The sequence below is a fragment of the Pseudomonas sp. 1L-C-7-B-C1 genome (genome assembly GCF_057291635.1).
Genome location: NZ_JBXAWH010000014.1, coordinates 1 through 112,305, shown reverse-complemented (window position 1 = coordinate 112,305; position 112,305 = coordinate 1). Strand labels below are relative to the sequence as shown.

The window sequence follows — 112,305 nt, the reverse complement described above, 5'->3', positions numbered from 1 at the left end:
GGCAACGCCGCGCTCAGCTACGTCTTTGACTCCGGCTTCACGCCGTACATTTCGTATGCCGAGTCATTCCAGGCCGAGCAAGGCGGCGCCAATGGCGTAGCGTTTCAGCCAGGGACGGGCAAGCAGTACGAAGTGGGTCTTAAATACCAGCCGCCGGGCAGCAACATCATCTTCACTGCGGCCGCGTACGACCTGACCCGTCGCAACATCGTGCTCAGCGATACCCTTGGCGTGCAGCGTCCTCTGGGCGAAGCAAAGGTGCGTGGCTTCGAGCTGGAAGCGGTGGGCAATGTCACCGACAACCTGAAAGTGACGGCGTCCTACACCTACGCCAACAGCAAGATGACCAAGGTCACCGACCCGCTGGACAAGAATCGTCCGCTGCCACTCACGCCTGAAAATCAGGCGGCGATCTGGGGTGATTACACGTGGCACAACGGCGTGCTAGACGGGTTCGGCCTGGGCTTTGGCGCGCGATACATTGGCGAAACCGACAACATTGCAATAGGAAGTTACGGTTTTGTCGCCGACTCCAACTACGGCCACAGCAATGCTTACACCGTCTACGACGCCGCCGTGCATTACGACCTCGGCCGCATGAGCACGTCGTTCAAGGGCGTGAGCGTGTCGGTCAACGCCAACAACGTTTTCGACAAGGAATACATTTCCACCTGCGACGGCTTCTACTGCTATTACGGCGACCGCCGTACAGTGCTCGCGAGCGTAGACTACAAATGGTAATCGTTTAAACTCTCATTACCTGAAACAAGGGCCGCTCCCATACAGCGGCCTTTGTTGCTTTCGCCTACTCCGGATTTCCACATGAAAAGCCAAACCATCCGCCGCTGGTCTTTCATCCACACGTGGACCAGCCTGATCTGCACGGCATTCCTGCTGATGCTGGCAATCACCGGCTTACCCCTGATCTTCAGTCACGAGATCGCTCACCTGACGGGCGATGCGCCGGAATTCAAGGAAATGCCCGCCGGCACTCCGCATCTCGACCTCGAACAACTCGTCCGCTCAGCCGAAGCCCACCGCCCCGGCGACGTGATGCAGTACTTCGGCTGGGACGACGATGACCCCAACGGCGTCTACGCCATCATGGGCAAAACTGCCGGCGGCGACCCGAACGAATCCCACAGTTTCATGATCGACGCGCGCACCGGCGAAGCGATGGAAACCCCGAATGCCAATGGCGGTTTCATGATGATCATGCTGCGCCTGCATGTGGACATGTACGCGGGGCTGCCGGGCAAACTGTTGCTGGCGTTCATGGGCCTGCTGTTTGTCATGGCGATCGTTTCCGGCGTCGTGCTGTACGCACCCTTCATGCGCCGTCTGGATTTCGCCACGGTGCGGCCGAATAAATCCACGCGGGTGCGCTGGCTTGATCTGCACAACCTGATCGGCGTCGTCACCCTGACCTGGGCCATTGTCGTCGGCCTGACCGGCGTGCTTAATGCCTGCGCCGATCTGGTGATCGCGCAATGGCGTACCGACGCGCTGATGACCATGATCGCGCCATACAAAGACGCCCCTCCTCTGGCCGAGCGCGGACCAGCCACCCGGCTGATCGAGATATCGAAGGCCACCGTCCCCGGCGCCGAGCCGAGCTTCATAGCCTTTCCCGGATCGCGCTTTTCCAGCGAGCATCATTACGCGGTGTTCATGAAAGGCGACACGCACCTGACCTCCCACCTGCTGACCCCTGTCCTGATCGACGCTCAGGATCTGCACGTGACCGCAACGCTGGGACGCCCGTGGTACATGGACGCACTTCTGTTGTCGCAACCGCTGCACTTCGGTGACTACGGCGGCATGCCGATGAAAATCCTCTGGGCCGCGCTCGATGTGCTGACGATCCTCGTCCTCGGCAGTGGCTTGTACCTGTGGTGGGTCCGCCGCCGCGCCGCTGTCGCCGTCGCGCAGGCAGTGGCCGTAGAGGCGGAAGTCGCATGACCCGACACAAAAAACACTCTGCATTCTGGAAGACATTCGCCAAACCGGGCTGGATTGCACTGCTGACAGCGATTGGTCTGTTTGCGGCGCTGCTGGGCGACGGCGCGTGGGACGTGCTGTCGTGGATCGGCATGGCGATCCCGGCCTGGCTTAGTTGCAAGGGGCTGATGGCGCGCAAGCGGGTTTGATTCACCGCCCCACGTTTCTACATGATTTACATCGAACCGCACCCAATGGACCGGTTTGCTTTGACGACGGCAGGGGGTGCGCGCATCCGCAGTAAAACATCACACCCTGCCCGGCACCCGCCCCGTCGTTATAAATCGAACAAGTCTGTAAGAAACCTCCCTCCAAACAACAGTAAGCGTCCTGCACGCTCCGTGCTCATAGGCTGACCTCGCCCACGAGTCACCATCCCGATAATCGATATTCCGCCCTGGCAGGGCATCCACACTATCCATCGGGAAGACGCACCATGGCGCTCGACGCTTTTTTGAAGATCGAAGGCATTCCTGGCGAAGCTCTGGATGAGCAGTGCAAAGACTGGATTGAAATCACCGGGTATTCGTTCGGCACCTACCAGAGCGCGTCCGTTACAGCCAGCACGGCAGGGGGCGCAACTTCCGGGCGTACCACGCTCAGCAACCTGACGCTGACGAAGATGCTCGACAAATCGAGCTGCAAACTGATGGCGGCCAACTGCGCCGGAGAGCACTTCAAGGAAGTGAAGCTTTCCGTACACCGTGCAGGGGGGGACAAAATGAAGTTCTACGAAATCATTCTCGAAGAAGTGATCATTGCCGAATACAACCAAATCGCCAACGACGGCATTCCCACCGAACTCATCCAGCTCAACTACGGCCGAATCCGCTCGACCTACACCCTGCAAAAAAGAAACGACGGGAGCGGGGCCGGCAGCGTAACGGGCGGATGGGACAGGATCGGCAATAAGCAATATTGCTGAGCGAGGGACAGGTCATGGACTTCGAACGCACCCAACATGTCGGCCATTACGGGGTCGTGTTCACGCTTATTCACTTCACCGTGCAGCCGGACGATGCCGCATCGTTGAGAACGATCAACCTACCGGAAATAACCAAGGGTCATTTTGAGGTTATCCGGTTGATTGAGGAAACCTACGAGCGAATGCTTGCGCAGGGGCGGCCTTGCCGAATGGTGCTTGCGGTGTCTAATCGCCTTAGCCGGAATACTGCCGATCTATTAAATGATCAACGAGTGAGAGTGGGTGGCGCCATATCCTCGCTGAGCGGCAAAGCTGTTACAGAGGTGTTCGGTCCGATAGTAGGAGGGATGGCGGGCATGTTCTCAGGAGGGAAGGCCAAACAAGGAATTCCGACCTACCACGTCGGTGATGTAATAGTCAGTATCGACGCACAAGTTGCGGGAGGTATTGGCCCTCAGAGATCCTCGTCAGCATTGCTGCTTAAAAACAACGGTGATGGCTAGATGGCGTTTTATATCTCGTTAGTCATCGTCGCGGCTGCCATCTGGAGCGCCTGTCGAGTCACAAGACAATGGCGCTATCAGTGGGTGCTTGGCCTCGCCATCATCGTCTTTTGGTTCTCTTACGTTGTCCCTTGGGTCGTGAGAGCGGAAGCAATTGAAGATGAGCAGTTTCTTGATTATGAAATATTGCTCGAAGGCCTGCTCTACGTAGGATTGGGATTACTGGGCGACAACTGGTGGCGTGACGACGAGCCAAAGTAGCGAATCGCATTGCTTCAACCCACCAACTGGCTTGTCCCACGCGCCTCCTCGCGCGGGGCAAGCACGTTCCGCCATCCTAGTCATCACATAACCTCCCGCCATTTACAAATCCAGCGGGCCCGCGTTCTGCCTCCGATCTCACGACTCCATAGGCGCTCGATCACCCCAAAGCCCAGCCCCGCCGGTGACAATCCCGTTACATAAAGAAATACAATCGCGATTTACGGGTATTTCAATTGACAACAAAACGTGCGTTTGACTAAATCCAGTCATACGACGACGTATAACGATCGCCGCCAAATAAAAACAATACCCAGAGTGGACTCGATGAAAATCAAAGGCATCCGTTGGTGGATGGTCGCGCTGATAACCGGCGGCCTGATCGTCAACTATCTCGCACGCAACACCCTCTCCGTCGCCGCTCCCACCATGATGAGCGAGCTGAACATTTCCACCGAACAGTACTCGCACGTCGTCATCGCGTGGCAGATGGGCTATGCCTTCATGCAGCCGGTTGCCGGCTATGTGATCGACGCCATTGGCACCAAAATCGGCTTTGCAGTGTTCGCTATCGCCTGGTCGGTGGCGTGCGCATCAGCAGCCATGGCAACCGGCTGGCAGAGTCTGGCGTTCCTGCGCAGCTTGCTGGGCATCACTGAAGCGGCAGGTTTTCCGGCGGCGATCAAAGCAACGACTGAATGGTTTCCCGCCAAAGAGCGCTCGGTCGCCATCGGCTGGTTCAACATCGGTTCGTCGATCGGTGCGTTGCTGGCCCCTCCCCTCGTGGTCTGGGCGATTCTGCACAGCGGCTGGCAGATCGCGTTCATCATCGTCGGCGGGCTGGGCCTGCTGTGGAGCGCTGGTTGGCTGTTCTTCTACAAGCACCCGCGCAATCAGCGTCTGCTGGGCGATGTGGAGCGCGATTACATTCTTGCGGGTCAGGAATCCCACCTGAAGGACGCGCCCACCAAGCACGCCAGCTGGAAGAAGATCGTCGGCACCCGCAATTTCTACGCAATCGCCTCGGCCCGCATGCTGTCGGAGCCGGCATGGCAGACCTTCAACGCCTGGATTCCGCTGTACCTGATGACCGAGCGCCACATGAACATCAAGGAAATCGCGATGTTTGCCTGGCTGCCGTTTCTCGCCGCCGACATCGGCTGCGTGTTGGGCGGTTACCTGAGCCCGTTTTTCTACAAGCATTTCAATGTGTCGCTGCTGACGTCGCGCAAGATGGTGATGGTATTGGGCTCGCTGTGCATGATCGGACCGGGCTGCATCGGTCTGGTGGACAGCCCTTATGTCGCCATCGCACTGCTGTGCGCGGGCGGTTTTGCGCACCAGACGCTGTCGGGCGCCTTGTACGCCATCACGTCGGACTCCTTCGGCAAGAACGAAGTGGGCACGGCAACCGGTCTGGGTGGCATGTTCGGGTTTCTCGGCGCGGCATTGTTCACGCTGGTGCTCGGGATCATGGTCACCAAGGTAGGCTACAGCCCACTGTTCGTGGCGCTGGCCGCTTTCGATCTCATCGCCGCCACGATCATCTGGTTTGTTGCCAAGCCGCTGTTGACCGGCACACCTTCGGCGCAGTCCGGCAGCGCATCGGCTGATTCGGCAGATGGGGTCCCGACGGTCTGACATTTATGTACGGGCCTTCGCAAATCGGCCCGGCATTGACTCAGGATATTGCGCAGCGTCCCGGCCCTCACTAGTCTGAAGGCTCAGCCCGATCAGAGGAATGCCCATGTCTGCGCCCAGCATGACGCTGTATTACAACGCCGCTTCGCCATTCGCGCGCAAGGTACTGATCTTGCTTCATGAAACCGGACAGGCAAGCCGGGTGAGTCTCAAGGCGGTTGCGCTCACCCCCGTCAGCCCCGACGCTGAAGTCTGTCGCGACAATCCGTGCGGGAAAATTCCGGCGCTGTGCCTGGCCGACGGTAACGTGATCCATGACAGCCGGGTGATTCTCGACTACCTGGACCAACAACATGTCGGCAACCCCCTCATTCCCAAGGAAGGCTCGGCGCGCTGGCGGCGATTGACGCTCGCGTCACTGGCCGATGCCCTCATGGACGCTGCGCTGCTCATTCGGTACGAGACCTTCCTGCGGCCCGAGGAGAAACATTGGTCGGAATGGCTCGACGCCCAACAAGAGAAAATCGCCCGCACCCTGGCCTATTTCGAGGCCGAAGCCGTCACTGAATTGAGTACGCATTTCGACGTCGCATCGATCAGCGTGGCCTGTGCGGTGGGCTATCTGGATTTCCGCCAGCCGAATCTGGGCTGGCGCAGCAGCTACCCGCGATTGGCAAACTGGTATGACGAAGTCAGTCAGCTGCCGTCGATGCTGAAGACTCAGCCGCCTGCGTGAGCAATGTGGAGCGCCACCCCGGTCACGCCCATAAGCCCAGCCGCGCGGCCGAAATCTCGAGTCTGCCTTGATCCTGAGGGAGCGAGCTTCCTCGCGAAAGGGGCGACAGCCGCTGCTTTCTTTGGCGCCTGAATCGCCGTTTCGTGAGCAAGCTCACGCCCATAGGGGGTGTGTTTGCTGCAAGACAGCGCGTCGGCTGGACGACGGGAGATCTCCCATCAGCACTCAGGCTTGTCCGCCGTATAACGACGGGCCGGATTAACCGCCGCGCCGAATTCGCGCAGGGCCTTGGCGCCGATCAGTAACGGGTAGTTGAAGTGACTGCGGTCGACGAGGTTGACCTCCACGGTGCGCTTCACGCTGCCCAGGCATAGTTCGAGGTCAACAACCGGGCGCTTGGTGGGATCGGCAGGCTCTTCGTCATCGTCGCCTTCGGAACGGCCCTTGATCCGGCTGATGCGCGAAACTTTGTGCTCATACACTTTGCTGTCGGCGTCCTTGGTCGCCAGACGGAAACGCACCCAGTCATCGCCATCGCGCTTGAACAGTTCGATGTCCTTGGCCGACAGCGATGCGGTCAACGCGCCGGTGTCCATTTTGGCTTTGAACGTCTCGCCGATTTCCGAGACCTGGATGTATTCGTAACGGCCGTACAACGTCGGTTCGGCAGCCATGACAGGCAACGCCAGCAAAGACATAAGCGCCAGAAGGGATTTCACGGATTTGATTCCTCGTGATGAATGGGCGAAGCGTGTGCCCGGTTTAGACCGTCACTTTGCCGATGGTTCGCGCCGGGACTGGAGCACCGGGCAGTCGCGGTGCAGGCAATGCCGAGCGTACCGAAAGCGGCGTGAAACATTCGTCGGTATCGCCAGGGATTTTGCGCCAACCGCCCGGCCTGCTTATCATTGCGCGCCACCCTGTCGACCGCGAGTGCCTTATGCGTCACCTGCTTACCGGAATTGCCGTCACGCTGCTGCTTCTGCTCAACACGCTGGTGCTGATCGGCCCGCTGATGGTCTTTGCGCTGCTCAAGTTGGTGTTCCAGAGCGAGATGCGCGACAACTGCTCGGCAGCAGTGATGTGGATCGCCGAGACCTGGTGTGAAATCAACAAGCTGATCTTCAAAATTTGCCTGCCAACCCAGTGGGAAATCCGCGGCGATGAAGGCCTGCGTGGCGACACTTCTTACTTGGTCATCGGCAACCATCAGTCCTGGGTGGATATTCCGGCGTTGGTGCAGGCGCTGAATCGGCGTACGCCGTTCTTCAAATTCTTCCTCAAGAAAGAACTGATCTGGGTGCCGTTTCTAGGCTTGGCGTGGTGGGCGCTCGACTACCCGTTCATGAAGCGCTACACCAAAGCGTTTCTCGCCAGGCATCCCGAGCTCAAGGGCAAGGATCTGGCGATCACCCGGGAAGCGTGCGAGCTCTTCAAACGTCAGCCGGTGACGATCGTGAATTATCTGGAAGGCACACGCTTCACGCCGGCGAAGAAAGCCCAACAGGCTTCGCCGTACCGCCATCTGCTCAAGCCCAAGGCAGGCGGCGTCGCATTCGTGCTGGCGGCGATGGGTGAGCAACTGGACGCGGTGCTCGATGTGACGGTGGTCTATCCGAGCGCACGAATTCCCGGGTTCTGGGACTTGATATCAGGACGGGTGCCGCGGGTGATCGTCGACATCAAGACCCGCGAACTCAACCCTGCGCTGTGGCAGGGCGATTATGAGAATGACCCGGTGTTCCGCGTGTATGTGCAGGACTGGGTCAACCGGCTGTGGGAAGAGAAGGATGCGCGAATTGCCGAGTTACGCGGTCTGATTTCCTAGCACCACTTCTTGGCAACAAGCGCCCCTTTTGCAGGGGCGCGGCAACTCAATTACTTGGCGCCCCAGACGCCACTCAACGCCTGCAACGCTGAACCGCCGGCGCCTTGCTGACCAAGGTATTGCAGGATCACCGGCACGAACTGGCTGACCATGCTGCTGTTCATGCCCAGGGCGCTGAACGCCTTGTTCACGTCGCCCATGCTCTGCACATTGCCCAGCGCGCTATCCAGGGCCGAGCTGCTGCTCCCCGAATTACCCAACAGTCCGCCCAGACCACTCAGGCTGCCCAGGGCCGAGTTGCCGGCCAATTGATCAAGGCCGGGCACTGATTTGCTCAGTTGCGAATAGTCGTTGCCAGCGAGTTTGTTCTTGGCCAGCCCCAACAAGGCCCCGGTGCCGCCCACCGCTTGCTCCGGCGTGACCTTCAATTGCGTGCCCAGCGTGTTCAGCAGCCCGGCGGCCTCAGGCGCGGCCGTTGCCTTTTGCTGGCCGCCGGTAGCATTGGCAACCGCGTTGGCGGCGTCATTCAGATTGAAGGCGAAGACCGGCGTGGCGGCCAGCGCCATCAGGCTCGCCAGCGCAGCACCGCGTACGTTTTTCAGTGAAACTTTCATCGCAACAACCTCGTTTGCCGGGGGACCGGCCGTAGCCGGGTAAACACGCGTTGGACCGCCTCTCGAAGGGAAGTTCCACGCAGGCCGTCAGGGTTAGCGGACGTAAAACAGCCGCTGCGGCTCGAAGGTCCGCGCCAGCCGTTGATCCGCAGCCGTCGAGCCCGCCTCCAGGAGCCGATGACGAATGAACGCCTTATCGAAATGCTCACCGTTGCGGAGCTTCTCGCGCAGGCTGATCAAGCGCGTGCCACCCTGATGATCGGCGCCTCGATAAAGCGGCTCACTGAAGAGGCGTACCTGAGGGTCGGGGCTGGCTCCCATGGATGTCAGCTGAACCTGCGTGATGATCGCGAAACCGGACAACCAGGGCGACCAGAGCCGGGAGACGTCGGCAGCGAAACACTCACCCGGCGTGAAGTCAGCCTCGCAGTCCGCCAGCTCACGGTAGGTCGGCGCCACTCGCAGATGTTGGCGGTAAGCGGCTCGGTATCCGGCCTTACAGACTGGCGGCGCGATTCCGGCCCAGATGCAGTCGTTGGGATTTTCAAAGAACAACTCCGACGAGGCCCAGCCCGGCGGAAAGGGCTCCAGGTGAGCGCTGGCCAGGGTTGCAGGCAGGACAAAGAGCGGCATCGTGACGAGGAGATAAATCGAGGTTCTGACCCACCAGACAAACATGCATGACTCGCCAGCTGAAAAACGGGCCGGACAAATAGCACGGAGAAAAGGCAGCTGAAACCAGCGGGAACGGAATTCAAGCGCGCCTCAGGCATTTTCAGAAACGCCCTACAAATGCCGGACTAGAAGCCTACGTCAGGTATAAAAAAAGCGACCCGAAGGTCGCTTTTTTTTAAGGGTCAGACAATCATGCGGCGCTGAACAGTTTGTGTGGATCGATGACGAATTTCTTCGGCACGCCAGCGTCGAACTCGCCGTAACCGCGCGGGGCGTCGTCGAGGCTGATGACTTCCACGCCCACCACATCGGCGATGTTGATGCGGTCCCACATGATCGCCTGCATCAGTTGGCGGTTGTACTTCATGACCGGTGTCTGGCCGGTGTGGAAGCTGTGGGATTTTGCCCAGCCCAGGCCGAAACGAATGCTCAGCGCGCCGACCTTGGCGGCAGCGTCCACGGCGCCCGGGTCTTCCGTCACGTACAAGCCAGGAATGCCGATCTTGCCGGCGACGCGCACCACGCCCATCAGCGAGTTGAGTACGGTGGCCGGTGCCTCGGCCTTGGCGCCGGAGTGGCCGTGGCCGCGTGCTTCGAAGCCCACCGCATCAACGGCACAATCCACTTCAGGCTCACCCAGCAGATCGGCGATCTGCTCGTGCAGCGGGGTGTCTTTGGACAGGTCGGCGATCTCGAAACCCTGGGCTTTGGCGTGGGCCAGACGCACCGGATTGACGTCACCGACAATCACGACCGCTGCGCCGAGCAAGCGTGCTGAAGCGGCGGCGGCGAGCCCCACGGGACCGGCGCCAGCGATGTACACCGAGCTGCCCGGGCCAACGCCGGCAGTCACTGCGCCGTGGTAGCCGGTGGGCAGGATGTCAGAGAGGCAGGTCAGGTCGCGGATCTTCGACATCGCCTTGTCACGATCAGGGAGTTTGAGCAGGTTGAAGTCGGCGTACGGCACAAGCACATATTCGGCCTGGCCGCCGGTCCAGTCGCCCATGTCGACGTAGCCGTAGGCACCGCCGGCTCGGGCCGGGTTGACGGTCAGGCAGACGCCGGTGTGTTGCTCTTTGCAGGAGCGGCAACGGCCGCAGGCAACGTTGAACGGCACGGATACCAGATCGCCGATTTTGAGGTTCTCGACATCGCTGCCCTTCTCGATCACTTCACCGGTGATTTCGTGCCCCAGTACAAGGCCGACCTGGGCTGTCGTTCGCCCACGCACCATGTGTTGATCGGAGCCACAAATGTTGGTGGAAACCACGCGCAAGATCACCCCGTGCTCGATCTTCTTGCCGCGCGGGTCCTGCATCTTGGGATAGTCGATTTTCTGTACTTCGACCTTGCCTGCGCCGAGATACACCACACCACGATTACCAGACATACATGTCACCTCTTTATTTGTTGTTGTAGAAGAGAGTGGATCGGGTTTCGAGCGGCAAGCTACAAGCCGCAAGAAGTGTGCACGCCGCCTTTTCTTGCGGCTTGAAGCTTGAAGTTTGCAACTACCCCCTACAGCACCACCGTCCTGTTGGCGTTGAGAAACACCCGTCGCTCGATGTGGTATCCCACCGCGCGCGCCAGGGTCAGGCCTTCGATGTCGCGGCCCTTGGCGATGAGGTCTTCGGGGTAGTGACTGTGGTCGACCACTTCGACGCCCTGGGCGATGATCGGCCCTTCGTCGAGGTCGTTGTTGATGTAATGGGCCGTCGCGCCGACCAGTTTCACGCCCTTGTTGTAGGCCTGGTGATACGGCTTGGCGCCCTTGAAGCCCGGCAGCAGCGAGTGATGAATGTTGATCGCCTTGCCATCGAGCTTGCGGCACAGCTCCGGCGACAGCACCTGCATGTAGCGGGCAAGCACCACCAGTTCGGCGCCGGTGTCTTCGATCACCTTCATTACCCTGGCTTCCTGCGCCGGTTTGTCGTTGGGGTCGAGGGGGAAATGGTAGTAGGGAATGTCGTGCCAGCGCGCCAACGGTTCGAGGTCCGGGTGATTGGAGACAACGGCGACCACGTCCATGGACAGCTGATTGATGCGCTGACGGTAGAGCAGATCGTTGAGGCAGTGGTCGGCCTTGGATACCATGATCACCACTTTAGGGCGGTAATTCGGCGCGGTGAGCTCGAAGATCATGCCAAACGATTCGCCACGCTCGGCAAGGCCTGCACGGAAGGACGACTCGTCAAACCCCTCCGGCTGGCGAAACTCGACGCGAATGAAGAAGCGGCTGGACAGCCGGTCATCGAACGAGTGGTGCTCGGTGACGTAGCAGCCCTGCTCGAAGAGGTAACGCGTCACCGCGTCCACCGTGCCCAGCACGCTGGGGCAGTCGGCGGTCAAAATCCAGGTATCGGGGGCGCGGCTCATGGTTAGTCCTTTTGATCACAAAATTCGGCGTTCAGATCTTGGCTGATCGTTCCCACGCTCTGCGTGGGAATGCGGTTCAGGACGCTCCGCGTCCATTGTCGAGTGACGCAGAGCGTCATGGGCGGCGTTACCACGCGGAGCGTGGGAACGATCAAATCAAGCAGCAATGCCCAAACCATACTCCGCACTCGCGTCCTGCAACCACATCCACCAGTAATCGGCGAAGCTGCGGCGGATGACCAGTTCCCAGGTGTCTTCGCCGGTACGGCGGATCACCAACTGCGATTTGGCGAACACCGTGCCGATGGCCTTGCCCACCGGGAAGTTGCTCGGGTGCACGTCGTAGCTGGTGGACTTCATCAGCACTTCGCGGACCTTCGGGCCGGTCAGCTCCAGCAGCGATTGCCCGCCGCTGACGTTGACGATAGCGATGTGCAAACCGGCTAGCGCCTCGCGCAGCTTCTGTTCGACGGCGAATTCTTCACCGGTCGGCACGATCAGCAACCACTCGTCCGGGCCAAGCCACTGGATCGAGCTATCGCCGCTTGAGACCAGCGCCAGCGCGCCCGGCAGTTCCATGCCCAGCGCCTTATGCACGCCGGCTGCGAATGCCGGATCGTGGCCATTGCCACGGATGGTCAGCTGGCCAAGCAGTTTTTTCTCCCGCAGCACGACGCCCGGATTGCTGCGGCCTTTGCCGATCAGGCTCTGAAGGTCAGCGTGAAACAGCGGCGACTCGGCTTTGGCGTCGGTCGCTGGCCGCTGTTGGTAAACGTTGGCTGTGGTCATAGAGCACCTGTGTTGAATTCTGTTGTTTCAGTGAACACGTTCCCGTAGGAGTGAGCTTGCTCGCGATCGCGGTGTATCAGTCACCAGATGTATGCCTGATCTCACGCTATCGCGAGCAAGCTCACTCCCACAGGGATGTAAGCAAGCCAAGACTTACTCCACGTTCTGCTGATCACCCTTCGGATCAAAGAACACCGAGGACACAATCTCCGCCTCGATCACCGACCCATCTGCCAAGGGCGCAAACACCCGCTCACCCATGCGCTTCAGCCCGCCCTTGACCACACCCATCGCGAACGAATAGCCCAGCGAGTTCGCGGCGTAACTCGAGGTCACGTGGCCCACCATCTTCATCGGGATCGACTGCTTCGGATCGAACACCAGTTGCGCGCCTTCCGGCAGCCATTTATTCGGGTCAACCGGTTTCAGGCCTACAAGCTGCTTGCGATCTTCCCGCACGCAGTCCTCACGGTTCATGCCGCGCTGGCCGATCCACGAGAACGGCTTGGTGCGGCCGACACACCAGCCCATGTTCAAATCGTCCGGGGTCATCGAGCCGTCAGTGTCCTGGCCGACAATGATGAAGCCCTTCTCGGCCCGCAGGACGTGCATGGTTTCAGTGCCGTACGGGGTCAGGTTGTACTGTTTGCCGGCTTCGGCGATTTTTTCCAGAACGCCCATGGCGTAGTCGGCCTGGATGTTCACTTCGTAGGAAAGCTCGCCGGTAAACGAAATCCGGAACACCCGCGCCGGCACACCGCCCACCAAGCCTTCTTTCCAGGTCATGAAGGGGAACGCTTCACGGCCCAGATCGATATCGGTCACTTCGCTGAGCAGCTTGCGGCTGTTCGGGCCCGACAGCGTCAGGGTCGCGTAGTGGTCGGTGACGGAGGTGAAGTACACCTTCAGGTCCGGCCATTCGGTCTGTTGATAAATTTCCAGCCACTGCAGCACGCGGGCAGCGCCGCCGGTCGTGGTGGTCATGATGAAGTGGTTGTCGGCGATGCAGGCGGTCACGCCGTCGTCGAAGACCATGCCGTCTTCCTTGCACATCAGGCCGTAACGCGCTTTGCCCACATCGAGCTTGGTCCAAGCGTTGGTGTAGATGCGGTTCAGAAACTCCCGCGCATCCGGGCCTTGAATGTCGATCTTGCCCAGCGTCGATGCGTCCAGCAGACCCGCGCTGTCGCGCACGGCCTTGCACTCGCGGCGCACGGCGGCATGGATGTCTTCACCGGCTTTGGGGAAATACCATGGACGTTTCCACTGACCGACGTCTTCGAATTCAGCGCCGTTCTTCACGTGCCAGGCGTGCAGCGCGGTGAAGCGCACCGGCTCGAACACGTGACCACAGTGACGCCCGGCAATGGCGCCGAAGGTCACCGGCGTGTAGTTCGGGCGGAACATGGTGGTGCCCATTTCCGGGATCGATACGTTCAGCGAGCGGGCGGCAATCGCCAGCCCGTTGACGTTGCCAAGCTTGCCCTGATCGGTACCGAAACCCAGCGCGGTGTAGCGTTTGACGTGCTCGACGGACTCGAAACCCTCGCGGGTCGCCAACTCAATGGCCGCCGCGGTGACGTCGTTCTGCAGGTCGACGAATTGCTTCGGCGCCCGCGCAGTGCCTTTCTCGTGCGGGACTTGAAACAGCGCCAGTGTCGGCTCTTCCACGCGGCTCAACGCTTTGGGCAGTACGCCTTCGACCGGTTTGAAACCGGCTTCACTGGCGGCGCGAACACCGCCTTCAAAGCCATCGGCCAGTGAGTCGCCGAGGGCGTAGACGCCGTTCACACCGCCGACGCAGACACGTTTCTGCGGCGCTTCGCCCGGCACGAAACCGAGGATGTCTTCGCGCCAGACCGGCTTTCCGCCCAGGTGCGACGCCAAGTGAACGATCGGGCTGTAACCACCGGAGCTGGCGACCAGATCGCACTCGAGCCATTCGCCAGGACTGGTGACCTTGTGGGCTCTGACGTCGATGGCGCAAACCCGGGCTGCATTCACGCGCTTGGTGCCACGGGCTTCGGTGACGGCGCTGCCGGTCAGGATGCGAATGCCTTTGGCGCGGGCTTCTTCCACCAGTGCGCCGCGCGGGTTGTGACGCGCATCGGCGACAGCTACCACGTGCAAGCCAGCGTCGAGCCAGTCCAGCGCCACGCGGTAGGCGTAATCGTTGTTGGTCGACAGCACCAGTTTCTTGCCCGGCGCCACGCCATAACGGCGCACGTAAGTGGAGACCGCGCCGGCCAGCATATTGCCCGGCACATCGTTGTTGCCGTAAACCAGCGGGCGCTCGTGGGTACCGCTCGCCAGCACCACGCGCTTGGCGCGAACGCGGTGCATGCGCTGACGCACCTGGCCAATCGGTGCACGGTCGCCGAGGTGATCGGTCAGGCGCTCATGAATGGTCAGGAAATTGTGGTCGTGGTAACCGTTCACCGTGGCGCGCGGCAGCAAGGTGACGTTGGGCAGGCTTTTGAGTTCGGCCACCACCGTCGCCACCCATTCTGCCGCTGGCTTGCCGTCCAGACTTTCGCGGCTGTCCAGCAGGCTGCCGCCGAATTCTTCCTGCTCGTCAGCGATGATCACGCGAGCGCCGCTGCGAGCCGACGCCAGTGCAGCAGCCAGACCTGCAGGACCGGCGCCGACGACCAGCACATCGCAGTGCTGGTTCATGTTGTCGTAGGTATCCGGATCCAGCTCGGTCGGCGAACGCCCGAGGCCCGCTGCCTTGCGGATGTACTTCTCGTAGGTCATCCAGAACGATTGCGGGTACATGAAGGTTTTGTAGTAGAAGCCCGGCGGCATCAGTTTGCCACCGACCTTGCCGAGAATGCCCATCATGTCGGTATTCACGCTCGGCCAGCCGTTGGTGCTGGTCGCGACGAGGCCCGAGTAAAGCGCCTGTTGCGTGGCGCGCACGTTGGGAATCTGCGTGGCTTCGGTGGCGCCGATCTGCAGCACGGCATTCGGCTCTTCGGAACCTGCCGCAAAGATGCCGCGAGGACGGGAATACTTGAAGCTGCGGCCAATGATGTCGACGCCGTTGGCGAGCAAGGCTGCGGCCAGTGTGTCGCCTGCAAAGCCCTGATAGGTCTGGCCGTTGAAGTTGAAATTCAGGACCTTGCTGCGATCAATGCGGCCGCCATTGGGCAGGCGATTGGACTGGCTCATACCTGTTCTCCCTTTCTGATCGCGGGCGCTGGATTGACGAACTGCGGCTGCGTGCCGATCGGATAGGTTTCGAGAATCTCGTAGGTCACGGTGTCACGCGTGGTGTTGAAGTACTGACGGCAGCCCGCTGCGTGGATCCACAGTTCGTGGTGCAGGCCGCGGGGATTATCGCGAAAGAACATGTAGTCGCCCCACTCTTCGTCGGTGCAGGCAGCCGGGTCGAGTGGACGCGGGATGTGGGCCTGACCGGAGACGTGGAATTCCTCTTCGGAGCGCAGTTCGCCACAGTGAGGACAGAAGATATGCAACATGGGAAAAGTCCTCTGTTAGTGGGCTACGGCTGCAGCGCCGTGTTCATCGATCAATGCGCCGTTGTGGAACCGGTCGATTGAGAAGGGCTTGGCCAGCGGGTGCATTTCGCCTTTCGCCAGACTGGCGGCAAACACGTTGCCCGAGCCGGGCGTGGCCTTGAAGCCACCGGTACCCCAACCGCAGTTGAAGAACATGTTCGGCACCGGCGTCTTGGAAATGATCGGGCAGGCGTCCGGCGTAGTGTCGACGATGCCGCCCCACTGGCGGTTCATGCGTACCCGCGACAGCACCGGGAACATCTCGACGATGGCCTGAATGGTGTGTTCGATCACCGGGTACGAGCCGCGCTGGCCATAGCCGATCCAGCTGTCGATCCCGGCCCCGATCACCAGGTCGCCCTTGTCGGACTGGCTGATATAGCCGTGTACGGCGTTTGACATGATCACGCTGTCGATAATGGGCTTGATCGGCTCAGACACCAGCGCTTGCAGCGGATGGGATTCCACCGGCAGACGGAAACCGGCGAGCTTGGCCATGTGGCCAGAGTTGCCGGCAGTCACCACACCGACGCGCTTGGCGCCGATGAAGCCCTTGTTGGTTTCGACGCCGATGCACACGCCGTTTTCCTTGCGAAAACCGGTCACTTCGGTCTGCTGAATCAAGTCCACGCCCAACGCATCGGCGGCGCGGGCATAGCCCCAGGCCACGGCGTCATGACGCGCCACACCGCCGCGACGCTGCACCGTTGCGCCGATGATCGGGTAACGGGTGTTTTTCGAGCAGTCGAGATACGGAATTTCTTCAGCCACTTGCTTGCCGTTGAGCAGCTCGCCGTCAACACCGTTGAGGCGGTTGGCGCTGACGCGGCGCTCGGAATCACGCATGTCCTGCAGGGTGTGGCACAGGTTGTAAACGCCGCGCTGGGAAAACATGACGTTGTAGTTGATGTCCTGAGACAGGCCTTCCCACAGTTTCATCGCGTGTTCGTATAAGTGCGCGGATTCGTCCCATAGATAGTTGGAGCGCACGATGGTGGTATTACGCGCGGTATTGCCGCCGCCCAACCAGCCTTTTTCGACCACGGCCACGTTGGTGATGCCGTGCTCTTTGGCCAGGTAGTACGCCGTCGCCAGACCGTGCCCGCCGCCGCCGACAATCACGACGTCGTAGACCTTTTTCGGGGTGGGCGTGCGCCACATGCGCTGCCAGTTTTCGTGGTGGCTGAGGGAGTGTTTGAAGAGGCCGAAGCCCGAGTAATGCTGCATGGTGCGACTCCTGACTCAGCGGTAAACCGGGAAATCGGCGCACAGCGCGGCGACCTGGTCGGCAACATTGGCCTCGACATCGGCGTCGCCGAGGTTGTCGAGGATGTCGCAGATCCAGCCTGCCAGCGTGATGCACTGGGTAACTTTGAAACCGCGCGTGGTCACAGCGGGTGTGCCGATGCGCAGGCCCGACGTCACGAACGGCGATTGGGGATCATTCGGCACGGCGTTCTTGTTAACGGTGATGTGCGCTCGACCCAGCGCCGCGTCGGCGTCTTTCCCGGTCAGGCCCTGACGGATCAGGCTGACGAGGAACAGGTGGTTATCCGTCCCGCCCGACACTACGTCGTAACCGCGATCAATGAACACCTGCGCCATGGCCTGGGCGTTGTCGATCACTTGCTGTTGGTAGGCTTTGAAACCGGGTTCCATGGCTTCTTTGAAGCACACGGCCTTGCCGGCAATAACGTGCATCAGCGGGCCGCCCTGGGCACCCGGGAACACGGCGGAATTAAGCTTCTTCTCGATCTCTTCGTTGGCCTTGGCCAGGATCAACCCGCCACGCGGACCGCGCAGGGTCTTATGAGTGGTGGTGGTGACCACATCGGCATACGGCAGCGGGTTCGGGTACAAACCGGCGGCGACCAGACCGGCCACATGGGCCATGTCAACGAACAGCAGCGCGCCCACTTTGTCGGCGATCTCACGAAAGCGCGGGAAATCCAGGGTTTTGGAGTAGGCCGAGAAACCGGCAACGATCATCTTCGGTTTGTGCTCGACGGCCAGTCGCTCGACTTCGTCGTAATCGATCAGGCCAGTGGCAACGTCAATACCGTATTGAACGGCGTTGTACAGCTTGCCCGATGAAGACACTTTGGCACCGTGGGTCAGGTGACCGCCATGGGCCAGGCTCATGCCCAGCAAGGTGTCGCCCGCTTGCAGCAATGCCAGGTAAACCGCGCTGTTGGCCGAAGAACCGGAATGCGGCTGGACATTGGCGTAGTCGGCGCCAAACAGCAGCTTGGCGCGATCGATCGCCAGTTGCTCGACTTTGTCGACATGCTCGCAACCGCCGTAGTAACGCTTGCCGGGATAACCCTCGGCGTATTTGTTGGTCAGGCCGCTGCCCTGGGCCTGCATCACACGCTTGCTGGTGTAGTTCTCCGAGGCGATCAGCTCGATATGGTCTTCCTGACGCTGCTCTTCGGCACTGATCGCCGCCAACAGTGCATCGTCATAACCCTGGATCTGGTCTTGCTTGCTGAACATCGCGGTTCTCCCAGCGGCGGCGCGGCGCCTGAATGATCGACAGGGCTTTGAACTGCCCTTTGGCCACGATGGTATGGCTGACGCCGACAGCCCAGATGCCTGCGCGCGCCACACAAAGGCGCGTTTACGACATGGGTCAACGGGGAGCGGGATTTGCGCGGCTCTGCGCGGCTCTGCGCGCAGCAGACTGTCGGCCCTGAGCCTTCCGCGAATCCTCGGCACGCCACAACACCTCAGACCAATGGGCACGGGGACTGTCAAAACTGACAGTATTCAAATAGCGACAGCGGCCTTACTTTTGAGCCAACGGATTAACTGCCAGCCACTCACTCAAGGGAATGATCATGAGCACAATCGCAAGGTCGCATACGCTAACTCCCCAGTTGTGGAAAACCCTGAGGGGGAAAAACGTCAGTCGGCAGGGACCCGCTACGGAGCCGCTGCTCTTTCTGACTCAAGGCGTGTTTCACACGGTAGATATAGAAGGCTCGGTCAAGCTGAGGATTATTCGGGAACTGAACGAGTCTGAGGCGCTGCTTGCCGTCTACGTCGAAGATTCGGATGTAGTTCTTTCGGCCACAGTTGCAGTGGGCGATGCCAGGCTTTATGCGACTCCCCAAGACATCGTTCATCAGGACGGCGGGTACTATTCGGTCATTCTCAAGATCATTTCCTATCCGGACGCAGAAGTGGTTGCCGATATTTATTTATGGGAACTACCACCCACTGCGGCACCGGAGTCCGTCGAATCCGACCTTGCGCTGTATCTTCCAAAAGGCTCGACTTTTTACGTAAGTCCTACTGAAGAAGACATTGTGATGGACAGAACTTTCAGAGTGTCCGAAGACCGCCAAGTGTCAGTGAACATCCGTACCGTTGAAGGGCGCAGCTACTCAAAAACTGTTACGGAAGCTGAAGCAATCCGATGTGCCGCGCCCGGTGATTACTATGTAGAGAACAGTTCCAATAAGCTGTCGGTCGTATATGGCATAACAACTCATCCCGAATTACCGTCATCACCGATCCTTAAGCATATGCCGCTGCCCGATATGCCGAGGTCCCGCCATGACCTCGGCAAGTGAGTGACGACACTCAGGCTTTTTGCGTAATCAACCCATCCGCCCGGAACATGCTGCGAATACCCCGCACGGCCTGACGGATGCGGTCCTGGTTCTCGATCAGCGCAAAGCGCACGTGATCGTCGCCGTATTCGCCAAAACCGACACCCGGCGACACGCAGACTTTGGCTTCGGCGAGCAGCTTCTTGGCGAACTCAAGTGACCCCAGGTGCGCGTAAGCATCGGGAATCTTCGCCCAGACGTACATCGACGCTTTCGGGTTCTCGACCATCCAGCCCAGCTCATGCAGACCTTTGACCAGTACGTTACGGCGCTGACGATACTGCTCGGCGATGTCGAGCACGCACTGCTGATCACCTTCCAGCGCAGCAATGGCGGCCACTTGCAGCGGCGTGAACGTGCCGTAGTCGTGATAGCTCTTGATCCGCGCCAAGGCGTTGACCAATTCCGGATTGCCGACCATGAAGCCGATCCGCCAGCCCGCCATGTTGTAACTCTTGGACAGGGTGAAAAATTCCACCGCAATGTCCTTGGCGCCGGGCACCTGCATGATCGACGGGGCTTTCCAGCCGTCGTAGACGATGTCGGCGTAGGCCAGGTCGTGAACCACCAGCACGTCGTACTGTTTGGCGAGGGCAACGACGCGCTCGAAGAAATCCAGCTCGACGCATTGAGCGGTCGGGTTGGACGGGAAACCCAGAATCATCATCTTGGGCTTGGGGATCGAGCCGCGAATGGCTTTCTCCAGCTCTGCGAAGAAGTCCACGCCTGGCACCAGTGGCACGGAGCGCACTTGGGCGCCGGCGATGACGGCGCCATAGATGTGGATCGGGTAACTGGGGTTTGGTACCAGAACGGTGTCGCCCTGATCCAGCGTGGCGAGCATTAAATGCGCCAGGCCCTCTTTGGAGCCGATGGTGACGATGGCTTCATCTTCAGGGTCGATGTCGACGTCGTAGCGTTTCTTGTACCAGCTGGAGATCGCCCGACGCAGACGCGGGATGCCACGCGAAGTCGAGTAGCCGTGAGTGTCTTCACGTTGGGCGACGGTGACCAGTTTCTCGACAATGTGCGGCGGCGTTGCCCCATCGGGGTTGCCCATGCTCAGGTCGATGATGTCCTCACCACGACGACGCGCAGCCATTTTCAGCTCGGCGGTGATGTTGAACACGTAAGGGGGGAGTCGATCGATGCGCGCGAAACGGCGCGGCGAACCTTGGTCTGCCATGGAAACCTCTGAAGACGTAAGCGCCCGGAACCGTCCGAGCGACGCAGGCCACTGCGGTGGCCTGAGGCGGAAGATACGGGCGGGGATGGAGGTTTGTCTAGAGCGATACTGCGAAATTGACGGTGCTCACACGGGCCTCTTCCCGGCTGAAGCCGGTCCCACTGAATCACTGAGTTTCGACAGATGATCGTTCCTGCGCTCCGCGTGGGAATGCCGCCCGAGACGCTCTGCGTCCATCGCTGAGACGCAGAGCGTCAGTGGATGCATTCCCACGCAGAGCGAGGGAACGATCGTTTCACCGTCATTCAATTAGCTGCCGCAACCCGAACAGCAGCAAAAAATGCACCGGATAAATCAGGTACGCCCACCGCCGCATCGGCCACACACCGAATGCCGGGCGCCCGCGCAGAATCGCTAACCCTAACAACGGCGCAAGCAGACAGGCCACCAGCGCACCGATGGAAATCGGGTCGCCCCACAGCATGCCGTCGATAATCTTCGGCCACTCGTTGCTCAATAAACAGACAATCCCCGGCACAACCGCCAGCCATATGGAAGTGCGCAGCACGAGCACAAACGCCAGAGGCAGCAACACCCCATACATGCCGAACATCAACTGCGGCCCAAACAGAACACCCATCGCCAGGGCAGCGATACCCAAGACCCTCGCCGGCCACGAGCGACTCAATCCACCCTGCGCGACCAGCAAACCCAACGCCAGCGTAGGCAGCACATTGAGCGTGGTGACCTCACCGGCCATGTAAATCCGATATGGCAGCTCCGCGACCACGGAAAACACCGCCAGCCACGTCAGGTATTTCCACTTGATCGAAGCATCCACATCGTGCCGGCCAGTGCGTACGACGTTGACCGCGATCGCCAGGCAAAACCACGGGAACGCCAGACGCCCCGGCACGTACAGCCAATTGGCATGCCAGCCGACGTAGCGCAGGTGATCCATCACCATGCTTAGCATCGCCAGCCACTTGAGCAGGTCCAGCGCGCGATTCCGCCCGGGTGTGGTCATTGATTTCGGTTCGCTCATATTGCTTCGCTGTCTGGCTGAATTTTCTGACGCAAGAATGCATGACCAAACCGATCAACTTTGGTTACAGTCGCAGCCTTCGATTACAGGGAACCGGCCATGTCAGACCAAAGCCAGCAGTTTGCCAGCGACAACTATTCGGGAATCTGCCCGGAAGCGTGGGCGGCCATGGAGCAAGCCAACCACGGGCACCAGCGTGCCTATGGCGACGACCAGTGGACAGCGCGCGCGGCCGATCAATTCCGTCAGTTGTTCGAAACAGACTGCGAGGTGTTCTTCGCCTTCAACGGCACGGCGGCCAACTCCCTGGCGTTGTCATCACTCTGCCAGAGCTACCACAGCGTTATCTGCTCGGAAACCGCCCACGTCGAAACGGACGAATGCGGCGCACCGGAATTCTTCTCCAACGGCTCCAAACTGCTGACCGCACGCAGCGAGAACGGCAAGCTGACGCCTGATTCCATCCGGGAAGTCGCGCTCAAACGCGCCGATATCCACTATCCAAAACCCCGCGTCGTCACGCTGACCCAGGCCACGGAAGTGGGCAGCGTTTATCAGCCTGAAGAGCTGAAGGCCATTAGCAACACCTGCAAGGAGCTGGGCCTGAACCTGCACATGGACGGCGCCCGCTTTGCCAATGCCTGTGCGTTTCTCGGTTGCTCGCCTGCCGAACTGACCTGGAAAGCAGGCGTTGACGTTCTGTGCTTCGGGGGAACCAAAAACGGCATGGCGGTGGGGGAAGCAATTCTGTTCTTCAATCACAAGCTCGCTGAAGACTTCGACTACCGCTGCAAGCAGGCCGGTCAACTGGCCTCGAAGATGCGTTTCTTGTCAGCGCCTTGGGTGGGTTTGCTGGAAAACGACGCCTGGCTCAAGCACGCACGCCACGCCAACAGCTGCGCGCAGTTGCTGGCGGATCTGGTGAAAGATATTCCGGGCGTTGAATTGATGTTTCCGGTGCAGGCCAACGGCGTGTTCCTGCAACTGTCGGAAGCGGCCATTGCCGCGCTGACCGCCAGGGGCTGGCGCTTCTATACCTTCATCGGCAACGGCGGCGCCCGCTTCATGTGCTCGTGGGACACCGAAGAAGCCCGCGTGCGTGAGCTGGCAGCGGACATCCGCTTGGTGATGGGGAGCTGAAAACAGCTCGCGCCTCACTGGCAGGCTGCATGACCACAGCAGCCTGCGGATGGACTGAACCAGTGGCTCAGTTCTGAGCAATCACCTTTTCGATCACCTCAACCGTTGCGCTGACCTTGTCTTCGTAACGGCTCAGCGCTTCGGCATGTTGTTGCTTGAGTTCAATCTGCTTTGAACACAGGTTCAACGCCGCCAGCACCAGCAAGCGGTCGCCGATCAGCGTCGGGTAACTGCGCTTGGTTTCAAACAATGCCGATCTCAGCATCGAGACCGCATCCATCAAGGTCTGCTCTTGCCCGGCAGGTGCCTTGATCGTGTAGTCGTTGCCAAGGATGGAGATAACCTTGGCGCCGTCCTGATCCGTGATCATGCGTCAACCGCGCTGACGCTGGTGGCACGATCAACCAACGCCTGGATGCGCGCAGCCGTCGCGCCTTGCTTCTCTTCCTGCTCCATCAGACTCAGCTGCAGACTGTCGTTGTCATCCCGGGCTTGTTTCAACTCTTCGGTGAGTCGCGCGTTTGTGTTCTGCAGCTCCTGATTGTGTTGCACCAGGTCACTGACGAGCTTTTCCAACTGGCTTAGGGATGCTTCCAACATTTTGATATCTCAGGCAAATTTCAAAGGGCGCGTACGATAAAGAAAAGTCACTTTAGCTACCAGTGAAATCAGGGCATCCAAGCCACTACACCGACCAACAAGCATCTCTACAACTCTATTCCGCAAACGCATAACGGCCCTGATTGACTACGTTTCTGCGATCTTGTTCCTGCTGTTCGTCAGATTAGCGGGTGCGACATAACCGCACAGCGCAGACCAGTGGCATCAAGTCCCCATATGGCCGACCGATAACCCGTGCATCTCTGACACATTTATCTTTTGCCTCGCATGGATCGCGGCCTTCCTGGAACCGTAATGTCCCTACGTAATTTGAATATCGCGCCCCGCGCCTTTCTTGGATTTTCCGTCATTGGCCTGCTGATGCTGATTCTGGGCATCTTCGCTTTGTCGCAGATGAACAAGATCAACAACGCCAATGTGGTCATGGCGACCAACAGCATGCCGAGCATCAAGGCGCTGGATAAGCTGACCGAGGGCAGCATTCGCCTGCGCGTGTTGTCGTATCGGCTCATGCTCAATCGCGACCCCGACACGCTGCAGAAAACCACCGAATTGTTCGCCATGCGCAACAAGCAGATTGACGATGCCCGTGCGATCTACGTCAAACTGATTTCCGCACCTGAAGAACAGTCGGCCTACGACCAGTACGTCCAACTGCTCAACGACTATCGCCAGCTTGAAAGCCGCATGAAGTCGCTGAGTCAGGCCAATGACATGACCGAACTGACGCGCCTGCTCAGCGCCGACCTGCAGACCAACTCGGACCAGATGAACGTAGTGCTCGGCAAGCTGGTGGAGATGAACACGCAACAGCTCAACCAGGCCAGCGCCAACGCGACTCAGCAGTACTCGACCGCGTTCACGATGGTCGTCACGCTGCTGATCATTGCCACTGCGCTGACCTTGCTGTTCGCCTGGTCGCTGACCAACAGCATTACCCGACCTATCGCATCGGCACTGCACGCTGCCGAGGACATTGCCGAAGGTGACCTGACGCGCACCATCACGGTGGACGGTACTGACGAAGCGGGCCGTTTGCTGGCCGCGATGCTGAAGATGCAATCCAAGCTGCGCGACACCCTGCAGCGCATTTCCGGTTCGGCGACCCAGCTTGCTTCGGCAGCCGAAGAGCTGAACGCTGTCACCGATGAAAGCGCCCGTGGCCTGTCCCAGCAGAACAACGAAATCGAACAGGCCGCCACCGCGGTCAACCAGATGACCAGTGCCGTAGAAGAAGTCGCACGCAATGCTGTGAGCACCTCGGAAGCGTCGAAGAATGCCACCACGTCCGCCAGCGATGGCCGCGATCTGGTGCAGGAAACCGTCAGCGCCATTGAGCGCATGAGCACCGATGTGCAGAGCACCTCCACCTTGATCGGCAATCTGGCGGACGAGTCCCGTGACATCGGCAAGGTGCTGGATGTCATTCGCGGTCTGGCGGACCAGACCAACCTGCTGGCCCTTAACGCCGCCATCGAAGCGGCCCGTGCAGGTGAAGCGGGTCGCGGGTTTGCTGTGGTTGCCGATGAAGTCCGCGCCCTCGCCCACCGCACCCAGCAGTCGACCAGCGAAATCGAACGCATGATTGGCAGCATCCAGGGCGGCACCGAGCAGGCTGTTAACTCCATGCGCAGCAGCACCGAACGCGCCGAGTCCACCCTGAACATCGCCAAGGGCGCCGGTCTGGCGCTGGATACCATTAATAGCGCGGTGGTGGAAATCAACGAACGCAACCTGGTCATCGCCAGCGCGGCGGAAGAGCAAGCCCAAGTCGCTCGGGAAGTGGACCGCAACCTGGTGAACATCCGTGACCTGTCGACTCAGTCGGCGACCGGGGCGAATCAGACCAGTGCTGCCAGCAACGAGCTGTCACGTCTGGCTGTGGATCTGAACGGAATGGTTGCGCGCTTTAAGGTTTAACCACGGTTAAGAGCCGCTCGAGACCGAGTCGGCTCTTCCAAACGGGTGAGAGGTTGAGGCCGGCGTCAGGCCTCAATACTCAATCCGCACATCCCCCTTCGGCACGCTGCAGCAGGCCAGGATGTAACCCTCGTCTACGTCATCATCGGTGATGCCGCCATTGTGCTCCATCTCCACCTCCCCGCTCAGTTTCATCACCTTGCAGGTCCCGCAGATACCCATGCCACAGGCCTTGGGAATCATCAGGCCAAGCTTGGCAGCCGCCGCGTGTACGGTTTCGCCCGGTGCGACGCGAATACTCTTGCCGGTGTCGGTGAATTCCACCTGATGCAAGTCAGCGACATCCAGGTCGGGCGCGTCGGCGGCCTGTTCGGCCTGTTCCACGGCGTCGGCGCGGGCTTCCGGCGGCGTCGCGCCAAAGGATTCTTCGTGGTACTGCGCCATGTTGAAACCGTTGGCTTCAAGCAAGCGCTTGACCGCGCTCATGTACGGCGTCGGCCCGCAGCAGAACACCTCGCGCTCCATGAAATCGGGCGCCATCAGCTCGAGCATCTTCTGGTTCAGATAACCGCGATAGCCTGCCCAAGGCTCACCCAACCCATGTTTCTCACAGACGATGTGCAGAGCGAAATTGTTGATTCGCGACGCCATCTGTTCCAGCTCGCGGTGGTAAATGATGTCTTTGGGCGAGCGCGAACTGTGGACGAAGACCATGTCGACGTTGGCGTTGGTGTCGTAGTACCAGCGCGCCATGGACATGACCGGCGTGATGCCGACGCCGCCGCTGAGGTAAAGAATCTTCGGATTCGGGAAATCGATGGCGTTGAACAGACCCACCGGCCCGTGCACCGCCAGCTCCTGGCCTTCGTGAAGCGTGTCGTGCAGCCAGTTCGAAACCTTGCCGCCGGGCACACGCTTGATGGTGATTGAGAAACTGTAGGGCACCGAGGGGGAACTGGAGATGGTGTAGGAGCGCATGATCGGCACGCCGTCGATTTCTAGCTCCAGGGTGACGAACTGCCCGGGCTTGAAGAAGAACAGAATCGGCTGATCCGCCATAAAGCAGAAGGTGCGCACGTCCCAGGTTTCCTGGATCACTTTGACGACCCGTACCAGGTGGCGGCCGTTGGACCACGTCTGGGTGTTGACCGGGCTGAGGAAACTCTGGGACATACTCACTCTCCACGGCCGACGGTCGGCCTCTTATGGTGCGATTCTGCGTAACGGGCGACCCGCCTATTTACCTATCAGCGACATTCACATACTTATGGCGACCAGCCCCGGTCTATAGGCGTCGGGCCGTCGGAAACGGATTCGGCCATGTCGCCCATGGATAAGGTTCGGGTCGCGCCCGGCTCCACACTCGCCATCAATTCGTTACAGAATTTTTATCTGTCGGCCGGCGCGTCAGAAACCCTGCCGCCTCACTTGATTCGCTACACACCCACCGTATCAGCCACATTCGTAGGCTGCGCCAAGCGCGGCCTGAGGACTTGAAAGATGGACGTCACCGCAACTCTGAGCTTGGGCGATCCGCTGGAACCTGCGCGCAAGGCGACTGCCGAGATGCTGCACACCCGCGAGCGCACTTACTCGCTGCCGCAGCCTTTCTACAGCGATGAGCGGCTGTTTGAAATCGACATGCAGGAAATCTTTCAGAAAGAGTGGCTGATCGCGGGAATGAGCTGTGAAGTGCCGGCCAAGGGCAACTTCCTCACCCTCCAGATCGGCAAGAACCCGATCTTGGTCGTGCGCGGACCGGACGGCTCGATCAATGCGTTTCACAACGTCTGCCGCCACCGCGGTTCTCGCCTGTGCACCAAGGAAAAAGGCAAGGTTGCCAAGCTGGTCTGTCCTTACCACCAGTGGACATACGAACTCGATGGTCGCCTGCTGTATGCCGGTACCGAAATGGGTGCGGACTTCGACATGAAGCAGTTCGGCCTCAAGCCGGTGCATTGCAAAGTGGCGGGCGGGTACATTTTCATCAGCATGGCCAGCAACCCTCCCGCCATCGACGCGTTCCTGCAGACGCTGAATCACTACATGGAACCGTACGACATGGAGAACACCAAGGTGGCGGTGCAAACCACCCTGGTCGAAAAAGCCAATTGGAAGCTGGTGCTGGAAAACAATCGCGAGTGCTACCACTGCAATGCTTCGCACCCCGAACTGCTGAACACCTTGCTGGAGTGGGACGACGTCACCGACCCGCGCGCCGACCAGGCTTTCAAGGACCACGTTGCGGCATCCGCCGCCGCATGGGAGGCCGAAAAGATCCCCTTCGCCCACGCCAGCTTTGGCCTGCGCAACCGCATCGTGCGCATGCCGCTGCTCAAAGGCACCGTCTCGATGACGATGGATGGCAAGCAAGGCAGCAAAAAACTGATGGGCCGCATCCAGAACCCGGACCTGGGCTCGATGCGCATCCTGCACCTGCCCCACTCGTGGAACCACTGCATGGGCGATCACGTCATCGTATTCACCGTGTGGCCGGTCAGCGCGCAAGAAACCCTCGTTACCACTAAATGGCTGGTGCACAAGGATGCTGTCGAAGGCGTGGACTACGACGTCGCGCGCCTGCGTGAGGTCTGGGACGCCACCAACGACCAGGACCGTCGACTGGCCGAAGAAAACCAGCGCGGAATCAACTCCATCGCTTACCAGCCGGGGCCGTACTCAAAAACGTACGAATTTGGCGTGGTGAATTTTATCGACTGGTACAGCGCCAAATTGCTGGAAAACATGGGCGCCGAGCCTGCTTCTTATCTGAAGGGGGTGGCGGTTAATCACGAGTAGAGTTTTTCTGTCGGATTTAGACTGACACTGTCGCGGGCAATCGCGTTTCTACAGACATTAGAGCTGTAGGAACGCGCTTGCCCGCGATGGGTTTTGGATCGCTGCGCGGAAATCTGCGTGACGCTCCCCGAACCTACATGTGATCTTGCCCCACTTTGATAAATGCTAAAAAAGACTTCTGATCATTTTTTGAGCAGATCGCTCAAATGACCGGATTCAGGGGTTAAACCCCGACCGCGAACATGTTATCCACAGAAGCGCCAACAGCATATGTGTGTAAGTCTGCAAAGTGCTGTGGAAAAGCGTGAAAAGCGCTCATTAGAGCTGACCAGCGGCGCGAATTAGCTCTGGATGGCTGTTATTGGTTAAATTTTGAGCAAAGCTCTAGACGCCACGAATTACAAGGTCTGCAGCGAATCACGAACATCTTATCCACACGCACGCTCACAGACAATGTGGGTAAGAACACGCGCCACCAGGACTGGTCTGTGGAAAAAACTTATAGGAATCCGCTACATAGAGTGATCAAAAAACAACCACGCAGCTGAGAGCGACGCCAGCAAAGGGCTGGAGCGATACGCGAACAGTTTATCCACAGGCGGATCAACAGCGATTGTGGGTATATGCACATGGACGTTTGGGTCGGTACGTTTAGGAAGCGTCTGACATCCAAGTCCCGGACCGCTCGCTACACTCAGCGCACATCAACCGTCAGCAGGGAGCACGCTCATGCATCACTGGACACCGTTCTCACGCAAAGTCGTCATCGAGGCAAACAACAGGCTATCCAAGCGTAAGCAAGGGGGCTCGTTTGCTCTGCCCAAAGAATTATTGGGCATCATCAGCTTTAAACCCAAGACAACCGAAGAAATCAGGGAAGCATTCCGATCGGCCTCCCGCAGGCTCCGGCAGGAGTGACTGCACATGACCGAAGAGCGCTACAACTACATCTTCAGCGAGTTAGTGAACGATGAAGACGACATACTCGGCCAACTGGCGTACTCGGTGTATAAACGGCAAAAAATCGAGTATATCCACGCGTTCAAAGAGAGAAACGGTACTGATCCGCTAGATTGCGATCTCGTTGCGTTCCACGACATCAGCAACAGTAGTTCGCAACTTGAAGCCTATCGAACCCAGGCGACCCGGCTGGCGACAAACTTTCTGGAGTCCTCACTGAGTACCGAAACGGACGAGTTGGCAGCGTTTTACTCTTCCAGAGCCGCCAACGATATCCGCATGGCGCGGCCAGGGTTCTGGAAGGGGGCTGCGCAGAGCCTCGTTGGCTCGGGCTTGTTCACTCTACTCGTCGGGTGTCTCGTTTTCTTCGCATGGAGTTTGAAACAAGGGCCGCGTCAGGTCATTGAGCAGGTTTTCGACGTTGTGATTGTTGATGCAGATTCCAGGGGTCGAAAAATGCAGCCAGAAACGCCTCAGTCGTGATCGGAGAAAAGGCGCCATCGCGGCGCCTTTCGGGGCTCAACGAACTACCCCCTCCTCCACCAACAATTTCAAAATCGCCGCAGCCCCCTCCTGAGCAGTCACCCCCTTGAGCACCTGCCCACCGCCTCCGGTCGCTTTAGCCGTGGCGGCCTTCATACGATCAGCGCCGCTTTTCGCTTTGATGACCTTCAAGCGCTTTGGCCGTGGCTTTGCGGGGGTTAACTCCGCGTCGGTAAACACTTCGTCGATGACTACTTCAATCTCTTCCACATCCAGCAGACCGCGTTGCGCCGGGCCATATGCGCTTTGACGAGGTTTTGGTGCGGCGTTATCCACAGTCGCCAGAAACGGCAGTCGTACTTTGAGTCGGCGACGCTGACCTCGGGGGAGCGCCTGCAGCACCTGGGCGCTGCCATTGCTCATGGACTCGACCTCGGCCAGGCCCACCACGAGCGGCCAGCCGAGCGTTTCGGCCAACAAATAGGGAAGCATGCCGGACCCTTCGCCCGTCTCGGCCTGACTGCCGGTCAGCACCAGTTGCACGCCCGACTCACGAATGTAATCCGTTAGTCCAGGCACTGCGTCCGCGCCTGGCGGCTGGGCGAGCACATGGAGTTCGTCCACGCCCATACCCAGGTAGCCCCGTAAGGCAGGCTCTTCAGCATTACCCGCATGCAACACGTGCAAGTTATCCCCAGCCAGTTGCAAACCCAATTCAACCGCGCGGGCGTCCTGATCGGCGCGACGCGGACGTCCTGACGTCGGGTGCGCGCCGACGGAGACGAGGCTGATGACGTGCAGCGCACCTTTATCCACAGAGCCCCCCATTTTAGGCTGCATCGCGCTTCGCTCCAGTCCGGTAAGTGTCGACCGCTTCCATCAGCGCTTCGAGAATGGCCGAACTCTCTCCGATCACCGACAGATCAGCACGCTTGATCATGTCGCAGGTCGGGTCGAGATTGATGGCCACCACCTTGTCGCAGGCGCCGATCCCCTGCAAATGCTGGATCGCCCCGGAAATTCCGACCGCCACGTAAACCCTGGCAGTGACCCAGGTGCCGGACGCACCCACTTGGCGATCGCGCATCATGAAGCCATCGTCCACCGCCACCCGGGATGCGCCTTCAGTGGCGCCCAATGCGACGGCGGTGCGGTGAAACAGCGGCCAGTCCTTGACCCCGTTACCACCTGAAAAGATAAATTCAGCTTCAGACATGGGGATAAGTGCCGGATCGACTGCCACCGCGCCAAGGTCTTCGATGCGCGGCAAGCTGCGTGCAACTGCTGTGGATAACTCCACGGGCAGCGCTTCATGCCGCGTTTCACTGACAGGTTCGGCACATTCTGCTTGCGCAAGAATAATGCGTGACACGGGGCGCAACAGGTCTTGCGCGCCAGCGCCTGCGCGGCCAATGCAGTGTTCGCCAGCCACTTGCCAGACGCGTGTCGACGGCCGCTCTCCCAGACTTGCCGCAAAACGGCGACCCAATTCTCCCCCGCCGTTTCGGCTGTCAGGCAACAACCAGTGATGGGGGTCGAACTGGTTATCCACAGCCCGCAAACCTTGCACACGTTGCTCGGGGGAATAGCCAGTGAACGCATTGCCTTCCAATATCAACAGACGATCAACGCCAGCAGTATCGAACGTTGTCTCTTTGTGCTCGCCAAAAATCACCGCCAGAACAGCGCCCTCGTTGCCGGCCAGCCCATGGGCCAAGCCCAGCAGGTCTCGGTCGTGGCTGCTCAACCGGCCGCCGACCATGTCGGGGACGACAGCGACATAGAAAGCAGGCGTTGCGATCCGATGCAGCGGCAATTGCACGTCAACAACTACTGAGCGTTTGGTCGCGCCGCCCTGTTGCGCTCCACTTCGATCAATGCGTTTGACGCCGTTGGGACCGATAAAACCGACGCCATGCACGTTTTTACGCAGGACACCGTTCGGGCCCATCCAGCTGGCTTGCGCCGGTTGCATGGCAGCGTGCAGCGGATGCAGCCGGTTACGTGCTATCCATTCGGCACGTGGGTCACGGCGGATAATGTCGCTCATCAATGCGCCTCCGCAGGTTCACGTCGGGCCGCCGCCGGTTTTACCGGCGCGGTATCTTCCAGCAGTGCGTCAGCCACCAGCTCGGCGATGTCTTTGATCATGGGCCGTGGCTCTACAACGCCTTCGAGCATCGCGGTGCATTGTGGACAACCCACAGCCACCAGCTCGGCGCCGGTCTCGCGGATGTCATCCATGCGCATGTCCGGGATGCGTTGCTTGCCGGGAATGTCAGTGATCGGCGCGCCGCCGCCGCCGCCGCAGCAACGTGAGCGGAATCCGGATCGGACCATTTCCTTGACCTCAATGCCCAGCGCACGCAGCACATCGCGCGGCGCCTGGTATTCGCCGTTGTAACGGCCGAGGTAGCACGGATCGTGATAGGTCACGCTGGTGCCTTTGTGCTGGCCCAGCTTCAACGCGCCGTCGCCGATCAGCTCCGCCAGATACGTGCTGTGGTGCTGTACGACGTAGTGGCCTTCGAACGCGCCGTATTCGTTTTTCAGCACGTGAAAGCTGTGTGGGTCGCAGGTGACGATGCGCTTGAACTCGTACTGCGCCAGCGTCTGGATGTTGCGTCTGGCAAGCATCTGGAACGTCGCCTCATCTCCCAGACGACGGGCCACATCCCCGCTGTCGCGTTCTTCCAGCCCCAGCACGGCGAAGTCGACCTTGGCGGCTTTCAGCACTTTGACGAAGGCGCGCAAGGTGCGCTGATTGCGCATGTCGAACGCGCCGTCGCCGACCCAGAACAGTACGTCCACGGTTTTTTTGTGGCTCATGAGGTCAAGGTTCATGTCGGCCGCCCAGTTCATGCGTCCGCCCGGGGCGAAGCCGCCTGGGTTGTCGGTCGCGATGAGGTTTTCCAGTACCTCGGCGCCCTTGTTGGGCGTTGCGCCTTTTTCGAGGGTCAGATGCCGGCGCATGTCGACGATCGCGTCCACGTGCTCGATCATCATCGGGCACTCTTCCACGCAGGCCCGGCAGGTCGTGCACGACCACAGGGTGTCGGCGTCGACCAGCCCGTTGACGATAGGTTGATGGGGGTTGCCGCCATGCTCGCCAATAGGCTTGCCCTGGCCGTCGAGGGACGGATAAGGGCTGCCGGCGAAGTGGGCATCGGTGCCGCCCGCCAGACCGACGACCATGTCCTGTATCAGTTTTTTCGGGTTCAGCGGCTGGCCGGCGGCGAAGGCAGGACAGGCAGCTTCGCACTTGCCGCACTGCACGCACGCGTCGAAACCGAGTAGCTGATTCCAAGTGAAATCCTTGGGTTTTTCTACGCCCAACGGCGCGGTGTTGTCCGCCAGATCGAGGGGCTTCAACCCTGTGGAGCGGCCACCGCCGAAGCGCTCGGGGCGCCGGTGCCACGCCAGGTGCAATGCGCCGGCGAAGGCGTGTTTCATCGGGCCGCCCCAGGTCATGCCGAGGAACAATTCGCAGACGCCCCAGAGCACGCCAATCCCCAGAATGATCGCCAGCAACCAGCCCCCGAAGTTCACCGGCAGTACGCCCGCAACGGGCAGCGTGACGATAAAGAACGAACCCGAGAACGCCAGCAGGCTTTTTGGCAGGCGCATCCACGGGCCTTTCGACAGCCGACTCGGCGGATTGCGTCGACGCAGGTACATGAAGATTGCGCCCACAAACATCACCGCCGACATCAGCAACAGCGCGTAACCGAGGACGCGGTTATGCAGGCCGAATCCATGAACCAGAATCGCCAGGACGATCGACGCCACCGCGCCGCCGGCCGTAGCCACGTGGGTGTTGGCGATGTATTTGTCCCGCGCGACGACGTGGTGCAGATCGACCATGTAGCGCTTGGGCATCGCCAGCAATCCGCCGAGCAGATCGACCTTGGCGGCACGCCCGTTGCGCCACAGGCTTACCCGCCGCAGCGCGCCGAGGACCGCGAGGGCCAGGGCAGCGAAAAGCAGGATGGGAAGAAGGGTGTTTAACATGTGGAGCTCCCAAAGACTCAGGGTCTTGCAGGTCGGGATGCCTTACTCGATTCCTGTAGGAGTGAGCTTGCTCGCGAAGCCGGACCGACATTCAGCATGTATGTCGACAGACCCGTCGCTTTCGCGAGCAAGCTCACTCCTACAGGGCTGTGTGTCGGCCGCTAGAAATCCTTGCACAGCCTGAGTGCGTCATAGATCGCCGCATGGGTATTGCGTTGTGCCACGCAATCGCCGATACGAAACAGCAGATACCCGTCACCTGACTGACTCAATGAAGGCTGCGGCTGAATCGCGAACAGCGCGTCGATGTCGATCTGACCCTTGTTGCGCGACCCTTCCTTCATCCCGTAATAAAGCTCCTCGTCAGGACGCACGCCGTTCTCGATCACCACCTGATCGATCACCCGCTCCTCTTTGGCGCCGGTGTATTCGTTCTCCAGCACGGCCACCAACTTGTCGCCTTCGCGGTAAACCTTTTCCAGCATAAGGTCTCCGGTCATGATCACTTCCTTCGGGTACATGCTGCGGTAGTAGGTCGGGAACGACGTGCCGCCGATGGCCACACCCGGCTTGATGTCGTCGGTGACGATCTCGACCTGGCTACCCTTGTCGGCGAGAAAATCTGCCACGGACATGCCGGTGAATTCGCAGATGGTGTCGTAGACCAGCACGTTCTTGCCCGGCGCGACTTTGCCGTCAAGCACATCCCAACTGCTGACGACCAACCCTTCGGCCGCGCCCCAGTGCTCGTTCTGCTCCACGAATGGATGACCGCCGACCGCCAGCACCACCACGTCCGGGCGCAGGTCCATGATGGTCGCAATGTCTGCCGCCGTGCCAAGGCGCAAATCCACTTTCAGGCGAGCCAGCTCCAGCTGATACCAGCGCGTGATGCCGGCGATCTGATCGCGCTGCGGCGCTTTCGATGCCGTGGTGATCTGGCCGCCGATGGCGTCTTTCTTCTCGAACAAAGTGACGTCGTGGCCCCGCTCGGCCGAGACGCGCGCCGCTTCCATCCCCGCAGGCCCTGCCCCGACGATCACCACCTTGCGCTTCACACCGGTGGTCTTTTCGATGATGTGCGGCACGCCCATGTATTCACGGGACGTCGCGGCGTTCTGGATGCACAGCACGTCCAGGCCCTGGTACTGACGGTCGATGCAATAGTTGGCACCGACGCACTGACGGATCTGATCGACCTGACCCATTTTGATCTTGGTGATCAGGTGCGGGTCGGCGATGTGCGCGCGGGTCATGCCGACCATGTCGACGTAGCCGCCTTCGAGGATGCGCGTCGCCTGATTCGGGTCCTTGATGTTCTGCGCGTGCAGGACCGGCGCCTTGACCACTTCCTTGATCCCGGCCGCCAGATGCAGAAATGGCTCCGGTGGATAACTCATGTTCGGGATAACGTTGGCGAGGGTGTTGTGCGTGTCGCAGCCCGATCCCACCACCCCGATGAAGTCGATCATGCCGGTCTGGTCGTAGTACCTAGCGATTTCCTTCATGTCTTCGTGGCTGAGGCCGTCCGGGTGAAATTCGTCACCGCAGATACGCAGGCCGACGCAGAAGTCCGGGCCGACTTCCTTGCGCACAGCCTTGATCACTTCAAGGCCGAAGCGCATGCGGTTTTCGAAGCTGCCGCCCCACTCGTCAGTACGCTTGTTGACCCGTGGGCTCCAGAACTGGTCGATCATGTGCTGGTGCACCGCCGACAGTTCGACGCCGTCCAGACCACCAGCCTTGGCACGCGCTGCCGCGCTGGCGTAGTTGCCGATCACCCGCCAGATTTCTTCCGGCTCGATGGTTTTGCAGGTCGCACGGTGTACGGGCTCGCGGATGCCCGAGGGCGACATCAGCGTCGGCCAATGATCGCCGTCCCAACGGGAGCGACGGCCCATGTGGGTAATCTGGATCATGATCTTGGCGCCGTGCTTGTGCATGGCGTCAGCGAGGTTCTGGAAGTGCGGAATGATCTTGTCGGTTGCCAGGTTGACCGATTTCCACCAGCCTTGCGGGCTGTCGATGGCCACGCTGGACGAGCCGCCGCAAATGGCCAGACCGATGCCGCCTTTGGCTTTCTCCTCGTAGTACTTTACGTAACGGTCGGTGGTCATGCCGCCGTCGGTGGCGTAGACCTCGGCGTGCGCAGTACTCAATACGCGGTTGCGTATGGTCAATTTACCGATCTGAATCGGTTGAAACATCGCTTCGAAAGCCATGACGGAAACCTCGACTTACAACGGCTTGACGACAAACAGGCCGTCGTCGTGGCCTTCTTCGGATCCGCCGTAAACCTGCTCGGCCACGGTGCGTATTTTGCTGCCGCTGGCTTCCAGGACCTGGTCCATGGCGCCGGCAAACCAGCCGGTGAACATGTAATCAACCTTGCGCCCCACTTTGCCGTAGACGTAAACGAAGGCCGAGTGCTCAAGCTTGACGCTGGCGGTGCCTTTTTCCAGATCGATGTCCTGAATCTTGAACAGGCCCCAACCGCGCTGGGACAGACGATTCATGTAGTGCTCGAACACCGCTACGCCTTCTATGCCGTGGCATTCGGCTTCTTTCTCGCACCAGTGCCAGGCGGACTTGTAGCCGGCCTTGTAGAGGATTTCGGCATACGCCTCGGCGCCCAGCACTTCTTCGATGCCCATGTGGTTATTGACGAAGAAATGGCGCGGCACGTAGAGCATCGGCAGGGCGTCGGAGGTCCAGACTCCGGTCTCGCTGTCGACTTCGATTGGCAATTGCGGGGCGATCTTGGCCATGGAAACTTAACTCCGAAAAATTCGAGTGGATGCCCTCTCCGCGAGGGGGAGAGGGAAAATTCAGTGCTCGGCGCGTGGGGCCGGAGGCTTATTCGCCCCAGACGTCGCCCAGAATGCGAACCCAGTTTTCGCCCATGATCTTGCGCACCACGCGCTCGGAGTGGCCGCGTTTGAGCAGGGTTTCGGTGAGGTTCGGGAATTCGCCGACGGTACGGATGCCCAGCGGGTTGATGATCTTGCCGAAGTTGGTCAGGCGGCGGGCGTAGCCTTTGTCGTGGGTCAGGTATTCGAAGAATTCCTGGCCGTGGCCCTGGGTGAAGTCGGTACCGATGCCGATGGCGTCTTCGCCGACGATGTTCATTACGTACTCGATGGCTTCGGCGTAATCGTCGATGGTCGAATCGATGCCCTTGGCCAGGAACGGCGCGAACATGGTCACGCCGACAAAGCCGCCGTGATCGGCGATGAACTTCAGCTCGGCGTCGGATTTGTTGCGCGGGTGTTCTTTGAGGCCCGAAGGCAGGCAGTGGGAGTAGGTCACTGGCTTCTTCGATTCGAGGATGACTTCCTCGGAGGTCTTCGAGCCGACATGGGAGAGGTCGCACATGACGCCGACACGGTTCATCTCCGCGACGATTTCACGACCGAAGCCCGACAGGCCGCCGTCGCGCTCGTAGCAGCCGGTGCCCACCAGATTCTGGGTGTTGTAGCACATCTGCACGATGCCCACGCCCAGCTGCTTGAAGATCTCGACGTAGCCGATCTGGTCCTCAAAGGCATGGGCATTCTGGAAGCCGAACAGGATGCCGGTCTTGCCCAGCTCCTTGGCCTTGCGGATGTCAGCCGTATTGCGCACCTGGATCACCAGGTCGCTGTTTTCACGAATCAGTTTCTGGCTGGACGCGATGCTGTTGACGGTCTGCTGAAAACCTTCCCACACCGAAACTGTGCAGTTGGCCATGGTCAGGCCACCTTTGCGCATGTCCTCGAACAGCTCACGGTTCCATTTGGCAATGATCAGCCCGTCAATGACGATGCTGTCGGCGTGTAATTCGGCTGGGCTCATCAGGCGGTCCCCTGGGGTTCTTTAATGGCCGGAAGGTCTGCCGGCGCTTTGGGGTCAGCATATGCCTGAGGGTTGGAGGAGCCGGGTGCAAAAACGACAGGGGAATTGCCGAAAGCGTCAAGAAACGACAAAGGGCATAGGCATGACGACGCAGCAGGTCCTCGCGATAATGCAGCGGTTCACGCAGGAGCGGGTTTTCGCTCTGGGACGGACCTCAGAAGTCGGGAAGGTGCACCCAAACAAAAAAAACGAGGGCGATTAACGTGGTCAATGTCACCAGGGCCAACTGAACCAAGATCATGTATTTGAATTTTTTAGGGAATCTATTGACCTGATCCACGTCGATGGCGCCCAACTTCAGGAACATATGAGGCCGAAGGACCATAGCGCCAACGATGGCTAATTTTCTGATATCTCCCGTAAACCCTGTTCCGATCTGGAACAAACTGGAGTCCGTAATCGCCAAACAGCTACCCAGTGATTTATTGACTTTGTTTCGCAGATACAATGTTATCAACACCGTATACAGCAGAGTGACAACGAAAAGGATACTTATCGTCAAAACTATAACGTCATGATCTGCAGAATGAATGGCGCCACCATGACGATAGTGGCCGCTTCTGATTGCCATAATAAACTCCGGGCCGATCACAAAAAGCTGTCAGCTACTAATAGCTTCACGCACCCTGCAAATACAACCAAAATACTTACATGCCTACATTGATGATGCCACCCTTTGAAAATAGCTCTCACTAGCGTCGGCTGCTATTTCGGTGCCAATGGAGATATTCTTCAAAGCATATGAAGTCGTTAGAAATCATAAAAGTAGAGCCAGGCACGAAACACCAACATGGCCGTAAAAAAAATGATATTTAGAAAAAACGGCACCACGATCAATAGTTTCCATTTTTTTGGAAAGTCCACTACCTGCCGAACATCAATGACTCCTCGCTTGAGGAACAGCTTAGGGAAAATTAAGATACACGCCACAGTACCTACCCTATAGACATCTCCGATAAATCCCAAGCCACCAAAAGTAGCCTTGATATCTACAATTATGGAACATCGAGAAAGACGGCTGTCCACCTCGTCCCTTACCCACCAGGTGATGAATAGCAGCACCAATAAGTTCAGGATTCCAGGGATCATTATCGAAGTTGCAACTAGGCCAGGAACGATATCTTTCATTGAGAGACCTCATAGAGTAACTCGCCCGTCATCTCGCCTCCTTTACCTCCTATCTCGCCCCCCAACCAACCCAATATCCCAGCAGTGATGACACCGCAGGCGAGTGCACCCGGACCTGTTGTAAGCCCCAACCCGGTAACGCAAATCACAGTAGCCACTCCCGCGCCGGCCGCAGCGCCCCCCAAATTACCAACCAGCTTACTCCCCTCAACATACTTCGCCTTCGTACACTCATCCTCCCGGCCCGTCGAGCAAGCCGTCTTGATATCAACCGCCGTCGAAGCTGTATCGAGAACTATCCCCACATAAGCTCCTCTTTTTATTAGCTTCGCCGCTTTGGCAACGCCGCTCGTTTTTTCGGCGTAGTGTCTGATCTCGCCAGTGTGCAGGTAGCTTTTAGTTGAGATCCCCAGCATTCGCCGGATTGAGCCTGTGTTCCGCAGTCCTGCTCCCAGACTAAGAAAGCCTTTCAGCAGCTTTTCGAGTTTGTCGAAAAGCTGGCGGCGTTTGGTGTAGAACAGATTTCGTTCGATCAGGGTTCCCGAGGCCATGTGTTGCTTATGCAGGGCATCGATGCTGTCGAGCGTGGTCTTGATCTGCTCCAGATGCTTTTCCCAAGCGTCAGCAGCCATTCCGATACCGATTGAAGGTATTGCCCAGTAGACGCGTGATGAGTTCGTGGTTGGCCACGATGAAGTCGTCGCCTCCTGCGTCGTTATCGATGAGGCCCTGATGGGTCATCGTAGCAAGCCTCATGAGTTCGGCTTCTTCAGACGTGCACGCGGAGGTTGAATCATCGGGGACGATGACGATTTCTCCCGCCGCTACGGTGGAATTGCGGATGTGGGCATTAAGCACATCGAATTTATCGGCCGCGCGGCGCCCCAAGGGCAGTTTTGCCTTGATAGAAAAATAGGTCTGCATCTGATCATTGATGAAGCTTTAAGGCCGCGACATAGACGACCCTCACGCGTAAATCGTGTTTTTGATACGGTCCCAGCCACCCGTCACGTTGCCGCCCCCACCACCATCGCTACGACGCTGCTGAACGTAGTTGGTTTTGATACGTCCGTAATCGAGCTGCACCACTTCGCGGGGCACGCCGTCGGTGGCACTGTGGCTGTAGTCAGAAATGATCACTTCCTCTAGCACGATCTCAAAGTACTTGAGCTTTTCGCCGCCAGCGCGGTGCACCGCGATGGTTACTTTTTTGAAATGCTGGCCTGCGCAGCTCGCTTGCATCAGTTTGGCGCTTGCCGAATCAAGGAACTTGGAAAAGTTGAATGTGGTGACAGTGGTCCGGCCCGACGAGGCGCCACCCGCCGAGGTTGCGGTCGCCGATGCGCTCTGATGGGTACCGAAGTTATAGCCGAGGATTTCGATCCAGTTCTTGTGCTGGTCGTCGAGGCTCTCACCCGGGATGCCGTCGAATTGGATAAATGCGTCGAGCGCCATGAGTTCTCTCCCTGAGTTGCTTGGTTATTTGCGAGTGCCGGTTAACGGCGCGGATTGGATCCTACCCAAAGAAACTCGCTACAAAAACCCTGATGGAAAATTTCAGACTTTTCCGTAGGACGGTTCTTTCACTTCGCGAATATTCGAGAAAACTCCCTATCTGACGCATCAGAAGTCCAAGCGTCGCGAGCAAATACGACCGCAAAATGGTCAAAACCGTCAGTAAGCGATAACCGCTAACGGCGTACAAAGGCGGCCCGCATTTGATACCTGTTCTTTGCCTCGCGGTTGCGCCAGAATCCAATCCATCTCTGACTCGGAAAGCCCCAATGAAAACCATGTTTCTGGCTCTGGCTCTATTCGCGACAGGCGCACACGCTGCATCCAACCCGGCCGCGAACCCTTGTGACGGCGTTGAAGAAGATCAGCAGACGCTTGAGTGCTCGGTGTACAGCCGCGACACGGCGGAAAAGCTGCTGACAGAGAATGTGCAGAACGTGCTTGAGCGCGTGCAGACGCAGTTCGGGGCGAACAAGGCCCAGGCCGAGGAATTCGCCACCAAACTCAAGGCGGCTCAGGAAGCCTGGAAAAAACTGCGTGACGCGGACTGCGCAGTGGAAGTGTTCCCGGCCAAGCCTGGCACCAAAGAGTTCAACATCGACCAGAACGATTGCCTGACCCGCGCCAGCGACGAACGATCGGAGTATCTCGACACCGTCGCGCAATCCGAGTGATCCCGAATGCGCTACCCTGACGCCCTTCCCGAGCTCAAGGTATGCACATGAACATCTGCGGCGTAGAAATCAAAGGCAGCGAGGCCATCTTCGCTGTCGCCACTCGCGCGTCCGGCGCGCTCGAACACCTTCCACTGCCGACCAAAAAGATCGCACTCGAAGACGACGATGAAGCCGTCAACGTGAAAGCGTTCGCCCGCCAGATCGAGGCCTTCGTGCGCGATAACGGCATTGGTCACATCGCGATCAAAAAGCGCAGCAAGAAAGGTGAGTTCGCCGGCGGTCCGACGACGTTCAAGATCGAGACTATCTTTCAGCTGCTGGAAGACTGCGATGTCATTCTGCTGTCGCCCCAGACCATTAATGCTCAGATGAAGAAGCACAGCTTTGAACTGCCCGCAGCACTGAACAAGTATCAGCATGAGGCGTACAAAGCGGCGTGTTCGGCGCTGATGAAGACCAAGTAGAAAGGTCTGCACCCGATCGCTTGCTCGGTGGTGGGCCGGGGTTAAATCCGACTGTAGGACCGGCTTTAGCCGGGAAGGCGTCAGGCGCCACCACCTTAAAATGAGGGTGCTCAACCGGGCCTATTCCCGGCTGAAGCCGGTCCTACTGAACGAGCCGGAGCCTGAAGAAGAAGACGAAAGCCGCCCGCCGGGTCATCTATACCGAATTATAGTCGCGACTATAATTCACCATAATTGAGCATCAAACAGCCTTCACCTCGCGCGTGCGCCCTCGATCCTCCCTCGGGCACAGCACAAATTTTGCTCTGTAACTGCGGGTGAAATAGGATGGCGATTCAAAGCCGCACGCAATGCTGACCTCCAGCACGCTCATGTCGCTCTGACGCAGCAGTTGCCTGGCTTTTTCCAGCCGCAGGCCGAGGTAGAAGTTGCTCGGCGTGTCGTTCAAGTGCAGACGAAACAACCGCTCCAGCTGACGCCGCGTCACCTGAATCCCTTCCGCCAGTTCCAGCGTGCTCAGCGGCGGCTCGGTGTGCTGCTCCATGACGCCGATGACCTGCACCAGCTTCTTGTTATTGATGCCGTAACGGGTGGCGATCTGCATGCGCTGGTGGTCTTTGCGCTGGCGTATGCGCCCGAGGACGAACTGCTCGGACACCTTGATCGCCATATCCGCGCCATGGGCCTGCCCAATCAGGTCAAGCATCATGTCGATGGAGGCCGTGCCTCCGGCGGAGGTGATGCGGCGCCGGTCGATCTCGAACAGCTCCTGCGTCGCTTGCAGCCGGGGATAGGTTTCCTTGAAGGCGTCCAGCGCTTCCCAGTGCAGGGTCAGGCGATACCCCTCCAACAGACCGGCTTGGGCGAGGACGAAACTGCCGGTGTCGATCGCCCCGAGAACCACGCCTTCCAGGTCCAGCCGGCGCAGCCAGTGTTCCAGTGTCCCGGTGTAAAACTTCAATGGATCAACGCTGCCCATCACCCACAGCGTCGCACCCTTTTTCAGCGGCTCAAGCGCGGCGTCGGCGTTTACCGACATGCCGTTGCTGGCAATCACAGGACCACCGTCGACGCTCAGGATGTGCCAGCGAAACAGCTCGCCTCCAAAACGATTGGCGACGCGCAGCGGCTCCAGCGCCGACACGAAGCCCATCATCGAAAAGCCAGGCATGAGCAGAAAGTAGAAATCCTGGGACATCGTTGGCGCGTTCCTTGGGATCGGAGCAGATGGGCGATTGGGGTGGAGACGTGAGTTCAGAAATGATCATGCCTCTTGGGCCCGATCATCAAATACACCTCTTGCCGATGGGCAGCAACAGCACAGGTCGCTGCTGTGCAAGACCGTGTCGCCGCTGTGCGTTTTGAGAGGCTCGCCGCTGCGTAGTTTTGCACCTCAAAAGCGGGCCGCAATGTCCGCGTCACTGTCTGGCCTGCAAGGAACCTCCCCCATGAATCATGACGTCATCATCACCTGCGCACTGACCGGTGCTGGCGACACGACCGGGAAAAGCCACCTTGTCCCGATCACGCCCAAGCAGATTGCCGCTGCCGCAGTCGAGGCCGGGAAGGCCGGGGCAACCGTCGTGCACTGCCATGTGCGCGACCCCGAGACCGGCAAGTTCAGCCGTGACGTCGAGCTGTACCGCGAAACCATGGACCGCATCCGTGAAGCGGACATCGACATCATCGTCAACCTGACCGCCGGGATGGGCGGCGATCTGGAAATCGGACCTGGCGAACGTCCGACCGAATTCGGCCCCGGCACTGATCTGGTCGGTCCGCTGACCCGGCTCGCGCACGTCGAAGCGCTGCTGCCGGAAATCTGCACGCTGGATTGCGGCACCCTCAACTTCGGCGATGGCGACACCATTTACGTATCCACGCCCGCGCAACTGCGGGCCGGTGCCAAGCGCATTCAGGAGCTGGGTGTTAAGGCCGAACTGGAGATTTTCGACACCGGCCACCTATGGTTTGCCAAGCAGATGATGAAAGAAGGCTTGCTCGACAACCCGCTGTTTCAGCTGTGCATGGGCATTCCGTGGGGGGCGCCGGCGGACACCACCACGATGAAAGCCATGGTCGACAATTTGCCCGCCGACGCGGTGTGGGCTGCCTTTGGCATCGGCCGCATGCAAATGCCGATGGCCGCGCAGGCGGTATTGCTCGGCGGCAACGTGCGGGTCGGTCTGGAGGACAACATTTGGCTCGACAAAGGTGTGCTCGCCAGCAACGGCGCACTGGTCGAGCGCGCCAGCGAAATTCTCAGCCGCCTGGGCGCACGGGTTCTGACCCCGGCTGAAGGCCGCATAAAGATGGGTCTGAAGAAGCGGTTTTGATCCTCACGCAAATCCTCCCGTGTAGGAGTGAGCTTGCTCGCGATAACGGTGTGTCATTCACACATCTGGCACAGATAACCAGCTATCGCGAGCAAGCTCACTCCCACAAGGTCCCCGACACTTTTTCGAGTTTCCGATATGACCTTTATCACCACCATTAAAACCTTCGCAGCCTTGGGCAGCGGTGTCATCGGCAGCGGTTGGGTGGCGCGCGCGCTTGCTCATGGCCTGGATGTCGTGGCCTGGGACCCGGCGCCGGGAGCAGAAGCAGCGCTGCGCAAACGCGTCGCCAATGCCTGGCCGGCGCTTGAGCAAAAGGGTCTGACGGCGGGCGCCTCCCAGGAACGTCTGCGCTTCGTCGACACCATCGAAGAGTGCGTTCGCGAGGCCGACTTCATCCAGGAAAGCGCTCCGGAGCGCCTTGACCTCAAACTGGATCTGCACAGCAAGATCAGCGCGGCGGCCAAGCCTGACGCGATCATTGGTTCCAGCACCTCCGGCCTGCTGCCGTCGGAGTTCTACGAAAGTGCCACGCACCCGGAACGCTGCGTGGTGGGCCATCCGTTCAACCCGGTTTATCTGCTGCCACTGGTGGAAGTGGTCGGCGGCAAAAACACCGCGCCGGAAGCGGTACAGGCAGCGATTCAGGTTTATGAGTCACTGGGCATGCGCCCGCTGCATGTACGCAAAGAAGTCCCCGGTTTTATTGCGGATCGCTTGTTGGAAGCGCTATGGCGTGAGGCGCTGCACCTGGTCAACGATGGCGTGGCGACCACCGGCGAAATCGACGACGCCATCCGTTTCGGCGCCGGCCTGCGCTGGTCATTCATGGGCACATTTTTGACTTACACCCTGGCCGGCGGCGATGCGGGCATGCGTCACTTCATGGCGCAATTTGGCCCCGCGCTGCAGTTGCCGTGGACCTACCTTCCGGCGCCCGATCTGACTGAGAAGCTGATTGACGATGTGGTCGACGGCACCTCGAATCAGCTCGGTAGCCACAGCATTGCAGCGCTGGAGCGGTATCGCGATGACTGCCTGCTGGCGGTGATTGAAGCGGTGAAAACCACCAAGGCCAAACATGGAATGGCGTTTGAGGATTGATACGCGAGAGCCATGTCGCCGGTTGACCACGAATAACTTTGGACTGATCCCATGCCCGCGCTCATTACCTACAAAACCCCTGTCCTCGCCGAGTGGGTCGACTACAACGGTCACCTCCGCGACGCCTTCTATTTGCTGATTTTCAGCTTCGCCACAGACGCCTTCATGGACCGCATCGGCCTTGCCAATGACGATCGGGATGCCAGTGGCCACTCGCTGTTTACGCTCGAAGCGCACATCAACTTCCTGCACGAGGTGAAACTCGGTGAAGCCGTGGAAGTGCGTACGCAAATCGTCGGACACGATGGCAAGCGGGTGCAGCTTTACCACGGTCTGTACAAGGCAGAGGGGGATGTCGAGCTGGCAGCGAGCGAGCAGATGCTGCTGCATGTGGATCTCGCGGATGGGCCGAAGTCGGCACCGTTCAGCGAAGTGTCGCTGCAGGCGTTGCGCCTGCTCTCGGAAGCTCAACTTGATCAGCCGGAGCCAAGGTATGTCGGGCGGATCATCGCCCTGCCCGGCCGGCGACATACCGTGTAGAAACGCAGATCACGGCCACAAAAAAGCCCGCATCGCTGCGGGCTTCTTCATTTCAGCAAATCGATCAGAAAACGATCAATTCACTTTGGCGTTCAACTCGCCTTTGGCATAACGCTCGAACATCTTCTCCAGAGAGATCGGCTTGATCTTGGAGGCGTTGCCAGCGGTGCCGAATGCTTCGTACCGGGCGATGCACACGTCGCGCATGGCCGATACGGTTTTCGCCAAGTATTTACGCGGGTCGAACTCGCTCGGGTTCTTCGCCATGAACTCGCGGATGGCACCGGTGGACGCCAGACGCAGGTCGGTGTCGATGTTGACCTTGCGCACGCCGTGCTTGATGCCTTCAACGATTTCTTCGACCGGCACGCCGTAGGTTTCTTTGATGTCGCCGCCGAACTCGTTGATGATTTTCAGCCATTCCTGCGGAACCGAAGAAGAGCCGTGCATTACCAGGTGAGTGTTCGGGATGCGCTTGTGGATCTCTTTGATCCGCTCGATCGCCAGGATGTCGCCGGTAGGCGGCTTGGTGAACTTGTACGCGCCGTGGCTGGTGCCGATGGCGATGGCCAAGGCATCAACCTGGGTTTTCTTGACGAAATCGGCCGCTTCTTCCGGATCAGTCAGCATCTGGCTGTGATCCAGCATGCCCTCTGCGCCAACGCCGTCTTCTTCACCGGCCATGCCGGTTTCCAGCGAGCCCAGAACACCCAGCTCACCCTCAACCGAAACGCCGCAGGCGTGAGCCATGGCGACCGTTTCCTGCGTCACGCGAACGTTGTACTCATAGTCAGCCGGGCTTTTGCCGTCTTCGCGCAGCGAACCGTCCATCATGACCGAGCTGAAGCCCAGCTGGATGGAACGTTGGCAGATGGCCGGGCTGGTGCCGTGGTCCTGGTGCATGACCACCGGAATGTGCGGGAATTCTTCGATTGCCGCCAGGATCAGGTGGCGCAGGAACGGGGCGCCTGCGTATTTGCGCGCACCGGCCGAAGCCTGAACGATCACCGGAGAGTCAGTCTTGTCGGCCGCTTCCATAATGGCGCGCATTTGTTCCAGGTTATTTACGTTGAATGCAGGGACGCCGTAACCGAATTCGGCTGCGTGGTCCAACATCTGGCGCATGCTGATAAGTGCCATTGTCTGTTTCTCTCCCGGTGGGGTCGTTAATCGTGCGTGCCGTATTGGCGGCTATTCAAATTATAGGGGTCGATTGTTCAGTCATCGCCCCGGTGCAGCCTCGCTCGAACTGCTCGGCCCTTTACGGCGCCTTGCAGCCACGACCGATCAAATCGTTGGTAGCGTCCCAGTAGACCAGGCCTTCGCTGCCTTTGTTGTCGAACGCCAGCACGCCGTTACTGTAAAGCGACCCGGAAGCTCCGGGCGACGCTTGCAGACGGAATACCTGCTCGCTCTGATTGAGGCGTACATCCACCTCCTTCTTCGCGGCATCGGCATACTTCCAGAAAATCTCGGCTTTGCTGTCGCAGACCCAATGGGTCCAGGGGGCTGCCGGTTCCGAAGCCTTCATGCTGGCGCAACCGCTCAGCAGCATCAGTGTCGCAAGGGCTAACAAGCCTTTCATTACTACTCCCGAATCCCCTGCATCGCGTGACAGATGTCGATCACGGCGGGGGCAATGCTGTTCCTGTATTCCGGCACACCGTCACCCAAGAATCAATGACAGGGGACTGGTCCCACGGCAGGCATGAATTCGTATTTTTCCCAGACTTCAGGCCCGCCACGCTTGTAAACGATCGGTACGGTTTCCGCCTGCCAGCCCGCCTGGTAGCAACTGACCTGAAGCAAACCCGGCGCCGCGGTCGATGCCGTCTCCGCTTCAGGCTTGCTTGCGCAGCCGACCAGCAAACCCGCCATGATCAACAGCGGTAATGGCTTGACCATTTCACTCCCCTTCACCTTGGCCGGTCAGGCCTTGGCGCGTTGTTCCAGAACTTCCACGGCAGGCAGAACCTTGCCCTCGACAAACTCGAGGAACGCACCGCCGCCTGTAGAGATATAGGAGATTTTGTCGCCTACACCGTATTTGTCGATGGCGGCCAACGTGTCGCCGCCACCGGCGATGGAGAAAGCAGAGCTCTCGGCGATGGCGTGAGCCAGCGTCTTGGTGCCTTCGCCGAACTGATCGAACTCAAATACGCCAACCGGGCCGTTCCAGAGAATAGTCTTGGAAGATTTCAGCAATTCGGCGAAGTGAGCAGCTGTTTGAGGACCGATGTCGAGGATCATGTCGTCCTCGGCCACATCGGCGATCAGCTTGACGGTGGCTTCGGCATCGGCGGCGAATTGCTTGGCAACCACCACGTCGACCGGCAACGGCACGCTGACCTTGGCGGCGATGGCTTTAGCGGTATCGAGCAGATCCGGCTCGTACAAGGACTTGCCAACCGGATGACCGGCCGCAGCCAGGAAGGTGTTGGCGATGCCACCGCCGACAATCAGCTGATTGCACTTCTCGCTCAAGCTGTTGAGCACATCCAGTTTGGTGGAAACCTTGGAGCCGGCGACAATGGCAGCCATTGGCTGGGCCGGGTTGCCCAAGGCCTTGCCCAGTGCGTCCAGTTCGGCTGCCAGCAAAGGACCAGCTGCAGCGACTTTGGCGAATTTGGCAACGCCGTGAGTCGAGCCTTCTGCACGGTGGGCGGTGCCGAAAGCGTCCATCACGAACACATCACACAGAGCGGCGTACTTCTGCGCCAGCTCGTCAGCGTTCTTCTTTTCGCCCTTGTTGAAGCGCACGTTCTCGAACAGCACGATATCGCCCGCCTTGACGTCGACACCGTCCAGGTATTCCGCGACCAGTGGCACTTCACGACCGAGCGCCTTGCTCAGGTAGTCCGCGACCGGCTTCAGGCTGTTCTCGGCGGAAAACTCACCTTCGGTTGGACGACCAAGGTGTGAGCAGACCATGACCGCTGCGCCTTTCTCCAGCGCCAGTTTGATGGTGGGCAACGACGCGAGAATGCGTGCATCGCTGGTCACCACGCCATCTTTGACCGGGACGTTGAGGTCTTCGCGGATCAGTACACGCTTACCTTGCAGATCGAGGTCGGTCATCTTCAACACGGTCATGGGGCATTCCCTGTTTTTACTATTGTTTATGAATGGTGTGCAGGTAGTGATCGGCGACATCCAGCATGCGATTGGCAAAGCCCCACTCGTTGTCGAACCAGGCCAGGAGGTTCACCAGCCGAGGGCCCGAAACCCGCGTCTGGCTGGCATCGATGATGGCCGAGTGCGGGTCATGGTTGAAATCGCAACTGGCATGCGGCAATTCGGTGTACGCCAGCAGCCCCTTCAGCGGGCCGCGGGTAGCGGCCTCGCGCAGGATACGGTTGACCTCGACGGCATCGGTGTCATGGGCGACCTGCAGCGTGATGTCCAGGCACGAGACGTTCACCGTCGGCACACGAACTGCTTTGGCCTGAATTCGGCCGGCAAGTTCCGGAAGCAGGCGCTCGATGCCGCGCGCCAGACCAGTGGACACCGGGATAATCGACTGAAAGGCCGAGCGCGTACGGCGCAGGTCTTCATGATGATAGGCGTCGATCACTGGCTGATCGTTCATTGCCGAGTGAATGGTGGTGATGGTCACGTATTCGAGACCCAGCTCGCGGTTCAGCAGGTCGAGCAACGGCACGCTGCAGTTGGTGGTGCACGACGCGGCAGACACCAGCCGCTCCTCGCCCGTCAGGGTTTCTTGATTGATGCCGTAGACGATGGTGGCGTCGACATCGGCTTCGCTGGCCATGGGCTGGGAGAACAACACCCGCGGCGCACGAGCGGAAAGAAAGCGCTCTCCGTCGGCACGCGTGTTGTAGACGCCGGAGCATTCAAGCACCAGATCCACATCGAGCGAGCCCCAGTCGATGCCTTCCGGCGTCGCGCTGCGAAACACTTTGATGACGTGATCGTTAATGTGCAGAAAATCGCCTTCGACCCGCACTTCGCCGGGGAACCGACCATGTGTGGAGTCAAAGCGCGTGAGGTATTCGAGACTGGCCATGTCGGCCAGGTCGTTGATTGCCACCACTTCGAAGCCAGCCTTCGCACCTCGTTCGCACAGCGCGCGCAGCACGCAGCGGCCGATGCGACCGTAACCATTGAGGGCGACTTTATAAGGGCGTGGCTTAGGCATGGGGTTCTCAAAATCTTGAGTGGTACAGAGAACCTGCAGGCGCGTGACTCGCCCAGCGAATTGTTGCCAGATACAGGCAGCAAATCGCAGGACAAGGCACGCGCCTACAAGGGCAACGCGGTGGTGCTTAGTCTTCCAGCAGCTCTTCAGCCGTGGAGAGAACGTTCTCCAGCGTGAAGCCGAACTCTTCGAACAGCAGGTTGGCAGGGGCCGACTCGCCGAAGGTGGTCATACCGATCACGCGACCTTCCAGGCCCACGTATTTGTACCAATAGTCGGCGTGAGCCGCTTCGATGGCGATGCGCGCGCTGACTTCCAGCGGCAGAACCGACTGCTTGTACTCGGCGCTCTGAGTTTCGAAAACGCTGGTGCACGGCATGGAAACCACACGCACGTTTTTGCCGTCCGCGCTCAGCTTGTCGTAAGCCTGAACAGCAAGGCCGACTTCGGAACCGGTGGCGATCAGGATCAGATCCGGCTCGCCGTTGCAGTCGCGCAGCACGTAGCCACCGCGGTTGATGTTTTCCAGCTGCTCGGCATCACGCGCCTGATGCTGCAGGTTTTGACGAGAGAAGATCAGCGCCGATGGGCCGTCATCACGTTCGATGGCGTGTTTCCAGGCGATGGCGGACTCAACGGCATCAGCCGGGCGCCAGCAGTCCAGGTTCGGCGTGGTGCGCAGGCTGGTCAGCTGCTCGATCGGCTGGTGGGTCGGGCCATCTTCGCCCAGACCGATGGAGTCGTGGGTGAATACGTAGATGATGCGTTTCTTCATCAACGAGGACATGCGCACGGCATTGCGGGCGTATTCCATGAAGATCAGGAACGTCGCGCCGTATGGCACGAAACCGCCGTGCAGGGCGATACCGTTCATGATTGCGCCCATGCCGAACTCACGCACGCCGTAGTGCAGGTAGTTGCCGGTGGCGTCTTCGCCGGTGATGCTGCGGCAGCCTTTCCAGATGGTCAGGTTGGAACCTGCCAGGTCAGCGGAGCCGCCGAGGAATTCAGGCAGCAGCGGACCGAAGGCGCTCAAGGCGTTCTGGCTGGCCTTGCGGCTGGCGATGGTTTCGCCCTTCGCGTTGACTTCTGCCACGTACGCGGCGGATTTCTCGGCGAAGTCAGCAGGCAATTCACCGCTCATGCGGCGGATCAGCTCGTTGGCTTCGGTCGGGAAGGCAGCGGAATAGGCAGCGAAACGCTGGTCCCACTCGGCTTCAACGGCCAGGCCTTTTTCCTTGCCATTCCACTCGCTGTAAATGTCGGCCGGGATCTCGAACGGACCGTGAGTCCACTTCAGCGCAGCGCGGGTGAGGGCGATTTCTTCAGTGCCCAGCGGAGCGCCGTGGCAGTCTTCCTTGCCCTGCTTGTTCGGCGAACCGAAACCGATGGTGGTCTTGCAGCAGATCAGCGTCGGCTTGTTGCTCTTGTGAGCGGTATCGATGGCGGTTTTGATCTCGTCGGCGTCATGGCCGTCGACGTTGCGGATGACCAGCCAGCCGTAAGATTCAAAGCGCTTCGGGGTGTCGTCGGTGAACCAGCCCTCGACTTCGCCGTCGATGGAAATTCCGTTGTCGTCGTAAAACGCGACCAGCTTGTTCAGGCGCAGCGTGCCAGCCAGCGAAGCGACTTCGTGGGAGATGCCTTCCATCATGCAGCCATCACCCATGAACACGTAGGTGTGGTGGTCAACGATGTTGTGGCCTGGACGGTTGAACTGGGCAGCGAGCGTCTTCTCCGCGACCGCGAAACCGACGGCGTTGGCGAAACCCTGACCCAGTGGGCCGGTGGTCGTTTCAACGCCCGGGGTGTAGCCATATTCCGGGTGACCCGGGGTGCGGCTGTGCAGCTGGCGGAAGTTTTTCAGGTCTTCGATGGACAGGTCGTAACCGGTCAGGTGCAGCAGCGAGTAGATCAGCATCGAGCCGTGACCGTTGGACAGGATGAACCGGTCGCGGTCAGCAAACATCGGATTGGCTGGGTTGTGCTTCAAATAGTCGCGCCAAAGAACTTCAGCGATATCCGCCATGCCCATCGGGGCACCCGGGTGGCCGCTATTGGCCTTTTGCACGGCATCCATGCTGAGGGCACGAATGGCATTGGCTCGCTCACGACGGCTTGGCATCGCTGATCTCCTGGGGCAGATAAAAGTGGGACCGGAAAAAGGCGGCCATTTTCCCTCAGGCACCCTCCGGGGGCAATGACAGATCACACGCCATCGGTGTTTTCCTCTGCCGCTGACGTGTTTTCGTACGCCACACCCAACGCCTGACGGCAAACGGCAGAATCACGGCGCCGGGAGGTCGCCACTGATCGACCAATATCAAAACTTTTTGATATTGGCCTTGCGACCGGCTTGGTCGATAACTAGACTGCCTGCCTTATGAATCTTCGCGTGCCTGCCATTAGCCATGATGAATGCGACGAGCTGGCTGCCCTGTGCAAAGCCGGCGGCGATCCGCTGCGGCTGAATGTCCTGCGCGCGCTGTCGAATGATTCCTTTGGCGTGCTGGAGCTGGCGCAGATCTTCGCCATCGGTCAGTCCGGCATGAGCCATCACCTCAAGGTCCTGGCCCAGGCCGATCTGGTGGCGACGCGGCGTGAAGGCAACGCGATTTTCTATCGACGCGCCCTGCCCAACACCGAACACACCGGCGGCAAGCTGCACGCGGCGATGCTTGAAGAAGCCGACAATCTGCGCCTGCCCGACGATGTACAGACCCGGATCGGGCTGGTGCATCGCCAGCGGGCGAATGCCAGTCAGGACTTCTTCGCACGCACTGCGGAGAAATTTCGGGCTCAGCAGGACCTGATCGCAGGACTGCCGCAATACCGCGACAGCCTGCTGTCGTTGCTGGACAAGCTGAGCTTTCCCGCCGATGCCACGGCGATAGAAGTCGGGCCCGGGGATGGCGGTTTTCTGCCGGATCTGGCGCGGCGTTTTCGGCACGTTACGGGGCTGGACAACAGCCCGGAAATGCTCGATCTGGCGCGCAAGATCTGCACGCAAAGGGCGTTGGGTAACGTTGAGCTGAAACTGGCCGATGCACTGACCAACGCTAATATCTCCGGCAACTGCGTGGTGTTGAATATGGTGTTGCACCATTTCGCCGCGCCCGCCGAAGCGCTCAAACAATTGGCCAACCTGTTGCAACCGGGCGGTAGCATGCTGGTGACAGAGTTGTGCAGCCATGACCAGAGCTGGGCCAAGGAGGCCTGTGGCGATCTCTGGTTAGGCTTCGAACAGGAAGATCTGGCCCGTTGGGCCATCGCTGCGGGGCTGGTCCCCGGGGAAAGCCTGTACATAGGCTTACGTAATGGTTTCCAGATCCAGGTCCGCCATTTTCAGCGACCGGCTGGCGACACTCACCATCGGTAATAATCAGGAAAACCGTCGAGATGAGCGAATACTCCCTTTTCACCTCCGAGTCCGTGTCTGAAGGACATCCGGATAAAATCGCCGACCAGATCTCCGATGCGGTGCTGGACGCCATCATTGCCCAGGACAAGCAGGCGCGCGTCGCCGTGGAAACCCTGGTCAAGACCGGTGTGGCCATTGTTGCCGGCGAAGTCACCACCAGCGCGTGGGTTGACCTGGAGCAGATCGTTCGTGATGTGATCTGCGAGATCGGCTACACCAGTTCCGACGTCGGTTTCGACGGTGCCACCTGCAGCGTGATGAACATCATCGGCAAGCAGTCCCCTGACATCAACCAGGGTGTCGACCGGGCAAAACCTGAAGATCAGGGCGCTGGCGACCAGGGCCTGATGTTCGGCTACGCCAGCAACGAAACCGCCGAGCTGATGCCTGCGCCGATCGCGTTCTCGCACCAGCTGGTACACCGCCAGGCAGAAGCCCGTAAATCCGGCCTGTTGCCATGGTTGCGCCCGGACGCGAAATCCCAAGTCACGTGCCGCTATGAAAACGGCATCGTGGTGGGCATCGACGCCGTTGTTCTGTCGACCCAGCACAACCCGGAAGTGTCGTACAAAGACCTGCGCGAAGGCGTGATGGAGCTGATCGTCAAGCACGTGCTGCCGGCCGAATTGCTGCACAAAGACACCCAGTTCCACATCAACCCGACTGGCCAGTTCATCATCGGCGGCCCCGTGGGCGACTGCGGTCTGACCGGTCGCAAGATCATCGTCGACAGCTACGGCGGCATGGCCCGTCACGGCGGCGGCGCGTTCTCCGGTAAAGATCCATCCAAGGTCGACCGCTCGGCAGCCTACGCTGGCCGTTATGTTGCCAAGAACATCGTCGCTGCCGGCCTGGCCGAGCGCTGCGAGATTCAGGTTTCCTACGCGATTGGCGTTGCACAGCCTACGTCGATCTCGCTGAACACCTTCGGCACCGGCAAGATCAGCGACGACAAGATCGTCCAACTGGTCCGCGAGCACTTCGACCTGCGTCCGTACGCGATCACCACCATGCTCGACCTGCTGCACCCGATGTACCAGGAAACCGCAGCCTACGGCCACTTCGGCCGCACGCCGCAAACCAAGACCGTGGGCGACGACACGTTCACCACGTTCACCTGGGAAAAAACTGACCGCGCCGACGCCTTGCGCGCTGCGGCTGGTTTGTAATACCCGCAGGGTGCATAGCGCTTAGCGGCACCCGCAAGAGAAAAGCCCCTAGCGATGTGAGTCGTCAGGGGCTTTTTGCATTCGGGCTGAAGGAGCAATCACACCCGCCGCGCCACCAGCAAAAACGACGCCGCACTCGCCAACAACCCCGCACACGCCCGGTTGAACCACCGCTTGCCACTAGACTTGGCAAACAGCCGACGCGCATGCACCCCCATCCAGCAATAAAGCGCGATGGCGATACATTCCAGTATCAGAAACATCGCCCCCAATTGTGCGAACTGAGTAGTGACTACGCCGGAGCGGTCGACGAATTGCGGCAGAAACGCCGTAAACAACAGAATGGCTTTGGGGTTGCAATGGCGACCAGAAATTCCTGGCGTGCCAGCCTCGTTACGCCGGCCTGCGCGCCGGCTTCGACATCGTGCGCCTCGCATGGCGCTCGCCACAGTTGTAACGCCAGATAGAACAGATACACCGCCCCCACAATCTTGATCGTATGAAACAGCCACTCGGACGTATGCAGCACCGCTGTAAGCCCGACTGCGGCCAGCGAAATCATGATCGCGAATGCCAGCAACCGACCAAGCCCACCGGTGCAGGCGCGGCCAAATCCATAACGCGACGCGTTGCTGATGGAGAGCAGATTATTCGGGCCCGGCGCCATGTTCAGGGCGAAACAGGCGGGGATGAATAGAGCAAGGGTCGACAGGTCCATGGCGGCGTCTCTTCCAGTAGCCGGGTGAAACATCATTTTGCACTCGTCACCAGCCGGCTCAAGACACAGCTAGGCCGGGAAACAGCGCCTGGCTGTACCGGTGCGAGACAAACGCGGTAACCAAGGCGCAATGAAACGCTCATCGAGAAAACCTAGCCTTGCAGTCCCTCCCCCGGCAAGGACGCTCCGATGTTGCCCCTCCTCCGCGCGATGACCTGCGCTTTGATCGCCCTCGTTTCAACTGCTGCCAATGCCGCCTCATGCCCCGACTGGCCACCGGCAAAAGCCCGAAGCGAAATCCTCGCGCTGCAAAGCCAGATCACCCAATGGGACGACAGTTATCACCGCCAGGGCGTCTCGCTGGTGGCCGATGAGCTGTACGACCAATCCGTGCAGCGGCTCGCCGATCTGCGCGGTTGTTTCGCCGCGACGCCAGCCTCGCCCTTGAACCCGCTGAAAACCGCGCGCGGTCACGTTGCCCATCCCATCCCTCACACCGGCCTGACCAAATTACCGGGTGAGGCCGCCGTTCAGGCGTGGCTTGAAGGCCGAAGCGATCTATGGATTCAGCCGAAGGTAGACGGCGTGGCGGTCACGCTGGTGTATGTCGACGGCAAACTGGTGAGCGCCATCAGCCGGGGCGACGGGGTTTTCGGCCAGGATTGGACGGGGCATGCCCACCAGATCGAAGCGATCCCTCGCCATCTCGCGTGGGAAAAGACGGTGATCCTCCAGGGTGAGCTGTATTGGAAACTGACAGATCACGTTCAGGCGGCCGCCGGCAGTCTGAACGCTCGAAGCAAAGTGGCCGGGTTGCTGGCGCGTCACGCGATCAGTGAGGAGGAAGGTGCGCAGATTGGCTTGTTCGTCTGGGACTGGCCGGAAGGTCCGGCGGCCATGACCGAGCGACTGGCAGGGCTGAGAGCCATGGGTTTCGAGGACAGCGCGCGCTTCAGTGAGCCGTTGGAGGGCTTCACTCAGGCAAAGAACTGGCGCGAGCACTGGTACCGTTCGCCTCTCCCGTTTGCCACCGATGGCGTAGTCATTCGCCAGGGCGAGCGTCCATCAGCTGAGCGCTGGCAGGCGAAAGCGCCTTACTGGATCGCGGCCTGGAAGTACCCGTTTGCGCAGGCGCTGGCCGAGGTGCGCAAGGTTCATTTCAACGTCGGGCGCAGTGGCAAGATCACGCCCGTGCTGGACATCGAACCGGTGCGCCTGGATGACCGGATGATCGCCCGCATCAGCGTGGGCTCGCTTAAGCGCTGGCAGGAAATGGACATTCGGCCTGGCGATCAGGTCGCGATCAGCCTCGCCGGCCTGACGATTCCGCGTCTGGATGAGGTGATATCGCGCAGCGTTGATCGTGCGCCGCTGGATGTGCCGCGAGCGGAGGATTTTCATTCGCTGAGTTGCTGGCAGCCCTTTGAGGGCTGCGAAAGTCAGTTCCGTGAACGGTTGAAATGGTTGAGTGGGAAGAAGGGGTTGGCGCTCAACGGCGTAGGACCGGGCACGTGGGATAAGTTGATTCAGGCAGGACAATTAAACGGTTTGCTGGACTGGATGACCCTCGACAGTGTGCAGCTTGCTAACATTCCCGGTCTGGGCGAACGCAGCAGCGCTAAACTGCTGACAAGTTTCCAGGGCGCACGAGAAGAGCCGTTTGTCGTCTGGCTCAAGGCCATCGGGTTGCCACCGGCTACAGGCGTTGATCTGGGTGAGTCCTGGGCGGCCCTGGCCTCACGAAGTGTGGAGGAATGGCAAATCGAACCTGGTATTGGCTCGGGACGTGCGCAGCAACTGCATGCATTTTTCCGAGACCCGCAGGTGCAGGCTTTGAGCAAGCAATTGCGGGACGAAGGCATCAAAGGTTTTTAGTCTTTTTAGGGCCACATGATTGTGTCGAGCGTATGGCTATTTGTATTCAAGGAGTATTCATGAAATTCCTGTTATCCCTTTTTGCATTCACTGCGTGCGGATTTCTGGCCGCGCCGGTGTTTGCAGCCGAGCAGGCGCCGGAGCCGTCCGGATGCGCCGCCAAGCGCCAGGACATCACCACTCAGCTCGAAAACGCCAAGGCTGCTGGCAATACCAATCGGCAGGCAGGGCTGGAAAAAGCGTTTAGTGAAGTGAACGCGAACTGCACCGACGCCGACTTGCTCAAGCAGCAGGAGCAGAAGGTGCTGGATGCCAAGCGCGAAGTCAGCCGTCGTCAGGCGGATTTGAACAAGGCGATGAGCAAGGGCGATCCCGAGAAAATCGACAAGCGTAAAGACAAGCTGGCCGAGTCCCGCAAGGAGTTGCAGGAAGAGCAGGAGAAGCTGGAAAACGTCAAGCCGGACGAGGATGACGATTAAGCGCAATTACTGCTTTCTGGAGGAGCGAGCTGCCCGGGAAGTGGCGTTCAGTCCCAAATATTCAGCGACTGTACTGGCCTCTTCGTGAGCAAGCTCACTCCCACAGGTCGCGTGTTTGCTGCCACATCGCGTCAACTTAGAAATAGTGAGCGGTCAGACAGAGACGCCAAACAGCGCAATCACCAGCCCCATACCGACGATCCAGGCCAGCGAACGCAACGCCGCGAGATCCGCCAGATAAAAGATGATGTAGAGCAGGCGACTGGTCACGAACAGCACGGCCAGTACGTCGATCGTCACCAACTGCGCCACGCCGGCGACGTGGGCAATGATTACGCCAGCGGCAAACCCGGGAATCGCTTCAAAACTATTGAGCTGCGCGTTGTGGGCGCGGCGCGGGAGACCTTCGAGGCGGTCGAGAAAGTCGCGGGGATCATGATTGTGCCGTGCACTGAATTTGCCGCTGCTGAACTTGGCAATGCCAGCGCACCCTATCGGCAACAGAATCACGATCAACACGCACCAAAAAGCAACGGTCATAACCACATCCTTTTTTTAGAATTTGAGCTTCATCAGAAACATCCCGGCCAACACCTATCTACAGGCTAAGAGCCACGGCCCGCCGAAAGGTTCTTACAGGTAACGCATGCCATCGTAGGACCGGCTTCAGCCGGGAAGGCAACATCCATCACACCGCGAAATTGATGGCGCACACAACGACCCCTTCCCGGCTGAAGCCGGTCCTACAAAAAACATAGCATTCAGTCAGTTGAATTTGGCGTAACTCCGCACCGTAGGACCGGCTTCAGCCGGGAAGGCGTCGCCCGCCACACCACAAATTTGATAGCGCACACACCGGCCCCTTCCCGGCTGAAGCCGGTCCTACAGAGAACAACCTGCGCGCAGTTTGTTCGCCGTTACTGCCACCGCCATCCCGATTGGCTAAGATGCCAGCCACGCGGCCGACCTCGGCTGTATTTCGTTGCCCAGGAGCCTGCATGTCCAGCGAAGAAGACGCCACCCTCAGTGGCGCAGCGCCGATGATTCCCGATCAGCGCCGGGAGTTGATGCTGCGCCAGTTGCGCAAGCATCAGGTGCTGAGCGTGCATCAGCTCATGGAAATGTTCGACTGCTCGCACATGACTGTTCGCCGCGACATCGCGCTGCTTGAGCAAAGCGGCCGTGCCTATTCGGTGACCGGTGGCGTGCGCATCGCCAGCCAGGTTCACAGCGAGCCCAGTCACCAGTCCAAGGCCGTGGTCGAGCTGCCCCACAAGCAGGCGATGGCGAAACTGGCCGCCAGCCTGCTGCACCCTGAGATGACCGTGTACCTCGACGCCGGCACCAGCACGCTGGAAATCGTCCCGTACATCGTCGCACTGGCGGGCATGACCGTGGTCACCAACGATTTTGGCGTGGTCAACGCCCTCGCCGATGCGACCCATGTGGATGTGATTCACACCGGCGGGCTGCTGGATCACCCGAACCGATCCTGTGTCGGCGGGCTGGCCGCCTCGACGTTGCGGCAATTGGCAACCGATGTGGCATTCATGTCCACCAGCTCGTGGGACCTGCAGCGAGGCACAACCACACCTTCTGCGCTGAAGGTTGAGGTCAAGCAAGCCGCCATGCAGTCGGCATCGCGCACAGTGTTGCTGACCACCAGCACGAAATACGGGACGTTCGGCATGTACAAGGTCGCCGGCCTGGAGCAGTTCGACACGATCATCAGCGACGACCGCCTCGCCCACGGCGCTGCGGACAGCATTCGCGGGCTGGGGGTTGAGTTGATGTTGGCATCCGTGGGTAAAGTCGAGCGTTCCTGAGGCGGATATCCCTGTTGTGGGAGTGAGCTTGCTCGAGAAAGCGGTATTTCAGCCCCTGAAGATGCAGTGAATGCTCCTGCTGATTCGCGAGCAAACTCGCTCCCACAGTTCCTGTGTCGACAGATACACACCAGCCCTAAGTCGCGTCCCCAAGCCCTGGCAACCCGCTAGGGCTTTTTTACGCCCGATCACATCGATGTTAATTTTTGTTAATTCAAAAAAGCACTTCACATTATCCGATCACAGGTTCACTATCTTTAACAGATCAGAACAAACACGTTCGAGTGCTGATGAACTTCGGCGCTCACCCGAGGAGAGATTCATGGATAACAAGAATGTCGGCGTCATTGGTCTGGGTGCGATGGGCCTGGGCATTGCGCGCTCCCTGCTGCGCAGCGGCTTCAACGTTCATGCCTGTGACGTGCGCGCGGCCGTCACCGAGCAATTCGCCAGCGAAGGCGGCGTTGCCTGTGAATCTCCTGCGAGCATGGCGGCCGCCTGCGACGTGATCATCACCGTCGTGGTCAACGCCGAGCAGACCGAAACCGTATTGTTCGGTGACAACGGCGCAGTCGCCGCCCTGCGCCCGGGCAGCCTGATCATCGGTTGCGCCACCGTTGCACCGACCTTCGCCATCGCACTGGGTCAGCGCCTCACCGAAAAAGGCCTGCTCTACCTCGACGCGCCGATCTCCGGCGGCGCGGCCAAGGCAGCTGCTGGCGAGATGACCATGATGACCTCCGGCCCGGCTGATTCATACGCCAAGGCCGACGCGATCCTCGACGGCATGGCGGGCAAAGTCTATCGCCTGGGCGACGTTCATGGCCTGGGTTCGAAAGTCAAAATCATCAATCAGCTGCTGGCGGGCGTACATATCGCCGCCAGCGCCGAAGCCATGGCACTGGGCCTGCGCGAAGGCGTCGATGCCGATGCGCTGTACGAAGTGATCACCAACAGCGCTGGCAACTCGTGGATGTTCGAGAACCGCGTGCCACACATCCTCAAAGCGGACTACACGCCGCTTTCGGCTGTGGACATCTTCGTCAAAGACCTGGGCCTGGTACTCGATACCGCCCGCGCCAGCAAATTCCCGCTGCCGCTGTCGTCCACCGCCCACCAGATGTTCATGCAAGCCTCCACCGCAGGCTTCGGGCGCGAGGATGATTCTGCCGTGATCAAGATTTTCCCAGGCATCGAACTGCCGACCGCCAAGCCTGAAAACAACTGAGATGACGCTGATGAGCACCACGACTCCGCGCCCTCTGTTGGGCTGCATCGCCGATGACTTCACCGGCGCCACCGACCTGGCCAACATGCTTGTGCGGGGCGGCATGCGCACTGTGCAGAGCATTGGCATCCCGAGCGCCGAAAGCTTGGCCGAACTGGACGCCGACGCCATCGTCATCGCGCTGAAATCCCGCACCACACCTGCCACTGAAGCCGTCGAGGAATCCCTCGCCGCGTTGCAGTGGCTGCGAGACAGGGGCTGTGAACAGATCTTCTTCAAGTACTGCTCGACGTTTGATTCCACCGCCAAAGGCAACATCGGTCAGGTCAGCGAAGCGCTGCTCAAGGCGCTAAACAGCGACTTCACCCTTGCCTGCCCCGCGTTCCCGGAGAACGGGCGCACGATTTTCCGCGGCCATCTGTTCGTGCAGGACCAACTGCTCAGCGAATGCGGCATGCAAAACCACCCGTTGACGCCGATGACCGACGCCAATCTGGTCCGCGTGCTGCAATCGCAGACCGCTCAGAAAGTCGGCCTGCTGCGATACGACAGCATCGCCAAAGGCGTCGATGGCGTGCGTGCGCGTATCAAAGAGCTACGTGCAGACGGCGTGGTCATGGCGATTGCCGACGCGCTGTCGGACGCTGATTTGTACACCCTGGGCGAGGCCTGCACCGATCTGCCGCTGCTCACCGGTGGCTCGGGTCTTGCGCTGGGTCTGCCGGGCAATTTCCGTAAAGCGGGCAAGCTGCGTGACATTGATGCCGCGAAGCTTGAGCACGTCGACGGCGGCGAAGTCGTATTGGCGGGCAGCGCGTCGGTGGCTACCAACGGCCAGGTTGCCGCCTGGCTTGAGGCTAACCGGCCGGCTCTGCGCATCGATCCATTGGCACTCGCTGAAGGCAAACCGGTGGTGGCAGACGCTTTGGCCTTCGCCCGCGACGCTGGGCAAACCGTATTGATCTACGCCACCAGCAGCCCGGAGGACGTCAAAGCTGTGCAGCAAAAGCTCGGCGTCGAACGTGCTGGCGCGTTGGTCGAAGACGCCCTCGGGCAGATCGCTCGCGGCCTGCTGGACGCTGGCGTGAAACGCTTTGTGGTCGCCGGCGGCGAAACCTCCGGAGCTGTGGTTCAGGCCTTGGGTGTGAGCCTGCTGAAGATCGGCGCGCAGATCGACCCGGGTGTTCCAGCGACCATCAGCAGCGGCGCGAAGCCTCTGGCCCTGGCGCTGAAGTCAGGGAATTTCGGCGGTCGTGACTTTTTCGACAAGGCCCTCAAGCAGCTGGCAGGAGGTGCCCAATGAGCAACGTAACCAGCCCTTCAGTGAGCGCCGAAAACAAGCAGCGTGAAGAAATCTGCACCATCGGCCGTCTGCTGTTCGGACGCGGCTACACCGTCGGCACCGCAGGCAACATCAGCGCGCGCCTTGACGACGGCTGGCTGATCACGCCAACGGACGCGTGCCTGGGGCGCCTCGATCCCGAGGCCATCGCCAAGGTCAATCTGGCCGGCGAATGGGTGTCCGGCGATAAGCCGTCGAAGACATTGGCCCTGCATCGTCAGGTCTACGACCGCAATTCCGGTGTTGGCGGCGTGGTGCACACCCACTCGACGCACCTGGTCGCGCTGACACTGGCCGGCGTCTGGAAACCCGACGACATCCTCCCGCCGATCACCCCGTATCAGGTGATGAAGGTCGGGCACATTCCCTTGATTGCCTACGAGCGCCCCGGCTCGCCGAACGTCGCTGAACAAGTGGCGAAACTGGCGAACAGCGTGCGCGGCGTGATGCTCGAACGACTCGGCCCGGTGATCTGGGAAAGCTCGGTCGCCAAGGCTTCTTATGCGCTGGAAGAGCTGGAGGAGACCGCACGCCTCTGGCTGATGAGCAACCCCAAACCTGAACCGCTGGACGCAGCGGCCCTGGAAGAACTGCGCCAGACGTTCGGCGTGAACTGGTAACCCCAACGGCGTTTTGATCGAAAACCGGCCTGCCGGTTTTCGGCGGACCGGCTTGGCCGGAAAACAATAACAACGGGACACAACATGACTCCTCTATTGCTCATGATCATCGCCGGAGCCGGCATTGCGCTGTTGCTGCTTCTGGTCCTGAAATACAAGTTTCAACCGTTCGTGGCGCTGATGCTGGTCAGCATTATCGTGGCGCTGGTGGCCGGGGTTAAACCGGGCGATCTGGTAGCGACCATCGAAGGCGGCATGGGCAAAACCCTCGGCCACATCGCGATCATCATCGCCCTTGGCGCCATGATCGGCCGCATCATCGAACTGTCCGGCGGCGCCGAGGCGCTGGCCAAGACCCTGATCAACCGCTTCGGCAACCGGCGCACGCCGCTGGCCCTGACCGTGGCGGGTTTCATGGTCGGTATTCCAGTGTTCTTCGAAGTCGGCGTGATCATCCTCATGCCACTGGCCTACGGCGTCGCCCGGGCGGCTCGCAAACCGCTGCTGGTTTATGCGCTGCCAATGTGCGCAGCGTTGCTGTCGGTACACGCCTTTCTGCCGCCGCATCCGGGCGCCGTTGCAGCCGCCGGCCAGCTGGGTGCGGACCTGGGTCGCGTATTGATGTTCGGACTGCCGATGGTGGGCATTCTGTGCCTGATCGGTTACCTGATTGCCGGGCGCATGACCCGCAGGGTCTACCCGATGACCGACGATATCCGCAGCGAAGTGTATGGCTCCCACGTTACCAATGAAGACCTGGTGGCTTGGGCCAATAACGATTACTCAACGACCTCCGAAGCGGCACACGCCAAGGTACTGGGTCTTGAAGAAAACGCCAGCAGCCTGGCGGCACGCCTGCCAAAAGCGCCGGCGCCGGGGGCAGGCATCATCATCGCGCTGATTTTGCTGCCGATCATTTTGATTCTGCTGGGCACGCTGGCGACCACGATGTTGCCGGCCGACTCAATGCTGCGCAACGTGCTGACCGTTCTCGGCGCGCCGCTGGTGGCACTGCTGATCGACACGCTGCTGTGCGCCTGGTTGCTGGGCTCGCGCCGTGGCTGGAGTCGCAATCAGGTGTCCGACGTCGTGGGTTCGGCATTGCCCGGCGTGGCGATGGTGATCCTGATTGCGGGTGCTGGCGGCGTGTTCGGCAAGGTGCTGGTGGATACCGGTATTGGCGCGGTCGTGTCCGAAGCGCTGCGCAACACCGGCCTGCCGGTTCTCGCACTGGGCTTTCTGCTGACGCTGCTGTTGCGTGCCGTGCAGGGCTCGACCACAGTGGCGCTGGTGACCACGGCCGGCATTCTCAGCCCGCTGATCGCCACGCTGAACCTGAGCGCCAACCACATGGCCCTGCTCTGTCTGGCCATGGGCGGTGGCGGTCTGGCGATGTCGCACATCAACGACGCCGGTTACTGGATGTTCACCAAACTGGCGGGCCTGAACGTTGCCGATGGCCTGCGCACCTGGACCTTTCTGGTGACCATTCTGGGCACCCTCGGTTTCTTGATGACGCTACTGCTCTGGCCTTTCGTCTAACGGCTTCAATTAGGAGATAACCATGCCTCGCTTCGCTGCCAACCTCAGCATGATGTATCCGCAACACGACTTTCTGGCGCGTTTCTCGGCTGCGGCGAGTGACGGTTTCAAGGGCGTGGAGTACCTGTTTCCGTATGACTTCAAGGCCGAGGAAATCAAGCTGCGTCTGGACGACTTCGACCTGACCCAGGCGCTGTTCAACGCCCCGCCCGGCGACTTCACTAAGGGCGAGCGCGGCATTGCTTCGTTGCCGGGCCGGGAGAGTGAATTCCGCGACGGTTTCCAGAAAGCGCTGGACTACGCAGCGGTGCTGGGCAATGACCGGATTCACGTCATGGCCGGCCTGCTGCCCAGTGAAGACCTGCGCCAGAAGCATCACGCGGTGTACCTGGAAAACCTGAGCTTCGCCGCACAACAGGCGGCAAAGGTCGGGCTGACGGTGTTGATCGAGCCGATCAACACCCGGGACATTCCGGGCTTCTTCCTCAATCGTCAGGATCAGGGTCAGGCCGTGCTTAAAGAAGTCGGCGCCGACAATCTTCTGGTGCAATTCGACTGCTATCACTGCCAGATCGTCGAGGGCGACGTCACCAGCAAACTGCGCCGCGACTTCGCCGGCATCGGCCACATCCAGATCGCGGGTGTGCCGGACCGCCATGAGCCGAGCGTGGGGGAAGTGAATTACCCGTGGCTGTTCGAGGAAATTGATCGCCTGGGCTACACCGGCTGGGTCGGCTGCGAGTACCGTCCGAAAGGCGATACCAGCGAAGGCCTGCAGTGGCTGCGGGACTGGCAGGCGCGTGATCCGGCATAACCGGCACCCTCTTTTTACTGTAGGAGTGAGCTTGCTCGCGATGCATCAGACCAGACGAAGATTCTTCGCCTGACACACTGCAATCGCGAGCAAGCTCACTCCTACGGGTTATGCCTTGATCAAGAATCCTCTTCCGTTGCGCGATCACTCGTTGATGACATCTTCCTTGAACTGATCTTTCACGTAAGTGATTTCGGTCTTGCCGTGGGGTGCCGGCAGGCCGTCTTCGCCCAGGTTCACGAAGACCATTTTCTCGACCGTGAGAATGCTCTTGCGGGTGATCTTGTTGCGCACCTGGCAGGTCAGGGTGATGGAGGTGCGGCCAAATTCGGTGGCGGTAATCCCCAGTTCGATGATGTCCCCCTGACGCGAGGCGCTGACAAAGTTGATCTCGGAAATGTACTTGGTCACGACGCGCTGATTGCCCAACTGAACAATGGCGTAGATGGCCGCTTCTTCGTCGATCCAGCGCAACAGGCTGCCGCCGAACAACGTGCCGTTGGGGTTGAGGTCTTCGGGTTTTACCCATTTGCGGGTGTGAAAGTTCATGGGGGCTCCGGGGTGTTTGGGAGACGGTGGTGGATGTGCCCCAGCTTCAAGCTTCAAGCCTGAAGCTGCAAGTTAAAAGCAGGTCCGCTGTTGTTTACCGCTTGCCGCTTGCAGCTTGCCACTTGCAGCTCAAAGAAAGATAATCGCCACCGCTTCAAAAAACGGTCATCACACCTTGTGACCGTTTTCCCGCCACCTGTCCGAGGGGCGCTGCAGCAGGTCAGACCTGTCAGGCTCGGAGAGGGCGTTGTTTGATCAGGCTTCCCGCCGATCAAGCTTTAAACGCACAACGGCGCCCATTCGCACCCTACGAATGGAGACTCTTTATGAGTGCTGTACTGACGCCCAACGATTTCAACGACTACAAAGTCGCCGACATGTCCCTGGCTGCCTGGGGCCGTCGCGAAACCATCATCGCCGAATCCGAAATGCCAGCCCTGATGGGCCTGCGTCGCAAGTACGCTGGCGAACAACCGCTCAAGGGCGCGAAGATTCTCGGCTGCATCCACATGACCATTCAGACTGCCGTGCTGATCGAAACCCTGGTTGCCCTGGGTGCCGAAGTACGCTGGTCGTCCTGCAACATCTTCTCGACTCAGGATCAGGCCGCTGCCGCCATCGCTGCTGCCGGCATTCCGGTTTTCGCCTGGAAAGGCGAGACCGAAGCCGAGTACGAGTGGTGCCTGGAGCAGACCATCCTCAAGGACGGTCAGCCATGGGACGCCAACATGATCCTCGACGACGGCGGCGACCTGACCGAGCTGCTGCACAAGAAATACCCGGCCATCCTGGACCGCGTCCACGGCGTGACCGAAGAGACCACCACGGGCGTTCACCGCCTGCTGGACATGTTGGCCAAGGGCGAACTGAAGATCCCTGCGATCAACGTCAACGACTCGGTCACCAAGAGCAAGAACGACAACAAGTACGGCTGCCGTCACAGCCTGAACGACGCCATCAAGCGCGGCACCGACCACCTGTTGTCCGGCAAGCAAGCGCTGGTCATCGGCTACGGTGACGTGGGCAAGGGTTCGGCTCAGTCGCTGCGTCAGGAAGGCATGATCGTCAAGGTCACCGAAGTCGACCCGATCTGCGCCATGCAAGCCTGCATGGACGGTTTCGAACTGGTTTCGCCCTTCATCAACGGCGAGAACGACGGCACCGAAGCGAGCATCGACAAAGCACTGCTGGGCAAGATCGACCTGATCGTTACCACCACCGGCAACGTCAACGTCTGCGACGCCAACATGCTCAAGGCGCTGAAAAAACGCGCAGTGGTCTGCAACATCGGTCACTTCGACAACGAAATCGACACGGCTTTCATGCGCAAGAACTGGGCATGGGAAGAAGTGAAGCCGCAAGTGCACAAGATCCACCGCACCGGCGCTGGCCAGTTTGACCCGCAGAACGACGACTACCTGATCCTGCTGGCCGAAGGCCGTCTGGTGAACCTGGGCAACGCAACCGGTCACCCGAGCCGCATCATGGACGGCTCGTTCGCCAACCAGGTGCTGGCGCAGATCTTCCTGTTCAACCAGAAGTACGCTGACCTGAGCCCTGCTCAGAAAGCCGAGCGTCTGACCGTTGAAGTGTTGCCGAAGAAGCTGGACGAAGAAGTGGCCCTGGAAATGGTACGCGGCTTCGGCGGCGTCGTGACCAAGCTGACCAAGACCCAGGCCGACTATATCGGCGTGACCGTCGAAGGTCCGTTCAAGCCGCACGCTTATCGCTACTAAGCAGTAAGCGGCAAGCTTCAAGCTTCAAGCGGCAAGTGAAGGCATCACCATTGTGAGCACTTGCCGCGTCAGGCTTTAAATCGTCCAAGCATTTAGCAGCACCAGGTGGCAAGCCTTGAGCTGCAGGATACGGCGCACCGCCACTCTTGCAGCTTATGGCTTGTAGCTTGCCGCTGGAGACTCGCTCCATGAGCCAAGACCGTAGCTACAGTTTCGAGTTCTTCCCGACGAAGACCGACGCTGGCCATGAAAAACTGCTTGCCACGGCGCGTACGCTGGCCAGCTACAACCCCGAATTTTTCTCCTGCACTTACGGTGCCGGGGGTTCCACGCGTGATCGCACGATCAACACCGTGCTGCAGCTGGAAAAAGAAGTGCACGTCCCGGCCGCTCCGCACTTGTCGTGTGTCGGTGACAGCAAGGCTGACCTGCGCAGCTTGCTGACGCAGTACCAGCAAGCCGGCATCAAACGTATCGTTGCCCTGCGCGGTGACCTGCCCTCAGGCATGGGCATGGCCAGCGGTGAGTTGCGTTATGCCAATGACCTGGTGAGCTTCATCCGAGAAGAAACCGGCGATCACTTTCACATCGAAGTCGCGGCTTACCCCGAGATGCACCCACAGGCGCGCAACTTCGAAGACGATCTGAAAAACTTTGTGCGCAAGGCCAACGCCGGCGCCAACAGTGCGATCACCCAGTACTTCTTCAACGCTGACAGCTACTTCCACTTCGTCGAGCGCGTACGGAAGATGGGCGTGGATATTCCGATCGTGCCAGGCATCATGCCGATCACCAACTACAGCAAACTGGCGCGCTTTTCGGACGCATGCGGTGCGGAGATCCCGCGCTGGGTTCGCAAGCAGCTGGAAGCGTACGGCGACGACACGGCGAGCATTCAGGCGTTTGGCGAGCAGGTCATCACCGAGATGTGCGAACGACTGCTGCACGGTGGTGCGCCCGGCTTGCATTTCTACACGCTGAATCAGGCCGAACCGAGTTTGGCGGTCTGGAACAACCTCAAGCTCTCTGCACGATAACGGTTTCAATCCAGACGGATTGAAACCGCGCTGGCTTCACCGGCAGGCCGCGTCACCCCGAGGCCTGCCAGCCCCGTCATTGAGCCGAGCCTTCTGTTTTTGTTGAGAATCATTGCTTTTATTTAGTTAGCTCGCGTCGTAATCTCGCGCGCATGCCGCCCATCCTCCCACTATTCATTGCCGCTCTTCTCGCCTGCCTGAGCTTCAGCGCGCTGGGCGAAAAACTGCGGATCGTCACCGAACCCTGGTCCCCGTACGTCATCGTGGACGACAACCATGCCTCCGGGCTGGATTACGACACGACGGCGGTTGTCTTCGAGCGTCTGGGCATCGACGTCGAGTGGCAGTTTCTCCCGTGGAAACGCTGCCTGATGATGCTCCGTGACGGCGAGGCCGACGGGGTTCTCGACATCTTCAAGGACGAAGCACGCCCTGATCTTTTGTATCCAAACGAACCGTTATCGAGCATCGACTGGGTGCTGTTTCAAGCCAATGCCCGGCCGCATGCCTTCAATGGCGTAGAAGACCTGCACGGGCTGACCGTCGGCGTTTCTCCGGGTTATCGATACAGCCCGGCGTTTGACAGCTCGACGGCGTTCATCCGCGAGCCTGCGCCAAGCCATGAAGCGAACTTCGGCAAACTGATTCGCGGCCGCATCGATTTGATGGTGACCGATCGCCTGCTGGGCCGACAGATGATCGAGCGACTCAAGCTGGAAGGCCAGGTCAGTCAGTTGCCGACCGTGCTCAACCACCGGGGGCAGTACCTGGCGCTGCGCCCCAATGCCGGCATGGACTTGCTGGCCCAGCGCTTCAGCGCAGAACTCAAGCGTTTCAAGCGCGAACCCGCGTACGCAAAACTGGTGGAGCGGTACACCGGCGAAACACTGACGACATTGCCTGCAGAACCGGGGGAAAGTGTCGATAAAACCGTTGAGCAGCAGGAAAGCAGCGCGTTGTGATTGCTCTGTTATACTCCGGCGTCCCCGCCAGGCTTGCGCCCGGGTGCACGGTCTCACAGAAGACTTCTCGAACACGTCAGCAGCGCACTTTTTGCGCCCCTGCCCGAGTTGAACTTACAGACCTCCACAGGACCGGACGCCATTGCACCTTCCAAGGAGTGTGCGATGACCGCAGCAGGGTCGAGCGCATTCACGTTACGTGCAGAACCTTTAGTCTGCGCCTGGAAGATCATCCCTATTTGGGCCTCTATGGCCCCAACTCAAGACAGGATTACTCATGTCCTTTGCTTCCCTCGGTCTCTCCGAGGCTTTAGTCAGCGCCATCGAGGCTGCTGGCTACACCCAGCCTACCCCAGTGCAACAGCGGGCCATTCCCGCCGTGTTGCAAGGCCGCGATCTGATGGTCGCCGCCCAGACAGGTACTGGTAAAACCGGTGGTTTCGCCCTCCCAATCCTGGAGCGGTTGTTTCCCAACGGTCATCCGGACAAATCCCAGCGTCACGGCCCGCGCCAACCCCGCGTTCTGGTCCTGACCCCGACCCGTGAACTGGCCGCTCAAGTCCACGACAGCTTCAAGATCTACGCCAAGAACCTCAAGTTCGTCAGTACGTGCATCTTCGGCGGTGTCGGCATGAACCCACAGGTCCAGGCCATGGCGCGCGGCGTTGACGTACTGGTCGCCTGCCCGGGTCGTTTACTCGATCTGGCCGGTCAGGGCAGCGTCGATCTGTCCCACGTTGAGATCCTCGTACTCGACGAAGCCGACCGCATGCTCGACATGGGCTTCGTTCACGACGTGAAGAAAGTCCTCGCGCGCCTGCCCTCCAAGCGTCAGAACCTGCTGTTCTCGGCAACGTTCTCGCAGGACATCACCGCGCTGGCCGGCAAACTGCTGCACAACCCGGAACGCATCGAAGTCACGCCGCCGAACACCACGGTCGAGCGCATCGAACAGCGCGTTTTCCGTCTGCCGGCCAACCACAAACGTTCGCTTCTGGCGCACTTGATCACCCAAGGCGCGTGGGAACAGGTGCTGGTGTTTACCCGCACCAAGCACGGCGCCAACCGCCTGGCCGAGTACCTGGACAAACACGGCCTCAGCGCTGTGGCGATCCACGGTAACAAAAGCCAGAACGCGCGCACCAAAGCGCTGGCCGACTTCAAGGCTGGCACCGTTCGCATCATGGTCGCGACCGACATCGCTGCCCGTGGTCTGGACATCGACCAGTTGCCCCACGTGGTCAACTTCGAACTGCCTAACGTCGACGAAGACTACGTGCACCGCATCGGTCGTACCGGTCGCGCAGGCCGTAGCGGCGAGGCGATCTCGCTGGTTGCGCCGGACGAAGAGAAGCTGCTGAAAAGCATCGAGCGCATGACCAAGCAGAAGATTGCCGACGGCGATCTCATGGGCTTTGACATCACGGCCGTTGAAGCCGAGAAGCCGGAAGTCCGCGAGCGTCCGGACGTGCGTAATCCGCGCAATGCCCGTGGCCCGCGTGGCGACGGTCCGAACGGCGGCGGCGGTGGTGGCGGTCGCAAGGACAAAGGCAAAGACAAGGGCAAGGAAAAGCCGGCCGCTGCAGCAGCTTCGGGCGAGCGCCCGGCACGTCCGGCACGCCCGCAAAGGCCGCGTCAGGGCACGGCGTCGAGTGAATCACGTCAGTCGCAGCCAGCGGCGTCAGGTGCGAATCGCGCACCCGACGAATTCCTCGATGACGAAGTGGACAACTTCGGTAACCGCGCCGACTACGTCAGCCCGTACCAGAACAAGAACCAGAGCCGCGGTCGTCGTCCGGGCGCTCCTGCCACTGGGGCCGCACCGGCACCACGTGGTCAGGCGCCAGGCCGTAGCGGTCCGCGCGGTGGTTCAGGCAGCGGTTCGGCCACTGGCGCTCCCGCCAGCACCGATACCGCCGGCGCTCCGGCCAAACGCAGCGGTCCTCGCAACGGCTCAGGCCGTGATGGTCAGGCTCGCCGTGAAGACCAGCCTCGTGCACGTCGCCCGGCACGCGAAGACCAGCCAGCGCGTCAGGAGCCAGCGGTTCGCGGCCCTCGCGACGGTCAGCCTGCACCGAAGATCATGCACAAAGAGTCCAAGGGCGATCGGTTCCCTTCGGCTGAACAACTTGATCAGCTGCCAAGCCGCCCACGCGGTGAAAAACCAGCCCTGCTGACCCGCAACCGCGAAGGTTAAGCAGCGCCGGTTGTTGAGTAGCAAATAAAACGCCCCGACTGGTTCGGGGCGTTTTTGTTTCTGCCGGCTTATGAGTCCTGTAGGAGTGAGCTTGCTCGCGATTAACGGTGGGGCAGATACAAAGCGCTGCCTGCTAGATAGCAATCGCGAGCAAGCTCACTCCTACAGATGCGGTGAGCAGTACATTCTCAGGAATGCCGCATTGCCATCGCAGGGCAAGCCTCGCTGAAAAAAAGCGCTACACACAAAAACGCCGACCCAAAGGTCGGCGCTTTATCACTACAACAACGGGTCTTACTTGGCTTTGACGCCTTCGAACGAGATGTCCAGGTCCATGGTGTCGGACTGTGGACCCAGGTCCATCATCTTGCCGAAATCAGAGCGCTTGATCGAGGTAGTGCCCTCGAAGCCGGCACGGTAGCCGCCCCATGGATCCTTGCCTTCACCCAGGAAGGTAGTCTTGACCACAACCGACTTGGTCACGCCGTGCAGGGTCAGGTCGCCAGTCACGTCAGCCGTGGTTTTGCCATCGGCGTTCTTGCCGACGTTGCTGACCTTGGTGGAGACGAATTTGGCGTCAGGATAAGTTGCGACGTCCAGGAAGTCCTTGCTGCTGATGTGCTTGTCACGTTCAGCGTGGTTGGTGAAGACGCTGGCGGTCTTGACGTCGATGCTGATCTTGCTGTCTTCAGGCTTGGCGGCGTCGAAGCTGAATGTGCCGGTCCAGTCCTTGAACGTGCCGTAGATGAAGCTGTAGCCCAAGTGGCTGATCTTGAAGTTGATGAAGGCGTGCTGGCCTTCCTTGTCGATCGTGTAATCAGCGGCCATTGCCTGACCCGCAGTCAGCAGCGCGGTACCAAGGGCCAGTGCAGCAAGTGTCTTTTTCAACATACGTCTTCTTCCTTTCCAGTTGAATTGAGTATCAGGCCTTACGGCCAAGCATACGTACAAGCGTGGCATCACGATCAACGAAGTGATGCTTCAAAGCGGCCAGCCCGTGGAGTCCAGCGAAAATCACCAGGGTCCAGGCCAGGTACAAGTGAACGGTGCCCGCCACGTCTGCCTGGTCGGGCAGTCCGCTGATCAATGCAGGCACTTCGAACAATCCAAACACCGGAATCCCGACACCGTCTGCGGTGGAAATCAGGTAACCGGCGAACATCACCAGAAACAGGTCCAGGTACAGAAACGCGTGCCCCAGTTTCGCAGCCGTCTTCACAAACCGGCTGTGGGTGGCAGGCGCTGCTGGCGGCGGACTGAGGAAACGCCAGATCACCCGGATCAGCATGAACAGGAACAGCGTGATGCCGATGCTCTTGTGCAGGTCAGGGCCAGCCTTGCGCCACGTGTCGTAATAGCCCAGCCCCACCATCCACAACCCTAGCGCAAACATGCCGAACACCGTCAGCGCGACACCCCAATGCAAAACGATGCTGACCCAGCCATAGCGAGAAGAAGAGTTGCGTAGCTGCATGCTGAATATCCTGTGAGGGCCGAGGGAGAGACTAGCGCTTTACCTATCGAAAGAAAGCGCAAAATGTTGCTTTGAAGAATCAGAAAATCCGATTGAAATCTTCTGACATATTTTCGTACGAAGGAGATTAAGCCAGCGTTACGATTCATCCAGGCGAAAAAAAGGCGCGGTATCAAGCCGCGCCTTTGTTTTCAGCCGTTACCGATCAGTTTTTGCTGTCGGTCGCGGGTGCTGCCGGAGCCGTTGCCGGAGCCGCCGGAGTGGCCGGTGCCGCCTTGTCACCCGTGGCCTTGACCGGCGCTTTTTTCGCAGCGTCGGTTTTGGCAGGGGCTTTGTGAGTGGCTGCCGGTTTGGCGGGGGCCTTTTTGACGGGCTCCTTCTTCGCCGGTTCTTTCTTGGCCGGTGCCTTTTTCGCAGGCTCCACGACCGCAGGCTTGGCTGGTTCAACCACTGGCGCTGGCGGCGGGGTTACTGGCGCAGGCGTTGGAGCCGGGGCTGGAGCCGAAGCAGGCGCTGGGGCTTTCTCGGCCGGTTTCGGCTCAGGCTTGGAACCGCCGAACAGGTTCGAGAAGAAGCCGCCAATACCGCCGCTGCTTTCCTTGGCCGGTTCAGGGGCCTTCGGAGGCGGCGCTTTGACCGGTTCGTACGACTTGCCTTCAGACAGACCCTGCACCTGAGCGGCCGCGCGCTGACCCGAACGCAATGCGCCTTCCAGGGTGCCCGGGTACAAAGTGTCAGTATGTTCGCCGGCAAAGGCTACGCGCTGCAGTGGTCGTTCCCACAAGCGCCAGTATTTGCTGATCTGGCCTGGGCCGAACGCCAGGTAGGCGCCGCCGCTGGACGGGTCGATGCTGGAGCGACGCAGTTCATAACCGGTGAACGCGCCGCGGGCCTGTGGATAGAACGCCTGCATGCGGATCAGTACCTGATCCACCAGTTGCTTGTCGCCGAACGCCTGCATGATGCGGGCGTTGTCACCGGACAGGTTGATCACGACGTTGGCGCCGCCCTTCAATGCAGGCTCGACCCACAACATGCCCAGGCCAGTGTTGCTGTAGATCTCGCCGGACATGCGCGCCTTGCTGTCCCAGACCGGGGTCTTGAACTTGAGCATGATCTGGTCATGCCAGCCGTAGTTGGTGCTCTTGATCGCGCCCAGACGCTGGGCGTCCAGGGCCGGGGTCATCTGGATCTTGCTCAGTGCGCGCAACGGCACGGCCAACACCACATATTCGGCTTCGTAACCCAGCGAACCGACCTTGACGGTCACGCCGTCCTTGTCCTGGTTGATGGCCGACACCGGCGAATTGGTCTTGATGACTTTCAGCTGTTTGACGAATTCCTCGGCCAGCACCGCGCTGCCACCCGGCAGGCGAGCGGCGCGACGGTCGCGGTCGTCGACGTTGCGATTGACCCGCGTTTGTTGTGCGAGATACAGCAGCGACAGACGCGAAGGTTCGTCGTAGCGCGTACGAATCTGCTGATTGATCAACTGGCGCGCAGTCGGTGGCAGGCTCAGACGGTCCAGCCAGTTGGCGACGGTGATCTGGTCCAGTGCAAACAGCGTGCTGTTGGCTGCCGGGTTGTCCGGGTCAGTGATCGAGCGGGCCAGGTCATCCACCGCCGCTTCGTAGCGCTTGATGGCTTCAGCAGTCGCTGGCTGTTTGGTCGCCAGGTCGGCGCCGGTGAAGTACTCGCCTTCGATCAGGTAGCTCGGGGTCCGCACGAATTCCGGCGCGGGCACCGCCTTGATCTTGAAGCGATCAATGTACTGATTCAGCACCGGCTGGGCCTTGGCGTTGCCAATCCATTCGCTGCCGGCCAGACCGGAGCGGCCGCCAACGTTGGGTTTGGCTTCCAGCAAGGTGACTTGCCAGCCTTTGCTTTGCAGCTCGTAAGCCGTCGTGAGTCCCGCCAGACCGCCGCCGACGACGATCACCGTATGCGGCTTATCCACGGCAAGCGCCGAAGCGCTGACCATCCCAACCATCACCAACGCACAGGCGCGCAGCCAACCAGAAAGCATTCAGCGAACTCCGGAGAAAAACGGGGGGAATTGTCGGATTTTGTTGTCCGATTTTTCGAAGAGCGCGAAGGATACGCGAGCCGCGAAACGCCCGCCAGCAATGTCGGCAAGCCTGATTTTCGCGCGCGCGACGACTGAAACAACGCGCTAAAGGTTGTCCCGCTGGCATGCATTGCATAGGCTTGCGCGATTGTTTGCCCTCGCGCCATGCGAGCCGCTATGTGGAGAAGAGTAATGGGCCTTAACGACCAGTGGATGCAGCGCGACCTGAAGGTCCTTTGGCACCCCTGCACCCAGATGAAAGACCACGAAAAACTGCCGCTGATTCCGATCAAGCGCGGCGAAGGGGTCTGGCTGGAGGACTTCGAAGGCAAGCGATACTTAGACGCGGTCAGCTCCTGGTGGGTCAACGTATTCGGCCACGCCAACCCGCGTATCAATCAGCGCATCAAGGATCAGGTCGATCAGCTGGAGCATGTGATTCTGGCGGGCTTCAGCCATCAGCCGGTCATCGAGCTGTCCGAGCGCCTGGTGGCGATGACGCCCGAAGGGCTGACGCGCTGCTTCTACGCCGACAACGGTTCGTCCTGCATCGAAGTCGCGTTGAAAATGAGCTTTCATTACTGGCTCAATCGCGGCAAGCCGGACAAAAAACGCTTCGTCACTCTGACCAACAGCTACCACGGCGAGACCATGGCAGCGATGGCAGTCGGTGACGTGCCACTGTTCACCGAAACCTACAAAGCGCTGCTGATGGACACCATCAAGGTGCCGAGCCCCGACTGCTATCACCGGCCTGAAGGCGTGAGCTGGGAAGAGCACACCCGCACGATGTTCGCGGTGATGGAGCAGACCCTCGCCGAGCATCACGACAGCGTCGCGGCGGTGATCATCGAGCCGCTGATTCAAGGCGCAGGCGGCATGCGCATGTACGACCCGATCTACCTCAAGCTGCTGCGCGAGGCCTGCGACCGGTATGGCGTGCACCTGATTCATGACGAGATCGCCGTGGGCTTCGGCCGCACCGGGACCATGTTTGCCTGCGAACAAGCCGGCATCCGACCGGATTTCCTGTGCCTGTCCAAGGCGCTGACCGGCGGTTATCTGCCGTTGGCAGCGTGCATCACCACCGATGACGTGTACGACGCGTTTTACGACGACTACCCCACCCTTCGCGCGTTTCTGCACTCCCACAGTTACACCGGCAACCCCTTGGCGTGCGCGGCGGCGTTGGCAACGCTGGATATTTTCGAGCAGGACAACGTCATCGAAAACAACAAGGCGCTGGCCCAGCGCATGAAGACCGCGACGGCGCATCTGGTCGATCACCCGAACGTCGCTGAAGTGCGGCAGACCGGGATGGCGATTGCCATCGAGATGGTGCAGGACAAGGCCAGCAAAACGCCGTATCCCTGGCAGGAACGGCGTGGGCTGAAGGTGTTCGAGCACGCGCTGACCCGAGGTGCACTGCTGCGTCCGCTGGGCAGCGTGGTGTACTTCCTGCCGCCTTACGTGATCACGCCGGAGCAGATCGACTTCCTGGCCGACGTGGCGACCGAAGGGATCGACATCGCGACGCGCAGCAGCGTCACGGTGGCGGTGAGAGAGAACTTCCATCCTGATTTTCGTGATCCGGGCTAGCAGGCCGTTACACACATTCTCCAGGCGCTGCATTCAACACAATCTTTAGAGACACAACCATGAGACTGTCCCGCTTTTTCGTCGATGCCACCCTCAGCGTCGGGGAGCACGAACTGCCAGAGGCCCAGGCCCATTACATCAGCCGCGTGTTGCGCATGTCTCAAGGCGACGCGGTTCAGCTGTTCGATGGCTCGGGCCATGAGTTTCGCGCCACGCTGGCGGAAGTCGGCAAAAAGCAGGTGCGGGTGCAGGTAAACGAAAGCTTTGCCGGTCAGCCGGAGTCGCCGTTGCACATCCACCTCGGGCAAGGCCTCTCTCGGGGTGAGCGGATGGATTGGGCGATTCAGAAAGCCACCGAGCTGGGCGTGACGCAAATCACCCCGATCATCAGCGAGCGCTGCGAAGTGCGTTTGAAAGACGAGCGTGCGGAAAAGCGTCAGGCACACTGGCAGCAGATCGCAATCAGTGCCTGTGAACAGTGCGGGCGCTCAGTGGTGCCGGTGATCCATGCTCCCGTGACCCTGGCCGACTGGCTCAAGCAGACAGAAGCGGACTTGAAGCTGGTGCTGCACCCGGTGGCCGCCCCCCTGACCAGCCATGAAAAGCCCGGCAGTCTGGCGTTTCTGATTGGTCCGGAAGGCGGGCTGAACGACGCCGAAGTGGCTCAGGCGCAGGACGCCGGTTTCCACGCCGCCCGCCTCGGCCCCCGCGTACTGCGCACCGAAACCGCGCCAGTGGTGGCGCTGAGCATCGCGCAACAGTTGTGGGGGGATTTCTAGGTTACGGACGGCACTGACCACATGTAGGACCGGCTTTAGCCGGGAACACGTCGGGCGTCACGTCGCGAGTTTGATGGCGCGCAGGCCGGCCTCTTCCCTTGTAGGACCGGCTTTAGCCGGGAAAGCGTCAGGCGTCACGCCGCGAGGTTTGGTGGAGCGCAGGCCGGCCTCTTCCCGGCTGAGGCCGGGCCTACTGGGGTCGCATGCATCCTCCAGAGATTTAGCGGATGTTCGTGCCTCTTCGCGAGCAAGCTCGGCTCCCACAGGAATGGTGTGAGTCAGCCAATATCGCGCCGCCATTGATGCACAATGCGTATGACAGTCATCACTCCGGTAACTCCGACTCTCGACGCCGCGCTTTCGCAGGTTCCGGCCGGGCGCAGGGCAGAAATTCTCCGCGCCCCGGCTCACCCAACGGACTGCCGTCCCATACCCGTTCCCCTCTGGCGAAGGTCATCGCCGGCCATGCACTCAAGCGCATCCCCTCGTACGGGGTGTAATCGACATTGTGGTGCAGCATCTCGTTGGTCAGCTCGATATCCAGGTCGTCATCCCAGATCACCAGATCCGCATCCGACCCGATAGCGATGCTGCCTTTGCGCGGATACAAGCCGTACAGCCGCGCCGCATTGGTGGCCGTCAGCGCGACAAATGCCTGCGGGCTGATTCGCCCCTTGCGCACGCCTTCCGACCAGAGCAGCGCCATGCGCGTCTCGACGCCCGGAATGCCATTGGCCACTTCGGAAAACGGCGCCGCCTCGCCGTGGGCACGTTTGCCGTCCGGGCCGCCGTAGCGAAACGGCGCGTGATCCGACGAGAAAACTTCGAACGAGCCATTCTGCAAGCCGTCCCAGACCACTTGCTGATTGCCGGCGTCTCTCGGCGGCGGACTGCAGATGCACTTCGCGCCTTCGAAGCTGTCATCGCAGCCCAGCGAATCTGCCGTCAAAAACAGATACTGCGGGCAGGTTTCGCCGTAGACCTTCAAGCCGTGGCTCTGCGCCCAGCGGATCTGCTCGATGGCCTCACGCCCCGACACATGGACGATGAGAATCGGCACATCCACCAGCTCGGCCAGTGCAATGGCCCGGTGCGTGGCCTCACGCTCCACCAACATGGGACGAGAGCTGGCGTGGTAACGCGGCGCGCTGAGACCGGCGGCGAGCAGGCGCTCGGTCAACCAGGCGATGCAGTCGCTGTTTTCAGCGTGCAGCATCACCATCGCGCCTTCGGCCCTCGCCACCGATAGGGTTTCCAGAATCTCCCGGTCGTTGAGCTTCAGCGCGTCGTAGGTCATGTAGATCTTGAATGAGGTGTAGCCCTCGGCAATCAGCTCGGGCAGCTCGCGGCGCAGCACGTCCTCGGTAGGGTCGGTGACGATGAGGTGAAACGCGTAATCGATCAGCGCCCGACCATCAGCGCGCCGATGATAATCCTCCACCGCCGCCCGCAGGCTTTGTCCCTTCTGCTGGCAGGCAAAGGGAATCACTGTTGTAGTCCCGCCACACGCCGCCGAGCGGGTGCCGCTCTCGAAGTCATCGGCCATGACCGAGCCATCGCCGGTCGGCTGATCCAGATGCACATGGCTGTCGATCCCGCCCGGCGTCACAGTTCGCCCTCGGGCATCGACTTCCTCTGCGGCACCTTGCAGGCCCAGGCCCAGCGCGACAATTCGGCCGTCGCGCACACCGATGTCGCACAGGAAACCGTCCGCCGCCGTCACCACATTGGCGTTACGGATGATCAGATCAAAAGCCTGCATGTCGTTCACTCCGTCAGGCGCGGGTCAGCCAGGCCTTGGCGATCTCTTCGCGGGTCGTGAACCAGACGCCTTCGCGGGCCTGGGCGTACTCGATGAAATGCTTGATCGCGCGGACACGACCCGGACGTCCGACCATCCGCGGGTGCAGCCCGATGGACATCATTCGCAGGCCGTCAGCGGATTCTTCGTACAGCACATCGAAGCTTTCCTTCATGTACTCGAGGAAATCGGACGCCTGGGACAAGCCCGGGGAGTTCCAGTAACGGAAGTCGTTGACGTCGCTGGTGTAAGGCACCACCAAATGTTGCTTGCCCTCGACGTCGACGAAATACGGAACGTCATCGTTGTAGGCGTCGGAGTCGTAAAGGAACCCGCCCTCTTCCGCCACCAGCCGACGCGTATGAACGCTGGCGCCGTAGCGGCAATACCAGCCCACCGGGCGCTTGCCGCAGGTGCGCTCGAACGACTCGATCGCCAGACGAATGTGCTCGCGCTCCTCGGCCTCGGTCAGGCGGAACACTTCTTCCCAGCGGTAACCGTGGCTGCAGATTTCATGACCCAATTCGACGGCGGCCTTGGCCACATCCGGGTTCTGCTCGAAAGCCACCGCGCAGGCATGAAAGGTCGCCGGGACGCTGGCCTGTTGCAGGATGTCGAGGATCCGCCAGATGCCAACGCGGGCGCCGTACTCGTACATCGACTCCATCGCCAGATTGCGCACGCCGTCGGGAAACTGATAGCTGCCCCACTCGGTCATGCTCTCCTGGTCTGGATCACCCATGGCCAGGGAGCGCTCCGAGCCTTCTTCGTAATTGATGACAAAGTTGACGGCCAGCCGCGCGCCGTTGGGCCAGGTGCCTTGGGGGCGCTGCCGGCCGTAGCCGACCAGATCTCGAATGGGTGACGCCATAAAAGCCTACTCCTGCAACGTTCGATCAGTCGGCCGACCGCCAAGCCAAGGCTCAGCAGTCAATGGTTTTCAGTGCATCGTGGTCCGGACCATCGAGGGTCTGACCGGTCCGGAACGCCAGGCCCATGGCCAGGGTCTGCGCAATGCAGAAAGCGGCGGTTAGCGAGCGAAAGCCCAGCAGCTCGGCGTCGTTGACCTCGATCATCACCGACGCAGTTTGTCCGATGGGGCTGAGAATGCTGTCAGTGATCGCCACGATGGGCGTCCCCGCAGCAACCGCTTGCTGGCAGGCGTCGATGGTTTCCTGCGCGTACGGCGGAAAACTCACCGCCACCAGCACGTCATCGCCGTGCAGCGCGCCGACCTGCTCGCGCAAACTGCCGCCCAGGCCGCTGATGTGTACGGCACGACGACCGACACGGCTGAGGGCGTAACTCAGGTAGGAGGCCATGGGAAACGAACGGCGCATGCCGACCACGAAGGTGGTGCGCGCCTGTTCCAACAGCTCGATGGCGCGTTCGATGGCCTCGACCTGCTCGCCTTCGGCCAGGTGCTCCAGCGAAACGATATTCGCGCGACTGAACGCCGAGAGCATGGCGCCCACATCGGTGGGATCGTCGAGCAGTTGCTCGCCACGGTAATGCCGGATGCGCTCTTTGAAACTGCCCTGCCCGGCCTGCTGCAACGGCTGCTTGAACAAGCGCTGCAGATCGCTGAACCCGCCGAAGCCCAGCGCCTGGGCCAGCCGAATGAACGCCGACGACGGGATGCTGGAGATCTTCGCCAGCGCCGCGACCGTGTTCAGTGCCACATCGTGGGGGTGCTCGTTCAGGTAATGCGCCGCGTCACGCTGCCGCGCGGTCAGGCGTTCCTGATGTTCGACGATGGCGGCACGCAGCTCGGCCAGGGTTTGGGGTACAGGCATAAGAAGGCTCGATAAAAGTCAGGAGGGACGCAGTTCTGTGATCGCCCGGGCCAAGTGCTCCACCAGACGATTCAGCTCATCGACGCTGTTGTAGTGGGCGATCGACACACGAACCACGCCGCCGTATGGGGTCAGGCCCAACTGTTCGATCAGGCGGCGAGCATAGAAGTCACCAAAGCGGATGCCCATGCGGTGATTGTCCACCCGGCGCACGATGGCTTCCGACTGAATGCCCTCCACCACAAAACTGATGGTCGGCACGCGATCACCGTCAGTCACGCGGGATTTTCCGATGATTCGTACGCCCGGCGTCTCCCGCAGAAACGCCAGCAGCGTTTCGGCCAACAGGTCTTCCTGCACTTCAAAGGCATCGAACGCGGCCTGCATCAACTGGCGTTCGCTGCCGCTGGCGCCAAGGCGTCGACCGATGTCGATCAGGTAATCGCTGATGCCAATGCAGCCGTAGGACAGCTCGTAGTTCAAGTTGCCGGGCTGCAGCTTGTAGGGAATGACTTCCTGACCGATGAAAAAGTGGTTCAGGCTCGGCAGTTCCAGCAATGCTTCCCGCTTGCCCCACAGCACAGCGAAGTGTGGGCCGAAGGTCTTGTAGAAGCTGAACACGTAATAATCGGCGCCGCTGGCTTGCACATCGACCAGCCGATGGGGCGCGTAGGCCACGGCATCGACGCACACCTTGCCGCCCACCGCGTGCACCCGGCGCGCAACTTCGGCGACTGGGTTGACGCTGCCGAGGATGTTCGACGCATGGGTCATGGCCAGGTAGCGGGTCTTGTCGCTGAGCAGCGCGTCCAGATCGCCGAGTTCCAGGTCCATGCTCTGCGCGTTGACCGCCCAGACGCGCAATGTCGCCCCGCGCTCTTCGCACAACCGCACCCACGGCCCGATGTTGGCTTCGTGGTCGCAGTTGGTGACGATGATTTCGTCGCCGGGATTGATCGACGGCGCGATGGCGCGGCAGAGGATTTGCAGCAAATGGGTGGTCGAGCCGCCCATCACGCACTCTTCCGGGTAGCGCGCGTTGATCAGTTGCGCGACCGATTCCCGCGCCTGCATGACCCGCGCGCCAGCGTCCACCGACTCACTGTAGGACGCGCCCAGTTGCACGGCGCTGTTGAGCAAGTAATCGGTGATGCGCTCGGCGACCGGCTTGAGCACGGCCGAACCGCCGGCGTTGTCCAGGTAGGCGTAGCCGCTGGCGAGGGCGGGAAACTGGCTGCGTACGTAATCGATGTCCAAGGCATTCAAAGGATGAGCTCCAGAGTCTGATCAGTGATGCAGGATGGCCTGCAAAAACGCGCGGGTTCTCGGCTCTTGGGGGGCCGTGAAGAAATCGTGCGGGTTGTTCTGTTCGATGATTCGGCCGTTCTCCATGAAGATCACCCGGTCGGCGACCTTGCGCGCAAAGCCCATTTCGTGGGTCACGACGACCATGGTCACGCCGGAGCGGGCGAGGTTCTGCATGACGTCCAGCACTTCGCCGACCATCTCCGGGTCGAGTGCCGATGTGGGCTCGTCGAACAGGATCACTCGGGGTTCCATGGCCATGGTCCGGGCGATGGCCACGCGCTGCTGCTGGCCGCCGGACAACTGGCTCGGGTATTTCGCCGCGTGGGCGCCCATGCCGACTTTCTCCAGCAACAGGCGCGCGCGTTCGTTGGCGTCACGGCGAGACATGCCACGCACCCGCACTGGCGCCAGCGCCACATTGGCGAGCACGGTGAGGTGCGGGTACAGATTGAAATTCTGAAAGACCATGCCGACTTCGCAACGAATGCCCGCCAATTTTGGGCCTGTTTCAACGCGCTGGCTGCCGACGCGGATGTCGCCCTGCTGATACTCCTCCAGCAGATTGATGCAGCGGATCAGTGTCGATTTCCCGGAGCCCGATGGCCCGAGGATCACCACGACTTCGCCTTGATCAACGGTCAGGTTGATGTCGGTCAGGGCCTGGAATGGCCCGTAGAATTTGGCCACGCCTTCCATTTCGATGACGGTGCTCATGAACTCTTCCTCCCGGCGCCATTACGCCGCTCGATCCAGCTCACCAATTGCACCAGCGGCAGAAGCAGCAACAGGTACATCACCGCCGCGCCCACCAGCGGTGTCGGGTTGGCCGCCAGCGCCTGGGCTTGAGTGGCTTGTTTCAGAAGATCGGGCATCGCCACGACGGACGCCAGCGCGGTGTCTTTCATGACGTTGATGCAGTTGCTGGTCATCGGCGGCATGACGATGCGCATGGCCTGGGGCAGGATGATGTCGCGCATAGTGTTGAAAAAACTCATGCCCTGGGATGCCGAGGCTTCGAACTGCCCGCGCGGAATGGCCTCGATGCCGGAGCGGAAGATCTCCGCCGAATACGCGCAGGACACCAGCGAAAGCGCCGCAGTCGCTGCCGCAAAGGACGATAGGCGAATGCCCACAAACGGCAGCGCGTAGTAGATCAGCACCAACAGCACCAGCAATGGAATCGAGCGCAGCACGTCGATGTACACCCGCGCCAGAAACCGTACGGGCGCGTACCCATACAACCGCAGCATCGCCAGCACCAGCCCGCCCACCAAGCCGAGAATGATGCTGACCACGCCGAGCATCACCGTCACGCCCAGGCCGCGCAGCATCAGTGGCAGCGCATCGACGAACACGCTCCAGTTGAAGAACGTTTCTAACAACTCCATTGCGATTCCTTGGTGGCGAGCAGTGACGGACGCGGGCGTGAGCAGTCAGGGGTTACTTGAGTACGTCGACCACTTTGACGGTGCTGGACTCCGGATCAGCGTCGGCACCGAACCACTTCTCGTGCAAGTCGGCGATCACGCCTTCTTTTTTCATCGTACTGATGATGTCGTTGACCTGACCGGCCGATGCCCAGCCCTTGGCGTGCATCAACGAGTACTTCTCGCCGGTAGGAATTTTCGCGACGACTTTGTACTGCGGCTTGTCCTTGATGTAGTACAGGACCGCAGGGATGTCGCTGATGTAGCCGTCCATGCGGCCGGACGCGAGGTCGAGCATCGCAGGCGACAGCCCTTCATAGCGTGAGACTTCTTTGAACTTGTATTCGGCCTGATGGGCGTTGACCCACATGTCGCCGGTGGAACCGGTGTCGACGCCGACCACCTTGCCGTCCATGTCTTTCAGGCCGTTGATGCCGGATTTGGCGAGCACCGACAGGGATTGGTCGCTGTCGTAATACGGCTGGGCGAAGCCGACGGACTCAAGGCGCTTGGGGGTGATGGTGATCGAGGAGATGGCGATGTCAGCGCGCTTGGACTGCACGGCGCTGAACAGGCCGTTGAACGGGATGTTGACGAACTCCACGGTCTTGCCGGCGCGTTTGGCGACTTCCTTCACCACATCGACTTCGAAGCCGACGATCTCGCCTTTGGCGTCCTGAAACTCCCACGGCACGTTGCCCACGTTGGCGCCGACGGTCCAGTCGGCGGCCCAGGTGGATGCGGAAAAGGCGGTTGCCACGGCCATGCTCAAGAGTACTTTCACATTCATGTCTTGCTCCCCGATTGATCAGTCAGTTCAAGAAGGCCGCCTTACCACAAGAGGGGGCGTTTCGAGGATCAGACTAGGATGACGAATCAAATAATTCAACAAATAAAATAAATGAATTAAATGCTTCAATCGGGTGCGAAAGTTATCCGCATTGGTGCAGGTGGGAAAGCGGGCAAGGCTGTGGGGTGTACAGAAAATGATCAGTGATTTGAAGGATGCCATGCACCGAAGCGGCGCATGGATGGCTGGGTGCGCGTCGGGAATTGCCGGTCGCGCAGCAAGGATGGTCCGTGTAGGAGTGAGCTTGCTCGCGAAGACATCATTCCAACCGCTAAAAAATTCAGCGGATGTACCGGCCTCTTCGCGAGCAAGCTCACTCCCACATTTCATTTGTTGGCATTTGCATTTGTGGTGTCGTCACGCTTGGCAAGAGCTGACGTTGCCGCGATTTATCGCTCTCAACTCACAAAACGTAACGCGAAATCGCGACAAAGTGCAGCAGGCTGCCGGCAATCACAAACAGGTGCCAGACCCCATGAAAGTGTCTGACCTTGGTGTCGAACGCGAAGAAAATGATCCCCACGGTGTAAAACACGCCACCCAGCGCCAGCCAGATGAATCCGGTCATGCCCAGCGCGGCGATCAGTGGATTGACCGCGACCAGCACAATCCAGCCCATGACCGCGTAAATGACGATGGACATCACCCGTGCTTCGGAGCGAGGTTTTATTTCCTGAAGGATGCCCATGATTGCCAGCGCCCAGACGATACCGAACAACGTCCAGCCCCAGGTCCCGTGCAGCGTGACCAGACAAAACGGCGTGTAGCTGCCGGCGATGAGCAGATAGATCGAAAAGTGATCAACCTTTTGCATGATCACTTTGGCCCGGCCGCGAACGCTGTGATAGACCGTCGACGCGCTGTACAGCATTACCAGCGCCACGCCGTAGACCGCGACGCTGATGATCTTCCAGATATCCCCGGACATCGTCGCGACAACCAGCATCCACACCGCGCCGATCGTCGCCAGAATCGCCCCCACCAAGTGGGTCCAGGCGTTGAATTTTTCTCCGTAGTACATCCGCAAACTACCTCTCAATTGCATGACACCCGCCAAGCGTCCTGCTTCTGAACCGCAATGACAACGCATTGTGTCGTGTTATCGAGAATTTAATGCAGTCAGCAACCGATCTCTTCGGCACAATCGGGCGCTCTCAAAACAAGAACCCGGCGCGGGCCCACACGATGCAGATCGACGAAGAGCTCACCCTCAAGAAGCTGGAAATCTTTCTGGCGTTCATGCGCACCGGCAATCTGGCGCGCGCGGCAGCGGAGCTGCAGACGAGCACGGTCAGTGTGCATCGGGCGATTCACTCGCTGGAAAGCGCGTTGCGTTGTCCGCTGTTCAAGCACGAAGGTCGCAACCTCACGCCCCTCGAAGGCGCTTATGTGCTGGAAGAGCGCGCGCAGAAACTGGTGCAGGACGTGCTCGCCACCATTGAACAAACGCGTCAGGCGGCGGGGTTTTCGGCCGCGCGTTTCAAACTGGGCGCGCTGTATTCACTGACGGTCAAGACCGTGCCGCAGCTGATCATGGGCCTGAAAATCCGCCGCAGCGAACTCAACATCGACCTGATTCTGGGCTCGAACATCGACCTCTTCTACAAGCTGAAGAACATGGAAGTGGACGCGATTCTGGTGTCACTCAACGAGAGCGTGAGCGATCCGGATTGTGAGCAGTTGCCGCTGTTCTCCGACGATATTTTTCTCGCCACGCCGGCTGACTCACCCTTCGCGCTACAGAGCGAGGTGGACCTGAGCGACCTTCGGGAGGCGACCTTCATTACCCTGACCCAGGGTTTCGCCACCCATCGGGATGGCGCGCGAGTGTTTGAGCAGGCCGGGTTCGAACCGAAGGTCGCCATGCAGGTCAACGACATCTTCACGCTGCTGAGCATGGTCAGCTCGGGTGTGGGTTACGCATTGCTACCGGGGCGAATCGCCGCCGTCTACGAAAACCGCGTCCGCCTGGTACCGCTGCAGGCGCGATACCGCATGCAGCAGCACATCGGACTGGTCTTCCTCAAAGCGCGCGAACGCGACCCGAACCTCTTGGCGTTGCTGGCGGAGTGCCGGATGTACTCGAATCGGCTGGCTCAGGCCTGATCCCGGCTTCAGCTCGATCCAATATCCACTGTGGGTGTGAGCTTGGTCTGGGCCGCATCGGGGCGAAGAGGCCAGGATATCCGGCCACTTCCTCTGCGGACCGCCAGGAAGCCTTCGCGAGCAAGCTCGCTCCCACAGAATCGCCGTCAATTTGATATCTCGGCCGGTTCGCGGGACTTGTGGGAGTGAGTTTGCTCACGAAGACGGCATTCCAGCCGCTGACAATTGGCTGGATGCACCAACCCCTTCGCGAGCAAGCTCGCTCCCACCGGCAGGCTGTCGGCAGATACATCTGCGGCGTCTTCTGACACCGCGCTTTCTCGCAGCAGACACATCCCTTGTGGGAGTGAGCTTGCTCACGAAGGCGGCATTTCAGCCGCTGACAATTGGGTGGATGCTCCAACCCCTTCGCGAGCAAGCTCGCTCCCACGATTCCGACGCTTGCAGGTAGTTCTGCAATCAGGCGCGCAGCGGCAGCATGTTGCTGAACACCGCGCATCCCAAAGCCTCAGCCCAGAATCCCGCGCACGATGAAGTACAGCAGCGACGGCCCCAGCAGACAACCCAGCCCAGTGTGGAACGTCGCCGTCAGCGCGCCGTAAGGCACCAGCCGCCGATCCGTTGCCGCCAGTCCTGCCGTCACGCCGCTCACGGTGCCGGCCAGACCGCCGAAGACCATTGCCGAACGCGGGTTATCCAGGCCCATCCAGCGCGCGGCCATCGGGGTGCCGACCATCACCAGAATGGCTTTGATCAGACCGGTCGCGATAGACAGCGCCATGACATCCGAGGTCGCGCCCAACGCCGCACCCGTCACTGGCCCGACGATGTAGGTCACGGCGCCCGCGCCAATGGTGGTGATGCTCACGGCGTCGCGATAGCCGAAGGCATATGCTACGCAGCACCCCACAATGAACGGCAGCAATGTGCCCAGCAGCAGCGAAAACGCGCCGATCCATCCGGCCTTTTTCGCTTCGGTGGCTTGCACTTCGAAGGCCGTGGCGACGATGGCGAAATCACGCAGCATCGACCCGCCCATCAAGCCGATCCCGGAAAACAACGCCAGATCCGCCAGCCCTTTCTGCCCGCCGGTCATCGTGCCGCCGACCCACGCCAGCACCAGGCCGATGACGATCGCAATGGCCGATCCATGAATGCGCCCGAACGTCAGGCGCTTGGACAGCACCACCGAAATCCACATCACCACGCCTACAACCGCAAACGCGGTGACCAGGCCCTGACTGATCAGGTCTTTCTGAATAAGCTCCCACATATCAGCGGCCTCCTGCTGGCGAAACAGTCGGCGCGATCACCGGAAGCGGGTTCGCGAGCTCGTCTTCTTTGGGCAGTGGCTCGCCCTTGTTGATGCGACTGATGACCGCAATCGTGCAGCCGCACACCACCACCGACACCACCGCGGCGATGACCGCGATCGGCCCGCCCTTGAGCGCCGTGACGACGTTTTGCTGAGCGGCCATGGCCACAACCACCGGGATGTACATGGCGCCCCAGAAGCCGACGCCCATTTCGCAGCCTTCGCTCATGCCGCCGCGCTTTTGCATGAACAGCCGCGCGCAGATCAGCAGGATCATCGCGATCCCGACGCCACCTACGTTGGATTTGACGCCCAGCAGCACGCCGAGCAGATCACCGAGAATCACCCCTGCGAGGGTGCAGATTGCGAGTAACGCCACGCCATAAATCACCATTGTTCTTATCCTCAAATTGCATCGTCGAAGTTGTTGTTTTTGTGTTCCTTCGAAAGCAGCAGTCGGTTTATGGGTGGCGGCGTTCCTCCTCTCGCGACAACGCGCCGAGCGTGTCCAGCCGGGCGCCCTGAAAGGCGACAGCCGATCCTTGTTCGAAGACGCGGCGGGCCAGACCGGTAAGCACGGTGCCCGGCGGCAGTTCGATGTGCAGGCGTGCGCCACGCTCGTACGCGGTTTGCACCGTGCTGCGCCAGTCGATGACCCGGCACATATTGAACGCCAGATCGTCGCGCAACTTGTCGGCGCTGAGCATCGGCCGCGCGGTGCTGCCGCTGAGGTATTTGAGCGTCGGCGCCTTCAGGGAAACGTTGGCAAACGCATCAGCAAGGGCCCGAGCAGGTTCTGCCAGCAGTTCGCAATGGGACGGCACGCTGACCGCCAGCCGCTTGGCCGCCGCAGCGCCTTGCTCTTTTGCGAGCGCAGCGACGGCCGCCATGGCCTCGTCTCGCCCGGCAATAACGAACTGGTTGTCGGCGTTGATGTTCGCCAGATAGACCGGCCTCTCAACGCTATGAATTCGTGCGATCAGGCTTTCGACCGTGGGTTGGTCCAGCCCGATCAGCGCGGTCATGCCGTAGCCCTGTGGATAAGCGCTTTGCATCAGCTCGCCACGCAGCGCGACCAGCCGCACCGCATCGGCGAAATTCAGCGCGCCTGCGATCACCGCCGCCGGATAAGCACCGATGGACAAACCTGCAACCATGTCGGGGATGTTGTCATCGGCCATCAACACCCGCGCACACGCGACGCCGGCGATCAACAAACAGAGCTGAACAGCGCGAGTCGATTGCAGGGCGGCGGCGGTGTCCAGCGTCAGGACGTCCTCGTTCAACGCCGCGCTCGCTTCTGCCAGGCACTGCGTAACCAACGGGTGCTCTGGCAGCCCGTGGAGCATGGCCGGCTGTTGCGCACCCTGGCCGGGAAATGCCCAGAAGCTGCTCATGCCGCGACCGCCTGCGCCAGCCATGGGTTCTCCACAAGCCGCGCGCCGTCTTCGGCTTTGAGCAGCACCTGGCGAGACGATCCTGCCCACTCGCGCAGCGCCACGGCACCAAACGGGGTTTGCAGCTGAAGGTCGATGCGGCAGACCGCGCCGGCAAGCTGCTCGACCAAACGAGCGGCGTGCTGGCGATCAAACAATTCAGGGGTACGCAGGATGAGATCCAGGTCGCTGTCCGCGTGCAGCACCGGCACGCCACTGGCCAGTTCGAAACCGGCGCCACCCGCCACGCCCCACGGCAGGCCGAGTGCGTTCATCACGGGACGGATCTGCTGCAGGGCGCGCAACGCCGGCCAATCAGCGTGAGGCGTCATGGCGATCAACGCTTCAGGCCGCACTCGCCGTTGCACATCCTCGAGCTTCATGTGGGTGGCGTAGCGCTGATCTCGCGACCGACCCCTTACGCCCACCGCCACCAGGGCTGGTGCGACACGGGCGCGGCGCACCACCACTGGGTGACCCAGGCCAACGACCTCACACGCCCACGCCGGTGCGTCGATCGGCAACGCAGCCGCCGACAAACCCCACAACAGATCGTGGGGGAGCACCGGCTGAAAAGTGCTCATCACCACTGCGCCCGCAACAGCTCGCGGACTTTCGACGATGCCTCACGATTCGGCGCGCCGAGGCGTGAACTCAGGTCATTGACGCCGGCGAGGGTGTCTTTGATCGCTGCAATCAAACGGTCCTGAACCCGCGTGAGATCCGAAGCGCTGGGCTGCTCAATCTCACTGACCGACAGGGTTTCCCACAGCAAACCGAGGCTGGCGTAGCTGTCGATGTCGTAGGCCATCGGCGGCACGCTGGCGGCGAGCTTTTCCAGTTCTTCGACGCTGCGCAGTGTAACCCGCGCCGCAGAGGCCTTGCCCATCGCGTGAACCATCACGCCCGGATCGCGCAGGGCAATCAGGCGATTGGCCTGATAACCGTGGGCGAGAAACGCGCCGGACATCGCCTTGCCCACCAGCAGCCCGATCACCGGGTGCCCGGCCAAACGCGCCCGAGCATAAGCGTCGACCGCCCCGGCCAGTGCCTGGTGAATACCCAGCGCTTCTTCGCGGCGGCCATAGGCCTGACTCGGCACGTCGATGATGGCGATCAATGTCCGCTTGTTGTCGCTGTCCTGATCCAGCTTGATGGCGCTGTCCACGGCCTGGGCCAGCCCCCATCCTTCGAGCAAACCGACCTCGCCATTCTGTGCGCGAGGAAAGCGGTTAGCTGGATCGGCGACCACCGCCAGGAATCGCGCCGGGCGATCACCCAGCGTGCCATCAGCCGCTTTCACCGACGCCGGCAGACCCGACACTTCAGGGGCGTTGGCGGCCAGCGCGTTAAACCAGTTCAATCCACGAAGCGAGTAAGCACTCATGACCGGTCTCCTTGATAGGCAGTGCGCACGGCAGCAGGTTCTATCTGCTGGGCGGTGTCCACTTGAGCGAGACGCTCAAGGAACCAGGCGTATTGACTGCTGCGTTCCTGCTCGGGCTTGCCTTTGTGCAACAACCCTTGCACCTGTTGCTGAATGGCGCTGATGTCGTCGGCGACAAAGGCGTCCACCAGACCGCTGGCAAAACGTTGCTCGCCCCCGGTCAGGCTCCAAATGAAAGGCCTGTCGCGGGAGTCGTACTCTTCGATGCCGGCTTCCTGTTCGATGACTTGCGGGCCGTTCAGGCCGAGACGCGCTTCCTGGGTGACGACCAGATAACTGCACAGCGCCGCCGCAATGGACATGCCGCCGAAGCAGCCGACGCTGCCCGCCACCACGCCAATCACTGGCTGATAACGCCGCAGATCAACGATCGCCGCGTGAATGTCGGCGATGGCCGCCAGCCCGAGATTGGCTTCCTGCAAGCGCACGCCTCCGGTTTCCAGCAACAGAACGGCTGCCGTGGGAATGCCCTTTCGGTTGTCCTCAGCGGCCAGTTCCAGAGCGCCGGCCATTTTGGCGCCGCCGACTTCGCCCATGCTGCCGCCCTGAAAACCGCCTTCGATGGCACAGATCACCACCGGCTTGCCCTCGATCGTGCCCTTGGCGATCACTACGCCGTCGTCGGCTTGTGGCACGACGCCTTGCTTGGCCAGCCAAGGGGAGACGAGGCGCTCGAAGGGATCGACCAGCTCGCGAAAACTGCCGTCATCCAGCAGTGCGCGGGCGCGTTGCCGGGCACCGAGTTCGACGAAACTGTGCTGCTGCAGAAGCCGCGTGCTGTCAGTCATGACCGACCTCCTCGAAACCTTGCTCCAGGCGCAGCCGAACCACGCCCGGTGTCGCGCCAAAATCGTGGATGTCGATGCTCATGGCCGGTGGCGTCTGGCCGTCGAACATCCGCTGAAAAAGGTTTTCCCAACGCGCCGAACTGCCGTTGACCGACGTCAGCACCTGGATCGTCAGCTTGCCCGGCTGGCCCGGTTCAAGCAGCACTTCCAGATCACCTGAACCGACACAGCCCACCAGAGCGCGACCCCGTGGCGGCTGCCCGGCAGGGAATTCAAAAGACAGGGTTTCCATGATCAGACGTTCCTCGTTGCATCGCCGAACGCAGGCTCCAGGCGATCAATAAACAGGCAAGCGGCGAGCAGATCGGCAGCGCCGCCGGGGGATGCGTTCAGGCTCAACAGTTGTTGATCCAGCTGATTGAGCGCGCGACGACCGCTGAGGGTCGCGCTGCCACCGGAGTCCAGCACCCGCTGCGCGCCGTGTTGCATGGCATGCAGGCCTTCTTCACCCGCGCGGTACAGCACGCAGGTGTCGGACAGCGTGGTCATGATCGCCAGCAGTGCATCGAGTCGTGCGTTTTGCTCGCCATGCCCGGCGTCGCGGCTGCGGATGAGTTGCGGCAAGCCGGTTTGAGTCACGGCAGGGAAGCCAGCTTGCGCTTGTTCCCGGGCACCCATTGCGCCGTACTTTTGCGCAACAGTCTGGCCATGGCTGTGGCTCTGGTTGGCGGTCTGGTGACGATCTTCGATCACTGCCAGCTGGCCTGCGCGTTGGCACAGCCCTTCCGGGGAAAGGTCATCGGGATCCAGCGCCGCAGCGGTGACCAGCAACCCCAGAGCCCAGATCGCGCCACGGTGCGTGTTCACCCCGTTGGTGGTGCGCATCATCGCGGCTTCGCCTTCGCGACCGATGCGGCCAATGGTTTCTCGCAGCGCCGGGTTGATTTCACTAATGGCAATGGCGGCGTCGGCCATCTGCTTGAATGCAGGCCACAGCGAGATCGCTGATGCGTGCATCAGGCCCAGGTGCAGATCCGTATGGGCGCCACTGCTGCGACGATCAACCAGCGCCGGTTTCGGCGACAGGTCGGCCTCGTCGATCAGTGCATCTACCGCCAGATCGGCGAGGCGCTCTGCCAGTGATGCAGGGTTCGGCGTTGCGTCGAAGGCATCGAAAGCTACGTTGAATGCGCGCATCACCAGCTCCTGAATTTCGGAGGCGGGTTGTACAAACCGCCGGACCATTCCACCAGCTCGGCGATGCTCTTGGCGGCAAGCAGTTCGCGGCTGGCGTCGGTGCGGCGAATGCCCAAATCCTCAGGCAACGCGATCAGCCCTTCACGGCGCATGCGGGCGGTGTCTTTCGGGTTGTGGCGCATGCCAATCGAGGTCACGCCCGCCACGGCGGCGATCATCGCCTGACGCTCTTCCAGCGTTCGCGCCTTGTACAGATAGGCAATGCCTTCTTCAGTCAACAGATGGGTCACGTCGTCGCCGTAGATCATGATCGGCGCCAGCGGCATCCCACTCTTTTTCGCGACCTCGACGGCGTCCAGCGTCTCGACGAAGGTCGGTTTGCCGCCTTCCTGGAAGGTCTCGACCATTTGCACCACGAGCTTCTTGCCGCGCTCAAGATAGGCGTCTGGCCCGTCACCGCTCTGCTGGCGCATGTCCAGCCAGGCAGGCGTGGCGTGGCGTCGGCCGCGCGGGTCGTGCCCCATGTTCGGCGCGCCGCCAAAGCCGGCAAGGCGCCCGCGGGTAACGGTAGAAGAATGGCCATCGCCGTCGACTTGCAGCGTGGCGCCAATGAACAGGTCAACGGCGTATTGCCCGGCCAGCTGGCACATCATCCGGTTGGAACGCATGGAGCCATCGTGGCCGGTGAAGAACACGTCGGGCCGCGCAGCGATGTAATTTTCCATGCCCAGCTCAGTGCCGAAGCAATGCACGCTTTCGACCCAGCCGCTTTCGATGGCGGGGATCAGCGTCGGGTGAGGGTTGAGCGTCCAGTTGCGGCAGATCTTGCCCTTCAGGCCCAGGGATTCGCCGTAGGTCGGCAGGATCAGTTCGATGGCGGCGGTGTTGAAGCCGATGCCGTGGTTGAGGGACTGGACGTTGTGTTTTTCGTAGATCCCGCGAATCGCCATCATCGCCATCAGCACGTGCACTGGCTTGATGTGGCGCGGGTCGCGGGTGAACAGCGGCTCGATGTAGAACGGCTTGTCGGCGACGACCACGAAGTCGACCCATGACGCCGGGATGTCCACGCGCGGCAGGTCGCTGACGTCATCCACCAACTGGTTGACCTGCACGATGACGATGCCGTCGCTGAAGGCGGCCGGTTCGATCAGGGCGGGGGTGTCTTCGGTGCTGGCGCCGGTGTAGATGTTGCCGGCGCGGTCAGCCATGAAGCCGGCCGAGAGTACAACGTTGGGAATCAGGTCAACCAGCAGACGGGAATACAGCTCGATGTACGTGTGAATCGCGCCGATTTCCAGCAGGCCGTCTTCCAGCAGCTGGCTGATGCGCAAGCTTTGCGTACCGGCGAAAGAGAAATCCAGCTTGCGGGCGATGCCGCGTTCGAACAGGTCCAGATGCTCGGCCCGACCCACGCTGGGCATGATCATGTGCAGGTCGTGGAGCTTGGCGGGATCGGCCTTGACCAGTGAGCGGGACAGGAAATCCGCCTGCTTCTGGTTATTGCCTTCAAGCACCACGCGATCGCCCGGCGCAATCAGCGCCTCAAGCGCCGCGACAATCTTATCGGTCGGCAGTACAACGCCATCGGCGAAGGAACGCACCAGGTCGAGCCGTCGCAGCTTTTCAGTGCGACGACGCGACCAGCGCGGGTCAAGTTTCGTTGTTGTGGTCATGCTGACTCCACGAGTTCGCTGTCGTGGGGCAGATTAGGAGGGGTTCAGGTGTGGCATCAATCAAGTAACTGGCGGGATCGTTACGCTGAGAGTAATGATCAGATCTGCCAATTGATCTGGTAGCGGGTGCTGCGCCCGCCGCCCGGGAGCTTCGCCAGACAACCTTTTTCCAGCAGGTCCTGAAGATGCCGGGTGGCGGTGGCTTTACTGACTTTGGCGACCGCCTGGTATTGAGCGGCGCTGATGCCACCGGTAAAACCTGCGTCCGGCTTCTCCGACAGCAGGTCGCCATTCAACAACCGATTGAGCACCTTGGTCTGCTCAGCAGAGAGGCCGTCGCTACTATGGGCTTGCCAGAATCTGGCCTTTGCCAGCACTCGCTCGATACGCTTCATGGCCTGCTCAAGCGTGTGCAACAACGTCTGCAAAAACCATACGAGCCATTCGGTTATGTTCAGGTCACCCCGCTGAGTCGCTTCCAGAATCCGATAGTAGTCCTGACGGCGGGCGAGGATGCTGGCGGACATGGCATAAAAGCGTATGGCCTGGTGTTCGCCCTGGGCCATGGCCAGATCAGTGATTGCGCGGGTCAAACGTCCATTGCCATCGTCGAACGGGTGCAGCGTCACGAACCAGAAATGCGCGATGCCCGCGCGGATCAGCGGGTCCAGGGTTGGATCGACGCGGCTGCTGTTGAACCAGTAAAAGAAGTCATCAAGCTTTTGCTCCAGGCCTTCGCGCTCAGGCGCCTCGAAGTGCACCACGGGCCGGTCGATGCGACCGGACACGACCTGCATGGGCTCAGGCCCTCTGAGCGTCCCGATTTGGATGGGGTATGCCGTCAACGCGCTCGGCTCGGGGAACAACAACTGATGCCAGCGCATCAGCCGTTTAGACGTCAACGGCATGTCGTATTGTTGGGTGGCATCCAGCATCAGCTCCGCCAGACCTTCACTGCGCGCCGTCACGCGTTCATCGCTGGCGAGCCCGAGCCGTTTTGCCAGCGAGGAGCGCACCGACTCCACGTTGAGTTGCTCACCCTCAATGGCCGATGAGGTGATGAGGTTCTGCAGCAAAGCGTCCAGTTCACGCTCGACATTCGCGGCGGCGCCTGAAGCGCCAATCATCCCCAATAGCTGACCCTGCGCCTGGGTGCAGGCCCGCAACAGCGGCGCCAACGGCTCCACATCCCAGGAAAAGGAAGGCCATTTGGGGTGTTGCCAAATCCATTGTGTTGACTGGTTCACTGAACACCTCGGAAGAGTGTGAGCCGATTAGCCACCATATTCGGCTCACTGCATGAGCCGAATATGCGGTTTATTCGGCTCATCGTCTAGGAGGGATTTGGCGGAAGCGATTGCCAGCAGCCCCGCACCCCTCTGACCAGCCACAGTTAAGCATGTACAGGAGATCAAATTGTGGGAGCGAGCTTGCTCGCGAATGAGCCGGGACAGCCGCTTAATCTTTAGCGGCTGAAATGCAGCCTTCGTGAGCAAGCTCACTCCCACAAGGGCTGTGTCCGGCATGAAATCTTCAGCGGCTGAAATGCAGCTTTCGCGAGCAAGCTCACTCCTACAGGGGGCTGTGTCCGGCATGAAATCTTCAGCGTTTGAAATGCAGCTTTCGTGAGCAAGCTCACTTCCACAAGGGCTGTGTCCGGCATGCAATCTGCGGCGTTTGAAAGCCGGGAAGTCTCTTACAAATTCGGCGTCATCTGAACCAACCCCGCCTCCACCAGCCACTCTTCCAGCGCCACAAGATCGGGGATTTTAGCCACGGTTTCGCCCACTTGCACCGCGGCCAGTTCCAGCTCGGCCAGCGGCACGTCGACGTAGCTGAGCTGGCTGTCCAGCTTGCAGGAACGCGGAATGCCTTGGGTCAGCAGGGCGATGAATTTCAGGTCAGGCCGACCGCCGAGGGCGTTGAGCACGACGATGCGGGCGCGGCCTCCAACGCGGGCGCGGCTGCCGCAGGCGGCTTCGAAGCTGAGCAGCGGCAGACTGCGGTTGCGCCAGTTGATGGGGCCCAGGTACCACTGCGGTGCGGCGGGGTCGGCGACGCTGTCTTGATAGTCGATCAGCTCGGCGACCGCCACGTTGGGCAACAACAGGTGCCGGTCACTCAGGGGAATCAGCAACCCGGTCAGGCTGGTCAGCCGCGCCGTTTGCGTGGTGGTGTCAGACATGGGCGTGGCTCCAGTGGGCGATGCTTTCCAGCAGTGCGGCTTCCTGATAAGGCTTGCTCATGTATTCGTTCACCCCAAGCGCCATGGCGTGGTCGCGGTGCTTCTGCCCTGATCGCGACGTGATCATGATGATCGGCAGGTGTTTCAAGGCGTCGTCTCCGCGAATCTTGCTGACGACTTCAAAGCCGTCCATGCGCGGCATTTCGATGTCCAGCAGCATGATGTCCGGGGTGTGCTCTTGCAGCAGCGCCATGGCATCGACGCCATCTTTGGCCGTCAGCACGTTCATGCCGTTGCGCTCCAGCAAGCGGCCGGTGACCTTGCGCACGGTCACTGAGTCATCCACTACCATCACCAGCAACGGCCGCGCCTGTTCGGGTTCTACATAACGCACTGGCGCATGACCGGCGACCTGCAACGCGAGCAACTTGGCGTGGAAGCGCCGGATGTGGGCAAACAGGTCGAGAATCAGCACCACGCGGCCGTCCCCCAGAATGGTCGCACCGGCAATGCCGGGTATCGAAGAAAACTGCGCGCCCAGGTTTTTCACCACGATTTCCCGCGAGCCGGCCAGCGCGTCGACCTGCACCGCAACCCATTGATCGTGTACATGAACGAGAAGCACCGGCAGCGGCTGGGTCTGTGGCTGGCCGCTCAGTTTCGGCGGATGACCGTTATTGAGCAGTTCGCCCAAATAACGCAACTCGTAACTCCGTCCGCTGTACTCGTACCGCGGCGGCACCGTGTGATAGCAGGACTCCAGCTCGCTCGGCATCACGCGCACGATGCCCTCGATGCTGTTCAGCGGCACGGCATACTGTTCTTCGCCGCACTGAACCATCAGCGCCCGATTGACCGACACCGAGAACGGCAAACGGACACGGAACCGCGCACCCTCGCCCGCTTTGGAATCAATGACCATCGAGCCGCCCAGGTCCTTGACCTCGGCGTGCACCACGTCCATGCCGACGCCGCGCCCGGAAATCTGGGTGATGGTCTCGGCGGTGGAAAACCCTGGGCGCAGGATGAACTGAAGGATGTCGTGCTCGCTCAGCTCGGCGTCCGGGCCGATCATGCCGCGCTTGATCGCCTTGCGCCGCACGGCCTCGAAGTCGACACCGGCGCCGTCGTCGCGCATCTCGATAACGATGTCGCCGCCTTCGTGGGCCAGGCTCAGCGTGATATGCCCCCACTCGGGTTTGCCGGCGGCCAGACGCTCCTCGACGCTCTCCAGACCATGATCGACGGCGTTGCGCAGCATGTGTTCCAGCGGCGCAACCATACGTTCGAGCACGTTGCGGTCCATCTCGCCCTCGGCGTTGATCACGTCGAACTTGACCTTCTTGTTTAGCTCGCCCGACACCTGACGAACGATCCGGCGCAGGCGCGGCACCATACGCTCGAACGGGACCATGCGCGTGCGCATCAGGCTTTCCTGAAGCTGGGTGTTCACCCGCGCCTGCTGCTGCAGCAGGGTTTCGGCCTCATGGGCGCGGGTGTCGAGGGTTTCCTTGAGGTCCATCAGGTCGGACGCGGACTCGAACAGCGCGCGGGATAACTGCTGCAGCTGCGAATGACGGTCCATTTCCAGCGGGTCGAATGCTTCATAACCGCGCCGATCAACGTGGTGATCGCGGCTGAGGATACGGCCCTGGGTCTCGATGTCGAGTCGGCGCAGCTGATCGCGCATCCGCTCGATGGTGGTTTCCATTTCGATCAGGGTGATCTGCGCGTCACTGACCTGCTGCTCGACACGGCCCCGGAATATCGAGGTTTCCCCCGCCAGATTGGCCAGGTCCTCCAGTTGCTCGGCCGGAACCTTGATCATCTCCGGGCCGGTACGCTCGCCGTCGGCCTCCGCCTGTGCGGACGCTGGATCAACGGCGGCCGCGGGCACCTGAGCCGGCGCATCCTGAGGTGTGTCGACAGCGTCTCGGGCGGTTCCGGACGAGGTGTAGTGACCGATGCTTTCGATCAGCAGCGCCGGGTTGGGCAGCGGCTCGTAACCCCGAACGGCATCCACCATGTCGGCGAGCATGTCGTGGCCGCTTTGCAGCAAGCCGTTGAGCAGCGCGCTGTTTTTCAGCGCACCCGTCGATAATCCTTCGTACAGCGACTCCAGCTCGTGGGCCAGATCGCCAATCGGCGCGATCTCCACCATGCGCGCGCCGCCCTTGAGCGTGTGCAGATCACGCAGCAGGTTTTCCACTTCCAGCGCGTCGTGTGGATCGGCCTGCCAGCGCACCAACGCCGCGCTGCTGCTTTCGATGATGTCGTCGGCTTCTTCGAGGAAGATTTCCAGCAGTTCCGGATCACGCTCGTCCAGCGAGTGAATCATTGAGCTGACATTGCGCGTCTCGCCGTCATGGGGCAACAAGTAGCAGTTGCGCTGACGAAACTCGCGAATCTTCTCGATCAGGTGCGCGGGACTGGTCAGCGCCGAGCGGTGCTGCAACTGCTCAAGCATCAGCGACAGGTGATCGTGGCTGTGCACCAGCAGTTCGGCCAGTTGCGGCGAGTAACCGCATCGTCGGTCAAGCAGGCCTTCGTACAGCGATTCCAGCTCGTGACCGAGGTCGCCCACCGGCCCGATTTCGGCCATGCGCGCGCCCCCCTTGAGGGTGTGCAGGTCACGTTGCAACGATGACAGCGGCAGCGGGTTGTCCGGCTCGTCGAGCCAGCGTTGCAACGCAGGGCCGGCGATGTCGAGAATGTCCATCGCCTCTTCAAGAAAGATCTCGACGATTTCCTGATCAAAATCATCACTCAACGGCTTGGCAGGTTGAGCGAGGCGCTCGCTGACCTCCTCCATCTCTGTGATGTGGGTCGCCCCAGCGCCATCACTTTTGATGACGCCCATCGCGCCGGGGTCCAGCGCTTCGGCAAGCAGCCCGCGCAAGGCGCTCACCCGTTCGGGGCAAGGCTGAACCTCCTGTCCGGCGGCGACCTGATCGAGCATGTTGATCAGCGCTTCGTGGGCCTTTTCGGCTTCATCGAAGAACCGTTCGCTGACGGCGAGGCTGCTCTCCTCCACCGCGCCATACAAGTCGAGCAGCGCTTCGCAGAGTTCGTCGACCTGAGGGAGGTCGGCCATATGTGCGCCGTGGCCGAGCATGGTCAATTCGTCCAGCAGCGCATTCAGTTCCTGGCGGTGGCCGGGGTGCTGGCGCCAGTCTTTGAGCAGGTTGTCGGCGTCCAGCAGGATGTCCATGCCCTCGGCCAGAAAGCTCGAGATCAACTGCGGATTACGCCGCGTGCGCAGCCCGTTGCTGTCGTCGCTCAAGGCATCGGCCAGCCGTGCGTCAAGCAGCTCCTGGGCCTGTTGAATCAGTGCGGCAGCGCCTTCGATGGGCAGCAGCGGGTCGATACTGAGCTGAGACAGGCCTTGATGAAACAAAGGCTCGGCCGCACGCAGCAGGTCGATTTCGTCCTGGCCGACCGCGATCAGGTTGGTCTTGAACTCGCGAACCAGTTGATCCAGCGGGCTCGCCAGCTCGGCAATCGGCAGGACGCCTGCCATGTACGCGCTGCCTTTGAGGGTGTGCAGCGCGCGCAGCAAATCGTTGCTGAATACGGGCGCATCGGCGTCCTGCGAGGCGTCGAGATAGCGGCTCACGGTGTTCAGGTGGGTATGGGCTTCCTGACGGAAAATCTCCAGCAACTGCGGGTCGAACCCCTCTTCGTCCTCCGGGCGTTGCGCAGGCTCGACGTCATCTGCCTCGCCCTGGGCCAGCGCGTGAGCCTGGGCGGCCAGTTGGTCGACATCGTCACGCTGACGCTGAACGTCCTCGGCGAAATCGCGAATCACGTCCGGCAGCAAAGTCTGTACGTCTGTGAGCAACTGCTGCACCCGTGCATCCGGCTCGACACTGTGTTCCAGAACGCGGTTCAGCAGGTTTTCTACCGACCATGCCAGCTCGCCCAGAATCAGCGCGCGCACCATCCGGCCGCTGCCCTTGAGGGTGTGAAACGCCCGACGAATCTCGCCCAGCGCCGAGAGATTGCCAGGATCGGCAAGCCAGCGCGGCACGTACTCGCGCAGGGCTTCGAGCATCTCGTCGGTTTCTTCGAGGAAGACTTCGCGCAACTCGTCATCAATCGCCTGCTCACCCTTCGGCGGCGGCAACAGGCTGGCCGGCATGTTTCGCGCCGGCGGGTTGACCGCCGACAGCGGGCTGGCCAGCACTTCGGCGAGGGTGCGGCTCGGGCTGACCAGGGCCTGCCGCTCGTGCAGATCCTGCAGTTCTTCTTCGCTGATGACTTCTTCGAGCACCGGCACATCCAGCGCGTCGGGGACCGGCGAGTAACCGAGCCGGGCCAGACTTTCCTGGGCCAGGTCCAGCACATGTTCACCCGGCGCTTCCGGGTCTTCGGCCATGCGTTCGAGGTAGTACTCGACGCCGATGATCACGTCCGCCAAGTGATCGAGCTGCGAGGCCGCCGGGCTCTCAGCGTCGACCAGCAAGCGCTCGGTGATGTAGTCGTTACAGGCCGCCAGCAGGCCGGATGCCCGCGCCAGCGGAATCATCGCCAGCGCGCCGCGCACCTGAACCAATTGCTCCGACAGCGGCAGCAGACGTGCCCGGTCCATTTCGCCGTCGACGTAGGCGTCGATCACATCCTTGGCCTGCTGAAGGACGATGCGCGCTTCCTTGATGACCATCTGATGAATCTGGCTGAGGTCCGTGGTCGGCAGACGGCTCTCTTCGGGGCTGCTCTGGTTGACGGTTCCGGCCATGCCAGCGAGGGTAGATTCGACGTACAGCAGCGCGCCCGCGACGTCCATCAACGAGGCATCGTCGGGCTCGCGCTGCCCTTGGGCCATGCCCTGCACCGCGGTCATCTGATCAATGATGACTTTGCGCGGCTGCCCAAAGCCCAGCACCGCCAGGGTGTCGGCGATCTGCCGCAGCGGCGGCAGCAACGCACTCAGCTCGCTGACGTGCTGACGATCTCCGCGCACGAACACATCAAGCCGCTCCTTGGTCCGCACCAGCTCATCACACAGCGCAATGATCACAGAGCGCATGGCGTCGCGGTCCGGCCCGGCCATGCGCGCGCGTTCTTCAGCAACCAAAGCGCTGTGCGGCAGGGCATCGGCGAGGGCGTATTGATCCTTAAGGTCCGTCATCTTCTGCGCCTCGCTGTCGGACTTGGCGATGTAAAACAACAGGCTTTTCAGGAGTTCGTCGGGCGCAGGCTGATTAATCCCCTCGATGCCTTGATCCAGCAGACGCTTCAGTTCTTTGTCAGCGTCCTTGAACAGGCTGCGCAGCGCCGGGCTGTTGGTGAAGTTACCGCTGACCATGGTTTCGACCAGCGCGGAAGCGATGCGCCAAAGCGGTTCGAGCGGCGCGTCCTCGCACAAGAACTCAAGCCGTGCGAACACTTTGCCCATGTAACCGAGTTGAGTCTGCACGTCCTGATCGCGAAGCAGCCCGACCAGCGCGGTTTGCAGCGTCTGCCGCAGTTTGCGCAGCTTCGCGGGCAGCTCCGGGCTGTCGCGCTCGGCCAATGCGTCGGCATCAAGGGCAGGGATAGACAGCAATTGTGGCGAGAACAGGCTGGTTTCCGACAACAGGCTTTCGCCCCGGGCGCTGCGCAGATCATTGAGCAGCGGCAGCACCACCAGCGGCAGATCACGGCGAGCGGAATGCACACGCTCCAGGTAGAGCGGCAATTGGGTCATCGCCAGATTCAGCAGCTGAATCGCTTCGCTTTCCTGGCTGACGTGGCCCTGTTTGAGCGCCAGCGCCAGCTGTTCAATTTCCTCGGCGAACAGCGCGGCGCCGTAGAACTCGATCATCTGCAGGCTGCCATGAACCTGGTGGATGAGGTCAAGGCAAACGTCCATCGCCGATGCGTCGTGGGGTCGGGCGACGAAGGTGTCCAGTGCCTGTCGGGCGTGGGTGAGGGTTTCGGCTATTTCGCCTTTGACCCACTCCAGGGCCACGTAATCGTGACGGTCAGCCATGGTGACTCCGGTTGCCTGTGCTCTGACGCTGCTTCATTTGCGATAACGGGTGCATTAACGGGGCTATCAAACGGGCGCTCACAACGGCCATCAATGCCGTGATGTCGGCAGCGTAAAGCCGGACACCGAGCGGCGCATCTCGCTGGCCATCTTCGCCAGATTGCCCATGCTCCGGGCAGTCGCCGCCGTGCCTGAGGTCGTCTGCGTGGTGGTCTGCTGAATCACCAGCATGGTCGAAGAAATCTGCTGGCCCAACTCAGCCTGCTGCTGCGCCGCGTTGGTGATGCTCTCGACCAGCGCGGCGAGGATCTTCGACACGCCTTCAATTTCTTCCAGCGCAACGCCGGCGTCCTGCGCCAGCCGCGCCCCGCGCACCACTTCGGCGGTGGTCTGCTCCATGGAGATCACCGCTTCGTTGGTGTCGTTCTGAATCGCGCGCACCAGCGTTTCGATCTGCTTGGTCGCCGACGACGAGCGCTCGGCCAGCCGCTGCACCTCATCGGCCACCACCGCGAAACCGCGTCCGGCATCACCGGCCATCGAGGCCTGGATCGCGGCGTTGAGCGCAAGAATGTTGGTCTGGTCGGCGATGTCATCGATCAGGCTGACGATGTCGCCAATCTCCTGGGAAGACTCGCCCAACCGCTTGATGCGCTTGGACGTGTCCTGAATCTGCTCGCGGATGTTGTCCATGCCGGTGATGGTGTTGTGCACCACCTCGTTGCCTTTGTTGGCGATGGTCACAGACCGCTCGGCGACCGCAACGGACTCGGACGCATTGGCCGAGACCTGATCGATGGAAGTCGCCATGTCATGGATGGCGTTAGAGGCCGCTGCGATCTGCAACGCCTGATGCTCGGACGCCGCGGCCAATTGGGTCGCAGTGGTCTGCGTGTCTTTCACGGCGCCGAACACTTGCTCGGCGGTGAGGTTGATGGTCGACACCAACTCACGCAGTTGATCGATGGAGTAGTTGATCGAATCGGCAATCGCGCCGGTGAAATCCTCGGTCACCGAGGCGGCCACGGTCAGGTCCCCGTCCGCCAGGTTTTCGATCTCGTCGAGCAGGCGCATGATCGCGTTCTGGTTGCGCTCGTTCTTCTCGGCGGTTTCGCGCAGTTGCCGGTTGGTTTCGCGCACCATCACCAAGCCAATCAGGATGATCGACGCCAGCGCCAGCAGGCCGAGTATGTAGCCGCCATAGCTATAGGCTGCGCGACCACCGGCCATGTGCTCGAAACTGTTGGCCAGCACCGAGGCTTCGTCGAGGAGCGTCTGCGAGAGGTTGAAGATGCTGCCCGCCGCTTCACGGACTTCCAGCAGCTCCGGCGAGGTTTCAAGGATTTCGTCGACCGACCCCGAGACGAACTGGAACAGCTCGGCAATCTCGGCCAGCCGCGCCCGCGCATCGCGGTCTTCGACCTGGGCGATTTTCAGGGTGGCATTCCCTTCGAGCATGCCGTTGAGCACACGCCCGAACTGGCTGGCATCACGACCGAAAGCATCCGCTGCCTGAACCGCGGTTTCGTCACCCGACAACACCGTGTTCACCGCACCCAGTATCCGCTCGGCCAGCAGCGACTGCCGCTGTGCGAGGGCCACTTGAGCCGCGGGCGCACGGGTTTGCAGGAGAATGTCGACGACCTTTTCCGATTCGATCTGCAATTGCGGGATGGTCTCTGCGAGCGTCGCCGCGACCTGATGCAGCGAGAGCACGGTCTGCTCACGGGCCAGAATCACGTCGGTGCTTTTGCGCAGGTTTTCCCAGTCGTTCTGTACCGCTTTCAGCTCATCGCTCACCGCAGCGGGAGCAGCAGGCAGGCCGGTGTTTTTGTCGCCTTTCTTCAAATACTGCCAGCGCGTGTCGAAGTCGTTGCGCGCGTCGGCCAACAGCTTGAATGCCGCCGCCTTGCCCGCCGCCGCTTCCGTGGCGTTCTTGGCGATACGCTGGGACAGCACGCGAAGCTCGCCGGCGTGGCCGATGTATTGTTTGTCGTAGTTGGATTGCGTGCTGAGGTACGCGAAGTTGACGAACAGCAGCATGATGAAAACGATGAGGCAGATGAACAGCACGACGATCTGCGATCGACTGCGCGCGCCTTCCAATGACTTGCCGGTATTACTCATTGCTCAGGGCTCCGCCTGATGTTCGATTGAGGGGGGGCATTAGCCGTCTGGACAGGCACTGTTCAACGCCGCACATCAGAGCGCAACATCCATAAACTCAGGCGACTGTACCAGCGCGCGAGGGCTGAACACCTGCCAGGCCTGCTCGCGCACAAAACGTCCCCGTATGTAAGGCGCGACGCGGGGTTCGCTGTCGTGACCCGCTTCAGGCATCAGGCTCCGCTCGCTGAAATGCTGCATGCCCAACACCTCGTCGATGAGCAGACCGACGAACACGCCCTCGAAGTCGATGACCAGCACGCGCCGGTGTTTGCGATGGGGTGAAAGTTCGTGACCAAAGAAGGCGCACAGATCCATGATCGGCAACAAGCGGCCGCGCAGATTGGCGATCCCGCAAACCCACGCCTTGGCGCCAGGCAACACCGCGCAGCGCGGTTCGTGAAGGATTTCGTCGACCTCGCCCATGGGCGCCACGTAATGGCGCTCGCCCATGCGGAAGCCAATGCCGCCCCAACCTTGTTGTCGGGTTTCCTGCAACGGCAGGCCGGCAGCGAGGGAGCGGCAGCGCTGGTCGATATCGAGCAGCAGCTGGAAGGCGGTTTGTGACCGAGCCATGAGCGTCAGCCGGGGGTCAGCCCGCGAGCACCGCGTTCAGGGTTTTCATGAGGGTTTCTTCGTCCACTGGCTTGGTCAGGTAATCCCGCGCGCCCTGGCGTTTGCCCCAGACCTTGTCGGTTTCCTGATCTTTAGTGGTGATCATGATGACGGGGATCATGCTGGTGTCAGCGTCTTTAGTCAGCTGACGGGTCGCCTGAAAACCGTTGAGGCCCGGCATGACGATGTCCATCAAGACGGCATCGGGTTTTTCCTGCCGGGCCAGGGCCACGCCGTCGGCACCGTTCTCGGCCTTGAGGACTTGATGGCCGTGCTTCTCCAGCATGCCGGTCAGCTTGTACATTTCGGTCGGCGAGTCATCGACGATCAGAATTCGAGCCATGGTGCTTCCCCATAGAAACAGCCGTCCCCCACGAAGGGGGGCGGCATCAAGATAGTTGTTGTTCGACTGCAACGAACCCGGGCACATGGGCCTTGATCGCACTGAGCAGTTCTTCCTTGCTGAACGGTTTGGTCAAAAACTGATCGGAGCCGACGATGCGCCCCTTGGCCTTGTCGAAGAGCCCGTCCCTTGAGGACAACATGATCACCGGCGTGGATTTGAAGGCCCGGTTGTTCTTGATCAACGCGCACGTCTGATACCCGTCGAGCCTGGGCATCATGATGTCGACGAAAATGATTCTGGGATGATTGTCGGCAATCTTGGCCAGTGCGTCGAAGCCGTCGATGGCGGTGATTACTTCACAGCCGACGTTTTTCAGCAGCGTCTCGGCGGTGCGACGAATCGTCCGGGAGTCGTCGATGACCATCACTTTCAATGGGGCTGAATGCTGTTCCATATCTGCTCTACCATCGCCGCGGCGAATCAGATGGGTTGCCTTCCGCCGGGCATCTGGTTTTGGGTCGGGATGATCGGGAGGCGCCAGAGACAGCTGGCGCGACACCGGATGCCGAGCCTTTTTAGCACACTCTCCACGGTCAATCCATAAAGCCTTGCCCCTTGACCCAAAGCCGGCGCGGCGCCACCCTGACGCCTATTTTCGGCCTGTCGTGGCCATTACCGATCAGAGGATATTACCCATGAGCATTCGCCTGGGAATCGTCATGGACCCCATCGAGCGCATCTCCTATAAAAAGGACAGCTCGCTGGCCATGCTCCTGGCAGCGCAAGCCCGCGGCTGGTCGTTGTTCTATATGGAGCAGCACGACCTGTACCAGGACGCCGGCCAGGCCCGCGCCCGCATGAAACCGCTGAAAGTCTTCGCCGACCCGGCTCACTGGTTCGAGCTGGAAGCCGAAGTCGACAGCGGTCTGGATGATCTGGACGTGATCCTGATGCGCAAGGATCCGCCGTTCGACATGGAGTTCGTCTACTCCACCTATCTGCTCGAACAAGCCGAGCGCGCCGGCGTGCTGGTGGTCAACAAGCCGCAAAGCCTGCGTGACTGCAACGAGAAGCTGTTTGCCACGCTGTTCCCGCAATGCACGCCGCCCACGCTGGTCAGCCGTCGTGCCGACATCATCCGTGAGTTCGCCGCCAAACACGGCGATGTCATTCTCAAGCCGCTGGACGGCATGGGCGGGGCGTCGATCTTCCGCCACCGCGTCGGTGACCCGAACCTGTCGGTGATTCTCGAAACCCTGACCAAGCACGGCCATGAGCAGATCATGGCGCAGGCCTATCTGCCCGCGATCAAAGACGGCGACAAGCGCATTCTGATGGTTGACGGCGAACCGGTTCCGTATTGCCTGGCAAGGATCCCGGCCGCTGGCGAAACCCGAGGCAACCTGGCGGCGGGTGGTCGTGGCGAAGCCCGTCCTCTGAGTGACCGCGACCGCTGGATCGCCGCCGAGATCGGCCCGACGCTGCGGGAAAAAGGCCTGCTGTTTGTAGGCCTGGATGTGATTGGCGAGCACCTGACCGAAATCAACGTCACTAGCCCGACCTGCATCCGCGAGATCGACAACGCGTTCGGCACGGACATTGGCGGCATGTTGATGGATGTGATCGAGAAGAAGCTGCAAGCGCGCGCTTAACCCGGCTCCTTGTGGGAGTGACGCTGATTACTCCCACAATGAAAGGCACCTTCCACTAATCGGCCCGGTGACATCAAACGCCAAGCCAGTCCTGACATTGCGTTATCATGCGCGGCCTGAATTTTTGCGCTAGGTGAGTAGTAATGCTGGCACATGTGCTGCCGGAGCGTGGATGAACGCTGCGGTCGACGATGATCTTCCCCTGTCCCTGACCCGCACTGGCGTGCGCCCTGCCGATCGCCTCGGGTTTACCCTGATGATCGCCGCACTGGTGCATCTAGCGGTCATCCTTGGCGTCGGTTTCACCTACGTCAAACCGGAAAAGATCAGCCAGACTCTGGAGATCACTCTCGCCCCTTTCAGAAGTGACACCAAGCCCAAGGACGCTGACTTCCTCGCCCAGGAAAACCAGCAGGGCAGCGGCACCCTCGACAAGAAAGCGGTGCCGAAGACCACCGAAATTGCCCCCTATCAAGACAACCAGATCAACAAGGTCACGCCACCGCCTGCCGCCAAACCGGTGGTCAAGCAGGACGCGCCGAAGACCGCTGTTGCCACGAAAGCCCAGTCTCCGCAAAAGACCGTCGCCAAGCGCGATGAGGTCAAGCCGGAAGAACAGAAGAAAGTCGCACCGACCATCGACAGCACGCAGCTGAACAGCGAAATCGCCAGCCTCGAAGCCGAGCTGGCGGATGAGCAGCAGGCGTACGCCAAGCGTCCGAAGATCCACCGCTTGAGTGCGGCCTCGACCATGCGCGACAAGGGCGCCTGGTACAAAGAAGACTGGCGCAAGAAGATCGAGCGCATCGGCAACCTGAATTACCCGGACGAAGCGCGCCGCAAGCAGGTCTACGGCAGCCTGCGGATGATGGTGTCGATCAATCGCGACGGCTCACTGTACGAGGTACTGGTTCTCGAGTCGTCGGGTCAGCCGCTGCTGGATCAGGCCGCGCAGAAGATTGTCCGGCTGGCCGCACCGTTTGCGCCGTTCAGTGGCGATCTGGCCGATATCGACCGGCTTGAAATCATCCGCACCTGGAAATTCGCGCGCGGGGACAAGCTGTCGAGTAATTGATCAGCCAATGCCGCGCACTATGAAACCTGACCTGCGTCGCGATTTATCCGCCCGCGAGTCGGTTCTGCCAGTTGTCACAACAGCCCCGCGACGCCACACTAGGGCTCATGAAAAACGTCTCTCCGTCGTACCTCAAACACCAGTTTCTGATCGCCATGCCCCACATGCACGATGAGAACTTCGCTCAGACCTTGACCTACATTGTCGAGCACAACGCCAATGGCGCCATGGGCCTGATCATCAACCGACCGCAAAGCCTGTCGCTGGCAGATGTCCTTGAACAGCTGCGCCCCGAATTGCCGCCTCCTGCGCGGTGCAGGGATATCCCCATTCACCTCGGCGGGCCGGTGCAAACCGATCGCGGCTTTGTCCTGCACCCTTCCGGTCAGGTCTTCCAGGCGACGGTCGACCTGGGTGGCATTTCGCTCTCGACCTCCCAGGACGTGCTTTTCTCTATCGCAGACGGCTACGGCCCTGATCAAAATCTGATCACCCTCGGCTATGCCGGCTGGGACGCCGGCCAGCTGGACGCCGAGTTTGCCGCCAATGCCTGGCTCAACTGCGCGTTCGACCTGGCAATCCTTTTCGACGTCGAAAGCGAAGACCGCCTCGACGCCGCTGCCGCTAAACTGGGCGTCAACCTGAACCTGCTGACCAGCCAGGCGGGTCACGCCTGATGGCCGGACTGCGCCTGCTGCTGGGATTCGACTACGGCACCAAACAGATCGGCGTGGCGGTCGGCCAGGTGATCACCGGGCAGGCGCGCGAACTCTGCACATTGAAAGCGCAGAACGGCGTGCCGGACTGGGACAAGGTTCAGGCGCTGATCAGCGAGTGGAAACCGGACGCCATCGTCGTCGGCCTGCCGCTGAACATGGACGGCACGCCGAGCGAGATGAGCGCACGCGCCGAGAAGTTTTCACGCAAGCTCAACGGCCGCTTCAACCTGCCGGTCTACACCCACGACGAACGCCTGACCACCTTCGAAGCCAAAGGCGAACGCGCCTCTCGCGGCCAGCATGGCAGCTACCGGGACAATCCCGTGGACGCCATCGCCGCAGCGCTTCTGCTGCAAAGCTGGCTGGAAGCCAATACCGCGCTGTTTGAAACCTGATCCATCTACGCTGAACCGAATTCGATTTACCCCGGACGTTCGTGCAGCGCACGCCGGGGCACCTGAAGGAGCAACCATGAGCCTGCCAAATCCCGCCGAACTGATCAGCCAGATGGCGATTGATCTCAATGCGCACCTGAACAAACGCGGCATCCAGGAGCCTCGCTTCATCGGCATTCGCACCGGTGGCGTGTGGGTCGCGCAGGCGCTTCTCGAGGCCCTCAACATTGAGTCCCCGCTGGGTACGCTGGACGTCTCCTTTTATCGCGACGACTTCAGCCAGAACGGCCTGCACCCGCAAGTGCGACCGTCAGAGCTGCCGTTCGAGATCGAAGGCCAGCACTTGGTGTTGATTGATGACGTGCTGATGAGCGGGCGCACCATTCGTGCAGCGCTCAACGAACTGTTCGATTACGGCCGCCCGGCCAGCGTGACCCTGGTGTCGCTGCTGGACCTGGACGCCACCGACCTGCCAATCCGCCCGAACGTGACGGGCGCGACCCTGTCATTGGGGCCGAACGAACGGGTCAAGCTGTCCGGGCCAACGCCGCTGACGCTCGAACTGCAAGACCTTTCCACCGATTCCGCCGCCCTCTAAGAGTCCTTTGCGATGACGCCTCTCGACGCCAAGCGCCCGCTGCAACTGAACCATCAGGGCCAGCTGCAGCACTTTCTCTCCCTCGACGGTTTGCCCCGCGAACTGCTCACCGAAATCCTCGACACCGCCGACTCGTTCCTCGAAGTCGGCGCCCGGGCGGTGAAGAAGGTCCCGTTGCTGCGCGGCAAGACCGTGTGCAACGTGTTCTTCGAAAACTCGACCCGCACCCGCACCACGTTCGAGCTGGCGGCGCAAAGATTGTCGGCGGATGTCATCACGTTGAACGTGTCGACCTCCTCCACCAGCAAGGGCGAGACGCTGTTCGATACGCTGCGCAACCTCGAGGCCATGGCCGCCGACATGTTCGTCGTGCGCCACGGTGACTCCGGTGCGGCGCACTTCATCGCCGAACATGTCAGCCCGCAGGTGGCAATCATCAACGGCGGCGACGGCCGTCATGCACACCCGACCCAGGGCATGCTGGACATGCTGACCATCCGCCGCCACAAGGGCAATTTCGAGAACCTCTCGGTGGCGATCGTCGGCGATATCCTGCATTCCCGCGTCGCGCGCTCGAACATGATCGCGCTCAAAGCGCTGGGCTGCCCGGACATCCGCGTGGTCGCGCCAAAAACGCTGCTGCCGGTGGGCGTCGAGCAGTACGGCGTGAAGGTCTACACCGACCTGACCGCAGGCCTGAAGGACGTCGACGTGGTGATCATGCTGCGCCTGCAACGCGAGCGCATGTCGGGCGGCCTGCTGCCGAGCGAGGGTGAGTTCTACCGGCTGTTCGGTCTGACCACTGCGCGCCTGGCCGGCGCCAAGCCCGATGCCATCGTGATGCACCCAGGCCCGATCAACCGGGGCGTGGAGATCGAATCGGCAGTAGCAGACGGCCCTCATTCGGTCATTCTCAATCAGGTGACCTACGGCATCGCCGTGCGCATGGCCGTTCTGTCCATGGCCATGAGTGGCCAAACCGCACAACGTCAGTTCGAGCAGGAGATCGCCCAGTGAAGTTCAGCATCCTCGGCGCTCGCGTCATCGACCCTGTCAGCGGTCTGGATCAAGTTACCGACATCCATCTTGAAGCGGGCAAGGTGCTCGCCCTTGGCGCGGCACCCGCCGGCTTCAGCCCTACGGAAACCATCGACGCCGCCGGCTTGATCGCCGCCCCCGGGCTGGTTGACTTGAACGTGTCGTTGCGCGAGCCGGGTTACAGCCGCAAGGGCAACATCGCCAGCGAAACCCGTGCAGCGGCGGCAGGCGGCGTCACCAGCCTGTGCTGCCCGCCGCGGACCAAACCGGTGCTCGACACCTCCGCCGTTGCCGAGCTGATCCTTGATCGCGCCCGCGAGGCTGGCCACAGCAAGGTCTTCCCCATTGGTGCGTTGAGCAAGGGCCTGGAAGGCGAGCAATTGGCCGAGCTGATTGCCCTGCGCGACGCCGGTTGCGTGGCCTTCACCAATGGCATGGTGAATTTCCGCAGCAATCGCACGCTGTGCCGCGCCCTCGAATACGCGGCGACGTTCGATCTGACCGTGATTTTCAACTCCCAGGACCACGACCTTGCTGAAGGCGGCTTGGCGCACGATGGGCCGACGGCTGCGTTTCTGGGCCTGCCGGGTATTCCGGAAACGGCTGAAACGGTGGCACTGGCGCGGGACCTGTTGCTGGTCGAGCAAAGCGGTGTGCGCGCGCATTTCACGCAACTGACCAGTGCGCGCGGTGTGGCGTTGATTGCCCAAGCCCAGGCCCGAGGTCTGCCGGTGACGGCGGACGTGGCGCTTTATCAGTTGATCCTGACGGACGAGGCGCTGACCGGCTTTTCGAGCCTGTACCACGTGCAGCCGCCGCTGCGCACACGTGCAGACCGCGACGCATTGCGTGAAGCGGTTAAGTCGGGCGTGGTGCAGGCGATTTCCAGTCATCACCAGCCCCATGAGCGTGACGCCAAGCTGGCTCCGTTTGGCGCGACCGAGCCGGGCATCAGCAGCGTAGAGTTGTTGCTGCCCCTGGCGATGACGCTGGTCGAAGACGGCCTGCTGGACCTGCCGACGCTGCTGGCACGCCTCAGCTCCGGACCCGCCGCTGCGCTGCGCCTGCCGGCCGGAACACTGGCCGCCGGCTCGCCTGCGGACGTGGTGCTGTTCGATCCCGCCGCTTCTACGGTTGTAGGCGAGAAGTGGCTGTCGAGAGGCGAAAACTGCCCGTTCCTCGGCCATTGCCTGCCGAGCGCCGTGAAGTACACGTTTGTGGATGGGCGGGTTAGCTATAACGGGTGATTCATCACAACTGATCCACATCGCAGAGGATTCCTGCGTCACGGAATGGCAACTGACACACCCAAATACGTAGGAGCCGGCTTGCTGGCGAACGCGATCGGTCATGCACATCATCTGTGACTGATCCATCTTGTTCGCCAGCAAGCTGAACTGGCCTAATGATTTTGGACATCTCAATCGGGCGCTAAGATGGCGCCCAAATCGGAGGTGTTATGGGCATGCGTACTTCTTACTCGAACGA

104 protein-coding genes, 3 pseudogenes and 1 riboswitch (1 of these 108 only partly in view) are annotated in these 112,305 nt (G+C 60.6%); of the genes and pseudogenes, 45 read left to right on the top strand and 62 right to left on the bottom strand.

The genetic code is table 11. From position 1 onward, the window contains the following. The 8 genes from AC0Z8Z_RS21105 to AC0Z8Z_RS21070 all read left to right on the top strand — a co-directional run. Nucleotides 1-741, top strand: partial view of a TonB-dependent siderophore receptor gene (locus tag AC0Z8Z_RS21105; RefSeq protein ID WP_485620390.1) — the 3' end only. Its footprint begins 1,695 nt before the window's first position; only the last 741 of its 2,436 coding nucleotides appear in the window; the start codon falls outside the window, past its left edge; it ends in the stop codon at nucleotides 739-741. A gap of 81 nt (nucleotides 742-822) precedes the next feature. After that, nucleotides 823-1,962 (top strand): PepSY-associated TM helix domain-containing protein, encoded by a 1,140-nt coding sequence (locus AC0Z8Z_RS21100; RefSeq protein ID WP_485620389.1) that lies wholly within the window; start codon nucleotides 823-825, stop codon nucleotides 1,960-1,962. Beyond that, nucleotides 1,959-2,150, top strand: coding sequence for a hypothetical protein (locus AC0Z8Z_RS21095; protein ID WP_122536496.1), 192 nt, complete (start codon nucleotides 1,959-1,961; stop codon nucleotides 2,148-2,150). Before AC0Z8Z_RS21100 ends, AC0Z8Z_RS21095 begins: the two co-directional genes overlap by 4 nt. 287 nt (nucleotides 2,151-2,437) lie before the next feature. Beyond that, the gene (locus AC0Z8Z_RS21090; protein ID WP_485620388.1) at nucleotides 2,438-2,926 is read left to right on the top strand and encodes an Hcp family type VI secretion system effector; all 489 of its coding nucleotides are present in this window, start codon (nucleotides 2,438-2,440) and stop codon (nucleotides 2,924-2,926) included. Between the two features lie 14 nt (nucleotides 2,927-2,940). After that, the gene (locus AC0Z8Z_RS21085) at nucleotides 2,941-3,429 is read left to right on the top strand and encodes a hypothetical protein (RefSeq protein WP_192173156.1); all 489 of its coding nucleotides are present in this window, start codon (nucleotides 2,941-2,943) and stop codon (nucleotides 3,427-3,429) included. Then, on the top strand, nucleotides 3,430-3,690 hold the full coding sequence (locus tag AC0Z8Z_RS21080; protein WP_485620387.1) for a hypothetical protein: 261 nt from the start codon (nucleotides 3,430-3,432) through the stop codon (nucleotides 3,688-3,690). Nucleotides 3,691-4,017: 327 nt separating this feature from the next. Further along, nucleotides 4,018-5,331, top strand: a complete 1,314-nt coding sequence (locus tag AC0Z8Z_RS21075) for an MFS transporter (protein ID WP_485620386.1) — start codon at nucleotides 4,018-4,020, stop codon at nucleotides 5,329-5,331. Between the two features lie 106 nt (nucleotides 5,332-5,437). Beyond that, the gene (locus AC0Z8Z_RS21070) at nucleotides 5,438-6,067 is read left to right on the top strand and encodes a glutathione S-transferase family protein (protein ID WP_485620385.1); all 630 of its coding nucleotides are present in this window, start codon (nucleotides 5,438-5,440) and stop codon (nucleotides 6,065-6,067) included. 218 nt (nucleotides 6,068-6,285) lie between these two features. Here the strand turns inward: AC0Z8Z_RS21070 and rloA2 are convergent, their stop codons facing one another. Next, the gene (gene rloA2 / locus AC0Z8Z_RS21065; RefSeq protein ID WP_172609950.1) at nucleotides 6,286-6,786 is read right to left on the bottom strand and encodes a retropepsin-like aspartic peptidase RloA2; all 501 of its coding nucleotides are present in this window, start codon (nucleotides 6,784-6,786) and stop codon (nucleotides 6,286-6,288) included. Between the two features lie 221 nt (nucleotides 6,787-7,007). Here rloA2 and AC0Z8Z_RS21060 point away from each other — a divergent pair, with 221 nt between their 5' ends. After that, a complete protein-coding gene (locus tag AC0Z8Z_RS21060; protein WP_485620384.1) occupies nucleotides 7,008-7,895 on the top strand; it encodes an acyltransferase in 888 nt (295 codons plus the stop codon). 50 nt (nucleotides 7,896-7,945) lie between these two features. Here the strand turns inward: AC0Z8Z_RS21060 and AC0Z8Z_RS21055 are convergent, their stop codons facing one another. The 9 genes from AC0Z8Z_RS21055 to glyA form a co-directional block, all read right to left on the bottom strand. After that, nucleotides 7,946-8,509 (bottom strand): DUF2780 domain-containing protein, encoded by a 564-nt coding sequence (locus tag AC0Z8Z_RS21055; RefSeq protein ID WP_485620383.1) that lies wholly within the window; start codon nucleotides 8,507-8,509, stop codon nucleotides 7,946-7,948. 93 nt (nucleotides 8,510-8,602) lie between these two features. Next, complete coding sequence (locus tag AC0Z8Z_RS21050; RefSeq protein ID WP_485620382.1) at nucleotides 8,603-9,187, bottom strand: DUF1190 domain-containing protein; 585 nt, start codon at nucleotides 9,185-9,187, stop codon at nucleotides 8,603-8,605. A 187-nt stretch (nucleotides 9,188-9,374) separates the two neighbouring features. Further along, nucleotides 9,375-10,574 carry a formaldehyde dehydrogenase, glutathione-independent gene (fdhA, locus tag AC0Z8Z_RS21045; protein WP_122536487.1) on the bottom strand — a complete coding sequence of 400 codons (1,200 nt, stop codon included), beginning with the start codon at nucleotides 10,572-10,574 and terminating at the stop codon, nucleotides 9,375-9,377. Nucleotides 10,575-10,702: 128 nt separating this feature from the next. Next, entirely contained in the window at nucleotides 10,703-11,560 is an 858-nt protein-coding gene (gene purU / locus AC0Z8Z_RS21040) for a formyltetrahydrofolate deformylase (protein ID WP_122536486.1), read from the bottom strand. A gap of 156 nt (nucleotides 11,561-11,716) precedes the next feature. Further along, nucleotides 11,717-12,349 (bottom strand): sarcosine oxidase subunit gamma, encoded by a 633-nt coding sequence (locus AC0Z8Z_RS21035; protein WP_485620381.1) that lies wholly within the window; start codon nucleotides 12,347-12,349, stop codon nucleotides 11,717-11,719. 153 nt (nucleotides 12,350-12,502) lie between these two features. Then, entirely contained in the window at nucleotides 12,503-15,523 is a 3,021-nt protein-coding gene (locus AC0Z8Z_RS21030; RefSeq protein ID WP_485620380.1) for a sarcosine oxidase subunit alpha, read from the bottom strand. Further along, the gene (locus AC0Z8Z_RS21025; RefSeq protein WP_065991271.1) at nucleotides 15,520-15,834 is read right to left on the bottom strand and encodes a sarcosine oxidase subunit delta; all 315 of its coding nucleotides are present in this window, start codon (nucleotides 15,832-15,834) and stop codon (nucleotides 15,520-15,522) included. The genes AC0Z8Z_RS21030 and AC0Z8Z_RS21025 overlap by 4 nt, the downstream gene beginning before the upstream one ends. Before the next feature lie 15 nt (nucleotides 15,835-15,849). Further along, a complete protein-coding gene (locus AC0Z8Z_RS21020) occupies nucleotides 15,850-17,100 on the bottom strand; it encodes a sarcosine oxidase subunit beta family protein (protein ID WP_065991270.1) in 1,251 nt (416 codons plus the stop codon). A gap of 15 nt (nucleotides 17,101-17,115) precedes the next feature. Next, nucleotides 17,116-18,369 carry a serine hydroxymethyltransferase gene (glyA, locus tag AC0Z8Z_RS21015; RefSeq protein WP_205486265.1) on the bottom strand — a complete coding sequence of 418 codons (1,254 nt, stop codon included), beginning with the start codon at nucleotides 18,367-18,369 and terminating at the stop codon, nucleotides 17,116-17,118. A 344-nt stretch (nucleotides 18,370-18,713) separates the two neighbouring features. Between glyA and AC0Z8Z_RS21010 the strand changes: the two genes are divergently transcribed. Next, nucleotides 18,714-19,451, top strand: coding sequence for a hypothetical protein (locus AC0Z8Z_RS21010; protein ID WP_485620379.1), 738 nt, complete (start codon nucleotides 18,714-18,716; stop codon nucleotides 19,449-19,451). 10 nt (nucleotides 19,452-19,461) lie between these two features. Here the strand turns inward: AC0Z8Z_RS21010 and alaC are convergent, their stop codons facing one another. Beyond that, nucleotides 19,462-20,676: an alanine transaminase gene (gene alaC, locus AC0Z8Z_RS21005; RefSeq protein ID WP_485620378.1), complete on the bottom strand. Its 1,215-nt coding sequence runs from the start codon at nucleotides 20,674-20,676 to the stop codon at nucleotides 19,462-19,464. 301 nt (nucleotides 20,677-20,977) lie between these two features. Next, entirely contained in the window at nucleotides 20,978-21,721 is a 744-nt protein-coding gene (locus AC0Z8Z_RS21000; RefSeq protein ID WP_485620377.1) for a TraX family protein, read from the bottom strand. A 99-nt stretch (nucleotides 21,722-21,820) separates the two neighbouring features. On the opposite strand from AC0Z8Z_RS21000, the gene AC0Z8Z_RS20995 reads away from it, so the two are divergent. Further along, complete coding sequence (locus AC0Z8Z_RS20995) at nucleotides 21,821-22,861, top strand: threonine aldolase family protein (protein ID WP_485620376.1); 1,041 nt, start codon at nucleotides 21,821-21,823, stop codon at nucleotides 22,859-22,861. Nucleotides 22,862-22,928: 67 nt separating this feature from the next. On the opposite strand, the gene AC0Z8Z_RS20990 is transcribed toward AC0Z8Z_RS20995, so the two are convergent. Together AC0Z8Z_RS20990 and AC0Z8Z_RS20985 are read right to left on the bottom strand one after the other, a co-directional pair. Next, nucleotides 22,929-23,231 (bottom strand): cell division protein ZapA, encoded by a 303-nt coding sequence (locus tag AC0Z8Z_RS20990; RefSeq protein ID WP_172609962.1) that lies wholly within the window; start codon nucleotides 23,229-23,231, stop codon nucleotides 22,929-22,931. Continuing rightward, a complete protein-coding gene (locus AC0Z8Z_RS20985; RefSeq protein ID WP_172609963.1) occupies nucleotides 23,228-23,461 on the bottom strand; it encodes a hypothetical protein in 234 nt (77 codons plus the stop codon). The genes AC0Z8Z_RS20990 and AC0Z8Z_RS20985 overlap by 4 nt, the downstream gene beginning before the upstream one ends. 288 nt (nucleotides 23,462-23,749) lie before the next feature. On the opposite strand from AC0Z8Z_RS20985, the pseudogene AC0Z8Z_RS20980 reads away from it, so the two are divergent. Together AC0Z8Z_RS20980 and AC0Z8Z_RS20975 are read left to right on the top strand one after the other, a co-directional pair. After that, a pseudogene (locus tag AC0Z8Z_RS20980) lies at nucleotides 23,750-24,547 on the top strand (MCP four helix bundle domain-containing protein); the annotation flags it as partial. After that, nucleotides 24,530-25,402: a methyl-accepting chemotaxis protein gene (locus AC0Z8Z_RS20975; RefSeq protein WP_485620449.1), complete on the top strand. Its 873-nt coding sequence runs from the start codon at nucleotides 24,530-24,532 to the stop codon at nucleotides 25,400-25,402. The pseudogene AC0Z8Z_RS20980 and the gene AC0Z8Z_RS20975, both read left to right, overlap by 18 nt. A 72-nt stretch (nucleotides 25,403-25,474) precedes the next feature. Here the strand turns inward: AC0Z8Z_RS20975 and gbcB are convergent, their stop codons facing one another. After that, a complete protein-coding gene (gene gbcB / locus AC0Z8Z_RS20970; protein WP_122536474.1) occupies nucleotides 25,475-26,575 on the bottom strand; it encodes a glycine-betaine demethylase subunit GbcB in 1,101 nt (366 codons plus the stop codon). A gap of 327 nt (nucleotides 26,576-26,902) precedes the next feature. On the opposite strand from gbcB, the gene gbcA reads away from it, so the two are divergent. From gbcA to AC0Z8Z_RS20955, 3 genes are all read left to right on the top strand, one after another. Further along, nucleotides 26,903-28,201 carry a glycine-betaine demethylase subunit GbcA gene (gbcA, locus tag AC0Z8Z_RS20965; protein WP_485620375.1) on the top strand — a complete coding sequence of 433 codons (1,299 nt, stop codon included), beginning with the start codon at nucleotides 26,903-26,905 and terminating at the stop codon, nucleotides 28,199-28,201. Nucleotides 28,202-28,930: 729 nt separating this feature from the next. Next, nucleotides 28,931-29,119 carry a hypothetical protein gene (locus AC0Z8Z_RS20960; RefSeq protein ID WP_122536470.1) on the top strand — a complete coding sequence of 63 codons (189 nt, stop codon included), beginning with the start codon at nucleotides 28,931-28,933 and terminating at the stop codon, nucleotides 29,117-29,119. Nucleotides 29,120-29,125: 6 nt separating this feature from the next. Beyond that, on the top strand, nucleotides 29,126-29,644 hold the full coding sequence (locus tag AC0Z8Z_RS20955; protein WP_122536469.1) for a hypothetical protein: 519 nt from the start codon (nucleotides 29,126-29,128) through the stop codon (nucleotides 29,642-29,644). Between the two features lie 36 nt (nucleotides 29,645-29,680). Here the strand turns inward: AC0Z8Z_RS20955 and etfB are convergent, their stop codons facing one another. The 10 genes and pseudogenes from etfB to AC0Z8Z_RS20905 form a co-directional block, all read right to left on the bottom strand. Beyond that, nucleotides 29,681-30,484 (bottom strand): electron transfer flavoprotein subunit beta, encoded by an 804-nt coding sequence (gene etfB, locus AC0Z8Z_RS20950; protein WP_485620374.1) that lies wholly within the window; start codon nucleotides 30,482-30,484, stop codon nucleotides 29,681-29,683. Next, the gene (gene etfA / locus AC0Z8Z_RS20945) at nucleotides 30,474-31,694 is read right to left on the bottom strand and encodes an electron transfer flavoprotein subunit alpha (RefSeq protein WP_485620373.1); all 1,221 of its coding nucleotides are present in this window, start codon (nucleotides 31,692-31,694) and stop codon (nucleotides 30,474-30,476) included. Before etfA ends, etfB begins: the two co-directional genes overlap by 11 nt. Beyond that, nucleotides 31,694-33,655 (bottom strand): dimethylglycine demethylation protein DgcB, encoded by a 1,962-nt coding sequence (dgcB, locus tag AC0Z8Z_RS20940; protein ID WP_485620372.1) that lies wholly within the window; start codon nucleotides 33,653-33,655, stop codon nucleotides 31,694-31,696. The genes etfA and dgcB overlap by 1 nt, the downstream gene beginning before the upstream one ends. Before the next feature lie 161 nt (nucleotides 33,656-33,816). Further along, nucleotides 33,817-35,877, bottom strand: a complete 2,061-nt coding sequence (gene dgcA / locus AC0Z8Z_RS20935; RefSeq protein WP_485620371.1) for a dimethylglycine demethylation protein DgcA — start codon at nucleotides 35,875-35,877, stop codon at nucleotides 33,817-33,819. A gap of 15 nt (nucleotides 35,878-35,892) precedes the next feature. Next, entirely contained in the window at nucleotides 35,893-36,423 is a 531-nt protein-coding gene (locus AC0Z8Z_RS20930; protein WP_065991251.1) for a 4-vinyl reductase, read from the bottom strand. Nucleotides 36,424-36,511: 88 nt separating this feature from the next. Continuing rightward, nucleotides 36,512-37,489: a dipeptidase gene (locus AC0Z8Z_RS20925; protein WP_065991250.1), complete on the bottom strand. Its 978-nt coding sequence runs from the start codon at nucleotides 37,487-37,489 to the stop codon at nucleotides 36,512-36,514. Between the two features lie 214 nt (nucleotides 37,490-37,703). After that, nucleotides 37,704-38,120, bottom strand: coding sequence for a hypothetical protein (locus AC0Z8Z_RS20920; protein ID WP_485620370.1), 417 nt, complete (start codon nucleotides 38,118-38,120; stop codon nucleotides 37,704-37,706). Nucleotides 38,121-38,299: 179 nt separating this feature from the next. After that, nucleotides 38,300-38,677: a hypothetical protein gene (locus AC0Z8Z_RS20915; RefSeq protein ID WP_108121072.1), complete on the bottom strand. Its 378-nt coding sequence runs from the start codon at nucleotides 38,675-38,677 to the stop codon at nucleotides 38,300-38,302. Further along, nucleotides 38,674-39,601, bottom strand: a pseudogene (locus AC0Z8Z_RS20910) (hypothetical protein). The gene AC0Z8Z_RS20915 and the pseudogene AC0Z8Z_RS20910 overlap by 4 nt, the downstream one beginning before the upstream one ends. A 42-nt stretch (nucleotides 39,602-39,643) precedes the next feature. Then, entirely contained in the window at nucleotides 39,644-40,132 is a 489-nt protein-coding gene (locus tag AC0Z8Z_RS20905; RefSeq protein WP_074886727.1) for an Hcp family type VI secretion system effector, read from the bottom strand. A 329-nt stretch (nucleotides 40,133-40,461) separates the two neighbouring features. Between AC0Z8Z_RS20905 and AC0Z8Z_RS20900 the strand changes: the two genes are divergently transcribed. Further along, nucleotides 40,462-40,866 (top strand): lysozyme inhibitor LprI family protein, encoded by a 405-nt coding sequence (locus tag AC0Z8Z_RS20900; protein WP_065991249.1) that lies wholly within the window; start codon nucleotides 40,462-40,464, stop codon nucleotides 40,864-40,866. A gap of 47 nt (nucleotides 40,867-40,913) precedes the next feature. Further along, complete coding sequence (locus tag AC0Z8Z_RS20895) at nucleotides 40,914-41,333, top strand: DUF3010 family protein (RefSeq protein ID WP_485620369.1); 420 nt, start codon at nucleotides 40,914-40,916, stop codon at nucleotides 41,331-41,333. A 241-nt stretch (nucleotides 41,334-41,574) separates the two neighbouring features. Here AC0Z8Z_RS20895 and AC0Z8Z_RS20890 read toward each other — a convergent pair whose 3' ends face one another. After that, nucleotides 41,575-42,531 carry a GlxA family transcriptional regulator gene (locus AC0Z8Z_RS20890; RefSeq protein ID WP_485620368.1) on the bottom strand — a complete coding sequence of 319 codons (957 nt, stop codon included), beginning with the start codon at nucleotides 42,529-42,531 and terminating at the stop codon, nucleotides 41,575-41,577. 250 nt (nucleotides 42,532-42,781) lie between these two features. On the opposite strand from AC0Z8Z_RS20890, the gene cdhC reads away from it, so the two are divergent. The 3 genes from cdhC to AC0Z8Z_RS20875 all read left to right on the top strand — a co-directional run bounded on the left by cdhC (nucleotide 42,782) and on the right by AC0Z8Z_RS20875 (nucleotide 45,313). Continuing rightward, nucleotides 42,782-43,669, top strand: coding sequence for a 3-dehydrocarnitine:acetyl-CoA trimethylamine transferase CdhC (cdhC, locus tag AC0Z8Z_RS20885; RefSeq protein WP_485620367.1), 888 nt, complete (start codon nucleotides 42,782-42,784; stop codon nucleotides 43,667-43,669). A gap of 138 nt (nucleotides 43,670-43,807) precedes the next feature. Next, nucleotides 43,808-44,773, top strand: coding sequence for an L-carnitine dehydrogenase (locus tag AC0Z8Z_RS20880; RefSeq protein ID WP_485620366.1), 966 nt, complete (start codon nucleotides 43,808-43,810; stop codon nucleotides 44,771-44,773). A 51-nt stretch (nucleotides 44,774-44,824) separates the two neighbouring features. Next, entirely contained in the window at nucleotides 44,825-45,313 is a 489-nt protein-coding gene (locus tag AC0Z8Z_RS20875; RefSeq protein ID WP_485620365.1) for a thioesterase family protein, read from the top strand. A 75-nt stretch (nucleotides 45,314-45,388) separates the two neighbouring features. Here the strand turns inward: AC0Z8Z_RS20875 and fba are convergent, their stop codons facing one another. From fba to tkt, 6 genes are all read right to left on the bottom strand, one after another. Beyond that, nucleotides 45,389-46,453 carry a class II fructose-bisphosphate aldolase gene (fba, locus tag AC0Z8Z_RS20870; RefSeq protein WP_037018967.1) on the bottom strand — a complete coding sequence of 355 codons (1,065 nt, stop codon included), beginning with the start codon at nucleotides 46,451-46,453 and terminating at the stop codon, nucleotides 45,389-45,391. 121 nt (nucleotides 46,454-46,574) lie between these two features. Beyond that, the gene (locus AC0Z8Z_RS20865; RefSeq protein ID WP_122536456.1) at nucleotides 46,575-46,898 is read right to left on the bottom strand and encodes an MliC family protein; all 324 of its coding nucleotides are present in this window, start codon (nucleotides 46,896-46,898) and stop codon (nucleotides 46,575-46,577) included. A gap of 92 nt (nucleotides 46,899-46,990) precedes the next feature. Beyond that, nucleotides 46,991-47,218 carry a putative periplasmic lipoprotein gene (locus AC0Z8Z_RS20860; protein WP_122536455.1) on the bottom strand — a complete coding sequence of 76 codons (228 nt, stop codon included), beginning with the start codon at nucleotides 47,216-47,218 and terminating at the stop codon, nucleotides 46,991-46,993. Nucleotides 47,219-47,242: 24 nt separating this feature from the next. Next, complete coding sequence (locus AC0Z8Z_RS20855) at nucleotides 47,243-48,406, bottom strand: phosphoglycerate kinase (RefSeq protein ID WP_485620364.1); 1,164 nt, start codon at nucleotides 48,404-48,406, stop codon at nucleotides 47,243-47,245. Nucleotides 48,407-48,425: 19 nt separating this feature from the next. After that, nucleotides 48,426-49,472 carry an erythrose-4-phosphate dehydrogenase gene (epd, locus tag AC0Z8Z_RS20850; protein WP_485620363.1) on the bottom strand — a complete coding sequence of 349 codons (1,047 nt, stop codon included), beginning with the start codon at nucleotides 49,470-49,472 and terminating at the stop codon, nucleotides 48,426-48,428. Between the two features lie 127 nt (nucleotides 49,473-49,599). Then, nucleotides 49,600-51,597: a transketolase gene (gene tkt, locus AC0Z8Z_RS20845; RefSeq protein ID WP_122536452.1), complete on the bottom strand. Its 1,998-nt coding sequence runs from the start codon at nucleotides 51,595-51,597 to the stop codon at nucleotides 49,600-49,602. Nucleotides 51,598-51,855: 258 nt separating this feature from the next. On the opposite strand from tkt, the gene AC0Z8Z_RS20840 reads away from it, so the two are divergent. Together AC0Z8Z_RS20840 and metK are read left to right on the top strand one after the other, a co-directional pair. Beyond that, a complete protein-coding gene (locus AC0Z8Z_RS20840) occupies nucleotides 51,856-52,851 on the top strand; it encodes an ArsR/SmtB family transcription factor (protein WP_485620362.1) in 996 nt (331 codons plus the stop codon). Nucleotides 52,852-52,871: 20 nt separating this feature from the next. Then, the gene (gene metK, locus AC0Z8Z_RS20835) at nucleotides 52,872-54,062 is read left to right on the top strand and encodes a methionine adenosyltransferase (protein ID WP_172609984.1); all 1,191 of its coding nucleotides are present in this window, start codon (nucleotides 52,872-52,874) and stop codon (nucleotides 54,060-54,062) included. 98 nt (nucleotides 54,063-54,160) lie between these two features. Here the strand turns inward: metK and AC0Z8Z_RS20830 are convergent. Continuing rightward, a pseudogene (locus tag AC0Z8Z_RS20830) lies at nucleotides 54,161-54,780 on the bottom strand (LysE family translocator). A gap of 189 nt (nucleotides 54,781-54,969) precedes the next feature. Between AC0Z8Z_RS20830 and ligB the strand changes: the two are divergent. Both ligB and AC0Z8Z_RS20820 read left to right on the top strand, forming a co-directional pair. Next, nucleotides 54,970-56,655, top strand: a complete 1,686-nt coding sequence (ligB, locus tag AC0Z8Z_RS20825; protein WP_485620361.1) for an NAD-dependent DNA ligase LigB — start codon at nucleotides 54,970-54,972, stop codon at nucleotides 56,653-56,655. A 59-nt stretch (nucleotides 56,656-56,714) separates the two neighbouring features. Then, nucleotides 56,715-57,134, top strand: a complete 420-nt coding sequence (locus AC0Z8Z_RS20820; protein ID WP_485620360.1) for a DUF1090 domain-containing protein — start codon at nucleotides 56,715-56,717, stop codon at nucleotides 57,132-57,134. Between the two features lie 153 nt (nucleotides 57,135-57,287). Here the strand turns inward: AC0Z8Z_RS20820 and AC0Z8Z_RS20815 are convergent, their stop codons facing one another. Continuing rightward, nucleotides 57,288-57,674: an MAPEG family protein gene (locus tag AC0Z8Z_RS20815; protein ID WP_074886691.1), complete on the bottom strand. Its 387-nt coding sequence runs from the start codon at nucleotides 57,672-57,674 to the stop codon at nucleotides 57,288-57,290. A gap of 458 nt (nucleotides 57,675-58,132) precedes the next feature. On the opposite strand from AC0Z8Z_RS20815, the gene AC0Z8Z_RS20810 reads away from it, so the two are divergent. The 6 genes from AC0Z8Z_RS20810 to otnI all read left to right on the top strand — a co-directional run bounded on the left by AC0Z8Z_RS20810 (nucleotide 58,133) and on the right by otnI (nucleotide 64,506). Further along, entirely contained in the window at nucleotides 58,133-58,960 is an 828-nt protein-coding gene (locus AC0Z8Z_RS20810) for a DeoR/GlpR family DNA-binding transcription regulator (RefSeq protein WP_485620359.1), read from the top strand. A gap of 70 nt (nucleotides 58,961-59,030) precedes the next feature. Continuing rightward, nucleotides 59,031-60,188 (top strand): L-threonate dehydrogenase, encoded by a 1,158-nt coding sequence (gene ltnD / locus AC0Z8Z_RS20805; RefSeq protein ID WP_485620358.1) that lies wholly within the window; start codon nucleotides 59,031-59,033, stop codon nucleotides 60,186-60,188. Between the two features lie 10 nt (nucleotides 60,189-60,198). Next, on the top strand, nucleotides 60,199-61,491 hold the full coding sequence (gene otnK / locus AC0Z8Z_RS20800; RefSeq protein WP_485620357.1) for a 3-oxo-tetronate kinase: 1,293 nt from the start codon (nucleotides 60,199-60,201) through the stop codon (nucleotides 61,489-61,491). Continuing rightward, on the top strand, nucleotides 61,488-62,150 hold the full coding sequence (gene otnC, locus AC0Z8Z_RS20795) for a 3-oxo-tetronate 4-phosphate decarboxylase (protein ID WP_485620356.1): 663 nt from the start codon (nucleotides 61,488-61,490) through the stop codon (nucleotides 62,148-62,150). The genes otnK and otnC overlap by 4 nt, the downstream gene beginning before the upstream one ends. Nucleotides 62,151-62,234: 84 nt before the next feature. Then, nucleotides 62,235-63,692, top strand: a complete 1,458-nt coding sequence (locus AC0Z8Z_RS20790; protein WP_485620355.1) for a GntT/GntP/DsdX family permease — start codon at nucleotides 62,235-62,237, stop codon at nucleotides 63,690-63,692. 22 nt (nucleotides 63,693-63,714) lie between these two features. Further along, nucleotides 63,715-64,506: a 2-oxo-tetronate isomerase gene (gene otnI / locus AC0Z8Z_RS20785; RefSeq protein WP_485620354.1), complete on the top strand. Its 792-nt coding sequence runs from the start codon at nucleotides 63,715-63,717 to the stop codon at nucleotides 64,504-64,506. 144 nt (nucleotides 64,507-64,650) lie between these two features. Here otnI and AC0Z8Z_RS20780 read toward each other — a convergent pair whose 3' ends face one another. Further along, nucleotides 64,651-65,055, bottom strand: coding sequence for an acyl-CoA thioesterase (locus tag AC0Z8Z_RS20780; protein ID WP_133775566.1), 405 nt, complete (start codon nucleotides 65,053-65,055; stop codon nucleotides 64,651-64,653). A 196-nt stretch (nucleotides 65,056-65,251) separates the two neighbouring features. Beyond that, nucleotides 65,252-65,360: riboswitch (S-adenosyl-L-homocysteine riboswitch) on the top strand. A gap of 21 nt (nucleotides 65,361-65,381) precedes the next feature. On the opposite strand from AC0Z8Z_RS20780, the gene ahcY reads away from it, so the two are divergent. The 4 genes from ahcY (at nucleotide 65,382) to rhlE2 (ending at nucleotide 70,987) form a co-directional block, all read left to right on the top strand. Beyond that, entirely contained in the window at nucleotides 65,382-66,791 is a 1,410-nt protein-coding gene (gene ahcY, locus AC0Z8Z_RS20775) for an adenosylhomocysteinase (RefSeq protein WP_172609995.1), read from the top strand. A 188-nt stretch (nucleotides 66,792-66,979) separates the two neighbouring features. Next, nucleotides 66,980-67,828 (top strand): methylenetetrahydrofolate reductase [NAD(P)H], encoded by an 849-nt coding sequence (metF, locus tag AC0Z8Z_RS20770; RefSeq protein ID WP_205486156.1) that lies wholly within the window; start codon nucleotides 66,980-66,982, stop codon nucleotides 67,826-67,828. Nucleotides 67,829-67,980: 152 nt separating this feature from the next. After that, the gene (locus tag AC0Z8Z_RS20765) at nucleotides 67,981-68,790 is read left to right on the top strand and encodes a substrate-binding periplasmic protein (RefSeq protein ID WP_485620353.1); all 810 of its coding nucleotides are present in this window, start codon (nucleotides 67,981-67,983) and stop codon (nucleotides 68,788-68,790) included. 277 nt (nucleotides 68,791-69,067) lie between these two features. Further along, on the top strand, nucleotides 69,068-70,987 hold the full coding sequence (gene rhlE2 / locus AC0Z8Z_RS20760; protein WP_485620352.1) for an RNA helicase RhlE2: 1,920 nt from the start codon (nucleotides 69,068-69,070) through the stop codon (nucleotides 70,985-70,987). A gap of 294 nt (nucleotides 70,988-71,281) precedes the next feature. Here rhlE2 and AC0Z8Z_RS20755 read toward each other — a convergent pair whose 3' ends face one another. From AC0Z8Z_RS20755 to AC0Z8Z_RS20745, 3 genes are all read right to left on the bottom strand, one after another. Next, a complete protein-coding gene (locus AC0Z8Z_RS20755; RefSeq protein ID WP_122536433.1) occupies nucleotides 71,282-71,878 on the bottom strand; it encodes a YceI family protein in 597 nt (198 codons plus the stop codon). Between the two features lie 31 nt (nucleotides 71,879-71,909). Then, nucleotides 71,910-72,461 carry a cytochrome b gene (locus tag AC0Z8Z_RS20750; protein ID WP_122624438.1) on the bottom strand — a complete coding sequence of 184 codons (552 nt, stop codon included), beginning with the start codon at nucleotides 72,459-72,461 and terminating at the stop codon, nucleotides 71,910-71,912. Between the two features lie 205 nt (nucleotides 72,462-72,666). Next, complete coding sequence (locus AC0Z8Z_RS20745; RefSeq protein ID WP_485620351.1) at nucleotides 72,667-74,487, bottom strand: flavin monoamine oxidase family protein; 1,821 nt, start codon at nucleotides 74,485-74,487, stop codon at nucleotides 72,667-72,669. 234 nt (nucleotides 74,488-74,721) lie between these two features. On the opposite strand from AC0Z8Z_RS20745, the gene AC0Z8Z_RS20740 reads away from it, so the two are divergent. Continuing rightward, complete coding sequence (locus tag AC0Z8Z_RS20740; RefSeq protein WP_485620350.1) at nucleotides 74,722-76,128, top strand: adenosylmethionine--8-amino-7-oxononanoate transaminase; 1,407 nt, start codon at nucleotides 74,722-74,724, stop codon at nucleotides 76,126-76,128. 59 nt (nucleotides 76,129-76,187) lie between these two features. Beyond that, nucleotides 76,188-76,907, top strand: coding sequence for a 16S rRNA (uracil(1498)-N(3))-methyltransferase (locus AC0Z8Z_RS20735; protein ID WP_485620349.1), 720 nt, complete (start codon nucleotides 76,188-76,190; stop codon nucleotides 76,905-76,907). 325 nt (nucleotides 76,908-77,232) lie between these two features. Here the strand turns inward: AC0Z8Z_RS20735 and hydA are convergent, their stop codons facing one another. From hydA to trhA, 8 genes are all read right to left on the bottom strand, one after another. Further along, the gene (gene hydA, locus AC0Z8Z_RS20730; protein ID WP_485620348.1) at nucleotides 77,233-78,669 is read right to left on the bottom strand and encodes a dihydropyrimidinase; all 1,437 of its coding nucleotides are present in this window, start codon (nucleotides 78,667-78,669) and stop codon (nucleotides 77,233-77,235) included. A gap of 13 nt (nucleotides 78,670-78,682) precedes the next feature. Continuing rightward, nucleotides 78,683-79,579, bottom strand: coding sequence for an allantoinase PuuE (locus tag AC0Z8Z_RS20725; protein ID WP_122536427.1), 897 nt, complete (start codon nucleotides 79,577-79,579; stop codon nucleotides 78,683-78,685). Nucleotides 79,580-79,631: 52 nt separating this feature from the next. Next, the gene (locus AC0Z8Z_RS20720; RefSeq protein WP_485620347.1) at nucleotides 79,632-80,504 is read right to left on the bottom strand and encodes a MurR/RpiR family transcriptional regulator; all 873 of its coding nucleotides are present in this window, start codon (nucleotides 80,502-80,504) and stop codon (nucleotides 79,632-79,634) included. 18 nt (nucleotides 80,505-80,522) lie between these two features. Next, complete coding sequence (locus AC0Z8Z_RS20715; protein WP_485620346.1) at nucleotides 80,523-81,770, bottom strand: cysteine desulfurase-like protein; 1,248 nt, start codon at nucleotides 81,768-81,770, stop codon at nucleotides 80,523-80,525. Nucleotides 81,771-81,791: 21 nt separating this feature from the next. After that, nucleotides 81,792-82,526, bottom strand: coding sequence for an amino acid ABC transporter ATP-binding protein (locus tag AC0Z8Z_RS20710; protein ID WP_037018914.1), 735 nt, complete (start codon nucleotides 82,524-82,526; stop codon nucleotides 81,792-81,794). Further along, nucleotides 82,523-83,200 (bottom strand): amino acid ABC transporter permease, encoded by a 678-nt coding sequence (locus tag AC0Z8Z_RS20705; protein ID WP_122536424.1) that lies wholly within the window; start codon nucleotides 83,198-83,200, stop codon nucleotides 82,523-82,525. Before AC0Z8Z_RS20705 ends, AC0Z8Z_RS20710 begins: the two co-directional genes overlap by 4 nt. 52 nt (nucleotides 83,201-83,252) lie before the next feature. Beyond that, the gene (locus tag AC0Z8Z_RS20700; protein WP_485620345.1) at nucleotides 83,253-84,029 is read right to left on the bottom strand and encodes a transporter substrate-binding domain-containing protein; all 777 of its coding nucleotides are present in this window, start codon (nucleotides 84,027-84,029) and stop codon (nucleotides 83,253-83,255) included. Between the two features lie 463 nt (nucleotides 84,030-84,492). Beyond that, a complete protein-coding gene (gene trhA, locus AC0Z8Z_RS20695; protein WP_485620344.1) occupies nucleotides 84,493-85,110 on the bottom strand; it encodes a PAQR family membrane homeostasis protein TrhA in 618 nt (205 codons plus the stop codon). A gap of 164 nt (nucleotides 85,111-85,274) precedes the next feature. On the opposite strand from trhA, the gene AC0Z8Z_RS20690 reads away from it, so the two are divergent. Then, complete coding sequence (locus AC0Z8Z_RS20690; protein WP_122536600.1) at nucleotides 85,275-86,195, top strand: LysR family transcriptional regulator; 921 nt, start codon at nucleotides 85,275-85,277, stop codon at nucleotides 86,193-86,195. Between the two features lie 508 nt (nucleotides 86,196-86,703). Here AC0Z8Z_RS20690 and madM read toward each other — a convergent pair. The 16 genes from madM to pilG all read right to left on the bottom strand — a co-directional run bounded on the left by madM (nucleotide 86,704) and on the right by pilG (nucleotide 105,794). After that, the gene (gene madM, locus AC0Z8Z_RS20685) at nucleotides 86,704-87,468 is read right to left on the bottom strand and encodes a malonate transporter subunit MadM (protein WP_122624431.1); all 765 of its coding nucleotides are present in this window, start codon (nucleotides 87,466-87,468) and stop codon (nucleotides 86,704-86,706) included. Between the two features lies 1 nt (nucleotide 87,469). After that, on the bottom strand, nucleotides 87,470-87,904 hold the full coding sequence (gene madL, locus AC0Z8Z_RS20680; RefSeq protein WP_065991198.1) for a malonate transporter subunit MadL: 435 nt from the start codon (nucleotides 87,902-87,904) through the stop codon (nucleotides 87,470-87,472). Between the two features lie 67 nt (nucleotides 87,905-87,971). Next, nucleotides 87,972-88,907, bottom strand: coding sequence for a malonate decarboxylase subunit epsilon (gene mdcH / locus AC0Z8Z_RS20675; RefSeq protein ID WP_485620448.1), 936 nt, complete (start codon nucleotides 88,905-88,907; stop codon nucleotides 87,972-87,974). Next, a complete protein-coding gene (locus AC0Z8Z_RS20670) occupies nucleotides 88,904-89,536 on the bottom strand; it encodes a malonate decarboxylase holo-ACP synthase (RefSeq protein WP_485620343.1) in 633 nt (210 codons plus the stop codon). The genes mdcH and AC0Z8Z_RS20670 overlap by 4 nt, the downstream gene beginning before the upstream one ends. Then, a complete protein-coding gene (mdcE, locus tag AC0Z8Z_RS20665) occupies nucleotides 89,530-90,333 on the bottom strand; it encodes a biotin-independent malonate decarboxylase subunit gamma (protein WP_485620342.1) in 804 nt (267 codons plus the stop codon). Before mdcE ends, AC0Z8Z_RS20670 begins: the two co-directional genes overlap by 7 nt. Continuing rightward, entirely contained in the window at nucleotides 90,330-91,181 is an 852-nt protein-coding gene (locus AC0Z8Z_RS20660; protein ID WP_485620341.1) for a biotin-independent malonate decarboxylase subunit beta, read from the bottom strand. Before AC0Z8Z_RS20660 ends, mdcE begins: the two co-directional genes overlap by 4 nt. Next, complete coding sequence (locus AC0Z8Z_RS20655; RefSeq protein WP_133775589.1) at nucleotides 91,174-91,473, bottom strand: malonate decarboxylase subunit delta; 300 nt, start codon at nucleotides 91,471-91,473, stop codon at nucleotides 91,174-91,176. Before AC0Z8Z_RS20655 ends, AC0Z8Z_RS20660 begins: the two co-directional genes overlap by 8 nt. Before the next feature lie 2 nt (nucleotides 91,474-91,475). Continuing rightward, on the bottom strand, nucleotides 91,476-92,378 hold the full coding sequence (locus tag AC0Z8Z_RS20650; protein WP_485620340.1) for a triphosphoribosyl-dephospho-CoA synthase: 903 nt from the start codon (nucleotides 92,376-92,378) through the stop codon (nucleotides 91,476-91,478). Beyond that, nucleotides 92,378-94,054, bottom strand: coding sequence for a malonate decarboxylase subunit alpha (gene mdcA, locus AC0Z8Z_RS20645; protein WP_485620339.1), 1,677 nt, complete (start codon nucleotides 94,052-94,054; stop codon nucleotides 92,378-92,380). The genes AC0Z8Z_RS20650 and mdcA overlap by 1 nt, the downstream gene beginning before the upstream one ends. A 98-nt stretch (nucleotides 94,055-94,152) precedes the next feature. Next, nucleotides 94,153-95,301 carry a Fic family protein gene (locus AC0Z8Z_RS20640; protein ID WP_485620338.1) on the bottom strand — a complete coding sequence of 383 codons (1,149 nt, stop codon included), beginning with the start codon at nucleotides 95,299-95,301 and terminating at the stop codon, nucleotides 94,153-94,155. Between the two features lie 449 nt (nucleotides 95,302-95,750). Continuing rightward, the gene (locus AC0Z8Z_RS20635; protein WP_122536410.1) at nucleotides 95,751-96,239 is read right to left on the bottom strand and encodes a chemotaxis protein CheW; all 489 of its coding nucleotides are present in this window, start codon (nucleotides 96,237-96,239) and stop codon (nucleotides 95,751-95,753) included. Continuing rightward, entirely contained in the window at nucleotides 96,232-102,213 is a 5,982-nt protein-coding gene (locus tag AC0Z8Z_RS20630) for a hybrid sensor histidine kinase/response regulator (RefSeq protein ID WP_485620337.1), read from the bottom strand. The genes AC0Z8Z_RS20635 and AC0Z8Z_RS20630 overlap by 8 nt, the downstream gene beginning before the upstream one ends. A 90-nt stretch (nucleotides 102,214-102,303) precedes the next feature. Beyond that, nucleotides 102,304-104,340, bottom strand: a complete 2,037-nt coding sequence (locus AC0Z8Z_RS20625; RefSeq protein WP_122536408.1) for a methyl-accepting chemotaxis protein — start codon at nucleotides 104,338-104,340, stop codon at nucleotides 102,304-102,306. 75 nt (nucleotides 104,341-104,415) lie between these two features. Next, complete coding sequence (locus AC0Z8Z_RS20620) at nucleotides 104,416-104,955, bottom strand: chemotaxis protein CheW (protein WP_485620336.1); 540 nt, start codon at nucleotides 104,953-104,955, stop codon at nucleotides 104,416-104,418. A gap of 16 nt (nucleotides 104,956-104,971) precedes the next feature. Continuing rightward, nucleotides 104,972-105,337 (bottom strand): twitching motility response regulator PilH, encoded by a 366-nt coding sequence (gene pilH, locus AC0Z8Z_RS20615; RefSeq protein ID WP_065991171.1) that lies wholly within the window; start codon nucleotides 105,335-105,337, stop codon nucleotides 104,972-104,974. 46 nt (nucleotides 105,338-105,383) lie between these two features. Continuing rightward, complete coding sequence (pilG, locus tag AC0Z8Z_RS20610; RefSeq protein ID WP_065991170.1) at nucleotides 105,384-105,794, bottom strand: twitching motility response regulator PilG; 411 nt, start codon at nucleotides 105,792-105,794, stop codon at nucleotides 105,384-105,386. A 241-nt stretch (nucleotides 105,795-106,035) separates the two neighbouring features. On the opposite strand from pilG, the gene gshB reads away from it, so the two are divergent. The 7 genes from gshB to AC0Z8Z_RS20575 all read left to right on the top strand — a co-directional run bounded on the left by gshB (nucleotide 106,036) and on the right by AC0Z8Z_RS20575 (nucleotide 112,064). Continuing rightward, complete coding sequence (gene gshB, locus AC0Z8Z_RS20605; RefSeq protein ID WP_485620335.1) at nucleotides 106,036-106,992, top strand: glutathione synthase; 957 nt, start codon at nucleotides 106,036-106,038, stop codon at nucleotides 106,990-106,992. Between the two features lie 172 nt (nucleotides 106,993-107,164). Then, a complete protein-coding gene (locus AC0Z8Z_RS20600) occupies nucleotides 107,165-108,067 on the top strand; it encodes an energy transducer TonB (protein WP_122536405.1) in 903 nt (300 codons plus the stop codon). Between the two features lie 107 nt (nucleotides 108,068-108,174). Then, nucleotides 108,175-108,744, top strand: a complete 570-nt coding sequence (locus tag AC0Z8Z_RS20595; protein WP_485620334.1) for a YqgE/AlgH family protein — start codon at nucleotides 108,175-108,177, stop codon at nucleotides 108,742-108,744. Beyond that, nucleotides 108,744-109,181 carry a Holliday junction resolvase RuvX gene (gene ruvX / locus AC0Z8Z_RS20590; RefSeq protein ID WP_172610019.1) on the top strand — a complete coding sequence of 146 codons (438 nt, stop codon included), beginning with the start codon at nucleotides 108,744-108,746 and terminating at the stop codon, nucleotides 109,179-109,181. The genes AC0Z8Z_RS20595 and ruvX overlap by 1 nt, the downstream gene beginning before the upstream one ends. 76 nt (nucleotides 109,182-109,257) lie before the next feature. After that, the gene (pyrR, locus tag AC0Z8Z_RS20585) at nucleotides 109,258-109,779 is read left to right on the top strand and encodes a bifunctional pyr operon transcriptional regulator/uracil phosphoribosyltransferase PyrR (RefSeq protein WP_485620333.1); all 522 of its coding nucleotides are present in this window, start codon (nucleotides 109,258-109,260) and stop codon (nucleotides 109,777-109,779) included. Nucleotides 109,780-109,791: 12 nt separating this feature from the next. Then, nucleotides 109,792-110,796, top strand: a complete 1,005-nt coding sequence (locus AC0Z8Z_RS20580; RefSeq protein WP_172610021.1) for an aspartate carbamoyltransferase catalytic subunit — start codon at nucleotides 109,792-109,794, stop codon at nucleotides 110,794-110,796. Beyond that, the gene (locus AC0Z8Z_RS20575; protein ID WP_485620332.1) at nucleotides 110,793-112,064 is read left to right on the top strand and encodes a dihydroorotase; all 1,272 of its coding nucleotides are present in this window, start codon (nucleotides 110,793-110,795) and stop codon (nucleotides 112,062-112,064) included. Before AC0Z8Z_RS20580 ends, AC0Z8Z_RS20575 begins: the two co-directional genes overlap by 4 nt. Nucleotides 112,065-112,305 lie beyond the last annotated feature (241 nt).

What these genes read in the sequence shown, in the direction of transcription:
- AC0Z8Z_RS21095 (WP_122536496.1), top strand. Translation starts at nt 1,959, where the DNA reads ATGACCCGACACAAAAAACACTCTGCATTCTGGAAGACATTCGCCAAA.
- AC0Z8Z_RS21035 (WP_485620381.1), bottom strand. Translation starts at nt 12,349, where the DNA reads ATGACCACAGCCAACGTTTACCAACAGCGGCCAGCGACCGACGCCAAA.
- AC0Z8Z_RS20990 (WP_172609962.1), bottom strand. Translation starts at nt 23,231, where the DNA reads ATGATCACGGATCAGGACGGCGCCAAGGTTATCTCCATCCTTGGCAAC.
- pilG (WP_065991170.1), bottom strand. Translation starts at nt 105,794, where the DNA reads ATGGAACAGCATTCAGCCCCATTGAAAGTGATGGTCATCGACGACTCC.
- AC0Z8Z_RS21060 (WP_485620384.1), top strand. Translation starts at nt 7,008, where the DNA reads ATGCGTCACCTGCTTACCGGAATTGCCGTCACGCTGCTGCTTCTGCTC.
- AC0Z8Z_RS20855 (WP_485620364.1), bottom strand. Translation starts at nt 48,406, where the DNA reads ATGACCGTGTTGAAGATGACCGACCTCGATCTGCAAGGTAAGCGTGTA.
- AC0Z8Z_RS20865 (WP_122536456.1), bottom strand. Translation starts at nt 46,898, where the DNA reads ATGAAAGGCTTGTTAGCCCTTGCGACACTGATGCTGCTGAGCGGTTGC.
- AC0Z8Z_RS20710 (WP_037018914.1), bottom strand. Translation starts at nt 82,526, where the DNA reads ATGAGCACCGTCATCGAAATGGAAGGCGTGGCCAAATTCTACGGGCCA.
- AC0Z8Z_RS20840 (WP_485620362.1), top strand. Translation starts at nt 51,856, where the DNA reads ATGAATCTTCGCGTGCCTGCCATTAGCCATGATGAATGCGACGAGCTG.
- gbcB (WP_122536474.1), bottom strand. Translation starts at nt 26,575, where the DNA reads ATGTCCCAGAGTTTCCTCAGCCCGGTCAACACCCAGACGTGGTCCAAC.
- AC0Z8Z_RS20700 (WP_485620345.1), bottom strand. Translation starts at nt 84,029, where the DNA reads ATGAATGTGAAAGTACTCTTGAGCATGGCCGTGGCAACCGCCTTTTCC.
- AC0Z8Z_RS20780 (WP_133775566.1), bottom strand. Translation starts at nt 65,055, where the DNA reads ATGAACTTTCACACCCGCAAATGGGTAAAACCCGAAGACCTCAACCCC.
- AC0Z8Z_RS21020 (WP_065991270.1), bottom strand. Translation starts at nt 17,100, where the DNA reads ATGCAGCATTACTCGGGCTTCGGCCTCTTCAAACACTCCCTCAGCCAC.
- AC0Z8Z_RS21030 (WP_485620380.1), bottom strand. Translation starts at nt 15,523, where the DNA reads ATGAGCCAGTCCAATCGCCTGCCCAATGGCGGCCGCATTGATCGCAGC.
- AC0Z8Z_RS20930 (WP_065991251.1), bottom strand. Translation starts at nt 36,423, where the DNA reads ATGGCCAAGATCGCCCCGCAATTGCCAATCGAAGTCGACAGCGAGACC.
- AC0Z8Z_RS20960 (WP_122536470.1), top strand. Translation starts at nt 28,931, where the DNA reads ATGCATCACTGGACACCGTTCTCACGCAAAGTCGTCATCGAGGCAAAC.
- AC0Z8Z_RS20765 (WP_485620353.1), top strand. Translation starts at nt 67,981, where the DNA reads ATGCCGCCCATCCTCCCACTATTCATTGCCGCTCTTCTCGCCTGCCTG.
- otnI (WP_485620354.1), top strand. Translation starts at nt 63,715, where the DNA reads ATGCCTCGCTTCGCTGCCAACCTCAGCATGATGTATCCGCAACACGAC.
- AC0Z8Z_RS20875 (WP_485620365.1), top strand. Translation starts at nt 44,825, where the DNA reads ATGCCCGCGCTCATTACCTACAAAACCCCTGTCCTCGCCGAGTGGGTC.
- AC0Z8Z_RS20745 (WP_485620351.1), bottom strand. Translation starts at nt 74,487, where the DNA reads ATGCTTTCTGGTTGGCTGCGCGCCTGTGCGTTGGTGATGGTTGGGATG.
- AC0Z8Z_RS21055 (WP_485620383.1), bottom strand. Translation starts at nt 8,509, where the DNA reads ATGAAAGTTTCACTGAAAAACGTACGCGGTGCTGCGCTGGCGAGCCTG.
- AC0Z8Z_RS20630 (WP_485620337.1), bottom strand. Translation starts at nt 102,213, where the DNA reads ATGGCTGACCGTCACGATTACGTGGCCCTGGAGTGGGTCAAAGGCGAA.
- gbcA (WP_485620375.1), top strand. Translation starts at nt 26,903, where the DNA reads ATGGACGTCACCGCAACTCTGAGCTTGGGCGATCCGCTGGAACCTGCG.
- metK (WP_172609984.1), top strand. Translation starts at nt 52,872, where the DNA reads ATGAGCGAATACTCCCTTTTCACCTCCGAGTCCGTGTCTGAAGGACAT.
- AC0Z8Z_RS20810 (WP_485620359.1), top strand. Translation starts at nt 58,133, where the DNA reads ATGTCCAGCGAAGAAGACGCCACCCTCAGTGGCGCAGCGCCGATGATT.
- purU (WP_122536486.1), bottom strand. Translation starts at nt 11,560, where the DNA reads ATGAGCCGCGCCCCCGATACCTGGATTTTGACCGCCGACTGCCCCAGC.
- pilH (WP_065991171.1), bottom strand. Translation starts at nt 105,337, where the DNA reads ATGGCTCGAATTCTGATCGTCGATGACTCGCCGACCGAAATGTACAAG.
- AC0Z8Z_RS20755 (WP_122536433.1), bottom strand. Translation starts at nt 71,878, where the DNA reads ATGTTGAAAAAGACACTTGCTGCACTGGCCCTTGGTACCGCGCTGCTG.
- mdcA (WP_485620339.1), bottom strand. Translation starts at nt 94,054, where the DNA reads ATGACCACAACAACGAAACTTGACCCGCGCTGGTCGCGTCGTCGCACT.
- AC0Z8Z_RS20955 (WP_122536469.1), top strand. Translation starts at nt 29,126, where the DNA reads ATGACCGAAGAGCGCTACAACTACATCTTCAGCGAGTTAGTGAACGAT.
- AC0Z8Z_RS21050 (WP_485620382.1), bottom strand. Translation starts at nt 9,187, where the DNA reads ATGTTTGTCTGGTGGGTCAGAACCTCGATTTATCTCCTCGTCACGATG.
- pyrR (WP_485620333.1), top strand. Translation starts at nt 109,258, where the DNA reads ATGAGCCTGCCAAATCCCGCCGAACTGATCAGCCAGATGGCGATTGAT.
- AC0Z8Z_RS21085 (WP_192173156.1), top strand. Translation starts at nt 2,941, where the DNA reads ATGGACTTCGAACGCACCCAACATGTCGGCCATTACGGGGTCGTGTTC.
- AC0Z8Z_RS20580 (WP_172610021.1), top strand. Translation starts at nt 109,792, where the DNA reads ATGACGCCTCTCGACGCCAAGCGCCCGCTGCAACTGAACCATCAGGGC.
- AC0Z8Z_RS20925 (WP_065991250.1), bottom strand. Translation starts at nt 37,489, where the DNA reads ATGAGCCCAGCCGAATTACACGCCGACAGCATCGTCATTGACGGGCTG.
- trhA (WP_485620344.1), bottom strand. Translation starts at nt 85,110, where the DNA reads ATGTACTACGGAGAAAAATTCAACGCCTGGACCCACTTGGTGGGGGCG.
- otnC (WP_485620356.1), top strand. Translation starts at nt 61,488, where the DNA reads ATGAGCAACGTAACCAGCCCTTCAGTGAGCGCCGAAAACAAGCAGCGT.
- AC0Z8Z_RS20915 (WP_108121072.1), bottom strand. Translation starts at nt 38,677, where the DNA reads ATGAAAGATATCGTTCCTGGCCTAGTTGCAACTTCGATAATGATCCCT.
- ltnD (WP_485620358.1), top strand. Translation starts at nt 59,031, where the DNA reads ATGCTCCTGCTGATTCGCGAGCAAACTCGCTCCCACAGTTCCTGTGTC.
- metF (WP_205486156.1), top strand. Translation starts at nt 66,980, where the DNA reads ATGAGCCAAGACCGTAGCTACAGTTTCGAGTTCTTCCCGACGAAGACC.
- rhlE2 (WP_485620352.1), top strand. Translation starts at nt 69,068, where the DNA reads ATGTCCTTTGCTTCCCTCGGTCTCTCCGAGGCTTTAGTCAGCGCCATC.
- AC0Z8Z_RS20975 (WP_485620449.1), top strand. Translation starts at nt 24,530, where the DNA reads ATGCTGAAGATGCAATCCAAGCTGCGCGACACCCTGCAGCGCATTTCC.
- AC0Z8Z_RS20905 (WP_074886727.1), bottom strand. Translation starts at nt 40,132, where the DNA reads ATGGCGCTCGACGCATTTATCCAATTCGACGGCATCCCGGGTGAGAGC.
- AC0Z8Z_RS20725 (WP_122536427.1), bottom strand. Translation starts at nt 79,579, where the DNA reads ATGGCGTCACCCATTCGAGATCTGGTCGGCTACGGCCGGCAGCGCCCC.
- cdhC (WP_485620367.1), top strand. Translation starts at nt 42,782, where the DNA reads ATGAATCATGACGTCATCATCACCTGCGCACTGACCGGTGCTGGCGAC.
- ligB (WP_485620361.1), top strand. Translation starts at nt 54,970, where the DNA reads ATGTTGCCCCTCCTCCGCGCGATGACCTGCGCTTTGATCGCCCTCGTT.
- gshB (WP_485620335.1), top strand. Translation starts at nt 106,036, where the DNA reads ATGAGCATTCGCCTGGGAATCGTCATGGACCCCATCGAGCGCATCTCC.
- AC0Z8Z_RS21010 (WP_485620379.1), top strand. Translation starts at nt 18,714, where the DNA reads ATGAGCACAATCGCAAGGTCGCATACGCTAACTCCCCAGTTGTGGAAA.
- AC0Z8Z_RS20815 (WP_074886691.1), bottom strand. Translation starts at nt 57,674, where the DNA reads ATGACCGTTGCTTTTTGGTGCGTGTTGATCGTGATTCTGTTGCCGATA.
- dgcA (WP_485620371.1), bottom strand. Translation starts at nt 35,877, where the DNA reads ATGGCTTTCGAAGCGATGTTTCAACCGATTCAGATCGGTAAATTGACC.
- AC0Z8Z_RS20625 (WP_122536408.1), bottom strand. Translation starts at nt 104,340, where the DNA reads ATGAGTAATACCGGCAAGTCATTGGAAGGCGCGCGCAGTCGATCGCAG.
- AC0Z8Z_RS20880 (WP_485620366.1), top strand. Translation starts at nt 43,808, where the DNA reads ATGACCTTTATCACCACCATTAAAACCTTCGCAGCCTTGGGCAGCGGT.
- fdhA (WP_122536487.1), bottom strand. Translation starts at nt 10,574, where the DNA reads ATGTCTGGTAATCGTGGTGTGGTGTATCTCGGCGCAGGCAAGGTCGAA.
- ruvX (WP_172610019.1), top strand. Translation starts at nt 108,744, where the DNA reads ATGGCCGGACTGCGCCTGCTGCTGGGATTCGACTACGGCACCAAACAG.
- AC0Z8Z_RS20650 (WP_485620340.1), bottom strand. Translation starts at nt 92,378, where the DNA reads ATGCGCGCATTCAACGTAGCTTTCGATGCCTTCGACGCAACGCCGAAC.
- epd (WP_485620363.1), bottom strand. Translation starts at nt 49,472, where the DNA reads ATGCCTAAGCCACGCCCTTATAAAGTCGCCCTCAATGGTTACGGTCGC.
- AC0Z8Z_RS20920 (WP_485620370.1), bottom strand. Translation starts at nt 38,120, where the DNA reads ATGGCAATCAGAAGCGGCCACTATCGTCATGGTGGCGCCATTCATTCT.
- etfB (WP_485620374.1), bottom strand. Translation starts at nt 30,484, where the DNA reads ATGCAGCCTAAAATGGGGGGCTCTGTGGATAAAGGTGCGCTGCACGTC.
- fba (WP_037018967.1), bottom strand. Translation starts at nt 46,453, where the DNA reads ATGGCACTTATCAGCATGCGCCAGATGTTGGACCACGCAGCCGAATTC.
- AC0Z8Z_RS20635 (WP_122536410.1), bottom strand. Translation starts at nt 96,239, where the DNA reads ATGTCTGACACCACCACGCAAACGGCGCGGCTGACCAGCCTGACCGGG.
- AC0Z8Z_RS21070 (WP_485620385.1), top strand. Translation starts at nt 5,438, where the DNA reads ATGTCTGCGCCCAGCATGACGCTGTATTACAACGCCGCTTCGCCATTC.
- AC0Z8Z_RS20995 (WP_485620376.1), top strand. Translation starts at nt 21,821, where the DNA reads ATGTCAGACCAAAGCCAGCAGTTTGCCAGCGACAACTATTCGGGAATC.
- madL (WP_065991198.1), bottom strand. Translation starts at nt 87,904, where the DNA reads ATGGTGATTTATGGCGTGGCGTTACTCGCAATCTGCACCCTCGCAGGG.
- mdcE (WP_485620342.1), bottom strand. Translation starts at nt 90,333, where the DNA reads ATGAGTGCTTACTCGCTTCGTGGATTGAACTGGTTTAACGCGCTGGCC.
- AC0Z8Z_RS20600 (WP_122536405.1), top strand. Translation starts at nt 107,165, where the DNA reads ATGAACGCTGCGGTCGACGATGATCTTCCCCTGTCCCTGACCCGCACT.
- AC0Z8Z_RS20660 (WP_485620341.1), bottom strand. Translation starts at nt 91,181, where the DNA reads ATGACTGACAGCACGCGGCTTCTGCAGCAGCACAGTTTCGTCGAACTC.
- mdcH (WP_485620448.1), bottom strand. Translation starts at nt 88,907, where the DNA reads ATGAGCAGCTTCTGGGCATTTCCCGGCCAGGGTGCGCAACAGCCGGCC.
- AC0Z8Z_RS21075 (WP_485620386.1), top strand. Translation starts at nt 4,018, where the DNA reads ATGAAAATCAAAGGCATCCGTTGGTGGATGGTCGCGCTGATAACCGGC.
- AC0Z8Z_RS20750 (WP_122624438.1), bottom strand. Translation starts at nt 72,461, where the DNA reads ATGCAGCTACGCAACTCTTCTTCTCGCTATGGCTGGGTCAGCATCGTT.
- AC0Z8Z_RS20690 (WP_122536600.1), top strand. Translation starts at nt 85,275, where the DNA reads ATGCAGATCGACGAAGAGCTCACCCTCAAGAAGCTGGAAATCTTTCTG.
- hydA (WP_485620348.1), bottom strand. Translation starts at nt 78,669, where the DNA reads ATGCAGGCTTTTGATCTGATCATCCGTAACGCCAATGTGGTGACGGCG.
- AC0Z8Z_RS21000 (WP_485620377.1), bottom strand. Translation starts at nt 21,721, where the DNA reads ATGAGCGAACCGAAATCAATGACCACACCCGGGCGGAATCGCGCGCTG.
- AC0Z8Z_RS20705 (WP_122536424.1), bottom strand. Translation starts at nt 83,200, where the DNA reads ATGGAGTTGTTAGAAACGTTCTTCAACTGGAGCGTGTTCGTCGATGCG.
- AC0Z8Z_RS20860 (WP_122536455.1), bottom strand. Translation starts at nt 47,218, where the DNA reads ATGGTCAAGCCATTACCGCTGTTGATCATGGCGGGTTTGCTGGTCGGC.
- AC0Z8Z_RS21080 (WP_485620387.1), top strand. Translation starts at nt 3,430, where the DNA reads ATGGCGTTTTATATCTCGTTAGTCATCGTCGCGGCTGCCATCTGGAGC.
- AC0Z8Z_RS21025 (WP_065991271.1), bottom strand. Translation starts at nt 15,834, where the DNA reads ATGTTGCATATCTTCTGTCCTCACTGTGGCGAACTGCGCTCCGAAGAG.
- AC0Z8Z_RS20900 (WP_065991249.1), top strand. Translation starts at nt 40,462, where the DNA reads ATGAAAACCATGTTTCTGGCTCTGGCTCTATTCGCGACAGGCGCACAC.
- madM (WP_122624431.1), bottom strand. Translation starts at nt 87,468, where the DNA reads ATGTGGGAGCTTATTCAGAAAGACCTGATCAGTCAGGGCCTGGTCACC.
- AC0Z8Z_RS21090 (WP_485620388.1), top strand. Translation starts at nt 2,438, where the DNA reads ATGGCGCTCGACGCTTTTTTGAAGATCGAAGGCATTCCTGGCGAAGCT.
- AC0Z8Z_RS20790 (WP_485620355.1), top strand. Translation starts at nt 62,235, where the DNA reads ATGACTCCTCTATTGCTCATGATCATCGCCGGAGCCGGCATTGCGCTG.
- AC0Z8Z_RS20595 (WP_485620334.1), top strand. Translation starts at nt 108,175, where the DNA reads ATGAAAAACGTCTCTCCGTCGTACCTCAAACACCAGTTTCTGATCGCC.
- AC0Z8Z_RS20820 (WP_485620360.1), top strand. Translation starts at nt 56,715, where the DNA reads ATGAAATTCCTGTTATCCCTTTTTGCATTCACTGCGTGCGGATTTCTG.
- etfA (WP_485620373.1), bottom strand. Translation starts at nt 31,694, where the DNA reads ATGAGCGACATTATCCGCCGTGACCCACGTGCCGAATGGATAGCACGT.
- AC0Z8Z_RS20895 (WP_485620369.1), top strand. Translation starts at nt 40,914, where the DNA reads ATGAACATCTGCGGCGTAGAAATCAAAGGCAGCGAGGCCATCTTCGCT.
- tkt (WP_122536452.1), bottom strand. Translation starts at nt 51,597, where the DNA reads ATGCCAAGCCGTCGTGAGCGAGCCAATGCCATTCGTGCCCTCAGCATG.
- ahcY (WP_172609995.1), top strand. Translation starts at nt 65,382, where the DNA reads ATGAGTGCTGTACTGACGCCCAACGATTTCAACGACTACAAAGTCGCC.
- AC0Z8Z_RS20735 (WP_485620349.1), top strand. Translation starts at nt 76,188, where the DNA reads ATGAGACTGTCCCGCTTTTTCGTCGATGCCACCCTCAGCGTCGGGGAG.
- glyA (WP_205486265.1), bottom strand. Translation starts at nt 18,369, where the DNA reads ATGTTCAGCAAGCAAGACCAGATCCAGGGTTATGACGATGCACTGTTG.
- dgcB (WP_485620372.1), bottom strand. Translation starts at nt 33,655, where the DNA reads ATGTTAAACACCCTTCTTCCCATCCTGCTTTTCGCTGCCCTGGCCCTC.
- alaC (WP_485620378.1), bottom strand. Translation starts at nt 20,676, where the DNA reads ATGGCAGACCAAGGTTCGCCGCGCCGTTTCGCGCGCATCGATCGACTC.
- AC0Z8Z_RS20985 (WP_172609963.1), bottom strand. Translation starts at nt 23,461, where the DNA reads ATGTTGGAAGCATCCCTAAGCCAGTTGGAAAAGCTCGTCAGTGACCTG.
- AC0Z8Z_RS20620 (WP_485620336.1), bottom strand. Translation starts at nt 104,955, where the DNA reads ATGGCTCGGTCACAAACCGCCTTCCAGCTGCTGCTCGATATCGACCAG.
- AC0Z8Z_RS21100 (WP_485620389.1), top strand. Translation starts at nt 823, where the DNA reads ATGAAAAGCCAAACCATCCGCCGCTGGTCTTTCATCCACACGTGGACC.
- AC0Z8Z_RS20720 (WP_485620347.1), bottom strand. Translation starts at nt 80,504, where the DNA reads ATGCCTGTACCCCAAACCCTGGCCGAGCTGCGTGCCGCCATCGTCGAA.
- otnK (WP_485620357.1), top strand. Translation starts at nt 60,199, where the DNA reads ATGAGCACCACGACTCCGCGCCCTCTGTTGGGCTGCATCGCCGATGAC.
- AC0Z8Z_RS20740 (WP_485620350.1), top strand. Translation starts at nt 74,722, where the DNA reads ATGGGCCTTAACGACCAGTGGATGCAGCGCGACCTGAAGGTCCTTTGG.
- AC0Z8Z_RS20890 (WP_485620368.1), bottom strand. Translation starts at nt 42,531, where the DNA reads ATGTCCCAGGATTTCTACTTTCTGCTCATGCCTGGCTTTTCGATGATG.
- AC0Z8Z_RS20655 (WP_133775589.1), bottom strand. Translation starts at nt 91,473, where the DNA reads ATGGAAACCCTGTCTTTTGAATTCCCTGCCGGGCAGCCGCCACGGGGT.